The organism is Pelomonas sp. CA6 (genome assembly GCF_022549225.1).
GTDB lineage: Bacteria > Pseudomonadota > Gammaproteobacteria > Burkholderiales > Burkholderiaceae_C > Roseateles.
Map to the genome: position 1 here is coordinate 1 of NZ_JAKZFD010000014.1, position 105,859 is coordinate 105,859.

The 105,859-nt window shown below is 70.5% G+C and carries 94 protein-coding genes; 62 read left to right on the forward strand and 32 right to left on the reverse strand.

Annotated elements, in window-relative coordinates:
- Positions 1-217: 217 nt before the first annotated feature.
- From LZ017_RS19740 to gshB, 3 genes are all read left to right on the forward strand, one after another.
- Positions 218-2,101 (forward strand): potassium transporter Kup, encoded by a 1,884-nt coding sequence (locus LZ017_RS19740; RefSeq protein WP_241398641.1) that lies wholly within the window; start codon positions 218-220, stop codon positions 2,099-2,101.
- Positions 2,102-2,197: 96 nt separating this feature from the next.
- Entirely contained in the window at positions 2,198-3,370 is a 1,173-nt protein-coding gene (locus tag LZ017_RS19745) for a benzoate/H(+) symporter BenE family transporter (RefSeq protein ID WP_241398642.1), read from the forward strand.
- Between the two features lie 49 nt (positions 3,371-3,419).
- Entirely contained in the window at positions 3,420-4,385 is a 966-nt protein-coding gene (gene gshB / locus LZ017_RS19750) for a glutathione synthase (RefSeq protein WP_241398643.1), read from the forward strand.
- 15 nt (positions 4,386-4,400) lie between these two features.
- On the opposite strand, the gene LZ017_RS19755 is transcribed toward gshB, so the two are convergent.
- The gene (locus tag LZ017_RS19755) at positions 4,401-5,801 is read right to left on the reverse strand and encodes a cytochrome P450 (RefSeq protein WP_241398644.1); all 1,401 of its coding nucleotides are present in this window, start codon (positions 5,799-5,801) and stop codon (positions 4,401-4,403) included.
- A gap of 104 nt (positions 5,802-5,905) precedes the next feature.
- Here LZ017_RS19755 and LZ017_RS19760 point away from each other — a divergent pair, with 104 nt between their 5' ends.
- The 3 genes from LZ017_RS19760 (at position 5,906) to LZ017_RS19770 (ending at position 9,924) form a co-directional block, all read left to right on the forward strand.
- Complete coding sequence (locus tag LZ017_RS19760) at positions 5,906-6,760, forward strand: AraC family transcriptional regulator (RefSeq protein WP_241398645.1); 855 nt, start codon at positions 5,906-5,908, stop codon at positions 6,758-6,760.
- An 80-nt stretch (positions 6,761-6,840) separates the two neighbouring features.
- Entirely contained in the window at positions 6,841-8,010 is a 1,170-nt protein-coding gene (locus tag LZ017_RS19765) for a hypothetical protein (protein WP_241398646.1), read from the forward strand.
- 39 nt (positions 8,011-8,049) lie between these two features.
- A complete protein-coding gene (locus LZ017_RS19770; protein ID WP_241398647.1) occupies positions 8,050-9,924 on the forward strand; it encodes an ATP-binding cassette domain-containing protein in 1,875 nt (624 codons plus the stop codon).
- Positions 9,925-9,940: 16 nt separating this feature from the next.
- Here the strand turns inward: LZ017_RS19770 and LZ017_RS19775 are convergent, their stop codons facing one another.
- Positions 9,941-10,768 (reverse strand): fumarylacetoacetate hydrolase family protein, encoded by an 828-nt coding sequence (locus LZ017_RS19775; RefSeq protein WP_241398648.1) that lies wholly within the window; start codon positions 10,766-10,768, stop codon positions 9,941-9,943.
- A gap of 4 nt (positions 10,769-10,772) precedes the next feature.
- Positions 10,773-12,227 (reverse strand): PLP-dependent aminotransferase family protein, encoded by a 1,455-nt coding sequence (locus LZ017_RS19780; protein WP_241398649.1) that lies wholly within the window; start codon positions 12,225-12,227, stop codon positions 10,773-10,775.
- A 77-nt stretch (positions 12,228-12,304) separates the two neighbouring features.
- On the opposite strand from LZ017_RS19780, the gene LZ017_RS19785 reads away from it, so the two are divergent.
- The 7 genes from LZ017_RS19785 to LZ017_RS19815 all read left to right on the forward strand — a co-directional run bounded on the left by LZ017_RS19785 (position 12,305) and on the right by LZ017_RS19815 (position 17,825).
- Positions 12,305-13,249, forward strand: a complete 945-nt coding sequence (locus LZ017_RS19785; protein WP_241398650.1) for a DMT family transporter — start codon at positions 12,305-12,307, stop codon at positions 13,247-13,249.
- A gap of 56 nt (positions 13,250-13,305) precedes the next feature.
- The gene (locus tag LZ017_RS19790) at positions 13,306-14,514 is read left to right on the forward strand and encodes a PLP-dependent aminotransferase family protein (RefSeq protein WP_241398651.1); all 1,209 of its coding nucleotides are present in this window, start codon (positions 13,306-13,308) and stop codon (positions 14,512-14,514) included.
- Between the two features lie 17 nt (positions 14,515-14,531).
- Positions 14,532-14,987: a GNAT family N-acetyltransferase gene (locus LZ017_RS19795; RefSeq protein ID WP_277604817.1), complete on the forward strand. Its 456-nt coding sequence runs from the start codon at positions 14,532-14,534 to the stop codon at positions 14,985-14,987.
- A gap of 8 nt (positions 14,988-14,995) precedes the next feature.
- Complete coding sequence (locus LZ017_RS19800; protein ID WP_241398653.1) at positions 14,996-15,835, forward strand: PhzF family phenazine biosynthesis protein; 840 nt, start codon at positions 14,996-14,998, stop codon at positions 15,833-15,835.
- A gap of 68 nt (positions 15,836-15,903) precedes the next feature.
- Positions 15,904-16,485 (forward strand): VOC family protein, encoded by a 582-nt coding sequence (locus tag LZ017_RS19805; protein ID WP_241398654.1) that lies wholly within the window; start codon positions 15,904-15,906, stop codon positions 16,483-16,485.
- The gene (locus tag LZ017_RS19810) at positions 16,482-17,207 is read left to right on the forward strand and encodes an alanyl-tRNA editing protein (RefSeq protein WP_241398655.1); all 726 of its coding nucleotides are present in this window, start codon (positions 16,482-16,484) and stop codon (positions 17,205-17,207) included. Before LZ017_RS19805 ends, LZ017_RS19810 begins: the two co-directional genes overlap by 4 nt.
- Before the next feature lie 9 nt (positions 17,208-17,216).
- Positions 17,217-17,825: a glutathione S-transferase family protein gene (locus tag LZ017_RS19815; protein ID WP_241398656.1), complete on the forward strand. Its 609-nt coding sequence runs from the start codon at positions 17,217-17,219 to the stop codon at positions 17,823-17,825.
- Positions 17,826-17,832: 7 nt separating this feature from the next.
- On the opposite strand, the gene LZ017_RS19820 is transcribed toward LZ017_RS19815, so the two are convergent.
- The gene (locus LZ017_RS19820; protein ID WP_241398657.1) at positions 17,833-18,285 is read right to left on the reverse strand and encodes a cytochrome c; all 453 of its coding nucleotides are present in this window, start codon (positions 18,283-18,285) and stop codon (positions 17,833-17,835) included.
- A gap of 148 nt (positions 18,286-18,433) precedes the next feature.
- Here LZ017_RS19820 and LZ017_RS19825 point away from each other — a divergent pair, with 148 nt between their 5' ends.
- The 15 genes from LZ017_RS19825 (at position 18,434) to ppk2 (ending at position 33,086) form a co-directional block, all read left to right on the forward strand.
- On the forward strand, positions 18,434-19,135 hold the full coding sequence (locus LZ017_RS19825) for a cytochrome b/b6 domain-containing protein (RefSeq protein ID WP_241398658.1): 702 nt from the start codon (positions 18,434-18,436) through the stop codon (positions 19,133-19,135).
- A 74-nt stretch (positions 19,136-19,209) separates the two neighbouring features.
- Positions 19,210-19,656: a GNAT family N-acetyltransferase gene (locus tag LZ017_RS19830; protein ID WP_277604814.1), complete on the forward strand. Its 447-nt coding sequence runs from the start codon at positions 19,210-19,212 to the stop codon at positions 19,654-19,656.
- Positions 19,657-19,716: 60 nt separating this feature from the next.
- On the forward strand, positions 19,717-20,643 hold the full coding sequence (locus LZ017_RS19835; RefSeq protein ID WP_241398660.1) for an SMP-30/gluconolactonase/LRE family protein: 927 nt from the start codon (positions 19,717-19,719) through the stop codon (positions 20,641-20,643).
- A 161-nt stretch (positions 20,644-20,804) separates the two neighbouring features.
- Positions 20,805-21,341: an ATP synthase subunit I gene (locus tag LZ017_RS19840; RefSeq protein ID WP_241398661.1), complete on the forward strand. Its 537-nt coding sequence runs from the start codon at positions 20,805-20,807 to the stop codon at positions 21,339-21,341.
- 15 nt (positions 21,342-21,356) lie between these two features.
- A complete protein-coding gene (gene atpB / locus LZ017_RS19845; protein ID WP_241398662.1) occupies positions 21,357-22,235 on the forward strand; it encodes a F0F1 ATP synthase subunit A in 879 nt (292 codons plus the stop codon).
- A gap of 70 nt (positions 22,236-22,305) precedes the next feature.
- On the forward strand, positions 22,306-22,554 hold the full coding sequence (gene atpE, locus LZ017_RS19850; RefSeq protein ID WP_105261674.1) for a F0F1 ATP synthase subunit C: 249 nt from the start codon (positions 22,306-22,308) through the stop codon (positions 22,552-22,554).
- Between the two features lie 36 nt (positions 22,555-22,590).
- A complete protein-coding gene (locus LZ017_RS19855) occupies positions 22,591-23,061 on the forward strand; it encodes a F0F1 ATP synthase subunit B (protein ID WP_241398663.1) in 471 nt (156 codons plus the stop codon).
- 2 nt (positions 23,062-23,063) lie between these two features.
- Positions 23,064-23,597 carry a F0F1 ATP synthase subunit delta gene (locus LZ017_RS19860; protein WP_241398664.1) on the forward strand — a complete coding sequence of 178 codons (534 nt, stop codon included), beginning with the start codon at positions 23,064-23,066 and terminating at the stop codon, positions 23,595-23,597.
- 82 nt (positions 23,598-23,679) lie between these two features.
- Positions 23,680-25,233 (forward strand): F0F1 ATP synthase subunit alpha, encoded by a 1,554-nt coding sequence (gene atpA, locus LZ017_RS19865; protein WP_241398665.1) that lies wholly within the window; start codon positions 23,680-23,682, stop codon positions 25,231-25,233.
- A gap of 80 nt (positions 25,234-25,313) precedes the next feature.
- Positions 25,314-26,186: a F0F1 ATP synthase subunit gamma gene (atpG, locus tag LZ017_RS19870; RefSeq protein WP_241398666.1), complete on the forward strand. Its 873-nt coding sequence runs from the start codon at positions 25,314-25,316 to the stop codon at positions 26,184-26,186.
- A gap of 40 nt (positions 26,187-26,226) precedes the next feature.
- Complete coding sequence (gene atpD / locus LZ017_RS19875) at positions 26,227-27,639, forward strand: F0F1 ATP synthase subunit beta (protein WP_241398667.1); 1,413 nt, start codon at positions 26,227-26,229, stop codon at positions 27,637-27,639.
- Between the two features lie 131 nt (positions 27,640-27,770).
- Entirely contained in the window at positions 27,771-28,184 is a 414-nt protein-coding gene (locus LZ017_RS19880; protein WP_241398668.1) for a F0F1 ATP synthase subunit epsilon, read from the forward strand.
- A 92-nt stretch (positions 28,185-28,276) separates the two neighbouring features.
- Positions 28,277-29,158, forward strand: coding sequence for a D-hexose-6-phosphate mutarotase (locus LZ017_RS19885; protein WP_241398669.1), 882 nt, complete (start codon positions 28,277-28,279; stop codon positions 29,156-29,158).
- Positions 29,159-29,326: 168 nt separating this feature from the next.
- Complete coding sequence (locus tag LZ017_RS19890; RefSeq protein ID WP_241398670.1) at positions 29,327-32,137, forward strand: TonB-dependent siderophore receptor; 2,811 nt, start codon at positions 29,327-29,329, stop codon at positions 32,135-32,137.
- 91 nt (positions 32,138-32,228) lie between these two features.
- Complete coding sequence (gene ppk2 / locus LZ017_RS19895) at positions 32,229-33,086, forward strand: polyphosphate kinase 2 (protein WP_241398671.1); 858 nt, start codon at positions 32,229-32,231, stop codon at positions 33,084-33,086.
- A gap of 36 nt (positions 33,087-33,122) precedes the next feature.
- Here ppk2 and LZ017_RS19900 read toward each other — a convergent pair whose 3' ends face one another.
- The 3 genes from LZ017_RS19900 to LZ017_RS19910 are packed head-to-tail and all read right to left on the reverse strand — an operon-like array spanning position 33,123 to position 35,210.
- The gene (locus tag LZ017_RS19900; RefSeq protein ID WP_241398672.1) at positions 33,123-33,629 is read right to left on the reverse strand and encodes a TPM domain-containing protein; all 507 of its coding nucleotides are present in this window, start codon (positions 33,627-33,629) and stop codon (positions 33,123-33,125) included.
- Positions 33,629-34,567, reverse strand: a complete 939-nt coding sequence (locus LZ017_RS19905; RefSeq protein ID WP_241398673.1) for a YgcG family protein — start codon at positions 34,565-34,567, stop codon at positions 33,629-33,631. Before LZ017_RS19905 ends, LZ017_RS19900 begins: the two co-directional genes overlap by 1 nt.
- Positions 34,568-34,580: 13 nt before the next feature.
- The gene (locus LZ017_RS19910; RefSeq protein WP_374109959.1) at positions 34,581-35,210 is read right to left on the reverse strand and encodes a LemA family protein; all 630 of its coding nucleotides are present in this window, start codon (positions 35,208-35,210) and stop codon (positions 34,581-34,583) included.
- Between the two features lie 112 nt (positions 35,211-35,322).
- Here LZ017_RS19910 and hemE point away from each other — a divergent pair, with 112 nt between their 5' ends.
- Both hemE and LZ017_RS19920 read left to right on the forward strand, forming a co-directional pair.
- Positions 35,323-36,414 carry a uroporphyrinogen decarboxylase gene (hemE, locus tag LZ017_RS19915; protein ID WP_241398674.1) on the forward strand — a complete coding sequence of 364 codons (1,092 nt, stop codon included), beginning with the start codon at positions 35,323-35,325 and terminating at the stop codon, positions 36,412-36,414.
- A 355-nt stretch (positions 36,415-36,769) separates the two neighbouring features.
- Entirely contained in the window at positions 36,770-38,893 is a 2,124-nt protein-coding gene (locus tag LZ017_RS19920) for a primosomal protein N' (RefSeq protein WP_241398675.1), read from the forward strand.
- Between the two features lie 140 nt (positions 38,894-39,033).
- On the opposite strand, the gene LZ017_RS19925 is transcribed toward LZ017_RS19920, so the two are convergent.
- Positions 39,034-39,771, reverse strand: coding sequence for a response regulator (locus tag LZ017_RS19925; protein WP_241398677.1), 738 nt, complete (start codon positions 39,769-39,771; stop codon positions 39,034-39,036).
- A 13-nt stretch (positions 39,772-39,784) separates the two neighbouring features.
- Entirely contained in the window at positions 39,785-40,408 is a 624-nt protein-coding gene (locus LZ017_RS19930) for a helix-turn-helix domain-containing protein (protein ID WP_241398678.1), read from the reverse strand.
- Between the two features lie 96 nt (positions 40,409-40,504).
- On the opposite strand from LZ017_RS19930, the gene LZ017_RS19935 reads away from it, so the two are divergent.
- The 4 genes from LZ017_RS19935 (at position 40,505) to LZ017_RS19950 (ending at position 45,143) form a co-directional block, all read left to right on the forward strand.
- Positions 40,505-40,876 (forward strand): response regulator transcription factor, encoded by a 372-nt coding sequence (locus LZ017_RS19935; RefSeq protein WP_241398679.1) that lies wholly within the window; start codon positions 40,505-40,507, stop codon positions 40,874-40,876.
- 128 nt (positions 40,877-41,004) lie between these two features.
- A complete protein-coding gene (locus LZ017_RS19940; protein ID WP_241398680.1) occupies positions 41,005-41,763 on the forward strand; it encodes an HD-GYP domain-containing protein in 759 nt (252 codons plus the stop codon).
- Positions 41,760-42,545, forward strand: a complete 786-nt coding sequence (locus LZ017_RS19945; RefSeq protein ID WP_241398682.1) for an ABC transporter substrate-binding protein — start codon at positions 41,760-41,762, stop codon at positions 42,543-42,545. The genes LZ017_RS19940 and LZ017_RS19945 overlap by 4 nt, the downstream gene beginning before the upstream one ends.
- Positions 42,546-42,617: 72 nt before the next feature.
- Positions 42,618-45,143: an ATP-binding protein gene (locus LZ017_RS19950; RefSeq protein ID WP_241398683.1), complete on the forward strand. Its 2,526-nt coding sequence runs from the start codon at positions 42,618-42,620 to the stop codon at positions 45,141-45,143.
- Between the two features lie 24 nt (positions 45,144-45,167).
- On the opposite strand, the gene LZ017_RS22310 is transcribed toward LZ017_RS19950, so the two are convergent.
- Both LZ017_RS22310 and LZ017_RS19960 read right to left on the reverse strand, forming a co-directional pair.
- Positions 45,168-47,606, reverse strand: coding sequence for a prolyl oligopeptidase family serine peptidase (locus LZ017_RS22310; protein WP_241398684.1), 2,439 nt, complete (start codon positions 47,604-47,606; stop codon positions 45,168-45,170).
- Positions 47,607-47,671: 65 nt separating this feature from the next.
- Positions 47,672-48,625, reverse strand: coding sequence for an AEC family transporter (locus LZ017_RS19960; RefSeq protein WP_241398685.1), 954 nt, complete (start codon positions 48,623-48,625; stop codon positions 47,672-47,674).
- 126 nt (positions 48,626-48,751) lie between these two features.
- Here LZ017_RS19960 and LZ017_RS19965 point away from each other — a divergent pair, with 126 nt between their 5' ends.
- A complete protein-coding gene (locus LZ017_RS19965) occupies positions 48,752-49,780 on the forward strand; it encodes a hypothetical protein (RefSeq protein WP_241398686.1) in 1,029 nt (342 codons plus the stop codon).
- Between the two features lie 18 nt (positions 49,781-49,798).
- Here the strand turns inward: LZ017_RS19965 and LZ017_RS19970 are convergent, their stop codons facing one another.
- Complete coding sequence (locus LZ017_RS19970) at positions 49,799-51,325, reverse strand: alkaline phosphatase (protein WP_241398687.1); 1,527 nt, start codon at positions 51,323-51,325, stop codon at positions 49,799-49,801.
- A gap of 171 nt (positions 51,326-51,496) precedes the next feature.
- On the opposite strand from LZ017_RS19970, the gene LZ017_RS19975 reads away from it, so the two are divergent.
- Positions 51,497-52,282, forward strand: coding sequence for an ABC transporter substrate-binding protein (locus LZ017_RS19975; RefSeq protein ID WP_241398688.1), 786 nt, complete (start codon positions 51,497-51,499; stop codon positions 52,280-52,282).
- 10 nt (positions 52,283-52,292) lie between these two features.
- On the opposite strand, the gene LZ017_RS19980 is transcribed toward LZ017_RS19975, so the two are convergent.
- Positions 52,293-52,646: a DUF1304 domain-containing protein gene (locus LZ017_RS19980; protein WP_241398689.1), complete on the reverse strand. Its 354-nt coding sequence runs from the start codon at positions 52,644-52,646 to the stop codon at positions 52,293-52,295.
- A gap of 102 nt (positions 52,647-52,748) precedes the next feature.
- Between LZ017_RS19980 and LZ017_RS19985 the strand changes: the two genes are divergently transcribed.
- Positions 52,749-54,806, forward strand: a complete 2,058-nt coding sequence (locus LZ017_RS19985; RefSeq protein WP_241398690.1) for a UvrD-helicase domain-containing protein — start codon at positions 52,749-52,751, stop codon at positions 54,804-54,806.
- 37 nt (positions 54,807-54,843) lie between these two features.
- Here the strand turns inward: LZ017_RS19985 and LZ017_RS19990 are convergent, their stop codons facing one another.
- Positions 54,844-55,908, reverse strand: coding sequence for a YeiH family protein (locus LZ017_RS19990; RefSeq protein WP_241398691.1), 1,065 nt, complete (start codon positions 55,906-55,908; stop codon positions 54,844-54,846).
- Between the two features lie 95 nt (positions 55,909-56,003).
- Here LZ017_RS19990 and LZ017_RS19995 point away from each other — a divergent pair, with 95 nt between their 5' ends.
- From LZ017_RS19995 to LZ017_RS20010, 4 genes are all read left to right on the forward strand, one after another.
- The gene (locus LZ017_RS19995; protein WP_241398692.1) at positions 56,004-56,996 is read left to right on the forward strand and encodes a LysR substrate-binding domain-containing protein; all 993 of its coding nucleotides are present in this window, start codon (positions 56,004-56,006) and stop codon (positions 56,994-56,996) included.
- Positions 56,997-57,031: 35 nt separating this feature from the next.
- Positions 57,032-57,712: a lysoplasmalogenase gene (locus LZ017_RS20000; protein ID WP_241398693.1), complete on the forward strand. Its 681-nt coding sequence runs from the start codon at positions 57,032-57,034 to the stop codon at positions 57,710-57,712.
- A gap of 177 nt (positions 57,713-57,889) precedes the next feature.
- Positions 57,890-58,591 (forward strand): aquaporin Z, encoded by a 702-nt coding sequence (gene aqpZ, locus LZ017_RS20005; RefSeq protein ID WP_241398694.1) that lies wholly within the window; start codon positions 57,890-57,892, stop codon positions 58,589-58,591.
- 19 nt (positions 58,592-58,610) lie between these two features.
- Positions 58,611-59,000: a DUF488 domain-containing protein gene (locus LZ017_RS20010; protein ID WP_241398695.1), complete on the forward strand. Its 390-nt coding sequence runs from the start codon at positions 58,611-58,613 to the stop codon at positions 58,998-59,000.
- A gap of 37 nt (positions 59,001-59,037) precedes the next feature.
- On the opposite strand, the gene LZ017_RS20015 is transcribed toward LZ017_RS20010, so the two are convergent.
- The 6 genes from LZ017_RS20015 to LZ017_RS20040 all read right to left on the reverse strand — a co-directional run bounded on the left by LZ017_RS20015 (position 59,038) and on the right by LZ017_RS20040 (position 63,815).
- Positions 59,038-59,871, reverse strand: a complete 834-nt coding sequence (locus LZ017_RS20015; protein WP_241398696.1) for a LytTR family DNA-binding domain-containing protein — start codon at positions 59,869-59,871, stop codon at positions 59,038-59,040.
- A 58-nt stretch (positions 59,872-59,929) separates the two neighbouring features.
- Positions 59,930-60,343: a hypothetical protein gene (locus LZ017_RS20020; RefSeq protein WP_241398697.1), complete on the reverse strand. Its 414-nt coding sequence runs from the start codon at positions 60,341-60,343 to the stop codon at positions 59,930-59,932.
- The gene (locus LZ017_RS20025; RefSeq protein WP_241398698.1) at positions 60,340-61,785 is read right to left on the reverse strand and encodes a histidine kinase; all 1,446 of its coding nucleotides are present in this window, start codon (positions 61,783-61,785) and stop codon (positions 60,340-60,342) included. Before LZ017_RS20025 ends, LZ017_RS20020 begins: the two co-directional genes overlap by 4 nt.
- Before the next feature lie 181 nt (positions 61,786-61,966).
- On the reverse strand, positions 61,967-62,539 hold the full coding sequence (locus LZ017_RS20030; RefSeq protein ID WP_241398699.1) for a YceI family protein: 573 nt from the start codon (positions 62,537-62,539) through the stop codon (positions 61,967-61,969).
- A 63-nt stretch (positions 62,540-62,602) separates the two neighbouring features.
- Complete coding sequence (locus LZ017_RS20035; RefSeq protein WP_241398700.1) at positions 62,603-63,247, reverse strand: YceI family protein; 645 nt, start codon at positions 63,245-63,247, stop codon at positions 62,603-62,605.
- Positions 63,248-63,272: 25 nt separating this feature from the next.
- Positions 63,273-63,815: a cytochrome b gene (locus tag LZ017_RS20040; RefSeq protein ID WP_241398701.1), complete on the reverse strand. Its 543-nt coding sequence runs from the start codon at positions 63,813-63,815 to the stop codon at positions 63,273-63,275.
- Between the two features lie 172 nt (positions 63,816-63,987).
- Between LZ017_RS20040 and LZ017_RS20045 the strand changes: the two genes are divergently transcribed.
- The 4 genes from LZ017_RS20045 (at position 63,988) to LZ017_RS20060 (ending at position 71,132) form a co-directional block, all read left to right on the forward strand.
- The gene (locus LZ017_RS20045) at positions 63,988-64,563 is read left to right on the forward strand and encodes a phosphohydrolase (RefSeq protein WP_241398702.1); all 576 of its coding nucleotides are present in this window, start codon (positions 63,988-63,990) and stop codon (positions 64,561-64,563) included.
- 376 nt (positions 64,564-64,939) lie between these two features.
- On the forward strand, positions 64,940-66,706 hold the full coding sequence (locus tag LZ017_RS20050; RefSeq protein WP_241398703.1) for a PAS domain-containing protein: 1,767 nt from the start codon (positions 64,940-64,942) through the stop codon (positions 66,704-66,706).
- Entirely contained in the window at positions 66,699-69,086 is a 2,388-nt protein-coding gene (locus tag LZ017_RS20055) for an EAL domain-containing protein (RefSeq protein ID WP_241398704.1), read from the forward strand. The genes LZ017_RS20050 and LZ017_RS20055 overlap by 8 nt, the downstream gene beginning before the upstream one ends.
- A gap of 252 nt (positions 69,087-69,338) precedes the next feature.
- Positions 69,339-71,132, forward strand: a complete 1,794-nt coding sequence (locus LZ017_RS20060; RefSeq protein WP_241398705.1) for a hybrid sensor histidine kinase/response regulator — start codon at positions 69,339-69,341, stop codon at positions 71,130-71,132.
- A 28-nt stretch (positions 71,133-71,160) separates the two neighbouring features.
- Here the strand turns inward: LZ017_RS20060 and LZ017_RS20065 are convergent, their stop codons facing one another.
- The gene (locus LZ017_RS20065) at positions 71,161-72,042 is read right to left on the reverse strand and encodes a transporter substrate-binding domain-containing protein (protein WP_241398706.1); all 882 of its coding nucleotides are present in this window, start codon (positions 72,040-72,042) and stop codon (positions 71,161-71,163) included.
- A 134-nt stretch (positions 72,043-72,176) separates the two neighbouring features.
- On the opposite strand from LZ017_RS20065, the gene LZ017_RS20070 reads away from it, so the two are divergent.
- A complete protein-coding gene (locus tag LZ017_RS20070; RefSeq protein ID WP_241398707.1) occupies positions 72,177-73,763 on the forward strand; it encodes a CYTH and CHAD domain-containing protein in 1,587 nt (528 codons plus the stop codon).
- Positions 73,764-73,818: 55 nt separating this feature from the next.
- Here LZ017_RS20070 and LZ017_RS20075 read toward each other — a convergent pair whose 3' ends face one another.
- The gene (locus LZ017_RS20075; protein WP_308194092.1) at positions 73,819-74,715 is read right to left on the reverse strand and encodes an MBL fold metallo-hydrolase; all 897 of its coding nucleotides are present in this window, start codon (positions 74,713-74,715) and stop codon (positions 73,819-73,821) included.
- Between the two features lie 121 nt (positions 74,716-74,836).
- Between LZ017_RS20075 and LZ017_RS20080 the strand changes: the two genes are divergently transcribed.
- Positions 74,837-75,760 carry a LysR family transcriptional regulator gene (locus LZ017_RS20080; protein ID WP_241398708.1) on the forward strand — a complete coding sequence of 308 codons (924 nt, stop codon included), beginning with the start codon at positions 74,837-74,839 and terminating at the stop codon, positions 75,758-75,760.
- Here LZ017_RS20080 and LZ017_RS20085 read toward each other — a convergent pair.
- From LZ017_RS20085 to LZ017_RS20100, 4 genes are all read right to left on the reverse strand, one after another.
- Positions 75,727-76,245: a DUF3224 domain-containing protein gene (locus tag LZ017_RS20085; protein WP_241398709.1), complete on the reverse strand. Its 519-nt coding sequence runs from the start codon at positions 76,243-76,245 to the stop codon at positions 75,727-75,729. The genes LZ017_RS20080 and LZ017_RS20085 overlap by 34 nt on opposite strands.
- Positions 76,246-76,316: 71 nt before the next feature.
- Entirely contained in the window at positions 76,317-79,040 is a 2,724-nt protein-coding gene (locus LZ017_RS20090) for a pitrilysin family protein (RefSeq protein WP_241398710.1), read from the reverse strand.
- A gap of 178 nt (positions 79,041-79,218) precedes the next feature.
- The gene (locus tag LZ017_RS20095; RefSeq protein WP_241398711.1) at positions 79,219-80,154 is read right to left on the reverse strand and encodes a DUF2167 domain-containing protein; all 936 of its coding nucleotides are present in this window, start codon (positions 80,152-80,154) and stop codon (positions 79,219-79,221) included.
- A 181-nt stretch (positions 80,155-80,335) separates the two neighbouring features.
- Positions 80,336-83,890, reverse strand: a complete 3,555-nt coding sequence (locus tag LZ017_RS20100) for an indolepyruvate ferredoxin oxidoreductase family protein (RefSeq protein ID WP_241398712.1) — start codon at positions 83,888-83,890, stop codon at positions 80,336-80,338.
- Between the two features lie 241 nt (positions 83,891-84,131).
- Here LZ017_RS20100 and LZ017_RS20105 point away from each other — a divergent pair, with 241 nt between their 5' ends.
- From LZ017_RS20105 to LZ017_RS20120, 4 genes are all read left to right on the forward strand, one after another.
- The gene (locus LZ017_RS20105) at positions 84,132-84,677 is read left to right on the forward strand and encodes an Lrp/AsnC family transcriptional regulator (RefSeq protein ID WP_241398713.1); all 546 of its coding nucleotides are present in this window, start codon (positions 84,132-84,134) and stop codon (positions 84,675-84,677) included.
- Between the two features lie 209 nt (positions 84,678-84,886).
- Positions 84,887-85,606: a DUF3047 domain-containing protein gene (locus tag LZ017_RS20110; protein WP_241398733.1), complete on the forward strand. Its 720-nt coding sequence runs from the start codon at positions 84,887-84,889 to the stop codon at positions 85,604-85,606.
- A gap of 90 nt (positions 85,607-85,696) precedes the next feature.
- Positions 85,697-86,203 (forward strand): DinB family protein, encoded by a 507-nt coding sequence (locus tag LZ017_RS20115; protein ID WP_241398714.1) that lies wholly within the window; start codon positions 85,697-85,699, stop codon positions 86,201-86,203.
- Between the two features lie 52 nt (positions 86,204-86,255).
- Complete coding sequence (locus tag LZ017_RS20120) at positions 86,256-86,930, forward strand: response regulator transcription factor (RefSeq protein WP_241398715.1); 675 nt, start codon at positions 86,256-86,258, stop codon at positions 86,928-86,930.
- 3 nt (positions 86,931-86,933) lie between these two features.
- Here LZ017_RS20120 and LZ017_RS20125 read toward each other — a convergent pair whose 3' ends face one another.
- Positions 86,934-89,282, reverse strand: a complete 2,349-nt coding sequence (locus LZ017_RS20125) for a hybrid sensor histidine kinase/response regulator (protein ID WP_241398716.1) — start codon at positions 89,280-89,282, stop codon at positions 86,934-86,936.
- 268 nt (positions 89,283-89,550) lie between these two features.
- Between LZ017_RS20125 and LZ017_RS20130 the strand changes: the two genes are divergently transcribed.
- Complete coding sequence (locus LZ017_RS20130) at positions 89,551-91,686, forward strand: hypothetical protein (RefSeq protein ID WP_241398717.1); 2,136 nt, start codon at positions 89,551-89,553, stop codon at positions 91,684-91,686.
- A 112-nt stretch (positions 91,687-91,798) separates the two neighbouring features.
- Here LZ017_RS20130 and LZ017_RS20135 read toward each other — a convergent pair whose 3' ends face one another.
- Entirely contained in the window at positions 91,799-92,512 is a 714-nt protein-coding gene (locus tag LZ017_RS20135; RefSeq protein WP_241398718.1) for a hypothetical protein, read from the reverse strand.
- A 242-nt stretch (positions 92,513-92,754) separates the two neighbouring features.
- Between LZ017_RS20135 and LZ017_RS20140 the strand changes: the two genes are divergently transcribed.
- From LZ017_RS20140 to LZ017_RS20165, 6 genes are all read left to right on the forward strand, one after another.
- Positions 92,755-93,663, forward strand: a complete 909-nt coding sequence (locus LZ017_RS20140) for an EamA family transporter (RefSeq protein WP_241398734.1) — start codon at positions 92,755-92,757, stop codon at positions 93,661-93,663.
- 61 nt (positions 93,664-93,724) lie between these two features.
- Positions 93,725-94,378, forward strand: a complete 654-nt coding sequence (locus LZ017_RS20145; RefSeq protein ID WP_241398719.1) for a DUF2059 domain-containing protein — start codon at positions 93,725-93,727, stop codon at positions 94,376-94,378.
- Positions 94,379-94,406: 28 nt separating this feature from the next.
- Positions 94,407-95,120, forward strand: a complete 714-nt coding sequence (locus tag LZ017_RS20150; RefSeq protein WP_241398720.1) for a hypothetical protein — start codon at positions 94,407-94,409, stop codon at positions 95,118-95,120.
- A complete protein-coding gene (locus LZ017_RS20155) occupies positions 95,117-95,806 on the forward strand; it encodes a type II and III secretion system protein (RefSeq protein WP_241398721.1) in 690 nt (229 codons plus the stop codon). The genes LZ017_RS20150 and LZ017_RS20155 overlap by 4 nt, the downstream gene beginning before the upstream one ends.
- An 86-nt stretch (positions 95,807-95,892) precedes the next feature.
- The gene (locus LZ017_RS20160; RefSeq protein WP_241398722.1) at positions 95,893-97,230 is read left to right on the forward strand and encodes a glycoside hydrolase family 18 protein; all 1,338 of its coding nucleotides are present in this window, start codon (positions 95,893-95,895) and stop codon (positions 97,228-97,230) included.
- A gap of 70 nt (positions 97,231-97,300) precedes the next feature.
- Positions 97,301-97,891: an NAD(P)H-dependent oxidoreductase gene (locus LZ017_RS20165; protein ID WP_241398723.1), complete on the forward strand. Its 591-nt coding sequence runs from the start codon at positions 97,301-97,303 to the stop codon at positions 97,889-97,891.
- A gap of 18 nt (positions 97,892-97,909) precedes the next feature.
- Here the strand turns inward: LZ017_RS20165 and LZ017_RS20170 are convergent, their stop codons facing one another.
- Together LZ017_RS20170 and LZ017_RS20175 are read right to left on the reverse strand one after the other, a co-directional pair.
- Positions 97,910-98,803, reverse strand: a complete 894-nt coding sequence (locus LZ017_RS20170; RefSeq protein WP_241398724.1) for a DUF535 family protein — start codon at positions 98,801-98,803, stop codon at positions 97,910-97,912.
- Complete coding sequence (locus LZ017_RS20175; RefSeq protein WP_241398725.1) at positions 98,803-99,372, reverse strand: outer membrane beta-barrel protein; 570 nt, start codon at positions 99,370-99,372, stop codon at positions 98,803-98,805. Before LZ017_RS20175 ends, LZ017_RS20170 begins: the two co-directional genes overlap by 1 nt.
- Positions 99,373-99,650: 278 nt before the next feature.
- Between LZ017_RS20175 and LZ017_RS20180 the strand changes: the two genes are divergently transcribed.
- Positions 99,651-100,016, forward strand: coding sequence for a methylglyoxal synthase (locus LZ017_RS20180; protein WP_241398735.1), 366 nt, complete (start codon positions 99,651-99,653; stop codon positions 100,014-100,016).
- A gap of 64 nt (positions 100,017-100,080) precedes the next feature.
- Positions 100,081-100,785, forward strand: a complete 705-nt coding sequence (locus LZ017_RS20185) for a hypothetical protein (protein ID WP_241398726.1) — start codon at positions 100,081-100,083, stop codon at positions 100,783-100,785.
- A gap of 7 nt (positions 100,786-100,792) precedes the next feature.
- On the opposite strand, the gene LZ017_RS20190 is transcribed toward LZ017_RS20185, so the two are convergent.
- Together LZ017_RS20190 and LZ017_RS20195 are read right to left on the reverse strand one after the other, a co-directional pair.
- Positions 100,793-102,247 carry a M28 family peptidase gene (locus tag LZ017_RS20190; protein WP_241398727.1) on the reverse strand — a complete coding sequence of 485 codons (1,455 nt, stop codon included), beginning with the start codon at positions 102,245-102,247 and terminating at the stop codon, positions 100,793-100,795.
- Positions 102,244-102,924, reverse strand: a complete 681-nt coding sequence (locus LZ017_RS20195) for a dienelactone hydrolase family protein (RefSeq protein WP_241398728.1) — start codon at positions 102,922-102,924, stop codon at positions 102,244-102,246. Before LZ017_RS20195 ends, LZ017_RS20190 begins: the two co-directional genes overlap by 4 nt.
- Before the next feature lie 120 nt (positions 102,925-103,044).
- Here LZ017_RS20195 and LZ017_RS20200 point away from each other — a divergent pair, with 120 nt between their 5' ends.
- Both LZ017_RS20200 and LZ017_RS20205 read left to right on the forward strand, forming a co-directional pair.
- Complete coding sequence (locus LZ017_RS20200; RefSeq protein WP_241398729.1) at positions 103,045-104,004, forward strand: DUF2157 domain-containing protein; 960 nt, start codon at positions 103,045-103,047, stop codon at positions 104,002-104,004.
- The gene (locus LZ017_RS20205; protein ID WP_241398730.1) at positions 104,001-105,608 is read left to right on the forward strand and encodes a GDYXXLXY domain-containing protein; all 1,608 of its coding nucleotides are present in this window, start codon (positions 104,001-104,003) and stop codon (positions 105,606-105,608) included. The genes LZ017_RS20200 and LZ017_RS20205 overlap by 4 nt, the downstream gene beginning before the upstream one ends.
- Positions 105,609-105,859 lie beyond the last annotated feature (251 nt).

A 105,859-nucleotide genomic window follows, 5' to 3' on the forward strand; every position in this document is an offset into this window, starting at 1 on the left:
TATGGTCGCGGCGTCTCTCCGCGGCGGACAGCTGCCTGTCACGGCACGGCTTGTCAATAGCGCGGCGCGGCCCGCCTGCAACGCATGGGCTCCGGGCAAGCCCCACGGCGCGGGGGGAGCGATTGACGCGCTGCACAACGCGCGGCACAAAATACGCTGTTTAGACTTCTGGCGGCCGAGGTTCTGTTTCCCGAGCCTTGGGACCGCCCTTGTTTTCGTGAGTTCTTCCTCCGCGGACCGCAGCCCCGCTGCCCTGGCTGGTCTCACCATCGCCGCCCTGGGCGTCGTCTATGGCGATATCGGCACCAGCCCCCTCTATGCCCTCAAGGAGGTGTTCCATGGCGGCCATGTGCCGCTGACGCCGGACAACATCCTGGGCGTGCTCTCGCTGCTGTTCTGGACCATGACCATCGTGGTCTCGTTCAAGTACGTGCTGCTGATCCTGCGCGCCGACAACAATGGCGAAGGCGGCCTGATCGCGATGCTGGCGCTGGCCACCACCGCGGTGCGTGAAAAACCCAAGCTGCGCCGTGTGCTGATGATGGTGGGCCTGTTCGGCACGGCCATCTTCTTCGGCGACGCGGTGATCACGCCGGCGATGACGGTGCTGGGCGCGGTCGAGGGCATCGACGTCTATTTCCCCGAGTACGACGGCGCCATCGTGCCGCTGACCCTGCTGGTGCTGGCCGGGCTGTTCACCGTGCAGCGCTTCGGCACCGCCGGCGTGGGCAAGGCCTTCGGTCCGGTGATGCTGGTGTGGTTCACCAGCCTGGCCCTGCTGGGCATTCCGCAGGTCCTTGAGAATCCCCGGGTGCTGGCGGCGATCAACCCGGCCTATGCGCTGGAGTTCTGCCTGCACTACCGCTGGGTGGCCTTCGTGGCGCTGGGCGCGGTGGTGCTGGTGGTGACCGGTGGCGAGGCGCTCTATGCCGACCTCGGGCACTTCGGCAAAAAGCCGATACGCATTGCCTGGTACGGCTTCGTGATGCCGGCCCTGGTCATCAACTACTTCGGCCAGGGGGCCTTGCTGCTGGAGCGCCCCGAGGCGATCAAGAACCCCTTCTTCCTGATCGCACCGAGCTGGGCGGAGATCCCGCTGTTTGGCCTGGCCACGCTGGCGGCCATCGTCGCGTCGCAAGCGCTGATCACGGCCGCCTTCTCGGTCACCAAGCAGGCGGTGCAGCTGGGCATCCTGCCGCGCATGCGCATCCTGCACACCTCGGTGCGCGACACCGGCCAGATCTACGTGCCCTTCGTGAACTGGGGGCTGTTCGCCTTCGTTGTCGTCGCGGTGGTGTTCTTCGGCTCATCCAGCAAGCTGGCTGGCGCCTACGGCGTCGCGGTGACGATAGACATGACCATCACCACGGTGATGACCTTCTTCGTGATCCGCTTCGGCTGGAAGTACCCGCTGTGGCTGTGCGTCGCGGCGACCGGCGCCTTCTTCCTGATCGATGCCACCTTCCTCGCGTCCAATCTGCTGAAGGTCGCGCACGGCGGCTGGTTCCCGCTGCTGATCGGCGTGGGCATGTTCACGCTGATGCTGACCTGGAAGCAGGGGCGCCGGCTGCTGTCGGACAAGTTGCGCGAGGACGCGATCGACCTGCAGAGCTTCCTGAACGCGGTCTTCGTGAACCCGCCCACGCGCGTTGCCGGCACCGCGGTCTTCCTGGCCGCGGAACAGGGCGTGACGCCCAACGCGCTGCTGCACAACCTCAAGCACAACAAGGTGCTGCACGAGCAGAACCTCTTCGTCAGCGTGCGCCATCACGAGGTGCCCTGGGTCGGGTTCGACAAGCGCATCGAGGTCGAGAACCTGGGCCGCGACTGCTGGAAGGTGGTGCTGCACTTCGGCTTCAAGAACGAGCCCGACGTGCCCGAGGCGCTCAAGCTGCTGGAGCAGCGCGGCGTTCACCTGGACGAGATGGAGACCAGCTACTTCCTGTCGCGCGACATCGTGATCCCCACGATAGGCTCGGGCATGGCGCTGTGGCGCGAGAAGCTGTTCGCGAGCATGCACCGCAATGCGGCTGCCGCGGCGGACTTCCTGCATCTGCCGACCAACCGTATCGTCGAGCTCGGCTCCAAGGTCGAGATCTGAGGCGCCTGGTCCAAGGGTGATCTTGGCCTGGCGCGGATCGGGGTGGTCCGGCATTCGACCCGGTGTCTCCTGCCGTGAGAAGGGTGGACGATTGACATGAAACGCTGGACGCAAGACCTGTCCCTGTCGGCCGTGGTGGCCGGCTTCGTCGCCGTGCTGGTGGGCTACACCAGCTCGGTGGCCATCGTGTTCCAGGCCGCCCAGGCGCTGGGCGCGACCCAGGCGCAGATGGGATCCTGGCTGTGGGCCATCGGCCTGGGCACCGGGCTGACCAGTCTGGCGTTGTCGCTGTGGACGCGCCAGCCCGTGCTGACCGCCTACTCCACGCCGGGCGCCGCGCTGATCGCCAGCAGCTCCGGCCTCAGCATGGCCGAGGGCGTCGGCGCCTTTCTGATCTGCGGGCTGCTGATCAGCGTGGCCGGCTGGACGCGCTGGTTCGAGAAGGTCATGGACCGCATTCCCGTCCCCATCGCGTCGGCGCTGCTGGCCGGCGTGCTGGCGCGCTTCGCGCTGGACGCGGTGCTGGCCACCCGCAGCGCGCCGGCTCTGGTGATCGCGATGGCGCTGACCTTCCTGGCCGCGCGGCGCTGGTGGCCGCGCTATGCCGTGGTGCTGGTGCTGCTGGTGGGCACGGCCGTCGCGGCGCTGCAGGGGCGGCTGCACCTGGAGGCCATGCCGGCCTGGGGCGAGGTCTGGGCTCAGCCCGTGTTCACCGCGCCCAGCTTCAGCATGGCCGCGCTGGTGGGTGTGGCGCTGCCGTTGTTCCTGGTCACCATGGCCTCGCAGAACCTGCCCGGCGTCGCGGCGCAGCGCGCCGCCGGCTACCAGACGCCGGTCTCGGCCAGCGTGGGCAGCACGGGCGCGATGTCGGTGCTGCTCGCGCCCTTTGGCGGCTATGCCTTCAACCTGGCCGCCATCACGGCGGCGATCTGCATGGGCCGCGAGGCCCATGAGGACCCCGCGCGGCGCTACACCGCGTCGGTCAGCGCCGGGCTCTTCTACATCGCGGTCGGCCTGGCCGGTGGCGCGGTCGTTGGGCTGCTCAACGCCTTCCCGCGCGAGCTGGTCGCGGCCATCGCCGGGCTGGCCCTGCTGTCCACCATCGCCGGTGGCCTGAGCGCGGCGCTGAAGGACGAGGCCCATCGAGATCCGGCGATCCTGACCTTCCTGGTCACCCTGTCCGGCATCACGATGCTGGGCGTGGGCTCGGCCTTCTGGGGCGTGGTCGCCGGCGCGGTTTCTCTGTTGGTGCAACACTTCAGGAAATGATCGGCGCGCCGCGCCGGTCGCTTCTCCACATTGCATGCCAAGGCCTTCCATGATCCTGCTGTTCGTCGCCGATCCGCTGCCTACCTTCAAGACCGCCAAGGACTCCAGCTTCGCGATGATGCGCGAGGCGGCGCGCCGCGGCCATGAAATCTGGGCCTGCGAGGTTCAGGACCTGGCCTGGCGCAGCGGCGGGCGGGTCACGGCGCATGGCGCGAAGCGCCTCGCGCTGAGCGCGGCGGCGCTGGCCAGCCAGGCCGGCGAGAAGGTGGAGCCCTGGTACGAACTCGCCGCGACGCAAGACCTGGCCCTGGCCGACGTCGACGCGGTGCTGATGCGCAAGGACCCGCCCTTTGATTCCGAGTTCTTCTACGCCACCCATCTGCTGCAGCAGGCCGAGCGCGAGGGCGCGCGCGTCTTCAACCGCCCCTCGGCGCTGCGCGAGCACCCCGAGAAGCTGGCGCTGATGGAGTTCGCCGAGCATGCGCCGCCCACGCTGGTGACGCGCTCGGCCGCGGCGATCCGTGCCTTCCACGCCGAGCAGCGCGACATCATCCTGAAGCCGCTCGATGGCATGGGCGGCATGGGCATCTTCCGCGTCACCGCGGACGGGCTGAACCTGGGCAGCATCATCGAGACGCTGAACAAGGGCGGCGCCCAGTCCGTGATGGTGCAGCGCTTCCTGCCCGAGATCGCCGAGGGCGACAAGCGCGTGCTGCTGATCGCCGGGGCGCCCGTGCCCTACAGCCTGGCGCGCATTCCGCAAGGCGGCGAGGTGCGCGGCAATCTCGCCGCGGGCGGCAAGGGTGTGGCCATGCCGCTGACCGAAACCGAGCGCGAGGTCGCCAAGGCGGTGGGCCCGGTGCTGGCCGCGCGCGGCCTGCTGCTTGTGGGCCTGGACCTGATCGGCGGCCGCATCACCGAGATCAACGTCACCAGCCCGACCTGTTTCCAGGAGATCACGGCGCAGACCGGCTTCGACGTGGCGGCCATGTTTGTCGACGCGCTGGAGCGCTGAGGGTCGGAGGGCGCCTCAGCGCCGCACCAGACGCAGACGCAGCGGCTGTGCGGGCCTCAGCATGATGTTGAGCACCGGCCGGGGCGTGGGCGCGCCAGGCACCGGTGTCAGACGGTGGCGCTGCAGGATCATCGCGGCGATCAGCGTGATCTCGGTCAGCGCGAAATGGCTGCCCAGGCAGACCCGCGGCCCGGCGCCGAAGGGCAGCCAGGCGCCGCGCGGAATCTCGGCATGGCCGCTGGCCGGGTCGAAGCGCTCCGGCCGGAAGGTCTCCGGCTCCTCGAACCAGCGCGGGTCGCGCTGCGTGATCGCCGGGGTCAGGCGCACATTGGCGCCCGGCGGCAGTTCGTAGTCGCCGACGCGGATGGGCGCGGTCGTCGTGCGCGCGAACAGCGCGGGCGCCGGCGGGTACAGGCGCAACACTTCCTTCACGCACAGGCCCAGCCAGCGCAGCCGCGGCAGATCCTCGGCCGTGGGAACGCGCCCTTGCAGCACCTGGTCGACCTCCTCGATCGCGCGCGCCTGCGCCTGCGGATGGGCGGCCATGCACCAGCCCCACCAGGTCAGCGCCGCGGCACTGGTTTCATGTCCGGCGAGGAAGGTGGTCATGCATTCGTCGCGCAGCCGGCGCGGGCTCAGGGGCTGGCCCTGTTCATCGCGCAGCTGCAGCAGGTGCTGCAGCAGGTCCGCCTGCGCCTCGGGGCGTTCGCGCCGGCGCGCCAGCTCCGACAGGACGAGCTGCTCCAGCACCCGCAGCGCCTCCCGCTTGGGCGCTTTCCAGGGCGCCCACTGCGGCGCGCTGACGGGCCAGTACATCTCGCGCATCGCGATCACGCTGATCTGGTGCACCGCGTCGGCGGCGCGGCGGCTCTGCGCTTCGTCGTTGTGCGAGAACAGGCTGCGCAGGATCACGTCCATGGTCAGCTGCGTCATCGCGTGCTCGAACGCAAAGTCCGACAGCGCATCCCAGCGCCGCAGCGCCGTGTCGGCGGCCTGCGTCATCAGCGGCACGAAGGCCTCCACCTGGCGCGGGTTGAAGCTGGGCTGCAGCATCTGGCGCCGACGCTTCCAGTCCTCGCCCTCGGCGGTCAGCACGCTGTGCCCGTGGACGGCGGTAAAGACCTCGATGCCGCGCTTCCAGCGCACCAGGTGGTCATGGCTGGCGATGAGCAGCTCGCGGATCTGGTCGGGATGGGCCAGGCTGTAGTCGCGGTAGTGCATCAGCCGCATGTAGACCAGGTCGCCATGGCGCTGGTGCAGCCGGCCCATGAAACCCAGGTAGTCGCGCGACATCTCGCGCAGCAGCGGCAGGCCCAGCCAGCGGGCGGAGGGGCCGGGAGGGCGGGCGCCGGAAGGCGCGGTGTCCTGTCTTTCCTGCCGCGGGCCGGGGTGCGTCGAAGGCGTCGAAGTGTCCATGGCCGCGATGCTCCCGGGGCAGCCCGGGTCCCGTCTTGAACGAATGCGACATGGCCCAGGGTATTCCCGCATGGCGAGCGCGCTGCCTACACTAGCCGCACATCATGGATCTGCATCCCGATACCGTCGCCCGGCTGCTGGTGCCGGGCCTGTCGCTGGCCGGCTGCGTGCAAGCCCATCTGTGGCGCGATACCACCCCAGCGGCCCACCTGAGCGAATCGCAGCGCACCAGCTGGTTTCCCGCCTCGCCGCTGTGCGCGCTGTCGTGGACGCTGGACGGCGACGGCTGGCGCGTCGACGAAGCCGGCACGCTGTGGCCCATCCCCAGCCGCTGCATGCTGGGCGGGCCGCAGACACGGCCGCTGCAGTACCGCTCGACCGGCGGCGTGCGTGTCTTCATGACCGGCCTGACGCCCGATGCGCTGCACGCGCTGACCGGGCTGGACATTTCCACGCTGACGGACCGGGCCCTGCCCATGGACGAGCTGCTGGGGCCGGAATGGCAGGCGCTGAACCGGCGCATGCTGGCCGCCGCCGACGAGCTGGAATGCCAGCGCCTGCTGGAGGACTTCCTGCTGCCGCGCTGGCGCGCGCGCCGCATGGCGGCGGCCCCGGCCAGCCGGCTCTACCAGGACTGGATGCAACACCTGGCCCTGCGCGCGGTGGCCGCCGGTCATGGCGCCAGCCTGCGCCAGGTCGAGCGACGCATCAAGCAGTGGAGCGGGCAGAGCCTGCGTGCGCTGCGCGGCCTCAGCCGCGCCGACGTGGCCTTCCGCCAGGTGCGCCGCGACGGCGAGTCCGGCTCGCTGACCTGGAGCGTGCTGGCCCAGGACACCGGCTATGCCGACCAGGCCCATCTGTGCCGCGAGACGCGTCGGGTCACCGGCTTCAGCCCCGAGGACCTGCGCCGGCGCCTGGTCGAGGAAGAGGCCTTCTGGGCCTACCGCGTGTGGGAGTAGGCTTGGCGTGGCGCCGGGGCGTGGTGTAAAGAATCGTGCCCGGAGCCGGCCGGCCCGGGCCTGACGCCACAATCGCCGCCATGATGCCGACCCGTCCCGATGTTCCGCGCCGCCGTCTGCTCACGGCCCTCGCGGCGAGCGGTCTGCTCGCGGCCTGTGGTACCGCGCCCGATCCGGCGCAGCGGGTGCGCGAACGCCAGCGCCAGCAGGCCGGCCAGCTGCAGCGCGCCGGCTATCGCGGCGACGAGCCGCCACGCGCGCTGGCCGAGCAACACCTGACCCTGCGTCCGGACGGCGAGCCGCTGGAGTTGCTGCTGTTGCAGCCGCAGGGTGGCGCGGCCCTGCCTTGGGTGCTCTACCTGCCCGGACTGGGCGAAGGGCCGGAGGGCGGGGCGGTCTGGCGCCGCGCCTGGGCGCAGGCCGGCCATGCCGTGCTGTCGGTACAAGCGCTGACGGAGGACGAGCAGGCCTGGCGCTCCGAGCTGGCCCGCGCGGCCGAATTCGCCCGCCTGGGCCGCGAACGCCATGCGCCGGCGGTGCTGGCGCAGCGCCTGGCGCGGCTCAAGGCACTGCTGGCGACCCTGCACGGGCCCGCGGGCGTGGGCCACGGCGTGCTGGCGGGCCTGCGCCGCGGCGGCCACGCGCTGGCGGGCTTCGACCTCGGCGCCAGCACGGCCTGGGCGCTGGCGAATGAGACGGACGTCCCGGCGCCGGCGTCCCTGGTGCTGCTCAGCCCCTCGCTCGCTGAGGCGCAGCGCCAGGAACCGGCCTGGCGCTGGCCGCGCCAGCCGCTGCTGCTGGCGGCCGGCTCGCTGGACCAGGATCCGATGGAATGGGCTCAGCCCGCCGCGCGGCTGCCGGACTGGTTCGCTGCCGCGCCGCGGCCCGGCCAGCACCTGCTGATGCTGGACGGAGCCCGCCATGCCCAGCTCTCGGGCAGCCTGCCGCTGGCGGGCCTGCAGACCGCGCGCAGCACCTTGCCCATGGCCACGCCAGAGAGCGGTGTCGGGCGTGGTCGATCCGGGCGCGGCGCCGGAGGCACCCAGGAAGGCAACCCGCGTCGCCTGCCTTCGGCGGCCCGCCTGCCGGTGGCCGAGACCTATGGCACCGAGTCCTACCAGACCGCGCTGCGCGCCTGCTCGCTGGCGCTGCTGGACGCCGAGCTGCGCGGCCAGGCCGCGGCGCGCGACTGGCTCGCGCGCGAGGCGCCGGGCTGGCTGGGCGCGATGGGCGAGCTGCGCGGCGGCTGACCGCGGGGCGGGGCGCGGCCCTCTGGGACAATCGCGCCCATGGCTGTTCTCTCCCTCACCAATGCCCACCTGGCCTTCGGCCATGTCCCGCTGCTCGATGGCGCCGCCTTTGCTCTGGAGGCCGGCGAGCGCGTCGGCCTGATCGGCCGCAACGGCAGCGGCAAGTCGTCGCTGCTGAAGATCCTGGCCGGCCTGGAAAAGCTGGACGATGGCCTGCTGCAACAGCAACAGAATCTGCGCCGCGTTTACGTGCCGCAGGAACCGGAGTTGCAGAGCGGCGCCACCATCTTCGAGGTGGTCAGCGAGGGCGTGGCCGAAGCCAAGGCGCTGCGCGCGCGCTACGAGGCGCATGCGCCCGGCGAGGATCTCGACGCGCTGCAGAGTCGCATCGAGGCGCTGGGCGGCTGGACCTGGGAGCAGCGCGTCGATGAGACGCTGCAGCGTCTGGCGCTGGATGGCACGCGCCGTGTCGACGATTTGTCCGGCGGGTTGCGCAAGCGGGTCGCGCTGGCGCGCGCGCTCGCCGCCCAGCCCGACGTGCTGCTGCTGGACGAGCCGACCAACCACCTGGACCTGGAGGCCATCGCCTGGCTGGAAGAGCTGCTGAAGGACTTCGGTGGCAGCCTGCTGCTGATCACCCACGATCGTGCCTTCCTGGACGCGGTCTGCACCCGCATCGTCGAGCTGGACCGGGGCCTGCTGCGCAGCTATCCGGGCAACTTCGCCGCCTTCGAGGCCGCCAAGCAGCGCGAGCTGGAGGCCGAGGCGCTGGCCAATGCGCGCTTCGACAAGCTGCTGGCGCAGGAAGAGATCTGGATCCGCAAGGGCGTCGAGGCGCGGCGCACGCGCAGCGTGGCGCGCGTGGCGCGCCTGGTGGGCTTGCGCGAGCAGCATGCGGCGCGGCGCGACGCGCAGGGCCGGGTCAAGCTCAACCTCGACGCCGGCGAGCTGTCCGGCAAGCGGGTCGCCGAGCTGGAAGGCGTGGGCAAACGCTTCGGCGAACGCGTGATCGTGCGCGACTTCAGCACCACCATCCTGCGCGGCGACAAGATCGGCCTGATCGGCCCCAACGGCGCGGGCAAGACCACGCTGCTCAAGCTGATCCTGGGCGAACTGCCGCCGGACGAAGGCCAGGTGCGCCTGGGCACGCGGCTGACCGTGGCCTACTTCGACCAGATGCGCGAGGGCCTGAACCTCGATGCCACGCTGGCCGACACCATCAGCCCCGGCAGCGAATGGATAGAGATCGGGGGCCAGCGCAAGCATGTGATGAGCTACCTCAGCGACTTCCTGTTCGCGCCGGCGCGCGCCAATTCGCCGGTGCGCACGCTGTCCGGCGGCGAGCGCAACCGGCTGCTGCTGGCGCGCCTGTTCGCGCGCCCGGCCAATGTGCTGGTGCTGGACGAGCCGACCAACGACCTGGACATCGAGACCCTGGAGCTGCTCGAAGAGCTGCTGCAGGACTACGACGGCACCGTCTTCCTCGTCAGCCATGACCGCCGCTTCGTCGACAACGTCGTGACCTCCACGCTGGTGGCCGAGGGCGAGGGCCGCTGGCGCGAGTACGAGGGCGGCGTGCAGGACTGGCTGGACCAGTCGCGCCGCGCCCAGGCCCTGGCCGCCGCGCGCGCGCCGGCCCCGGCGGCGCCCAAGCCGGCCGTGGCGCCCGCCCCCGCGGCGGCGACCGCGACCAAGCGCAAGCTCAGCTACAAGGACCAGCGTGAGCTCGACGAACTGCCCGCGCGCATCGAGGCGCTGGAGGCCGAGCAGGCCAGCCTGAACGCGCTGCTCAACGGCAGTGAGCTCTACGGCCAGGGCGCCGCGCGCATCGCCGAGGTCACGACCCGCGCCGGGCAGATCGAGGACGAGCTGATGCAGCTGCTGGAGCGCTGGGAAGAGCTGGGCTCGCGCTGAGCGCGTTCAACAGCGTTCAACAGCGCGAGCGCAGCCGGCCCAGCCCGTCGAAGGCCGCGTCCACCGCGCTGCCCGGGGGCAGGTCCAGCGCCACGCGCCAGGCGCCGGTGGTGACGATGCTGCCCGCGGGCACGACCTGACCCCGGGCGGTGAGCCGCTGCAGCCAGCCGGCGAGCAGCCAGCCCGGGTCGTCCAGCCCATGGCCGCCCGTCCCCGCCTGCGGCGCGCGCGCGGCCGAGCCCGGCGGGCCCTGCACCGCCAGCGACACCGGCTGACGCGCCCAGTCGTGGCCGGGCCGCCAGGCCTGCCAGGGGCCCAGCGCCAGCGCGCCGTGGGACTGGGCGTCGGCATGGCGCAGCAGCGGGTCGGCGGCCAGCCCCTGGCGCCAGCGCGACGCGATCCATTCGATGGCCACCGCCATCGCGTCGATCAGGCCGCCGGTTTCGCCGGGGCGCAGCGCGGCGGCCTCGTCGGGCCCCACGTCGCGCGCCAGGCGCAGCGCGATCTCGGCTTCCGCGCCGATCAGGCGCAGATCGCCAAAGTCCGCCGCGGCCGCGCCCTCACGCACGCCGTCCGGCGCCAGCGGCGCCATGCCCAGCGCCGCGGTGCGCGAGGCCGCCCCGCATTTCCAATACTGCGGGCGGCCCGGCGGCTGCCAGCCCAGCCGGCGGTTCAGCTCGGCCAGCGCGGCCTCCGCGGTGGGCAGATCCGGCAGCGACCAGTCGCGCGCGTCCAGCGGCGGCCCGCCGCGCCAGGCCTGGGCCAGCGCGGCGCCCAGGTCCTGCGGACGCGATGGCGTTGGGGTGGGCGAGGGTGGGGTAGGGGTGGGCGTGGGTGTATTCATGGGTTCAGTGCGCCAGCTCGTCGCGCACCTTCTCCAGCGTGCGCCAGAAGCGCAGGTCCTGCGAGGTGGCAAAGTTGATGCGCATCAGCGTGCCGGGCTGGCGTGTTGGGCTGAACAGCATGCCCGGCGCCACCAGCCAGCCCAGGTCCATCATGCGCTGGGCCAGGCGCTCGGTGTCCATGCCGGTGTCCAGCCAGCCGAACAGGCCCTGCGGCGGACAGACGAAGCGGCAGCCCGCGTCCTCGGCCAGGCGCACGCTGCGCTGGCGCGCGGCGTCCAGCTTGGCGAGCACGCGTTCGGCATGGCGGCGCAGCTGGCCCTGTTCCAGGCACAGTGCGACCGCGCGGTCCATCAGCGGGCTGGTGGTCAGCGAGGACAACAGCTTGGTCTCGGTCAGTTCGGTGATGCGTTCCGCGCTGGCCGCCACATAGCCCACGCGCCAAGCCGGGGAGAGGATCTTGGAGAAGCCCGAGACATAGACCGTGCGCCGCAGCTGGTCCAGCGTCGCCAGGCGCGGCGCGTGGCTGGGCGCGAACAGCGCGTAGGTGTCGTCCTCGACGATCAGCAGGTCGGCCGCCTCGGCCAGCTTCAACAGTTCGTGGGCGCAGGCCAGGCTCAGGCTCGCGCCGGTGGGGTTGTGCAACACCGACACCGTGACATAGGCGCGCGGTTGGTGCTGGGCGATCAGCTGGCGCATCACCGCCAGGTCCGGCCCCTGCTCGCCGCGCGGCACCGGCAGCAGGCGCATGCCGGCGCGCGTGAGGCGGGCGTATTCGATCGCCCAGCCCGGGTCGTCCACCAACACCGCGTCGCCGGGCTTGAGCAGGCTGCGGGTGATCAGGTCCAGGCCATGGGTGGCGCCCACGGTGCTGAGGATCTGCTCGGCGCCGGCATGCACGCCCAGGTCCAGCAGGCGCTGCGACAGGGCCTCGCGCAGGCGCTGGTCGCCGCGCGGCTCGCCATAGCCGCACAGCAGCCGGTCCTCGGCCTGAGCGGCCAGCTTGCGCAGCGTGGACTGCAGCAGGCCCAGGTCCAGCCAGTCCTCGGGCAGCGTGCCCAGGCCGGGCGCGCGCCGCGCGTCGGCCTGGAACATGCCACGGATCAGCGCGCTGGCGTCCACCAGCTTGGGCGACGGCGCGGGCGGCCGCGCGCCCGGGCCGCGCGCCGCCTGTGGCGGCCGGAGCTCGCGCACGAAGAAGCCACGCTTCTTGCGCGCCTCCAGCAGGCCCTGGGCGAGCAGCTGGTCATAGGCCGCGACCACGGTGTAGGGGCTCACGCCATGGTGGCGGGCGCATTCGCGCACCGAGGGCAGGCGCGCGCCGGGCAGCAGCAGGCGCTGCTGGATGCGCTGCGCGAAGCGCTGCGCCAACTGCTGGGCGAGCGACTGGCTGGCCTGGCGGGAGAGGGCGCCCGCAGCGGCGATGGGGGCGGCGAGGTCGGAGGCTGTGCTGGTGTCCATGCCAATACAGACGCGAAATTTGTATGGGCAAGTGTATTGGTTCTGTGCTGGTCGGTGGCCCTAGACTGGGTCGCATCATGTCCAGCAAAACCTCCTCCCTGACCGCGCCTGCCCTGGCGCCTGCGCCCTCGGGCTCCGCCTGGGCCCTGGGTCTGCTGGGCGTGGCCATCTTTGCCCTGAGCATCCCGATGACGCGGCTGGCCAGCGGGAGTGTCGCGGCGCCGCAGCTGCCGGCCGAGTTCATCGCGCTGGGGCGCGCGGCGCTGGCCGGGCTGTGCTCGCTGGTCTATCTGCGCTGGACGCGCGCGCCGCTGCCGCGCGGGCGGCAATGGCAGAGCCTGGCCTTCATCGCCGCCGGCGTGGTGTTCGGCTGGCCGCTGCTGATGAGCATGGCGGTGCAGCAGGTGGACGCCGTCCATGCGTCGGTGATCTCGGGCGTGCTGCCGCTGGCCACCGCGGTCTGTGCCGCGCTGCTGCTGCGCCAGCGCGCGCGGCCGGCCTTCTGGGGCTGCGCGCTGGCCGGGCTGGCGCTGGTGATCGCCTTCGCGGCCTGGCGTGGCGCCGGCGCGCCGCAGTGGGCGGATCTGCTGCTGCTGGGCGGGGTGTGCGCGGCCGCGCTGGGCTATGTGGGCGGTGCCGGGCTGTCGCGCCGCATGAAGCCCGAGCAGGTGATTTGCTGGACCCTGGTGCTCAGCCTGCCGCTGACCCTGCCGCTGACGCTGCTGAGCTGGCCCTCGCAGCCCGTCTCGGGCGCGGCCTGGGGGGGCTTCCTCTATGTGTCGCTGTTCTCGATGTGGTTGGGCTTTTTCGCCTGGTACCGGGCGCTGGCGCTGGGCGGCGCGCTGCACATCAGCCAGGTCCAGATCCTGCAGCCCTTTCTGTCCATGCTGATGGCGGTGCCGCTGCTGGGCGAGCGGCTGGACGCCGGCACGTTGGGCTTTGCGCTGGCGGTGATCGCGGTGGTGTGGGCGGGCAAGAGTCTGTCGGCGCCGCCCACCGACGCACCGCGTTCAGAACGCTGAATTTCGCCACGAAGCCGGTGGTACAACGACGGAATCAATCAAAAGGAGACTCGCCCATGAGCGCCATCTGGACCCAGGCCCGCCGCGCCGCCCGTATGAACCCCTCCATCATCCGGGAGATCCTCAAGGTCACCGAGAAGCCCGGCATCCTGTCCATGGCGGGCGGCCTGCCGTCCAGCGACACCTTCCCGGTGGACGCCATCCGGACGGCCTGCGACCAGGTGCTGGGGCGCCAGGCCAAGGAGGCGCTGCAGTACGCGGCCAGCGAGGGCTACGGCCCGCTGCGCGAGTGGGTGGTGGCCAAGATGGCGACCCTGGGCCTGGCCTGCACCCCCGACCAGGTGCTGATCACCAGCGGTTCGCAGCAGGGCCTGGACCTGGTGGGCAAGGTGCTGTGCGACGCCGGCGCGCCGGTGGCGGTGGAGACGCCCACCTACCTGGGCGCGCTGCAGGCCTTCACGCCCTATGAGCCGCTGTTCAGCAGCCTGGAAAGCGACGAGCAGGGGCCCTTGCCCGAGGCCATCGCGCGCCTGCCGCACGATGCGCCGGGCACCCGCTTCGCCTATCTGCTGCCCAACTACCAGAACCCCACCGGCCGCGTGATGAGCCTGGAACGCCGCCAGGCGCTGGTGGCCGCGGCGCGCCAGGCCCATGTGCCCATCGTCGAAGACAACCCCTATGGCGACCTGTGGTTCGACCAGCCGCCGCCGCCGTCGCTGGCTTCCCTGTGGCCGGAGGGCACCGTCTACCTGGGCTCCTTCTCCAAGGTGCTGACGCCGGGCTTCCGCCTGGGCTGGCTGGTGGCGCCGCCGGCGCTGTATCCCAAGCTGCTGCAGGCCAAGCAGGCGGCCGACCTGCACACGCCGGGCTTCAACCAGCGCGTCGTGCACGAGGTCATCAAGAACGGCTTCCTGGACCAGCATGTGCCCAGCATCCGCGCGCGCTACAAGGCCAACCGCGACGCCATGGCCGTGGCGCTGCGCGAGTACCTGCCCGAGGGCTGCGAATGGCAGAGCCCCGAGGGCGGCATGTTCTTCTGGATCCGCCTGCCCGAGGGCCTGGACGCGATGGCGCTGCTGCCGCGCGCGGTGGACGCGGGCGTGGCCTATGTGCCGGGCGCCGCGTTCTACGCGCACCAGCCGGACCCGCGCACGCTGCGCCTGTCCTTCGTCACGCTGACCCCCGAGCTGATCGCCGAGGGCGTGGAGAAGCTGTGCCGGGTGCTGCACGAGGCGCTGGCGCAGGACGCGGTGCCGACGCCGTGAGCGCGACTGCCCCTGCGATGCACGGGCTCTCGCCCCGCTGCGACGAGGACTGGAGCGAAACCGATCTGGACGCCATCCACGGCTTTCTGGCCCAGGCGTATTGGTGCGAAGGCATCCCGCGCGAGCTGCTGCGCCGCGCGATGCAGGGTTCGCTGAACTTCGTGCTGCGCCTGCCCGCCGAGGGCGAGGCGGCCGCGCCGCTGGTGGGCTATGCCCGCGTGATCAGCGACCGCGCCACCTTCGCCTATTTGTGCGACGTCTTCGTGCGGCCGCCCTGGCGCGGCCGCGGGCTGGGCGACTGGCTGGTGCGCCAGGTCGTTGCCCATCCGCAGCTGCAAGGGCTGCGCCGCTTCAGCCTCGTCACCCGCGACGCCCATGCCCTCTACGCGCGCCACGGCTTCACGCCGCTGGCCGCGCCGGAGCGCGGCATGGAGATCGTGCGTCCCGGCCTCTATCTCAAGCCCCAGGAGTGATCGTCCCCATGACCCAGCTGCGCCGTTTCCTGCAGGTCGATGTGTTCACCGACCAGCCCTTTAAGGGCAACCCGCTGGCCGTCGTTGTCGACGGCGCGGGGCTGGACGACGCCACGATGGCGGCCTTCGCGCGCTGGACCAATCTGTCCGAGACCACCTTCTTGCTGCCGCCCACCGATCCGGCGGCCGACTACCGCGTGCGCATCTTCACGCCGGGCGGCGAGCTGCCGTTCGCCGGTCATCCGACGCTGGGTTCCGCGCATGCCTGGCTGGCCAGCGGCGGTGATCCGAAGAAGCCCGGCGAACTGGTCCAGCAATGCGCGATCGGCCTGGTGCGCCTGCGCCGCGATGGCGCCCGGCTGGCTTTTGCCGCACCGCCGCTGCGCCGCTGCGGACCGGTCGAGCCCGCGTTGCGCGAACAGGCGCTGCGCGCACTGCGCCTGGCGCCGGAGGCGCTGCTGGACCTGGTCTGGGTCGACAACGGCCCGCAATGGATGGCCGCGCGGCTGGCCAGCGCCGACGCGGTGCTGGCGCTGCAACCCGACTTCGTGGCGATGGAGGGCTTGAAGCTGGGCGTGGTTGGGCCCTATCCTGAGGGCGCAGCGCTGCAGTTCGAGGTCCGGGCCTTCGTGCCGGGGCTGGGTGTGCCGGAAGATCCGGTCACCGGCAGCCTGAACGCCGGCCTGGCGCTGTGGCTGATGGAAGCCGGCCATGCCGGCGAGCGCTATGTCGCCGGACAAGGCAAGGCGCTGGGGCGCGACGGACGCGTGCATGTCCATCGCGAGGGGACGGAGTGCTGGATCGGCGGTGACGTGACGCCGCTGATCCATGGCCAGGTGAGGCTGTGATCCCGCCGCGCCCGCGCTCCGCAGGGCTTGTCCGCCCTCCGGGCGCGGACTGACAGAGGGAGTCGGGCATGGAGCTGGATCATCTGGTGGTGGGGGCGGCGACGCTGGAAGAGGGCGTGGCCTGGTGCGAACGCGTGCTCGGGGTCACACCCGGGCCGGGCGGCAAGCATGCCCTGATGGGCACGCACAACCGGCTGCTGAACATCAGCGCGCCCAACCATCCGCGCTGCTATCTGGAGATCATCGCGATCGATCCCGAGGCGCCACCGCCCGGGCGCGCGCGCTGGTTCGACCTCGACCAACCCGCGCTGCAGCAGCGGCTGCGCGAGGCCGGCCCGGGACTCATCCACTGGGTGGCCCGCGTGCCCAACCTGGATGCGGCGCTGGCGCAGTGGCGCGGCGAGGGCGTCGATGCCGGCGAGCCGGTGACGGCGTCGCGCGGCGCGCTCAGCTGGCGCATCGCACTGCGCGAGGACGGGCGCCGGCTGCGCCGCGAGGCACTGCCGGTGATGATCGAATGGGGCGACGCCCATCCCACCGATGCGATGCCGGCCAGCGGCGTGGAGCTGCTGAGCTTCGAGGCGCGCGATGGCCTGCAGGCGCGCCTGCAAACCGCACGTGGCGAGCTGGTGCTGGAGTTGATTGGATGAAGACCGAAGAGCTGTTCCGCGAGGATGCGACGCTGCGCGAATGCAGCGCCACGCTGCTGCGTGCCGACGAACGCGGACTGGTGCTGGACCGCAGCGTGTTCTATCCACAAGGCGGCGGCCAGGCCGGGGACGCCGGCGTGCTGCGCCTGGCCGATGGCCGCGAGATCGCGATCGCCGACACCCGCAAGGGCGAGGGCGGCGAGATCCTGCACCTGCCGGCGCCGGACCAGGCCTGGCAAGACCTGGCCCCGGGACAGCCGCTGACGGCCTGCATCGACTGGTCGCGCCGCCAGGCGCACATGCGTTTCCACACCGCGACCCACCTGCTGTGCGCGCTGGTGCCGCATCCGGTCGACGGCTGCTCCATCACTGCGCAGTACGCGCGGCTGGACTTCCACATGACCGATCCGCTGGACAAGGACCAACTCAACCAAGGCCTGGCCCGGCTGATCTCGGCCGCTCATCCGGTCAGCCACAGCTGGATCAGCGATGCCGAGCTGGACGCCAACCCGGGCCTGGTGCGCAGCATGAGCGTGCAGCCGCCGCGCGGCTCCGGCCGCGTGCGGCTGCTGAAGATCGACGGCGTGGACCTGCAGCCCTGCGGAGGCACCCATGTGGGCAATACCGGCGAGATCGGCGCGGTGGTGGTCACCAAGATCGAAAAGAAGTCCGCGAAGACGCGGCGGGTGGTGCTGGGGTTCGCGCCGCCGGCTCCGGCCTGAGGGGTGGCGATGATCCGCATACTGGGTCGTGCGACCTCGATCAATGTGCGCAAGGTGCTGTGGACCTGCGTCGAGCTGGGCCTGCCGTTCCAGCGCGAGGACGCGGATCTGCAGTCACCCGCCTTTCGTGCGCTGAACCCGAACGCGATGATGCCGGTGCTGGTCGATGGGGATTTCTCGATGTGGGAGAGCAACGCCATCTGCCGCTATCTGGCGCGGCGCGAGCGGCGCACCGACCTGCTGCCCGCGCAGCCGCAAGCCGCGGCGCGGATCGAGCAGTGGATGGACTGGCAGGCTACCGAGCTGAATAACAGCTGGCGCTATGCCTTCATGGGACTGGTGCGGCGCAGTCCGGCGCACCAGGATGCCACGCAGATTGCGGCGGGTGTGGCCCAGTGGAACCGCCACATGGCGATGCTGGACGCGCAGCTGCAGCACACCGGGGCCTATGTGTCGGGCCAGGACTTCACGCTGGCGGACGTGGTGCTGGGCCTGTCGGCGCACCGCTGGCAGGCCGCGCCCATGGAGCGGCCCGACTTGCCTGCGGTGCAAGCCTATCTGCAGACCCTGGCGCGGAGGCCGGGCTTCGCGGTCCACGGGCCGGCGGCCGGCCCGTGAGCCGGGCTCAGTCGTTGCGGTAGTTGTCGTGGCAGGCCTTGCAGGTCTGCGCTGCGGGGCCGAACGCGGCCTTGAGCTGTTCGACGGTGGTGGGCTTGGCGGCGGCCAGCTTGCTCACTTCATCCTGCATCTTCTTGGCGGCGGCGTCGAACTTGGCGCGCTCGGTCCAGATGCTGGCCTTGGCGCTGCCCTTCTCGGTGCCGGCCGTGCCGTCGACGAACCCATGGAAGGGCAGGCGCGACAAGGTCGCCACCAGCTCCGCGTTGGCCGCGACGGCCGCGGCATCGAAAGGTGCACGGCCCTGCGCCATCGCACCGATGCGGCCGAAGTGGGTGGCCATCACGCTGAAGGCGGCCTTGCGGTACTTGACCGCGTCCTCGGGCTTCTGGAACTGCGCGAAGGCGGGCACGGCGCTGCACAGCGCAGCACAACCGGTCAGGGCGAGCAGGAATTTCTTCATTGAACTGTCCTCATGGAAAGAAGGCCCGGATGGGGCTGGAGGTTCCGCGGCAGGCGGTCTCTCTGTGTGCCGGCATGCGCCCGGCCCGCGAAGTGTAGGCAGGCTGGAGGCTTGTTGCGGCGCTGGCGCCTGGGCTATCGTGCGCGCCATGAACGAAACCGCCTCCACCGGCGCGCCGCGCGCCGTCCGCGTCTGGGATTTGCCGACACGTTTGTTCCATGGCGCTCTCGCGCTGTGCGTGGTCGCTGCCGTCATCAGCGCCAAGATCGGTGGCAACGCCATGGTCTGGCATCTGCGCCTGGGCTATGCGGTGCTGGCGCTGCTGGTCTTTCGCCTGCTGTGGGGCTTTGTGGGCGGGCGCTGGTCGCGCTTTACCCACTTCTTTTACAGCCCTGCGGCCTTCTGGCGCTATCTGCGGGGTCAGGCCTTGCCCGGCGATCGCTTCGACGTGGGGCACAGCCCGCTGGGGGCGCTCGCCGCGCTGGCCATGCTGAGCTGGCTGGCACTGCAGGTGGGCAGCGGCCTGATCGCCGACGACGAGATCGCCACCGTCGGTCCGCTGGTGCGGCTGGTCAGCGGCGAGACCAGCCTGTCCTGGACCGCCTTCCACAAGCATTGGGGGCAGTGGGGCGTCTTGCTGCTGGTCGGGCTGCATTTGGCCGCGATCGCCTTCTACACGCTGGTGAAGCGGCGCGCGCTGCTGCCGGCCATGTGGCACGGCGACAAGCCGCTGTCCGGCGAGATGCCGCCCAGCCAGGACGGCGCCGCATCGCGCCTGTTGGCGCTGCTGCTGATGCTGGGTTGCGGCTATGGTGTCTACCGGCTGGTGCTGTGGGGCCTGGGGCCCTGAACGCGCCCGCAGGCCCTAAACTGCGCCCCGTGGATACACCTCAGATAGAACTGATCTGCCCCGAAACGCCTGCGATGTGGGACGAAACGCGGGCGATCCTGCGCGATTACGCGCAAAGCCTGGCGGTCGACCTGTGCTTCCAGGGCTTCGAGCAGGAAATGGGCTCGCTGCCCGGCGAATACGCCAGCCCCGAAGGGGTGATGCTGCTGGCCCTGGTTGATGGCCAGGTGGCCGGCTGTGGTGGCTTTCGTCGGCTGACCGATGTGGATTACCCCAACGCCTGCGAGATGAAGCGGCTTTACGTCCGGCCCGCCTTCCGCCGCTTTGGCCTGGGGCGCACGCTGGCTCATGCGCTGATCGAGCGTGCCGCCGGGGCCGGCTATTCCTGCATGCTGCTGGACACGCTGGATGACATGGAGGCGGCCCGCGGCCTGTATGAAAGCCTGGGCTTTGCCGAGGTACCGCCCTATTACTTCAACCCCATCCCGGGTGCGCATTACCTGAAAGTGGATCTGGGCTGAGGCGGGCCCGGCATGGTTGGCGCCACCGGTTTCGCGGCGTTACCGGCTTAGCATAGGGTGATGCCGATCTCTCCCCGCCATGACCTGCCGTACCGGGCCGAGCCCGCGTCCGACCTCCCTGCGCTGCTGGGCGAATCGCCGCTGTGGCATCCGCTGCGCCGGCGTCTGTTCTACGTCGACATTCCGGGCAAGACCTTGCATGCCCTGGCGGCGGATGGCGAGCCAGCCCGCCGCTGGGCGCTCAACGACGAACCGGGCTGCATCGCGGCCTGCGCGGATGGCAGCCTGCTGATCGCACAGCGCAACGGGCTGTGGCGGCTGGACCCGGACACGGGCGTCTATCTGCCGCTGGCGCCGCCGCCCTATGACCCGACGCGCCAGCGTTTCAACGACGGCAAGCCCGACGTCGCCGGCCGGCTCTGGGTGGGCACCATCGACGACGCGCGGGCGCCCGAGGCGGCGCTGTATCGCCACGGGGGCGAGGGCTTCGTGCGAATGGCGGATGGCATCACGAGCTCCAACGGCATTGGCTGGAGTCCCGACGGTCGGCAGATGTATTGGAGCGACACCAAGGCCCACGCCATCTACCGTTTGCCCTTCGACGGGGCGAGCGGGACCCTGGGCGAGCGCGAGGTCTTTGCGCGCTTCCCGTTGCGCGACCCGGCCGCGCCGCTGGAGGCCTATGGCGGCCGGCCCGATGGTGCGGCGGTGGACCGCGACGGGAACTATTGGGTCGCGATGTTCGAAGGCCAGCGCCTGCTGCAGCTGTCTCCCCAGGGGCAGGTGCTGCGCGAGGTGAGGCTTCCGGTGCGCTGTCCCACCATGCCCTGCTTCGGCGGCGAGGATCTGCTCACGCTGTATGTGACGACGGCACGCCAGGGGCGTCCGGCCGACGAACTGGCCGCCCAGCCCTGGGCGGGTCAGGTGTTGCGCCTGCGCGTGGAGGTGCCGGGTCTGCCAGCCCATCTGGCCCGACTGCCCGACTGAGCCATCCGTGACGGAGGTCATGAATTCCGGGCCGTGGCCCTAATGCCACCGCCTGGGTGGTGTCAAGTTCGCGGTCTAAGGCGCACGCCCGGCTCAGTTACCGGAGCGTAAGGGGAAGCCGCATATAATCTTAGGGTTTTGCCGTTAGCACCCCTGTAGCCGTGTCTTTTCCACCAGAGCGCGCGAGCGATCGCGACGCCGGTTTTCCGGCAGGAAGCCCCCCGAGGCTCCGCAAGGAATGGGAAGACACGAAGCCGGGAGATGAGGACGGCGAAGCGGCTTTCAAGGTCCTGTCCCGCGAGGAAGCGCAGGCCCTGAAGGCGGCCAACCTGCCGCTGTCGCCCTGGCGCATCGTTGCCTGGCAGGCGTTGGCGGGGATGGTGTCGGTCGCGCTGTGGGGTTTCGTCACCCGGCAGGGCGGCCAGGCGGCGTCGGCGCTGTGGGGCGCTGTCGCCACGGTGGTGCCCAGTGCCTTGATGGCATGGGGCATGACCCGGCGCCCGGCCCTGAATGCCGGCACTGCGGTGCTGTCGCTCATGGTCTGGGAGCTGATCAAGATTTCATTGACCCTCGCCATCCTGGTGGCGGTGGTCTGGCGGGTGGAGTACCTGAGTTGGCCGGCACTGCTGGTGACCATGGTGGTCTGCCTGAAAGCAAATTGGCTGGCCCTGCTTCGGTGGGGTCGAATCAAAAATTAATGGGAATCAGGAACGATGGCAGCCGAAGGACACGCGCCGACCGCTGGTGAGTACATCACCCACCACCTGCAGCACTGGCAGAAGAACTTTGCCTTCCAGGACGTGAAGCAGACGAACATCGTCGACTTCGGCGTCTTCAACTTCGATTCGCTGCTGTACACCGTCGTGCTCGGCGCGATCGCCTGCTTCTTCCTGTGGCGCGCGGCGCGCAAGGCGCATGCCGGCGTGCCGGGCCGCTTCCAGGCCGCGGTGGAGATCCTGGTCGAGATGGTGGACAACCAGGCCAAGGCCCTGATCCACAACGAGAGCAGCCGCAAGCTCGTCGGCCCTCTGGCGCTGACCGTGTTCGTGTGGATCTTCTTCATGAACTTCATGGACATGCTGCCGGTCGACTGGCTGCCCAAGCTGTGGGGCAACTATGTCGAGGCCACCGGCCATGACCCGCACCATGCCTACATGCGCGTCGTGCCGACCGCCGACCTGTCCACCACGCTGGGCATGTCGACCTTCGTGCTGCTGATGTGCATCTTCTACAACATCAAGATCAAGGGCCTGGGCGGCTGGGGCCACGAGCTGATCGCGGCGCCCTTCGGCGACCACTGGGCGCTGTGGCCGTTCAACTTCCTGATGCAGATGATCGAGTTCGTCGCGAAGACCGTGTCCCACGGCATGCGACTGTTCGGCAACATGTTTGCCGGCGAACTGGTGTTCATGCTGATCGCGCTGATGGGCGGCGGCTGGGCGCTGAGCGGCACAGGCATCGGCCTGGCCATCGGTCACGTCGTCGCCGGCACGATCTGGACGCTGTTCCACATCCTCGTGATCGTGCTGCAGGCCTTCATCTTCATGATGCTGACCCTCATCTACCTGGGGCAGGCGCACGACGCGCACTGATCCGGCAGACCCCGAAGTTTTCGATTTCCTTTTTCAACCCTTCCTTTACTAAACCTCTTAGGAGCAAACAATGGAAAACATCCTCGGCCTCGTCGCTCTGGCTTGCGGCATCATCGTTGGTCTGGGCGCGATCGGCGCTTCGATCGGTATCGCGCTGATGGGTGGCAAGTTCCTGGAGAGCTCCGCTCGCCAGCCCGAGCTGATGAACGAACTGCAGACCAAGATGTTCATTCTGGCCGGCCTGATCGACGCGGCCTTCCTGATCGGCGTTGCTATCGCCCTGCTGTTCGCCTTCGCCAACCCCTTCGTTCTGAAGTAATCCGGTCGAACCTTTCACGACTGAAAGGATCGAGCCGTGAATATCAACGCTAGCCTTTTCATTCAGTGGATTCCGTTCGCGGTGCTCGTGTTCTTCACGATGCGCTTCATCTGGCCGCCTATCGCAAAGGCGCTGGACGAGCGTGCCGAGAAGATCCGCACCGGTCTGGCGGCTGCTGACCAGGCCAAGGCCGAACTGGCCACGGCCAACAAGAAGGTCGATGAGCAGCTGGCCGCCACGCGCAACGAAACCACCAAGCTGCTGTCCGACGCCGAAAAGCGCGCCGCAGCCATCGTGGACGAGGCCAAGAAGCGTGCAGAAGAGGAAGGCGCCAAGATCGTGGCCGCTGCCAAGGCGGAAGCCGAGCAGCAGTCCGTGCGTGCCCGTGAAGCCCTGCGTGAGCAGGTGGCTGCACTGGCCGTCAAGGGTGCCGAACAAATCCTGCAGCGCGAGGTCAATGCCAGCGTGCATGCCGAATTGCTGGGCCGTCTGAAGACGGAGCTGTAATCATGGCTGAACTCGCAACCATTGCCCGTCCTTATGCCGAGGCCCTGTTCCAGGTCGCGTCCAAGCAGGACGTGAAGGCCTGGGGTGAGCAACTGGCCGCAATCGCCCTGGTCGCCCAGGACAGCGAGCTGCGCCAGTTCGCCGACAACCCCAAGGTCACCACCGAACAGGTGTTCCAGGTCATGGCTGCCGCGGCCAAGGTGGATCTGCTGCCTGGCGTGCAGAACTTCCTGCGCGAAGCGATTGCCAACGGTCGCCTGGCGGCTCTGCCGGCGATGGTCGAGCAGTTCCATGTCCTGGCCAATGCCGCTTCCGGCGTGGCCGATGCCCGCATCTTCAGCGCTTACCCGATCGAGTCGGCCCAACTGGCCGAGGTGGTCGCGACGCTGGAAAAGCGCTTCGGTCGCAAGCTGCAAGCCCATGTCGAGCTGGAGCCCGCCCTGATCGGCGGCATCCGCGTGGTGGTCGGCGACGAGGTGCTGGACACGTCGGTGAAAGCCCGTCTGGAACGCATGAAGACGGCGCTTTCCGCCTGAGGCACTGCCTTGCGCACCCTGGCTTCACCCCGATTCACCCGGAAGGCTGCGGCTCACGCCCGGTCTTCCATGGGAGCAAGCAATGCAACTGAATCCTGCTGAAATTTCCGAACTGATCAAGAGCCGTATCGAGGGCTTCGGCGTCTCGACCGACGTCCGCAACCAGGGCACGGTCGTCTCCGTGTCCGACGGCATCGTGCGCATCCACGGCCTGTCCGATGTGATGCAGGGCGAAATGCTGGAGTTCCCGTCCGCTCCGGACGGCACCCAGACCTTCGGCCTGGCGCTGAACCTGGAACGCGACTCCGTCGGCGCCGTGATTCTGGGCGCTTACGAGCACGTCTCCGAAGGCGACACCGTGAAGTGCACGGGCCGCATTCTGGAAGTGCCCGTGGGCCCCGAACTGGTCGGCCGCGTGGTCAACGCGCTGGGCCAGCCCATCGACGGCAAGGGCCCGATCAACGCCAAGATGACGGACGTGATCGAGAAGGTCGCGCCGGGCGTGATCGCCCGCAAGTCCGTGGACCAGCCGGTGCAGACCGGCCTGAAGTGTATTGACTCGATGGTGCCCGTCGGCCGCGGCCAACGTGAGCTGATCATCGGCGACCGCCAGACCGGCAAGACCGCCGTGGCGATCGACGCGATCATCAACCAGAAGGGTCAGAACATGACCTGCGTCTACGTCGCGATCGGCCAGAAGGCTTCGTCGATCAAGAACGTGGTGCGGGCCCTGGAAGCCGCCGGCGCGATGGAATACACCATCGTCGTTGCCGCCTCGGCCTCCGAGTCCGCCGCGATGCAGTACGTGTCCGCCTACTCCGGCTGCACGATGGGCGAGTACTTCCGCGACCGCGGCCAAGACGCGCTGATCATCTATGACGACCTGTCCAAGCAGGCCGTGGCGTACCGTCAAGTCTCGCTGCTGCTGCGCCGCCCGCCGGGCCGCGAAGCCTTCCCTGGCGATGTGTTCTATCTCCACAGCCGTCTGCTGGAGCGCGCCGCGCGCGTGAACGCCGAGTACGTGGAAGCCTTCACCAAGGGTGAAGTGAAGGGCCAGACCGGTTCGCTGACCGCGCTGCCCATCATCGAAACCCAGGCCGGTGACGTGTCCGCCTTCGTGCCGACCAACGTGATCTCGATCACCGACGGTCAGATCTTCCTGGAAACCAACCTGTTCAACGCCGGCATCCGTCCCGCGATCAACGCCGGTATCTCGGTGTCTCGCGTCGGTGGTGCGGCCCAGACCAAGCTGATCAAGTCGCTGTCCGGCGGTATCCGTACCGACCTGGCCCAGTACCGTGAGCTGGCTGCGTTCGCGCAGTTCGCGTCGGACCTGGACGAAGCGACCCGCAAGCAGCTGGACCGTGGCGCGCGCGTGACCGAGCTGCTGAAGCAGGCGCAATACAGCCCGCTGCCCATCTCGCTGATGGCCGCTTCGCTGTATGCCGCCAACAAGGGCTTCCTGGACGACGTCGATGTCAAGAAGGTGCTGTCCTTCGAGCACGGTCTGCATCAGTTCCTGAAGACCAGCCACGCCGCTCTGCTGGCCAAGCTGGAAGCCGACAAGGCCATGGACAAGGATGCGGAAGCGCAGCTGAACGCAGCGATCGTCGCCTTCAAGAAGTCCTTCGCCTGAGGCCCATGACTTTGAGGGACAGCGTCCTGACGCTTTCACAGCAGCAAGACCTGTCCCCCATCTGAACAGGAGAAAAAGTCATGGCATCGAGCAAGGAAATCCGCGGCAAGATCAAGAGCTTCGAGAACACGAAGAAGATCACCAAGGCCATGGAGCTGGTTTCCGCGTCCAAGATGCGCAAGGCGCAGGATCGGATGCGGGCGGCCCGCCCCTACAGCGACAAGATCGGCAACATCGCCGCCAACCTGTCCAAGGCCAATCCCGAGTACCACCACCCGTTCATGGTCAAGAACGACCAGGGCAAGGCGGTGGGCTTCGTGGTGGTCACGACCGACAAGGGTCTGTGCGGTGGCTTGAACACCAACCTGCTGCGTGCCGTCACCAACAAGCTGAAGGACCTGGAGTCCACGGGCCAGAAGGCCGAAGTCGTTGCCATCGGCAACAAGGGCTTCGCCTTCATGAACCGCATCGGCGCCAAGGTCGTCGCGCACGTCACGCAGCTGGGCGATCAGCCGCACATCGAGAAGCTGATCGGCCCCGTGAAGGTGCTGCTGGACAAGTACGCCGCGGGCGAGCTGTCCGCCGTCTACCTCTGCTACACCCGCTTCATCAACACGATGAAGCAGGAACCGATGGTGCAGCAGCTGCTGCCGCTGTCGGCCGACGCGATGGAGACGGACAAGGCTTCGCACGCGTGGGACTACATCTACGAGCCCGACGCGCCGACCGTGATCAACGAGCTGCTGGTGCGCTACACCGAGGCCCTGGTCTATCAGGCCGTGGCCGAGAACATGGCGTCCGAGCAATCCGCACGCATGGTGGCCATGAAGGCCGCCACCGACAACGCCGGCAACCTGATCGCCGAGCTGAAGCTGGTCTACAACAAGACCCGCCAGGCCGCGATCACCAAGGAGCTGAGCGAGATCGTCGGCGGCGCCGCCGCCGTGGGCTGATCACAGGCAACGCATAGTTTTGAATTGAAGGAACGAAAAAATGGCTAACACTCAATCGGTGGGCAAGATCGTTCAGTGCATCGGCGCCGTGGTGGACGTGGAATTCCCCCGCGACCAGATGCCCAAGGTGTACGACGCCTTGAAGATGGAAGGCTCGGCGCTGACGCTGGAAGTCCAGCAGCAGCTGGGCGACGGCGTGGTGCGCACCATTGCGCTGGGTTCGTCCGACGGCCTGCGTCGCGGCACCGAGGTCTACAACACCGGCGACACCATCCGCGTGCCGGTGGGCAAGGCCACGCTGGGTCGCATCATGGACGTGCTGGGCAACCCGATCGACGAGCGCGGCGACGTGGCTCTGGATCAGACCGCCTCCATCCACCGCAAGGCCCCGGCCTACGACGAGCTGAGCCCGTCGCAGGACCTGCTGGAAACCGGCATCAAGGTGATCGACCTGATCTGCCCGTTCGCCAAGGGCGGCAAGGTGGGTCTGTTCGGCGGCGCCGGCGTGGGCAAGACCGTGAACATGATGGAGCTCATCAACAACATCGCGAAGGCGCACTCGGGTCTGTCCGTGTTCGCCGGCGTGGGTGAGCGCACCCGTGAGGGCAACGACTTCTATCACGAGATGGCCGATTCCGGCGTCGTGAACCTGGAGAACCTGGGCGAGTCCAAGGTGTCCATGGTCTACGGCCAGATGAACGAGCCGCCGGGCAACCGTCTGCGCGTCGCGCTGACCGGCCTGACCATCGCGGAATCCTTCCGTGACGAAGGCCGTGATGTGCTGTTCTTCGTGGACAACATCTACCGCTACACCCTGGCCGGTACCGAAGTGTCCGCGCTGCTGGGCCGCATGCCTTCCGCCGTGGGCTACCAGCCGACGCTGGCCGAGGAAATGGGTCGCCTGCAAGAGCGCATCACGTCGACCAAGGTCGGCTCGATCACCTCGATCCAGGCCGTGTACGTCCCCGCGGATGACTTGACCGACCCGTCGCCGGCCACGACCTTCGCCCACCTGGACGCCACCGTCGTGCTGTCGCGTGACATCGCCGCGCTGGGTATCTACCCGGCCGTGGACCCGCTGGACTCCACCAGCCGCCAGGTCGACCCCAACGTCGTCGGCGAAGAGCACTACAGCACGACCCGCGCGGTCCAATCGGTGCTGCAGCGCTACAAGGAACTGCGCGACATCATCGCGATCCTGGGCATGGACGAACTGTCGCCGGAAGACAAGCTGGCCGTGGCTCGCGCCCGCAAGATCCAGCGCTTCCTGTCGCAGCCCTTCCACGTCGCAGAAGTGTTCACCGGCTCGCCGGGCAAGTACGTGCCGCTGAAGGAAACCATCCGCGGCTTCAAGATGATCGTCAACGGCGAGTGCGACCACCTGCCGGAGCAGGCCTTCTACATGGTCGGGACGATCGACGAAGCCTTCGAAAAGGCCAAGAAGATTCAGTAAGCGGCGCATTCGGGCCTCATGCGTCGCCGACGTGCTCGGTGGACTCCGCGTCCACCGGTGCGCGGGGCGCCTAGCCTGGGGCCCGGCTGCTTGCTGACTGGAATTCCTTCCCACTGTTGGAAAGATTGAACATGGCAACTATCCACGTCAACGTGGTTTCGGCCGAAGAGCAGATCTTCTCCGGCGAGGCCAAGTTCGTCGCGCTGCCGGGTGAAGGCGGTGAGCTGGGCATCCTGCCCAAGCACACGCCGCTGATCACCCGCATCAAGCCCGGCGCCGTGCGCATCGAGCGTGCCGAGGGGGGCGAAGAATTCGTCTTCGTGGCGGGTGGCATCCTGGAAGTGCAGCCCGACACGGTCACCGTTCTGGCCGACACCGCGATCCGCGGCAAGGACCTGGACGAGGCCAAGGCGACCGAGGCCAAGCGACTGGCCGAGGAAGCGATGAAAAACGCCAAGAGCGACATCGACTTTGCCAAGGCCCAGAGCGAATTCGCCGCGATGGCCGCGCAGATCGCCGCGCTGCGCAAGTTCCGCAAGAAGTGATCCCTCTCCGGCGCCCCCGTGGGGGCCCGGTCGCGACGCCCGCAGACGCGAGTCTGGCGGGCGTTTTGTTTTCAACTCCGCCGTCACCCACCATGCCCACTTCGATCGCCATCACCCGCCATCAAGGCCAGGATGCCCTGCAACTGCAGGCTCCCGACGGCGCCCGTGCCACGCTGCTGCTGCACGGCGCCCATCTCGTGTCCTGGATCCCCGCGGGCGCGGACGAGCAGCTGTATCTGTCGCCGCGCAGCGCCTTCGCCACCGGGCAGGCCGTGCGTGGCGGTGTGCCGGTGTGCTTTCCGCAGTTCGCCGAGCGCGGTCCGCTGCAGAAGCATGGTTTTGCCCGTGCCAAGCCCTGGCAGCTGGTCACGGCCGAAGTGGGCACGGACGATGCGCTCGCGGTGCTGCGCCTCAACGACGATGCGGCCACCCGCATGGTCTGGCCCCATGCCTTCGAGGCCGAACTGAGCGTGCGTGTCGCCGGCCGCACGCTGGAGATCGAGCTGGCCTGCTCAAACCAGGGTGACGCGCCGCTGAGCTTTACCGCCGCGCTGCACACCTATCTGCGCCTGGGCAGTGTGATGCGTGCCTCGTTGCAAGGCCTGGGCGGTCTGGCCTACTGGGACTCGGTCGACAAGCGTGCCGCCACGCAGCACGAGGATCTGCTGCGCCTGGACGGCGAGCTGGACCGCATCTACCAGGGCGTCGAGGAGCGCCTGCTGCGCGGCGCGGAGCAGGGGCATGGGCAAGACCTGACCCTGCGCGATGGCGACCGCCGCGTGGCGATCCGCCAGCAGGGATTCCAGGATGCCGTCGTGTGGAACCCGGGCGAGGCCAAATGCGCTCAGCTGGCCGACATGCCCGAGGACGGTTGGCGCCAGATGCTGTGTGTGGAAGCTGCGCAGGTGCTCAATCCGGTGACGCTGGCGCCGGGCGAGGACTGGGCGGGCATGCAGAGGCTGGAACTGCTGTAGTCCATTCGCCCCTGGGCGGATCTTGGTGTTTCCGTGCGTATTTCACGCACAACAGGCGGGTTGGGCGCAAAACGGAGAATAAGTACGATGTCCGCGCATTCGGGGACCCGAAGCGCGATATGTCCTTCGTGGCTGGGTCTAGGCCCGATGCACCAAGGAGGACTCGTCATGCTGTTTCCAAGAAAACCCATTCCCACCCTGCTTGCTGTCGGTTGCGCGCTGGCCTGTGCCCAGGCGGCGGCCCAGCAGGACACCGAAAGGCTGCAACGCGTCGAGGTCACCGGCAGCCACATCAAGCGGGCGGTCGATGAAGGTTCGGCGCCGGTTCAGGTGCTGAACCGCGAAGAGCTCAAGCGTCTGGGCGTCGCCACGGTCCGTGAAATGCTGGACACGCTGGCGTCCTCAACCAACTCGCTCTCGGACATCGGCGGCAGCAACTCCTTTGCGTCGGGCTCGAGCTCGGTGTCCCTGCGCAACATGGGCAAGCAGAGCACCCTGGTGCTGCTGAACTCGCGGCGCGTGGCGCCTTATCCGCTGGCCGACTTCAACGAGGTGTTCACCAACCTGGACACCCTGCCGTCGGAGGTGGTGGAGCGCATCGAGATCCTCAAGAGCGGCGCCTCGTCCATCTACGGTTCGGATGCCGTCGCGGGCGTGATCAACATCATCACGCGTTCGGACTTCACGGGCTTCAACGGGGCCCTCAGCCATCAGCAGGGCACGCAGCGGGGCAAGTTCGCCAACACCCGCGCCAGCCTCACCGGCGGTTGGGGCGACCTGGCGCGCGACCGCTTCAATGTCTTCGGCAACGTCGAGGTCTACAAGCGCGAGGCTATGCATTCCTGGCGCGATGTGCTGCCGGACGTGAACCCGGTCTATCCGGCCAAGTTCTCCACCTTCGGTTCGCCGTCTTCCTATGCCTGGCCGGGCAATGTGATCGGCGTCGGCCCGGTGCAGGGCTGCGCCGTCGTGACCGGCAATCTGTGCCGCTACGACCGCTACAGCGCGTTCGAAGTGCAGCCGGGGGCCCAGCGGGCCAACCTCCTGATCCACGCGCGCTACCTGCCCGCCGACGGCCTCGAGGGCTATTCGGAACTGCTGTATTCGCGCGCCAAGAACGACTATGGCTCCACGCATTCCATCTATGGCATCGGCAATGACTCGACCTGGGGCGACCCCCGCACCGGCAAGGGCCTGACCTTCATCCACCGCGGGCTGCCGGCCGGCCATCCGCTCAACCCGACCGGCGAGGAGGTGGAGTTCCGCTATCGCTTCCTGGACGATGGCGCGGGCCAGAACCTGAAGACCGACCAGTACCGCTTCCTGACCGGCCTGCAAGGTCGGCTGGGTGCCTATGACTGGGATGTCGCCGCCGGCGTGATGGGCGGCAAGACCAAGATGGCGATCCGCGGCAGGCTCAGCGACAGTGGCTTCAAGGAGCTGATCGGCTACTACAACGCCGACGTGCTGGCGCCCGACTTCTTCAACAAGCCCAATGGCTACAAGATCGGGCAGACCAACTCCGCCGCCGTGCTGGCGCGCCTGTTCCCCAGCTATGGCTGGGATGGCGACGTCAAACAGTTCTTCATTGACGGCAAGCTGTCGGGCGAACTGATGCGCTGGAGCACCGGGCCGGTCGAGTTCGCCACCGGTTTCGACCTGCGCCGCGAGACCATGAAGATCACCCCGACCGACAACCTGCAGACCGGCGACATCGTCGGCCTGGGGACCTCACGCTCGGATGGCAGCCGCACCAATGGTGCGGTGTTTGCCGAGGTGAGCTGGCCGCTGGCCAAGACGCTGAACCTGACCACGGCCGGGCGGCTGGACAAGTACAAGGGCTTCGACGCCCACTTCTCGCCGATGGCCAAGTTCAAGTTCCAGCCCCACCCGCAGATCGCGCTGCGCGGCACGGCCGAAGGCGGCTTCCGCGCCCCCAATCTGACCGAGAGCGCGCAGTCGCTGAAGTTCTCGTTCAACAATGGCACGAACGACCCGATGCGCTGCGATCCCGCGCTGGCGCTGGCCGCCGACCTGCGCAAGGCGGCGTCGCAACTGCCTGCGGGCCAGGACCCCAGCCTGCTGCTCGCTCGCGCCGACCGTATCGAGCAGGCCGAGTGCGCGGGTGGCGTGGCCAACCTGACGCGCAACAACCCGGCGCTCAAGCCCGAGACCTCGCGCTCGTGGACCCTGGGGCTGGTGCTGGAGCCAGCCAAGGGCTGGAACCTCACGCTGGACTACTACAACATCTATCGCAAGAACGAGATCGGGCTGAAGCCCATCGAAGATCTGCTCAGCTCCGAGGCCAGCCAGCCGCCGGGCGTGATCGTGCGCGAGACCGACCCGGCCCGCGACACCAGCTTCACGCCGGCCGAGCGGGCCCAATACGGCGTGACGGTGGGCCAGTTGCTGAGCACCTCGGGCCAGTTCGAGAACCTGCTGAAGACCCGGACCTCGGGCGTGGACGTGGCGCTGCAGTCGCAGACCCGCTGGCCCATCGGCACCTTCTCCTGGACCGTGGATCTGAACTACCTGATCAAGTACCAGGAATGGCGGACCGAGCGCGACAGCTGGGGCGACAACCTGGCGGGCCGCTATGGCTATTCACGGGTCACGCTGGGCAACACCTTCGCGTTGAAGTCCGGCGACTTCACCCATGCACTGCGCTATGTGATGAACAGTCCGCAGGCGCTGCGCCGCGACGTCAACGACAGCGGTTGGACGCTTGCCGACTGCCAGCGCAAGAACCTTAGCGTGGCGGAATGCCAGGTCGACCGCTACCAGCGCTTCGACTACGGCATCTCCTACAGCGGCTTCAAGAACCTGGTGCTGTCCTTCCATGTGCGCAACCTGCTCAACGACCGCCCGCCGGTCGACTTCCGCGAGTTCAGCGTCAGTGGTGGCAACATCATTCCCCAGAACCGCGAGGACGTGATGGGGCGGCTGTACCGTCTGACCCTGGAGTACAGCTTCAAGTGATCTGACGGACCGGGTCGCGGCCATGCCGCGGCCCGGCGCTCCGGCCCCGTCACGCCGCGCGGCGTCGCCACCCCAGGCCAGGAAGCGCACGATGTCCAAGGACAAGAAACCCAAGAATCTCAGCAACGCCCGCAGGGATAAAAGCGACAAGAACGGCAAAGGCGCCGGCCGTCACGGCGATCACCTGTCCAAGGCCGACTACCTGACACAGCTGGAGCCGCTGCAGCTGGAACTCAATGGGATGGCACGCTGGCTGCAGCACCATGGCAAGCGCTTGCTGGTGCTGGTCGAAGGGCGCGACACCGCGGGCAAGGGCGGGGTGATCTCGGCGATGTCCGAAACCTTGAATCCGCGCCAGTGCCGCACCGTCGCGCTGTCCAAGCCCAGCGAGCGCGAGCAGGGTCAGTGGTATTTCCAGCGCTATGTGCCGCACCTGCCCGCGGCTGGCGAGATCGTGCTGTTCGACCGCAGCTGGTACAACCGCGCCGGCGTGGAGGCGGTGATGGGCTATTGCACGCCGCAGCAGACCGATGCCTTTCTGCGCCAGGTGCCGCTGTTCGAGAAACTGCTGGTGGACGACGGGTTGCTGCTGTTCAAGTACTGGCTCTGCGTGGACCAGGCGCAGCAGGAGCAGCGCTTCGCGGAGCGCGCGCAGGACCCGCTGAAGCGCTGGAAGCTCTCGCCGGTGGACCTGGAAGCGCGTCGCCACTACGCCGACTACGGCACGGCGCGCGACCGCATGCTGGCCGCCACCCACACCCGCCATGCGCCCTGGACGCTGGTGGACTTCAACGACCAGCGCCGCGGCCGGCTCACGCTGATCCGTCATCTGCTTGATCAGCTGCCCGACGTGGCCGTGCCCGAGGCACGCCTGCGGCTGCCGCCACTGGGCCACGCCCCCCTGAGCGAGAGCTTCGGCGGCCGTCTGCGGCCGATCCGTTCGGCCTGAGTGGCGCGCATCCCGGCAAGACCTGACCCCGCGGGATCAGATCAGGACGATCGCGTCGGGCAGCTCGTTGGGACGGCTGGCGCCCGGCGGCAGCGGGAAGTGCTGCTGCAGCAACGCGTGCACGGCCTCCACCGCCTCGGTCAGGCCGAGTTCGTAGTTGCCGGTCTGCAGCGCGTCGCGCAGCCGGCCGACGACGGCCTGCCACTGCTCGGGGCCCACATGGGCGTTGAGTCCGCGATCGGCGACGATCTCGATGGCGTGGTCGGCCAGCAGCAGATAGATCAGCACGCCGTTGTTGGCCTCGGTGTCCCAGATGCGCAGCTTGCCGAACAGCGTCAGCGCGCGGTCGCGCGCCTTCAGCCCCTTCCACAGATAGGACGGTGGCAGGCCGGCCTCGACGCAGATGCGGATCTCGCCATGGTGCTGGCCTTCGCTCTGCGCGATGCGGCGCTCCAGCCGCGCCACCGCGTCGGCCGGCAGCCGGCGGCGTGTGTCCCGGGCGTCCAGCCAGCGGTGTTTGATCCAGCGGGTCCAGCGATGCATCACCAATCTCCCGAAGCGCCGCCGCCGCCGAAATCGCCACCGCCGCCGGACGAGAATCCGCCGCCGCTGTCGCCGCCGCCCCAGCTGCCGCCCGAAGCGCTGCCACCCCCACCCCAGATGATGGGAGGCCCACCGCTGCCGCCGCCACTGCGGCCACCGCGCCGTGCGCTGCCGCCGCCGGCCCCCATCACGCCGACCAACATCAGCGCCAGCAGGCCCGCGCCCAGGCCCAGCCACAGGCTGGATGTGACCAGCCAGCCTAGCGCGCCGGTGCCGCCCGCGGTCAGCAGGCTGCCCGCCTTGCGACCCAGCAGCATGGACAGCAGGCCGCCGGCGACCGGCACCGCGATGAAGAACAGCATGGCCAGCGTGCCCAGCCCCGGCCCGTCGGTGGCGCTGCCGCGCGTGTTGCGTCGGTCCGTCGGGGCGGGCAAGTGCTCGCCACGTATGCGCGCCTGCAGTGCGTCCACGCCGCGGTTCAGCCCGCCGGCATAGTCGCCGGCCTTGAAGGCCGGCCCCATGTCCTTCTGGATGATCTGGCGCGCCGCCAGGTCCGGTACCGCGCCCTCCAGGGCCTTAGCCACCTCGATGCGCAGCTTGCGGTCCTGCACCGCGACGACGATCAACAACCCGTCGCCGACCTCGCGCCGGCCGATCTTCCAGTGGTCGCCGACGCGCTGCGCATAGGCGGCGATGTCCTCGGGCGCGGTGCTGGGGATCAGCAGTAGCACCATCTGCGGCCCGGCCTCGCGCTCGAAGGCCGCCAGCTTGGCCTCCAGCGCGGCGCTCTGCTCGGGGCTGAGCACGCCGGCGCGGTCGATCACGCGTCCGCTCAACTCGGGCACAGGCTGCACGTCCTGGGCCCAGGCCTGGGGCACGAAACCCAGACCCAGCAGCGCGCAGCACGCCAGCAACAGGGCCCGGCACCAGGCGATCATCGCCAGACTCCGCTTACTTGGAGGCGGCCGGGGCCGCGGGTTTGGCGGTGTCGAAGTTGACCGTGGGTGCGGTGGTGATGGCCGCCTCGTTCTGGACCTGGAAGTTGGGCTTGGGCTTGTAGCCGAAGAGCATGGCGGTCAGGTTCTGCGGGAAGCTGCGCGTCAGCACGTTGTAGTCCTGCACCGACTTGATATAGCGGCCGCGCGCCACGGTGATGCGGTTCTCCGTGCCTTCCAGCTGCACGCGCAGGTCCTGGAAGCCCTGGTTGGCCTTCAGGTTGGGGTAGTTCTCGCTGACCATCAGCAGACGCGACAGCGCGCCGGACAGCTCGCCCTGCGCGGCCTGGAACTGCTTCAGCGCCTCCGGGTCGCGGGCCAGTTCGGGCGTGACCTGGATGCTGGTGGCCTTGGCCCGGGCCTCCACCACGCGGGTCAGGGTCTCCTGTTCGAAGTTGGCCTCGCCCTTGACGGTGTTGACGACGTTGGGAATCAGGTCCGCGCGACGCTGGTACTGGCTCAGCACCTCGGCCCAATTGGCGTTGACCTGCTCGTCCAGGCTCTGGAACTGGTTGTAGCCGCAGCCCGACAGGCTCAGGGTGGCGGCCAGGGTCAGGGCCGCGAGGGCCGAGCGCTTCATCGTCATCTGTGTCCTCCAGGTGGGCAACATGCGTTTCCAGCCGGCAGATGCCGCCGGCTTGAACGAATTCAAGTGTGCCGGCCAGTATCCCATGGGGGGCGGGGGATAATGCCGGGCCATGAGCGCCCCCCTGAAGAACGACACTTTCCTGCGCGCCTGTCTGCGCCAGCCCACCGAATACACGCCCGTCTGGCTGATGCGCCAGGCCGGTCGCTACCTGCCCGAGTACCGTGACACCCGTGCCAAGGCCGGCAGCTTCATGGGCCTGGCCACCAACGTGGACTACGCCACCGAGGTCACGCTGCAGCCGCTGGAACGCTACGCGCTGGACGCGGCCATTCTCTTCTCCGACATCCTGACCGTGCCCGACGCGATGGGTCTGGGCCTGAGCTTCGCGATTGGCGAGGGCCCCAAGTTCGCCAAGGTGGTGCGCGACGAGGCCTCCGTGGCCGCGCTGGCCGTGCCCGACATGGACAAGCTGCGCTATGTCTTCGACGCTGTCAGCTCGATCCGCAAGGCGCTGGACGGACGGGTGCCGCTGATCGGCTTCTCCGGCAGCCCCTGGACCCTGGCCTGCTACATGGTCGAGGGCGGCGGCTCCGACGACTACCGCCAGGTCAAGAGCCTGATGTATGCGCGCCCCGACCTGATGCACCGCATCCTGCAGGTCAACGCCGATGCCGTCGCCGCCTATCTGAACGCGCAAATCGAGGCCGGCGCGCAGGCGGTGATGCTGTTCGACTCCTGGGGCGGCGTGCTCGCCGACGGCATGTTCCAGCGCTTCAGCCTGGACTACTCGCGCCGCGTGCTGGCCCAGGTGAAGACCGAGCATGAAGGCCAGCGCATTCCGCGCATCCTCTTCACCAAGGGGGGCGGCCTGTGGCTGGACGAGATCGCCGCGGCTGGCGCCGACGTCGTCGGCCTGGACTGGACCGTCAACCTGGGCCGCGCACGCGCGCAGGTTCAGGATCGCGTGGCCCTGCAAGGCAATCTGGATCCCAATGTGTTGTTCGCGCCGCCCGAGGCCGTGGCGGAGCAAGCCCGGGCGGTGCTGGACAGCTTTGGCCGGCCGCAGCGGGCCGACGGCGGCTGGGGCGGCCATGTGTTCAATCTCGGCCATGGCATCAGCCAGCACACGCCGCCCGAGCATGTCTCGGTCCTGGTGGACGAAGTACACGCCCACTCGCGCAAGCTGCGTGGCGCGGCGTGAACATCGTCCTCCGTCGCTGACTTATCCCCATCTCGGTGCAAGCGGGCGAACGCCCGCCGCGCCTGATTTCGTCACCTAGGATTTTCCTGGATAGAAGCCTAAGTGATTGATTCAGAACAGAATCTCAGAAGCCTCTGGCGATTGGCGCCCAGCCTTGGTAAGGGCGTCAATCCGCGCCAGCGCCGTGAATCCCCATCCTTGCCCACAAAGTTATCCACAGATTTTTCTGCCTCGGCAAAGGTGTTTGAAATCATGCGTTTAGCCCGGATTTCTCGAAACCCCCGGAGCTTGAACGCCGACGGGAATCGGGCGATCCGGAAGGCTCCGCGTCCCTCGTCGTCGTCGGAGGCCGGGCGTGACTGAGGCCGCCGGCCAGCGCCTGGCCGTGCTGGTGGACACGCCCCAGCACAGCGGCCTGTCGCAGGCGCTGAGCTATCGGAGCCCCGAGCCATGGCCGCCGGGCACTCTGGTGCGGGTGCCGCTGGGCAAGCGTGAGCTGCTGGGCCTGGTCTGGGACGACACGCCGCACACGCCAGAGGGCGAGGAGGTGGATGCGCTGCAGCTGCGTGAGGTGCTGGAGGCCTTCGCGGCGCTGCCGCCGTTGTCGGCGAGCTGGCGCGCGCTGCTGGACTTCGCGGCGGCCTACTACCAGCGCAGTGCCGGCGAACTGGCGCTGGCCGTGCTGCCGCCCCAGCTGCGCGAGATCGACGCCCGCCAGCTGCAGGCCAAGCTGAAGAAGCTGGACAAGGCCTATGCCGGCGTTGCGGACGGCAGCGCCGCCATGGGCACCAAGCCGGTGCTGACCACCGCGCAGCAGGCGGCGCTGGCGCCGGTGACGGAGGCGCTGGAGGCCGCGTCCCGCGCGGCCGCGGGTGCCGAGGGCGCCGCCGGAGCGCCCGCCCCGCTGCTGCTGTGGGGGCTGACCGGCAGCGGCAAGACCGAGATCTATCTGCGCGCCGCCGAGGAAGCGCTGGCCCGCGGGCGTCAGGTGTTGGTGCTGGTGCCCGAGATCAACCTGACGCCGCAGCTGGAGGCGCGCTTCGCCGAGCGCTTTGCCGGCCAGGCCATCGTCTCGCTGCACAGCGCGCTGACACCGGCGCAGCGCCTGCAGAACTGGCTGGCCGCCCATCTGGGGCGGGCGCGCCTGGTGCTGGGCACGCGGCTGGCTGTTTTCGCCTCCCTGCCCGAGCTGGGGCTGATCGTCGTCGACGAGGAGCACGACCCGTCCTACAAGCAGCAGGACGGCGCCCGCTACTCGGCGCGCGACCTGGCGGTGTATCGCGCTCACCTGGCGCGCATCCCGGTGCTGCTGGGCTCGGCGACACCGTCGCTGGAGAGCTGGGCCCATGCCTGCAGCGGGCGCTACCGGCGCGTGGACCTGGCCGAGCGCATGGGTGGCGGCGTGCTGCCGCGGGTGCGCCTGTTCGACATGAACCGGCTGGAGCGCCGCAAGGGCGTGACCACGGCGATCTCCGTGCCGCTGCTGGACGCGCTGCGCGAGCGCCTGGCGCGCGGCGAGCAAAGCCTGATCTTCCTGAACCGACGCGGTTATGCGCCGGTGCTGCACTGTGACCAGTGCAACTGGAAGAGCGACTGCCCGCACTGCAGTGCGCACCAGGTCTTCCATAAGGGCGACCGCACGCTGCGCTGCCACCATTGCGGCGTGGCGCAGCGCGTGCCGCGTGCCTGCCCCGACTGCGGCAACACCGACATCGCCCCCCTGGGTCGCGGCACCGAAAGGCTGGAGGAGCAGCTGGCCGAACTGTTGCCCGGCGCCCGCGTCGCCCGCATCGACGCCGACACTACGCGCCACAAGGGGGCGCTGGAGGCCAGCCTGAGCTCGGTGCATGAGGGCGAGGTGGACATCCTCGTCGGCACCCAGATGGTGACCAAGGGGCATGATTTCCGCCGCATCACGCTGGTGGCTGCGGTGAATCCCGACGGCGCCCTGTTCAGCAGCGACTTCCGCGCGCCCGAGCGTTTGTTCGCGCTGCTGATGCAGGCGGCGGGTCGCGCCGGTCGTGACGCCGCCCAGGCGCAGCGCAGCGAGATGTGGGTGCAGACCTGGTATCCGCAGCATGCGGTCTACCAGGCCCTTCAGCGCCACGACTACGCCGCGTTCGCCTCCGCGCAGCTGGCCGAGCGCGCGTCGGCCGGACTGCCACCCCATGTCCATCTGGCCCTGCTGCGCGCCGAGGGGCGTACGCCGGACGCGGTGCGCGAGTTCCTGCTCGCGGCCCGGCAGGCTGCGCTGGACCTGGCCCAGGCGCAAGTGTCAGGCGTGCATCTCTACCCGCCGGTGCCCATGGCCGTGGCACGCATTGCCAATGTGGAGCGGCAGCAGATGCTGGTCGAGGCCGAGCAGCGCGCCCCGCTGCAGCGTCTGTTGCGCGCCTGGCTGCCCCAGCTGCAGCAGCTCAAGCGCGCGCACAAGGGGGTGCTGCGCTGGGCCGTGGACGTGGATCCGCTGGCCATCTGACACGTTCTGCGCGCCGATACTGGCCGCAAGCGCTTTGCAAAAAGCGCGCAAATGTCACGAATGATGGCCCTTGCGGACAGCGCAGGCTGTGGTGTCTCGAGCCTAAGTGATGGAACTGAAAGGGGCTTGCGGGTTCGGTATCAGCGCAACTCGCCCAGCGAGCGAGCCAGCGAGCGCCACAGCGGCAGCACGTTCGCCCACTGCCGCGCGTCGGCCGTGAGGCGTTCGAGTTCGCGCGCCTGCGTCGACAGGGCCTCATGGCCCAGCGTCAGCAACACGCTCTTCAGGCTGTGCGTCAGGTGGTGCAGGGCCTGTACATCGTGGCGACTGCAGGCGCGGTCGCCTGCGGCGATGTCGGCCGGGAACTGGGCCACGCAGGCGGCGCGAAAGGCCCGGTAGAGCGTCGCGTCGCCGGCAAAGTGGCGCTCGATCGCCTCGGCGTCACCATCGGCGCCAGGCCCCGCGGCAGGCCGCTGGAGCGCCGGCGCAGCATCGGCCGGGACGCCCAGGCCCGCCAGGCAGTCCTGCAGATCGGTCAGCGAGCAGGGCTTGGCCAGGAAATGCGACACGCCCAGCGCCTGCAAGCGCTGGCGCACGTCGGGGGCCAGCCCGGCGCTGAAGATCACCAGCCGGGTCGGCGCGGCGGCGGGCGGGCGCTGATGCAGCCACTGTGCCAGCTCGCTGCCATGGCGCCCGGGCAGCATCAGGTCGGAGAGCACCAGCTCGTAGGGCTGCCGCTCCAGCCGCTCGATGGCCTCGTCGACGCTGATGCAGCATTCGATCGTGGCCATCTCCTCCAGCGCCATCTCGACAAAGCGCTGCAGGGCCAGGTCGTCCTCGACCAGCAGCACCCGCGGCAGCGGCAGCGGCGCCAGCATGGTTCCCGACGCCTCAGCCGCGCGCGCGGATGCGCTGGACCGCCCGCTCCAGCAGCGGGGGCAGGTCGGCGACCAGGCGCGGCTTGTGCACCACCGGCAGGCCGGCCAGCGCGAAGGCATAGGGCTCGCGCTGGGCCTCGTCCAGCGATGTGACGAGGATCAATTCGCTGTTGGCGAACTGCGGCTGCGAGCGCAGGCTGGTGATCAGCGCCGCGCCATCGATGCCCGGCAGCAGGATGTCCACCAGCAGCAGCTGCGGCTGCAACTGGCCGTACAGCGCCAGGCCGGCGATGCCGTCGTTGGCCACATGCAGGTCCAGCTCGGGGAACTGCTGGGACAGCAGCATGCGCACCAGGTTCTGGTAGTGGACCGAGTCCTCGATGAGCAGGGCGCAGGGCGCGGAGGGGCGGGGGCGCGGTGCCGTCGGGCGCGTGTTGGCCGTGGCACCGCTGCGCTGTCGCCAAGCCTCCACCGACTCGCGCGAAATGCGCCGGTGACCGCCAGGAGTCTTCCAGGCGGACAGTTCGCCGCGATCCACCATCAGCTGAACCGAGCGCACGGCCAGGCCCAGCAGACGTGCCACCTCGATGGTGCTGTAGTCGCTGCGTTCGGTGTTGGGGAGGGCTTCGCCAGACATTGCGCAATTTTGCCGAATTCCGGGGCGCAATTGGGGGTCTTGTTGCCCCTTCTTTAATGATAAAAATGATAATCCCTTCACGAGGAGCAATCCATCATGAAGAAAATCCTGATCGTTGACGACCACGCGGACATCCGCAAGCTGCTGCACATGACGCTGGAGTTCGAGGACTACGAGATCCGCGAAGCCCACGACGGCGCGTCTGCGCTGCAGGCGGTGCAGGACTTCGGTCCCGACCTGGTGCTGCTGGACGTGATGATGCCCGGCGCGCTGAACGGCCTGGAGGTCTGCGCCAGCATCAAGTCCGACGCGGCGCTCGCTTCGACGCGCGTGGTGCTGCTGAGCGCGCGCGGCCAGGCCCGTGACCGCGAAGCGGGCCTGCGCGCCGGCGCCGACCTCTATCTGGTCAAGCCCTTCAGCCCGCTGCAGCTGATCGACTGCATCGCCGACCTCTGGGTGCAGGCCTGAGCGCTTGCGCGTGCGGGTTGGCGTCGCTGGCGGCCATGGTTCAGGCCATGGGCGGCGCGCGCCTGGACTCCGGCGTTATGGCCACGTCTTGGCCTGCGCCCCTTGACCCGAGAACGGGAGACACACCGATGCTGGACACCGGAACCGAACTGAGCTTCGACCAAGCCGCGCTGGCGCAGATGGAGTGCCTGGTCAGTGACCTGCGCCGCATGTACCGCGAGCGCAATGACGCCCTGCGCGAAGTCACGCGCGCGCACCACGAGGCCCTGCTGCGGCTGGCGCTGGCCGCCGACTTCAAAGACGACGACACCGGGGTGCACATCGTGCGCCTGGGCTATCTGGCCGAGGCGTTGGCGCTGGCGATGGGACAGTCGGTGGCCGAAGCGGCCATGCTGCGCCGCGCCGCGCCCATGCACGACATCGGCAAGATCGGCGTGCCCGACGATGTGCTGAAGAAGCCGGGTGTCTTCAACGCGCAGGAGCGCACGGTGATGAACCAGCATCCGCTGATCGGCGCCGAAATCCTCGGGCGTTCGCGCGTGCCGCTGTTCCAGCTGGCCGCCGAGGTGGCGCTGACCCACCATGAGCGCTGGGACGGCCAGGGCTATCCGCGCGGGCTCGCCGGCGAAGACATTCCCATCAGCGGGCGCATCGTCTCGGTCGTCGACTTCTTCGACGCGCTGACCATGGACCGTTGCTACCGCGCCGCGCTGTCCGACGACGTCGCGCTGCGCATGCTCGCCGAACGCCGTGGCACGGCCTTTGATCCCGCGGTGGTGGATGTTTTTCTCGCCCATGCCGGGCGGATGATCGCGCTGCGCGATTCCATCAATCACAATCCACCTTGCTTCGAAGAACTGGTGGAGCACGACCAGGGGATGTCATGAGACTCGGGAAGATTCTGGCCTGGGCAGGGTTTGCGCTGTTGGCCCAGGCCGCTTGCGCCGGCGCCACGCTGGACCGGGTGCGCGGCAGCGGTGTGCTGCGCGTCTGCATCTGGCCCGATTACTACGGCGTCAGCTTCCGCGATCCGCGCACCGAGCAGCTGCGCGGCATCGACATTGATCTGTCCGCCGAGCTGGCCAAGGACCTGGGCGTGAAGCTCGCCTATGTGGATTCGTCCTTTCCGCGTCTGATCGACGACCTGAAGGGCGAGCGCTGCGACGTCGCGATGTTCGCGATCGGCATGCTGCCGCAGCGCCTGGAGCAGCTCGTCTTCACCCGGCCCTATCTGCAAAGCGACATCTATGCTGTGACCACGCGCAGCAACCGGGTGGTCCGCGAATGGGATGACATCGATCAACCCGGCGTGATGGTGGCCGTCCAGGCGGGCACCTTCATGGAGCCGGTGATGCGCGACGCGCTGAAGAAGGCGCAGATGGTGGTGATCCGTCCGCCGGCCACGCGCGAGCGCGAGCTGGAGGCCGGCCGCGTCGACGTCTTCATGACCGACTACCCCTACAGCCGCCGCCTGCTGGATACCGCCGACTGGGCGCGCCTGGTGGCGCCGCCGCGGCCTTTCCATGTGCTGCCCTATGCCTATGCGCTCAAGCCCGGCGATGCCCAGTGGCTGGCCGCAGTGGACGAGTTCGTGGCCCGCATCAAGCGCGACGGCCGCCTGCTGGCTGCCGCGCGCAAGAACGGCCTGGCCGAGATCGTGGTGCGCTGACATCGGCGGCGGATGAGTGGCTCCTCGCAATCCCTCAGGCGATTGAGCCGGCTGGCGCTGGGCGTCGGCGCCATGCTGATGTTGCTCAGCCTGCTGGCGCTGGCGGCGCTGGCCTGGTCCAGCCGCGAGGACACGCTGGCCTCGGCGCGCGAGCGCGGCGAGCTGATCGTCCAGGTGCTGGAGGCCGACGCGTCGCGCAGCATCGAGAGCGCCGCGCTGACACTGCGCGCGCTCGGCGAGGCCCTGCCGCGCGAGAACAGTCCGGCGGCGCTGCAGTCGCTGCTTGCGCAAAGCCTGGTGGGGCAGCCTTTTCTGCGCGGCGTGGCCGTGTTGGACGAACAGGGCCGCGTGCTGGGCAGCTCGCAGCCCGCGGACCTTGGCCGGCAGCTGCCGCTGGCCGCGCTGGGGCGGCTGCCCGCGCCGGGCGCGGACCAGCTGATGGACTGGCAACCCGGCCGTGGGCTGGCCGATCTGGCCTTGCGGCCGAATCGCGCGACGGCGTCGCGCTCGCGCGTCGCGGTGGGCATGCTGCCGCTGCTGATGCGCCTGGGCCAGACCGAGCGCGGTGGCGCCGTGTGGCTGCTCGCGCTGATCAACCCGGACGCGCTGGCGAACTTCCAGCAGCGCGCCCTGCCCAGCGAGGACAGCGGCGCCTGGCTGGCGGGCTTTCGCAAGCAGCTGATTGCCGCCACCGACCGCGTGCCCACCGAGCCGGGCCAGCGCCTGGAGGAACACCCGGTGTTCGCGCAGCTGGCTCAGCATGAGCGCGGCAGCTATGAAGGCACGGGCACGCTGCCCGGGCGCTTGCTGGTGTCCTATCGCAGTGCCCGCTCGCGCGCGCTGGTCGTTGCGTTGGAGCAGCGCGAGGACGAGCTGCTGCTGCCCTGGCAGGAGCAGATGCGCTGGCTGGTCGCCGCCGGCGCAGCATTGCTGCTGCTGATCGGCGGCGCGACCGCCGTGGTGCGCCGCAGCCTGGCGGCGCGCGTGCGCGCCGCGCAGGCGCTGGAGCAGGCGCACGAGCGCGTGGCGCTGCGCGAACGCGAGATGAGCGTGCTGCTCAAGAGCGTGCAGGAGCTGATCTTCCGCACCGACGAGCAGGGCCGCATCAGTTTCGTCAACGCGCGCTGGGCCGCGGTCAGTCCGCAGGGCGGTGCCGTGCCCAGCCCCGCGCCGCCCTGGCGCGCTGATCAGCCGCCCGACCAGGCGCCCGAGCAGGGGCTGGGCGGCCGCCTGTCCGAGCTGGTCGAGGGCATAGACCGGGAGCGCGTCGAGGCCTTGTTCGACGCCCGCGACGGGGAGGGCGTGCGCAGCACCGAGGCGGCGCTGCGCGCCCACGACGGCAGCCTGCGCCGCTTCGCGATCACCGTGGTGCCGCTGCTGAACCAGGGGCGCATCGCCGGCTTCGCCGGCAGCGCGATGGACATCACCGAGCGTCATGTGGCGCAGCGCCGGCTGCAGCAGCAGCTGAGCTTCACCGAGCTGCTGCTGGAGATCAGCCCGTTGCCCATTTCCATGATGGACACGGCGGGCCGCTACGTGACCGTCAACCGCGCCTGGGAGGAGCTGACCGGCCGCGCGCGCGACGGCGTGATCGGCCAGCCGGTGGGCTTTTTCCTGCCCGCGGCCGAGCGGGCGCTGCACAGCAGCGAAGATCGCCAGCTGCTGGAGCGCGGCGGTCGCATCAGCTACGAGACGCAGATCCTGCACCAGGACGGCACGCTGCGCGACATGCGCGTGACCAAGGTCGTCGTGGACGGCTCCGACGGGCGCCAGGCCGGCATCCTGTGCACGCTGATGGACGTCAGCGAGTTCCGCGCCGCGGAGCGCGCGACGCGCCAGGCGCGTGATGCCGCGGAAGAGGCCTCGCGCGCGAAGACCGAGTTCATCGCCAACATCAGCCACGAGCTGCGCACGCCGCTGCAATCCATCCTGGGCTTCTCGGAGCTGGGCATGGCGCGAGCGCGTGAGCATGCGCGCCTGGCGGCCATGTTCACCGACATCCATGCCTCGGGCCAGCGCATGCTCGCGCTGGTCAACGACCTGCTGGACGTCGCGAAGATCGAGAGCCCGGTGGGCCATTTCGACCTGGAGCGCTGCGACCTGCGCCAGCCGCTGCAAGAGGTGCTGCAGGAGCTGGCGCCGCTGACCGCGAAGAAGCGCTTGCGCCTGGAGCTGCTGCTGCCGCAGGAGCCGCTGCAGTCCAAGGTGGATCCGCTGCGCATCCAGCAGGTGATGCGCAATGTGCTCGCCAACGCGATCAAGTTCTCGCCCGAGGGGGCGCTGCTGAGGGTGGAGGGCTCGGTCGTCCAGCCCGGCGAGCTGGGCGGCCATGGCGACGTGCTGCTGCGCGTGGCCGACCGCGGCCCCGGCATTCCCGAGGCCGAACTGGAGCGCATCTTCGAGGCCTTCGTGCAGTCCAGCGCCACCAAGGACGGCTCCGGCGGCACCGGGCTGGGCCTGGCGATCTGCCGCAAGATCATCGAGGTGCACGGCGGGCGCATCCGCGCCCGCAACCGCGAGGGCGGCGGTTCGGTGTTCGAGATCGTGCTGCCCTGGCGCTCGCCGGAGGCCGCGCCCAGCGGCCTGGTCGAACTCTAAGCGCCGGGCGGGTTCCGGAACGCCTCAGGGCTTGCCGTTGTCGGCGCGCGGGTCGCCCAGGCAGCCGCGCAGCCAGCGCTGCATTTCCCACTGCACATGGCCGGCCGACTCGCGTGCCTGGTAGCCATGCCCTTCGTTGGGCAGCAGCACGTAGCGCACCGTGCCACCCAGGCCGGCCAGCGCCTGGTACAGGCGCTCGCTCTGCATCGGATAGGTGCCCGAGTTGTTGTCGGCCTCGCCATGGATCAGCAGCAGCGGCTCGCGGATCTGGTGGGCGAACAGGAAGGGCGAGACGCGCAGATAGGTGGCCTTGGCCTCCCACAAGGAGCGCCGCTCGCTCTGGTAGCCGAAGGGCGTCAGCGTGCGGTTGTAGGCCCCGCTGCGCGCGATGCCGCAGCGGAACAGCCGGGTGTGCGCGAGCAGGTTGGTGGCCATGAAGGCGCCATAGCTGTGCCCGCCCACCGCGACGCGGCGCGGATCGGTGACGCCCAGTTCCTCCGCTTTGTCCAGGATGGCGCGGGCATTCATCATGACCTGCTCGATGAAGCCGTCATTCATGCTGCGGCTGTCGCCGACGATGGGCATGGTGGCGTCGTTGAGCACCACATAGCCGTCCAGTGCCAGCAGCAGCGGGCTGATCGCGCTGATCTGCGGATAGCGGTTGCTGGGGCCGGCCTGCTGCGCGGCGAGCGCCGGCTCGTTGAACTCCTGCGGGTAGGCCCAGACCAGCGTCGGCCGGCGCTCGCCGTCCTTGTAATCGGGCGGCAGCGCCAGCGTGAAGGACAGCTCCACGCCATCGCTGCGCTTGAAGCTGACCGTTTCGCGCCGCACCCGCTTCAGCGCTGCGAGCAGATCCTGCCCGCGCAGCAGCACCGTGCTGTGGCCGGCTTCGCGCAGCTGCAACGAAGGCGGCTCGGTGGGCGATTCGCGCGTGAGCAGCAGCGGCGGCATCTGGCCCGCCGCGGCGCGGCGCTCGCCGAGCAGGGCCAGCGGCAACTCGTACACGCCGTCGGCCGACTGGAACAGGCGCTGCGTGCTGCCGTCCCGGACCGACACGCGGTCCAGGAAGGGGCGCTCGCCGCGCGGCCCCGCGCCCTGGCCCACCAGCAGCGGATCGCCGTTGAGCGTCTGCACCGCTTGACCGCCGCCGGGCAGGGTGCGCATCAGCGGGGTGCCCGGGTGGCGGTAGCGCTCGCGCACTGAATGCTCGAACAGCAGCCGGCTCTGCGTGCCGCGCAGCGGCAGCAGGTAGGTGCGCAGCCAGGCACGGCTGCGGTCTTCCTCGGTCAGCAGCGCGTGCTGGCCATCGTCCAGGAAGCGCAGCCGCGAGAAGCGGTGCGGCATGCGCTGCACCTCGAAGGGGTCGCCGGTGTAGGGCGGGTCCAGGCGCATCACGCGGTCGCGGTAGGCGGCGCGCGTGGCGGGGTTGCCGCCGTCCAGCGCCTCCACCCAGTAGATCGCCGCATCGCGCGTCGGTGCCGCATAGAACACGCGCGGGCCGGGCAGCGCGCCGTCGATCGCGACGCCCTGCTTCAGCGGCATGCGCGCCAGTTCGCGGATGAGCTTGCCGTCCGGCGCGCGCAGCTCGACATGGGTGGGGAAGTCGTTCCACTGCAGGCTGTAGCTGAACGGCCGGCCGACGCGCTCCAGCAGCAGGGCCTGGCCCTCGCCGACGCCGCTCAGGCTGCTGTACATCGCCGCCGGCGCCGCCAGTTCGCGCCACTGGCCGCTGACCAGGTCGACGCGCACCGGCCGCGAGCGTGTGTGGTACTCGAACAGCGCCTCGTCCAGCGGCGAGCGCAGCAGGTCGGGATAGGTGCGCTCGGGCGACGCGCGGCCCAGGTTCTCCTGCACCACCGGCACGGTGGCGGCGCGCGTGGGCGCCGCGCCGCGGTCGCGCGGCACGGCCAGCATCACCACCTCGCGCGCGCTCAGCCAGGCCTGGTCGCCTTCGGCCAGCGTGTTGTTCAGGCGCAGCCCGTGGATCTGGCGCAGCCGGCCGCTGGCCGCGTCGCCCACCCACAGCTCGTTGGCCTGCTCGGTGCGCCGTTCGAGCAGGAAGCGCAGACCGTCCGGCGACCAGGCGAAGCCATGCCACAGGCCGCCGGCCGGCAGCTCGATGCGGCGCTCCGGCGCGTCGGCTTGCAGGGCCTTCAGACGCAGTTCGGCAATGCCCTGCAGCGCAATCGGCGTCGCGCTGCGCGCGTCGATGCGCAGGCCGGCCAGGCGCAGCTGCGGGCGCGCCAGGTCGGCCAGACGCGCATAGCGCTGCAGCTCCAGCGCGGCAACCAGGCGGCGGTCGGGCGAAACCAGCATGCGCGGCGGCAGCGGCGCGGCCAGCGCCTCGCGCACCGCGGCCGAGGGTTGCTGGTAGCTCGGCTGGGCCTGGGCGGCCCCCAGACTCAGGCAGCAGCCCATCAGCAGGGCCAGTAGCGATCGCAGCGGAGCAGGGACAGAAGACACGGCAGAGCGGGGGGCTGGGTCGGGGGCGGTGGACGGTGCGCGGCGCAACGATAAGCGAAGACGGCTCAGCCCGGCACCAACCACCAGGCGGCGAGACTGAAACTGGCGAAGGCCAGCACGGTGGAGCTGAGGATGATGCGTGCCACGCGCCCATTGTCCGCTCCGTGGCGCTCGGCCAGCAGCGAGACATTGCTGGCGCTGGGCAGCGCCGCGGCCAGCACCAGGCTGCTCAGCTGCAGCGGCGTGATCGGCGCCCCCAGCTGCCGGGCCGCCAGGCCGAGCGCCAGCACCAGCGCCGGATGCAACAGCAGCTTGAGCGCGGCGATCGCCAGCACCTGGGGCCAGGACGCCGAGCCCCGCGCCTGCCGCTCGCTGCGGCACAGCACGGCGCCTATCGTGAACAGCGCGACCGGGGTGGCGGCGTCGCCCAGCATGCGCACCACGGTGTCCAGCGGCCCCGGCAGGCGCAGTCCGGCGAGCCCCAGCAGCGCGCCCAGCGCGATGGACCAGGGCAGAGGGTTGGACAGCGCGCCGCGCAGCGCCTGGCGCGCCGCCTGGGTCGCGCCGCCCGCGCCCTGCAGCCCGGCCAGCGCCAGGCACAGCGAGCTGGTGACGAAGAGGTCGACCAGCAGCGTGCCGATCACCGGCCCGGCCGCCGCGGCGCCCAGCAGCGCGGTGAGCAGCGGCACGCCCATGAAGCCGCTGTTCGGGAAGGCGGCCACCAGGGCCGCGAAGGCCGCGTCGCGCAACTCCACGCCAGCCATCCGCAGCCCCGCGACGCTGAGCCCCACCATCGCCAGCGCGGCGAGCAGGTAGACGCCCAGCACCACGGGGTTGAGCAGCTGCAGCAGCGGCGTGTTCATGCCGAAGCGCAGCAGCATGCAGGGCAGCGCGAAGAAGAGCACGAAGCCGTTGAGCCCCGGTAACGCGCTCTCGGGCAGCAGGCGCCAGCGCGCGGCCAGGTAGCCGCACAGCACCAGCGCGAAGAAGGGCAGGGTCACGGCCAGGATGGCTTGCATGGGCCGCGAGTATCCCAAGCCAGGCTTGGCCGGACCTGAACGGCCCATGAAGCGCCGACGCCCCCGCGGCCGCCCCCGGCCTCGGGGGGCAGGCGGGTGGGTCCGCGCGGCTAACATCGGTCGGCCATGCTGGACGAGCCCTCTTCCCACGACGATCACGACACGCCCCCGCCGCCGCGCTGGCCGCAGCCCGGCGAGCGCCTGGGCGTCTGGCGCGTCGGTACCGCCTGGCGCGAGGTCGAATCGGGCCGCTGGATGACGGTGGCGCACAGCCTCACGCAGCAACCGGCCCAGGCGCTGGTCTACCGCCTGCGCGAGGACGCCGAGGCGGTGCTGATGCGCTTCGCCGAGGATTCGACGCGCCTGGCCGAGTTCCGCGACCCGGCCTTCCGTGCCGCGCTGGACAGCGGGCTCAGCGCCCAGGGGCTGCCCTATCTGGTCGTCGAGCCGCTGGACGGTCGGCCGCTGCTGCCCGATGCGCTGGAGCTGCCGCTGAAGCAGCGCATGGCGCTGCTGGCCGAATTCGTCGCGCTGCTGGCGCGCGCCCGCGCGCAGGGTCTGGTGCTGCGGGAACTGGATCCGGGCATGCTGTGGCTGGACGAACGCGCCACGCTGCACTGGCTGGGCCAGGGGCTATCACCGGCGGATTCGCGCCCCGGGCCCGGCCGCGTGCGCGCCGCGCAGCCCTATGCCGGCGCCGCGCGTGCCGACACCCCGGGCGGCGAGGCGCACGCGCTGGGCCGACTGCTGTGTCTGCTGGTCAATGGCCGCCTGCCCGCCGGCGAGCTGCCGGCCTCGGCGCAGCAGCCGGGCCACCCGGTGCGCTCGCTGTCGGCCTGGTTGAGCCTGCGGGCCGAAGAGCGCGAGACGCTGGACGCCTTGCTGCGCCTGGCCCTCAGCGGCCGCTTCGACGGCCAGGCGCTGGTGCGAGCGGTGCAGGACTGGATCGAGGGGCGGTTCATACCGCCTCCCACCCTGAGGCCCGAGGAGTCCGAGCCGCAGCCGCCCGCACCGTCGCCGGCCCGGTTGTCGCCGCGCGCCCCGCCGGCCGAGGCGCGGGCCTGGACCCCGTCGCGCCCGCCGTGGCCCGTGGTGCTGGCCGCGGCCTGCCTGGTCGCGTCGCTGGCCTGGCTGGCCTGGCGCAGCTGGGGCTGAGGCCGGCGGGCGCCGCGCTCAGGCCTTCTGCGGCCCCGGGCGCCCGGCTTCCACCGCGAAGCGGGCGGCCGTGTGCACCGCGCTGTCGGCGCGCCAGGGGTCCTCGACCACCTGCAGCCGCACGTCCAGGCGGCTCTGCTGCAGATCGAACAGCATGTAGCCGCGCTGGTCGGGGCGGGCGTAGTGCAGCTGCGGGTTGTGCGGCAGCGCCGCGTCCACCCGCGCCCGGTCCAGGCCCAGGCTGCTGATCGAGGTGCCGCAGAACTCGCTGGCCAGCACCGGGCCCTCGGCGCGGTCCGGGTCCAGGCGCAGGTCGGCCACGTAGTTGGCGTGCACGTCGCCGCCCAGCACCACCGGGTTGCGGGCGCCGGCGGCGCTCAGGCCGCGCAGCAGGCGCTCGCGCGACGCGGCATAGCCGTCCCAGCCTTCGGTCCAGAACATCCCGCCGTCCTTGCCGCGGTCCTGCCAGCTCATGCCGGCCATCAGGGTCTGCTGCGCCAGCAGGTTCCAGCCGCGCTCGTCATCCCACTGGCGCGCCAGCCAGGCCTCCTGGGTCGCACCCAGCAGGCTGCGGCGCGGATCGCGCAGCGCCGGGCAGGACTGCGCCGTGACCGTGTTGCCGCCGCCCCGCCCCGGACGGGGGCAGGCCTGCGGGTCGCGGTACTGGCGGTCGTCCAGCGTGATCACGCGGGCCAGCCGGCCCCAGTCATAGCGGGTGTACAGGCGCATCTGGCCGTCGCGCGGCTGCCAGGACTTGGGGAAGGGCATGTGCTCCCAGTAGGCCTGGTAGGCGGCAGCGCGGCGCTGCGCGAAGTCCGGGGCCAGGTCTTGCCCCTGCTCGCCGGCGTAGTCGTTCTCGACCTCGTGATCGTCCCAGGTGTAGATCCACGGCGCGCGCGCATGCATGGCCTGCAGCTGCGGGTCGGACTTGTACTGCGCGTAGCGGGCCCGGTAGTCGGCCAGCGTGCGGCAGGGGCCGCCGGCATGGCGGCGGGCGGCCTCGCTCTTGGCCGCGGTGGCGTATTCGTAGATGTAGTCGCCCAGGAAGAGCACCAGGTCGGGGTCCTGCTGCGCCATGTCGGCCCAGGCCGCATAGCGGCCGTGGTCCCAGCGCTGGCAGGAGGCGATCGCGAAGCGCAGCCGCTGCACCGGTGCGTCGGCGGCCGGCGCGGTGCGCGTGCGTCCCGTGGCGCTGCGCGCGCCCAGCGCGCTGAAGCGGTACCAGTACCAGCGGTCCGGCCGCAGGCCCTGCGGTTCGGCATGCACGCTGTGGGCCTGGGCGGCGCTGGCGCTTTCCTCGCCGCGTGCGACGACGCGCTGGAAGCCTTCGTCCTCGGCCAGCTCCCAGCGCACCGGCACCTGCTCGGGCAGGGCCTCGCCGGTCAGGCGCGTCCACAGCACCAGGCGGTCGGGCAGCGGGCAGCCGGAGGCCAGGCCCAGCGTGAAGGGGTCGTCGCTGGCCGCGCGCGCCTGGCTCAGCAGCGCGGGCGCCAGGCCCGCGGCGAGCGAGGCCTGCAGCAGATGACGGCGTGACAAGTTGGACATGCGGCGGACTTTCCTGAAGCGTGCGGCCTGCGCGCGGGGGCCGGAGCGGGCGGCGCGGCGCGCACGGGATGCACAATGCGGCCACGCATTGTGGGGCCGTCACGTGACGGCGCATGCCGCGCCGCTGGTCCCCGTGCGAGCCGCGGGCATGTGCGTCCGCGCGATGAGGGCATGGAGCAGGTGAGCGTGAACCTTGGGTCGGTGGGAATGCAGCGGCGGTCCGTGCTGGGCCTGGCCTCGCTGGCGCTTGCGCCGACGCGGGTCCGCGCCGCGGAGGCCGGACCGCTCGCCGTGGGCACCAGCTTCGCGCGTCTGTTCGGGCCCGACCAGCGCGGCCTGGCGGTGGACCTGCTGGACGAGATCTTCGCGCCGCTGGGCCTGCGCCCGCGCTATGAGCACTATCCCTGGCAGCGTGCGCAGAACATGGTGCAGCAGGGCCAGGCCCAGATCCTCATCGGCCCCTACCGCACCCCGGAACGCGAGGGGCGGCTGCGCTTCTCGGAGCAGCCCTTCTACGAAGACGCGCTGGTGATGTTCGGTCGCCGCGGCGAATGCGCCTGGCAGGGCGACCTGACGCAGTTGGGCCGCCTGCGCGTGGCCACGGTGCAGGGCTGGGTCTATGGGCCCGCGCTGGACGCCGCGCTGTCCGGGCTGCGCCACGAGGTGGTGCGCGACGTGAGCATCGGGCTCAAGATGCTGCAGCTGGGGCGCATCGACCTGCTGGCCTGCAATGCGCGCAACACCCAGCCGGTGCTGGAGGAATTGCGTCTGGCCAGCGAACTGCAGCCCTGCGGTCCGCCGGTCGGACAGCTGCGCGGGCATTTCGCCTTTCCGCTGGGCGAGACCGGCCGGCTGTGGCAGCAGCGCGTGGACGAGGGCATGCGCCGCCTGCGCGCCTCGGGGCGGCTGCAGCAGCTGGCGGCGCGCTGGCAGGTGGCGCTGCCGGCGCCGGATTGAGGCGCGTCGCTCAGCCCAGCGCCAGCAGGCCCAGGCCCAACGCCGCGGGCAGGGCCTGGATGAACAGAATCTTGCGGCTGGCGGTGGCGGCGCCGTAGAGGCCGGCCACCAGCACACAGCCGAGGAAGAAGAGCTTCACCGCCGTCCCGCCGCCACTCAAGCCCCAGAACAGCCCGGCGGCGAGAAAGCCGTTGTACAGGCCCTGGTTGGCGGCCAGCACGCGGGTGTCGCGGGCGCGCTCGGGCGTGAGGCCGAAGGCGCGCAGCCCGGCGGGCTTCTCCCACAGAAACATCTCCAGCACCAGGATGTAGACGTGGATCAGCGCGACCAGCGCGCAGACGAGATTGGCGGCGGTGTTCAGCATGCGGCGACTGTAGCGGCCGACGTCCGGTGGCGACGGGGGATTTTCCCGGCCGGCTATCATCCGCGGCCCGCCTCTGTTGTCCTTCGCCCCCTCCGCTCCGCCATGTCCGACGCCACCCTCAACCCCGCCCAGCTGGAGGCGGTGCATCACCTGCACGGCCCCTGCCTGGTGATCGCGGGCGCCGGCTCGGGCAAGACGCGCGTGATCACGCAAAAGATCGCCAAGCTGCTGAGCTGCGGCTACCGGGCGAAGAACATTGCCGCGATCACCTTCACGAACAAGGCGGCGCAGGAGATGCGCGAGCGCGCCAAGCACCTCGTCGGCGCGCGCGCGGGGCAGGAGCTGGTGATCTCCACCTTCCACAGCCTGGGCGTGCGCATCCTGCGTGAGGATGGCCGCCACCTCGGGCTGAAGGAGCAGTTCTCCATCATGGACTCCGACGACGTGCTGTCGGTGTTGCGCGATGCCGGCGGCACCACCGACGCGGCGACCGCGAAGTCCTGGCAATGGACCATCTCGCTGTGGAAGAACCAGGGCCTGTCGGCCTCGCAGGCGCTGGCCTATGCGAAGGACGACATGGAGCGCGCCGCCGCCGTCGTGATGCAGCGCTACCAGGAGCGCCTGGCCGCCTACCAGGCGGTGGACTTCGACGACCTGATCGGCTTGCCGCTCAAGCTGCTGCAGACCTCCGACGAGGCGCGCGGCAAGTGGCAGGAGCTGCTGCGCTATGTGCTGGTCGACGAGTACCAGGACACCAACGCGGTGCAGTACGAGCTGCTCAAGGCGCTGGTCGGCGAGCGTGCGATGTTCACCGCGGTGGGCGACGACGACCAGAGCATCTACGGCTGGCGCGGCGCGACGATCGAGAACCTGAAGAAGCTGCCGGTGGACTTCCCGCAGCTCAAGGTCATCCCGCTGGAGCAGAACTACCGCTCCACCAGCGCCATCCTGCGCGCGGCCAACAACGTGATCGCGACCAACCCCAAGCTGTTCCAGAAGACCTTGTGGAGCGAGTTCGGTGAAGGCGATCCCATCGCGCTGATCGAGGCCGATGGCGAGGAGCACGAGGCCGAGCGCGCGGTGGCGCGCATCCAGGCGATACGCGCCAACCACGGCGGCACCAAGTTCGCCGACTTCGCCATCCTCTACCGCGCCAACCACCAGGCGCGCATCTTCGAGCAGGCGCTGCGCCGCGCGGAGATCCCCTACAAGGTCTCGGGCGGCCAGAGCTTCTTCGACAAGACCGAGATCAAGGACCTGTGCGCCTGGCTGCGCCTGCTGGTGAACCAGGACGACGACCCCGCCTTCCTGCGCGCCGTGACCACGCCCAAGCGCGGCATCGGCCACCAAACCCTGGGCCATCTCAGCGACTTTTCGGCGAAGTGGAAGCTGTCGATGTTCGAGTCGCTGTTTGCCGAGTCGCTGAAGGCCACGCTGTCGGCCAAGGCGCTGCACGGCCTGCACGAGTTCGGCCGCTACGTCGTGGACCTGGAATACCGCGCCCGCCACACCGTGGGCGCCGAAGAGGGCAAGGCGCTGCTGCTGGAGTGGCTGACAGACATCGGCTACGAGCAGTACCTCCTGGACCAGGAGGAGAACGAGAAGGTCGCGGCCGCGCGCTGGAACAACGTGCTGGACTTCGTCGACTGGGTGGCCAAGCGCTGCGGCGGTGAGATCACGCAGGATGGCGGCGCCACCTTCGAGACGCAGAAGCAGTCGGTGCTGCAAGTGGCGCAGACCATCAGCGTGATCCTGTCGCTGGCCGAGCGCGGCGACGAGCAGGACCAGGTCGTGCTGACCACGCTGCATGCCTCCAAGGGCCTGGAGTGGCCGCATGTGATCCTGGCCGGCGTCAACGAAGGGCTGCTGCCCTTCAAGTCCGAGGACGAAGAGATGACCCCGCAGCGCCTGGAAGAGGAGCGGCGGCTGATGTACGTGGGCATCACGCGCGCGCGCCGCACACTGGCCGTCTCCACGCTGCGCCGGCGCAAGAAGAACCGCGAGACCGTGATGGGCATCCCCAGCCGCTTCATCGCTGAAATGAAGCTGCACGAAAGCGGCATCAAGGAAGACCCGCGCGAGAAGCTCAAGCGCATGCGCGAGCAGTTCGCCGCCAAGGCCGCGGCGAGCGCCGCCGCGCAGCAAAAACAGGCCGACTGAGGCCCTCGGTCCCGGCCTGCGGGAAGGCTGGCGCGGTTCAGCCCGCCAGCCGCTGCACGGCGCCGTGGATGGCCGCACCGCCCAGCACCAGCCAGGCGAACAGCAGCAGCGCCAGCAGCAGGGGCCGGGCGCCGGCGCGGCGCAGCGCCGAGGCGTGGGTGTCCAGCCCCAGCGCCGCCATCGCGGTGGCCAGCAGCGCCGCGTCCAGCAGGCCCAGCGCGCGGACCAGCGCCGCCGGCAGCAGCTGCAGCGAGTTCAGCAGCACCACCACGACAAAGCCCACGGCAAACCAGGGCGGCGCGACGCGCGGCGCGCCAGCGTCACCCGCGGGGCGCGGCAGCAGCAGCGGCAGCGCCAGCAGCACCGGCGCCAGCATCATCACGCGCACCATCTTGGCGACGATCGCGGCGTCCGCCGCCTCCGGGCCGATGGCGCGGCCCGCGGCGATCACCTGGCCCACCTCGTGCACCGTTGCGCCCAGGTAGAGCCCGAAGCCCGCGTCGCCGCCGCCTATCCAGCCGGCCTGCATGTTCCAGGCGTGCAGTTGCGGATAGAGCAGCATGGCCAGCGTGCCGAACACCACCACGGTGGCCACCGCGACGCTGACCTGCTCGGCGCGCGCGCGCAACACCGGCTCGGTGGCCATCACCGCCGCGGCGCCGCAGATGGAACTGCCCGCCCCGATCAGCAGCGCCGTTTCACGCGGCAGGCCCAGCCCGCGCGTGCCCAGCCACAACGCCAGCGCCAGCGTGCTGCACAGCACCAGCAGGTCCACCGCGACGCCGCCCCAGCCCAGCTGCGCGATGTCGTGCGTGGTCAGCCTCAGGCCGTAGAGCACCACGCCGGCGCGCAGCAGCGGGCCCTTTGCCAGCCGGATGCCGGCGGCGCAGCGCGCGCCCAGCCCGCGCGGCAGTCCATGGCCCAGCGCCGCGCCCATCACCAGCGCCAGGGTCAGCGCGCCCAGGCCGCGGCTCGCCATCGCCTGCCAGCGCTCCAGCAGCAGCGCGGCGGTGGCCAGCAGCGCGCACAGCAGCAGGCCCGGCCCGATCCAGGCGAGGACTTGGGCGCGGGGAGGATGGGTTGGGACGGAAGACGCGGTCATCGGAACGGGAAGGGGGAGGGGATGGCGGCACTGTAGGAATTCCGAATCAAGCTGTGAAACGGATAATTCAGCTCGGATCAATCGAAACAACAGCTATGAAGACGATTCCGCAGAGTGGCGGCGAGGCCGGCGAATGGCCGCTGCATCTGAGCCTGCGCCAGCTGCAGGTCTTCGTCGCGGTGGCGCGGCAGGGCAGCACCGTGGCGGCGGGGGAGCGCATCGGCCTGTCTCAGTCCGCCACCAGCGCGGCGCTGAAGGAGCTGGAGCGCCTGCTCGGACTGCCGCTGTTCGACCGCGCCGGCAAGCGGCTGCTGCTCAACGAGGCCGGGCGCGGGCTGCTGCCGCGCGCACGCGCGCTGCTGGACGGTGCCTACAGCCTTCAAACCCAGGCCGCGGGCGGCGCGGCTCGTCAGCAGTTGCGGGTGGGCGCCAGCATGACGCTGGGCGCGCATCTGCTGCCCGGGCTGCTGCGCGAGTTCTATGGCGCGTCCGGCGACGCCGCGGACCGCTGGCAGGCACGCGTCCAGGTGGCCAACACCGCCGCGATCTGCGCCGCGGTCGCACGCTACGAGCTGGACCTCGGGCTGATCGAAGGGCCCTGTCCGGAACCGGGGCTCGTCGTCCAGCCCTGGCTGGACGACGAGCTGCTGGTCGTCGCGTCGCCCGTGCATGCGCTGCTGCGCCCGCCTGCGCTGGACGGCGAGGCTCGCCGCGAAGCGCTGCGCGATGCGGTCTGGCTGTTGCGCGAGCCGGGGGCTGGCACGCGCGAGGCCGGCGACGCCTGGTTGCTGCCGCTGCTGCGGGCCTACCGGCGCAGCATCACGATGGACAGCCCGGAGGCGATCAAGCAGGGCGTGATCGAAGGACTGGGGCTGGCCTGCCTGTCGCGCTGGGCCGTGCAGCGCGAACTGGACCAGGGTCTGATGCGGGTGCTGGACACCGGGTTGGCGCCGCGGCGCCGCCCATGCTATTGGGTGCTGCAGCGCGACAAGCCGCAAAGCCCGGCATTGCGCGAGTTCATCGCGCTGCTGCAGGCCCGGCGTGCGCAGCGCGCGCCGGCGCGACGCCGGGCCCCGCACAAGCCCTGAGCCCGTCCGCACCAGGGAGCGGCCAGAATCGGTCCATGCCAAGACTCCTGTTCGCGACCGCGCTGCTGGCCAGCGCCGTGCTGGCGATGCTGGCGCTGATCCAGCCGCCTGTGGTGCCCGCGGCGCTGGCCTTCGTCTTCAAGCCGCTGACCACCGTGCTGATCCTGGTTTGGGCCTGGCCGCGCGGCGGCGGGCAGCCGCGGCTGGCTCAGCGGCTCAAGCTGGGCCTGCTGTTCTCGCTGGCCGGCGATGTCTTCCTGCTCTGGCCCGAGTCCGGCTTCCTGCCCGGCTTGCTGAGCTTTCTCATCGCCCATTTGCTCTACATCGCGGCCTTTTGCTCGCAGGCCCGGCTGGCCGCGCGCGTCTGGCCCTTCGTCGTGTTCGGTGTGATCGCCGCGATGGTGCTGGGGCGGCTGTGGCCCGGCGTGCCGACGGCGCTGCAGATCCCGGTGCTGGTCTATGTGGCCTGCCTGGCCTCGATGGCGGCGCAGGCCTGGGTGTGGTGGCGCGGCAGCCTGGGCGGCGCGGACGAGGCCGGCGCGCGCTGGGCGGCCTGGGGCGGCACGCTGTTCGTGCTGTCCGACGCGCTGCTGGCCATCAACAAGTTCGCCGGCCCGCTGCCGCTGGCGGCGGTGTGGGTGCTGTCCAGTTACTGGGCCGCGCAATACTGCATCGCCAGCAGCCTGGCGCCAGCGCGCGGCAGCGATCCGGCCTGACCCGCGAGGCGCTGTGGGGCTGCGGCTCCGGCGTCAATCCCCAGAATTCGTGGCCCGCTTCCCTCCTTGGCGAAACGCGGCGGGCCGCACAGAATGGCCCGGCGCGGCGGTCGGGAGCAAGGGCCGGCGCGCCAATGTTCGCAGTCAAACCATGGACGATCCGAAGAGGAGTGGGTGATGAAGCAACTGGGCGCGGAATTCCTGGGCACCTTCTGGCTGGTACTGGGCGGCTGCGGCAGCGCGGTGCTGGCGGCGGCCTTTCCCAACGTGGGCATCGGCCTGCACGGGGTCTCGCTGGCCTTCGGCCTCACGGTGCTGACCATGGCCTATGCGATCGGCCATATCTCCGGCTGCCACCTCAACCCGGCCGTGTCCATCGGCCTGTGGGCCGGCGGCCGCTTTCCGGCCGCCCGGCTGCTGCCCTACATCGTCGCCCAGGTGCTGGGCGCGGTCGCTGCGGGCGCGGTTCTCTACCTGATCGCCAGCGGCGCGCCGGGCTTCGATGTCGGCAAGGGCTTCGCGTCCAACGGTTACGGAGCGCACTCGCCGGGCGGTTATTCGCTGGTGGCGGCGCTGGTCTGCGAGGTGGTGATGACGGCCTTCTTCCTGATCGTGATCCTGGGCGCCACCGATGCGCGCGCGCCGGCCGGCTTCGCGCCCATCGCGATCGGCCTGGCGCTGACGCTGATCCACCTGATCAGCATCCCGGTCACCAACACCTCGGTGAACCCGGCGCGCAGCACCGGCGTGGCGCTGTTCGTCGGTGACTGGGCGCTGGCGCAGCTGTGGGCCTTCTGGGTGGCGCCCATCGCGGGCGCGGTGCTGGGGGCGCTGGCCTATCGCGCGATCGGCGGCGACGGCCGGGACCCCAAGGCCTGAGCCAGGGGAGGGGTACGCGATGGCCGTCCGCATCGTCCGCCTGGGCAGTCCACGCGCCGCCGACGAGGGCCTGCGCATCGGCACGGTGAGGCGGCCGCCGCGCGGCGTGCCCAAGTCGGCGTTCGCCACCCAGGACTGGTACGACGTCTGGTATCCCAACCTGGCACCCAGCGCCGAGACGGTGAAGCTGGGCCAGGAGGCCCAGACGCCCGAGCAGTGGCGCGCCTTCGCGCGCGCCTACAAGGCCGAGATGGAGCGGCCGGAGAACGCGCACAGCCTCGCGCTGCTCGCCGCGCTGTCGCAGCGCAGCGCGTTCTCGGTGGGTTGCTATTGCGAGGACGAAGCGCGTTGCCACCGCTCGGTGTTGCGCGAGTTGCTGGCGCGTGCCGGCGCGGTGATCGCCGGTTGAGCCGGCTTGCGCGGCGGGGCCGGCCGGCCCCGCGCGCTCACATGCCCTTGAACAAGTGGGTGTAGCTGCGGCTGACTTCCAGCTTGTCGTTCGCGCCCTTGATCGCGACCAGCTGGCGGCCGCGGAAATCGCGTGAGATGCCGGCGATGGCCTTCACGTTGACCAGCGTGGAGCGGTGGATCTGCCAGAACAGCTGCGGGTCCAGCTCGTCCACCAGCTCCTTGATGGGCTTGCGGATCAGCGCTTCGAGGTTGGCGGTCTGCACGCGCGTGTACTTCTCGTCGCTGATGAAGAACAGCACCTCCTCCACCGGCACCATCTGGATGGACTGGCCCACCGAGGCCTGGATCCACTGCAGATACTGAGGCGCGCCGTTCACCTGCGCGGAGAGCTTGTGCAGCAGCTGCTGCAGATGGCCGCTCGACGGCGCGAGCTCCGCCGCCGCGGCCTCGTCGCCGCCGCGCAGCGCGAGCCGCTTGCGCAGGCGCTCCACGGTCAGCGCCAGCCGGTCGCGCTCGGCGGGCTTGAGCACGTAGTCGCACACGCCCTGCTGGAAGGCCTCGACCGCGTACTGGTCGTAGGCGGTGATGAACACGATCTCGGGCAGGCACCAGCTGTCGTCGTCGGGCAGCTGGGCGATCTGGCGCGCCGCGTCCACGCCGGTGAGCCCCGGCATGCGGATGTCCAGAAAGACCAGGTCGGGCCGCAGTTCGCGGGTCAGCTCCACGGCTTCCAGGCCGTTCTTGGCCTCGCCGACGATCTGCAGCTCGGGCCAGACCTCGGCGAGGCGGCTGCGCAGCTGGTCGCGCATCAGTCGTTCGTCGTCGGCCAGGACGGCCCGGGGCGGGTGGCGGTCGGTCGTGTCGTTCATGGCGCGAATGCTACGTGCTGTCGGGCCGCCTGGCAGCCCCCGGAGCTCATGGCTTTCCTCAGGTACTGGACGAGCGTCGGCCCGAGGCGGGCTTGAGCAGCCAGACCGCCAGCAGCACCAGCAGGATCAGCGGCGAGCCCAGCAGGGCGCCGACGCCCAGCAGCGCCGCCAAGCCCAGCGCCAGGCCGCCGACCAGCAGCCCGCCCATGATCAGCAGCGGCAGGCCCAGCCCCAGCAGCAGGGTCAGCGGCAGCACGACCAGCAGCACCACGCCGGTGATGCCCAGGCCCAGGAGGCAGCCCAGCAGGTCGCCCAGGTCCATGCCGGCGTCGCTGGTCCATTCGTGGCCGTTGACGCTGACCGCGACGCCGGAGGCGTCCTGCGCCAGGTGGATCAGCCCGGCCGTCGCGGCCACCGCGACCAACACGGTGAGCAGGCTCAGGCCCAGGGCCCATTTGAACAAGGTCTTCATGCGCGTTCTCCCGTCGTTTCGTTGGCACTGGTGCTGCGGTAGGGCACGGTGATGGCGACCACGGTGCCCGATGGCTGGTTCTCGGTGACGCTGAGGCTGGCGGCTTTGCCGTAGAGCAGGGCCAGGCGCTCGCGGATGTTGGCCAGGCCCACGCCGGTGCCGGCGGTGGCGGCGCGCCCGAAGCCCAGGCCGGTGTCGGCCACCGTGACCTGCAGCTTGCCGTGCACCACCTCGGCCTTCACCGAGAGGCTGCCTCCTTCGGCCTTGGGCTCCAGCCCATGTTTGATCGCGTTCTCGACCAGGCTCTGGATCATCATGGGCGGGAACTCGGCGGAGAGCAGACCCTCGGGCACCTCGATGCGGATCTGCAGCCGCTCCTCCATGCGCACCTTGAGGATCTCCAGATAGGGCTTGATCACCGCCATCTCGCGGCCCAGGTCGCGCACGCCGTTGGCATTGGCCTCGCGCATGGTCGGCATGGAGGCGCGCAGCAGCGCGATCAGGTTGCGCTGCATCTGCGAGGCGCGCGGTGGGTCGGTCTCGATCAGGTGGTCGATGGAGGCCAGGGTGTTGAACAGGAAGTGCGGTTCGACCTGGGCCTGCATCGCCGCCATGCGTGCCTCGACGACCTGGCGCTTCAGCGATTCGGCCTCGGCCGTCTCGGTGGCCTGGGCGGCCTTGACCTCGGCCTGCATGCGCCCCTTGTAGGTGATCTTGATCACCACCGAGGCCAGCACCCACAGCACGGCCAGGTTGTTCAGGAAGTCGCCCAGGTGCACGGTGTGCTCGCGGGTGGCCTGGCGGCGCGCCTCCTTGATCTCTCGACGGGCCTGCTCACGCGCCTTCTTGGCTTCGGCGATCGCGTTTTCCGCATCGCGCTTGGCTTCTTCCAGCGCCTCGCGGGCCTCGCTCTGGGCGTCGGTGAGCGCGCGCGCGGCCTCCTCGGCGGCGTCGCGCACGTCCTGGGAGCTGGACTTGGGCAGGCGGATGTCGATCGAGGGCAGGTCTTCGACCGACGCGGCCGAGGCCGCCGAGGCCGGCGCGGACGCGGCCGCGCTGCCGGGACGTACCGGTGCGATGCGGATGCCGCGCTCGTCGATCTGCAGTTCGTAGTGGACCTGGGGCCGGGTCTTGCCCGTCGACGAGGAGCGCTGCGCCGGGGCCGGGGCTGCCGGCGGGGCCTTGCTCACCTTGGGCATCTCGGGTACCTCGGGCAGCTCCGGCATCTCGGGCAGCTCGATGCGCTCGGTGGTGCGCAGCGTGAAGGGCGGCAGCTCGGACACGATGTTGACGCCAATCAGCAGCAGCACCGCATACACGATGAAGCGCTTCCAGCTCAGGCTCACCAGCCAACTGGCGTAGACATGGAAGGCCTGCACCGCGGACCGGGCGAAATGCTGCCAGCGCTGGCTGGGGGTGGGAGGGGTGGCGGGGGCGTTCATCGGGGACCTTTTGTTGCGTGCCACTGTACGCAAGACCGGGGGAGGGGCCGAGAAGCAGCCGATGCGCCGTCACCGCGCCGTCATGAAGTGCGCCCAGCGCCGACGGGCGGAGGCCGGCGCGGGCGAAAAAAAGCCCACCGGGGGGCGGGCTCTGGGGGCAGGGTCGGGCGGGGTGGCCGGATTATTGGCGCACGGCCTCGACCTGGATCACCAGCTTGACGGCCTTGGGGAAGCCGTAGGCCAGGCCGTAGTCCACGCCCCACTGGGTGCGGTCGATGGTGGTTTCGAAGTCGCCGCCGCAGACCTCGCGCTTCAGCATGGGGTTCTGGTAGCAGTTGAAGTTGGTGGCCTTGAGCGTGACCGGCGCGGTCTTGCCCTTCAGGGTCAGCTGGCCGGCGACCTCGCTGACCTTGTCGCCGTCGAAGCTGAACTTGTCGCCCACGAACTTGGCGGTCGGGTGGTTGGCCACGTCGAAGAAGTCCGCGCTCTGCAGATGCTTGTCAAAGGCCGCCGCGCCGGTGCTGATCCCGTTCATCTGGAAGGTGATCTCCACCTTGCCGGACTTGGTGGCGCGGTCCAGCACCACCGTGCCTTCCTTCTTCTCGAAGCGGCCGCGGTTGGTCGAGGTGCCGAAGTGCGGGATCTCGAAGGTGGCGTAGGTGTGCGTCGGGTCGATCATGTAATTGGCGGGCTCGGCCTGGGCGGCGGCGGCGGCCAGCAGGGCGACGATCAGCAGGGGCTTCTTGAGGGTCATGGGTGGATTCCTCCGGGTTGGGGCTGGTGGGACGGAAAAGGGGTGGGGGGATGTGTGCCGGGATTACAGCGCGGCGATGCCGGTGAAGGCCAGCTTGAACTTCACCTGGACTTCGTTGGCGACCATGGAGGTGTCGCTCCACTCGCCGTCGCCGATCTTGAATTCGAGCCGCTTGAGCACGAAGCTGCCGCTGGCGGTGGTCGTGGCGCCGGACTGGCTCAGCGTCAGCGGCACCACCACGTCGCGCGACTGGCCCTTCAGGCTCAGCTTGCCGCTGACCTCGTAGCGGCCGCCGCCCAGGGCCTTGATCGCGCTGCTCTGGAAGCTGGCCTGGGAGGCCTTCTTGGCGTCGAACCAGGCCGGCTTGACCATCTCCGCGTCGATCGCGGCGTCGCCCATGGTGGCGCTGGTCAGGTCCACGTTGAAGGCCACGCGGCCGGCCTCGGGCTTCTTGGGGTCGAAGCTCAGCTGGGCCTCGAAGCGTTTGAAGCGGCCCTCCACGGGCACGCCCATCTGGCGGATCGCGAAGCCGAGCTCGCTCTGAGCCGCCTGCAACTGGGCGGCGGCCGGGACGGTGGCCGCGGGCTTGGCGGCGGCCTTGCCCTGGGCCAGAACGGGGCTTTGGGCCAGCAGCAGCCCGGCGCTCAACAGCAGCGCGGCGGCCAGCGGGTGGTTGCCGGGACGGGGCAGTTGAAGTGCGTGGTTCATCATGGGGTCCTGTGGGGGTGAGGGTTCAGCGGGCGCCCGGCAGCATGCGCTGCATCAGGCCGTCCTTCTTGATCAGCAGGTGCTGCAGCACGGCGCCCAGGTGCAAAGCCACCAGGCCGGCCAGGGCCCAGGCCAGGGCTTCGTGCAATTCCTTCAGGGATTCGGCCAGCGGCTTGTCCACCGGCACGAAGTCGGGCAGAGGCAGCACGCCGAACCAGACGATAGGAAAGCCGGCGGCCGAGCTGTAGGCCCAGCCGCTCAGCGGCACGGCGAAGAAGGCCAGGTACAGCAGACCATGGGTCAGGTGGGCCGCGCGGGCCTGCCAGGCGGGCATGGGCAGGTCGGCCGGCGGGCGATGGCTCAGGCGCCACAGCAGGCGCAGCGCGGACAGCGCGAGGATGGTCACGCCCGCCCATTTGTGCCAGTTGTACAGCTTCAGCCGCGTCGGCGACAGCGGCAGATCCGCCATGTACAGGCCCATGCCGAAGGCGCCGATGATGGCCAGGGCCAGCAGCCAGTGCAGCAGCATGGCGGTGCCGGTGTAGCGGGTCTCGGAGTTTCTGGACATCGGGCGCTCCTTGTTGCGATGGCCGCAGTTTGCGCGAACGCAAGTGCAGCGGGTTTCATCATGCTTGAGGCCAGAATTCAGTGCCATTGAATGGTCGGCGCCATTCGCCCGCGTCACACGGGCGTCACCCCCGGGGCCCACACTGCGCGCTTCAACGATCCCGGGGGCGACCATGGACCTGATCGGCAAGATCGACGCATTGTTCCGCCGGCGCGGCCATACCTGCTACAGCGATGAGCGCACCGAGGCCGTCAGCGCGCTCGAACACGCGCTGCAATGCGCGCAGCTGGCGGAATGGGCCCATGCCGACACGGCGCTGGTGGCCGCGGCCCTGCTGCACGACCTGGGCCAGCTGATGGACGGCGGTCCGGACGATGCGCTGCGCGACGACCAGCACGAGCTGCGCGCCCTGCCAATGTTGAGCGCGGGCTTCGGCCCGGAAGTCACCGAGCCGATCCGGCTGCATGTGGCGGCCAAGCGCTATCTGGTCAGCACCGACGAGGCCTACGAAGGCACGCTGTCGCCCGCGTCGCTGCATTCGCTGCGTCTGCAGGGCGGGCGCATGAACGCGGAGGAGCGTCTGCTGTTCGAAAACCATGCGCACGCGGCGGCGGCGCTGAAGCTGCGCCGCTGGGACGACCTGGCCAAGCGCCCGGGCATGCGCACGCCGTCGCTGGACTACTACCTGGGGCTCCTGGAGCAGCTGCAGGGCGAGGCCCGGACACCGCCCCGGCTGAGCATCGTCTGATTCCCTCCTGAGGGGGATGGTGGCGACAAGGCGCGGCCCAGATACTGCATCCGGATCGCTCGCTGCCTGGACCTCAGCGGGTCGATCGAGGGGAGGAGTGCTGTGCCGACCGTCAAAGCCCGTCAGGGCGGCGACGGTCGGCATAGTCATTTCAGCGGGGTGACTTTTTTCTCCACTCCCTTCATCTCGGCGGCTTTTGTGCGATGTACAAGCTGCGAGGCGCTTGATATAAATCGATCAGACCCGATGCGCAAGCGAGCTATGTAACTCAGACTCGCGACGCGTCGGCCCATCGATGAGCCGGGAGGTTGGCTCCATGTCGGGTCCTTTGACTGACTGCGGCGCCGCGCCATGGGCGGGCGCCGCATTGAGGGCATTGTTCGCGAGCCAGCTGCCGGTAGGCCTGGCCCTGCTGGACCGCGAATTCCGCTACCTTGCGATCAACGAAACGCTGGCGCAGGCCAACGGCCTGAGCGTGGAGGCCCACCTGGGGCGCCGCGTCGCCGAGGTGCTGCCCAAGGCGGTTGAACTGCTGGAGCCGCTGCTGCGCATGGTGCTGGACAGCGGCGAGGCCCTGCAGGATTTCGAAGTCCACGCCGAGGTGCCCAGCCTGCCCGGCGAGGCCTCGCAATGGCAAGCCAGCTATGTGCCGGTGCGCGACGATCTGGGCCAGGTGCAGGGCATTCTGGTCCAGGCCGTGAACCACTCGCTGGAGCGCCGCGAACGGCTGCTGCGCCACCAGGGCGAACTGCGCCTGCGCCGCGTGCTGGACAGCCTGTTCACCTTTGTCGGCGTGCTGACGCCCGAGGGGGTGCTGCTGGAAGCCAACAAGGCGCCGCTGGAGGCTGCTGGCCTTGTGCTGGACGAGGTGCGCGGCCAGCCGTTCTGGGAGACGCCCTGGTGGCAGGGCGACGAGGAGCAGCGCGAATGGCTGCGCCAAGCGGTGCGGCGCTGCGCTGGTGGCGAGACCCTGCGCCGCGACCTGGTGGCCTCGATGGCCGAGGGCCGGATGATGGACCTGGACTTCATGATCGCGCCGCTGCGCGACGACCAGGGCCAGATCACGCATCTGATTCCTTCCGCGATCGACATCAGCGCGCGGCGCTCCAGCGAGTCGGCGCTGCGCCACAGCGAGGACCGTTTCCGCCGGCTGTTCGAGGGCGCGACCGTGGGCATGGGCCTGGTGGACAGCACCGGGTTGCTGCTGCTGGCCAACGAAGCGATGGCCCAGATGTTTGGCTATGCGCGCGAGGAGCTGGCGGGCCTGCCCATCCATCAGCTGGTGCCGCTGAAGCATCGCGCGGTCCATGCCGACCATGTCCAGCACTTCATGGAGAAGCCCGCGCTGCGCTACATGGCCAAGCGCCAGGAACTCTTCGCGCTGCGCAAGGACGGCAGCGAGTTCGCCGTCGAGATTGGGCTCAACCCCATGCCGGAGTTGGGCGGGCTGCAGGTGCTGGCCACCATCAGCGACGTCACCGAGCGGCGCGCGGCGCGCCAGCAGATCGAGCGTGCGCTCGCCGACAAAACGGTGCTGCTCAACGAGGTCCACCACCGGGTCAAGAACAACCTGCAGGTGATCTCCAGCCTGCTGAACCTGCAGTCGCGCAACGCCGACGAGGCCTTGCGCCGGGCGCTGCGCGACAGCCAGAGCCGGGTGCATTCGATGGCCTTGCTGCACCAGCTGCTGTACGAGCGCTCGGACTTCAGCGCGCTGGAACTGGGGCCCTATCTGCGCCGCCTGATGCGGCTGTTGCAGGACACCTACCTGGGCGACAGCGACGCCGTGCAGATCGTCGTCGACGTGCCCGACGAAGGCGCGCGCCTGGATTTGCAGCGCGCCGTGCCCTGCGGGCTGGTGGTCAACGAGCTGGTCAGCAATGCGCTCAAGCATGCCTTCGCCGACGGCCGCCGTGGGCGCCTGTGGCTGCAGTTGCACGAGACGCCGCAGCGCGTGCTGGAGATCGCCGACGATGGCGTCGGGTTGCCCGATTCGGTGCGGCTGGGCGAGGTGCGCAGCCTGGGCTACCAGCTGCTGCCGCTGCTGGTCCAGCAGTGCGGGGCCCGGCTGGAGATCGAGCGCGACAACGGCACCCGCGCGCGTCTGATCTGGCCCATGGTGGAGGAGACTCAAAATGCATGACGCGGGATTGCGGCCCTTGCGCATTCAGATCGTCGAGGACGAGCCCATCGTGGCGCTGGACTTGCGCAGCGGGCTGGAGCAGTTGGGCTACGAAGTCGTGGGCATCGCCGCCAACGAGCCCGAGGCCTTGAGCCTGGCCGATCGTCAGCAGCCCGACCTGGTGCTGATGGACATCCACCTGGACCAGGGCAGCGACGGCATCGTCGCGGCGCGGCGCCTGCGCGAGCGGCGTTCGGTGCCCATCGTCTTCCTGACCGCCTATGGCGAACCGGAAACGCTGAAGCGCGCGGCGCAGGCCGCGCCCTATGGCTATCTGCTCAAGCCCTTCGAGCTGCGCGAACTCAACGCCACCGTGCGCATGGCCATCGCGCGCCGCGAGGAAGAGCGTAAGACCGAGGAGGCCGAGCGCCGCCTGCGCCTGGCGCTGGAATCAGGCCGGCTCGCGGTGATGGAGCTGGAGCCGCCCAGCCTGCTGCGCTGGAGCGGCCACGAGCAGGTGCCGGAGCTGAGCCACCTGGCCGATGCGGCCTCGCTGGGTGAGCTGCAGGGCGGGCTGGACGAACGCGGGCAGCAGGCGCTGCACGACCTGGTGCAGCTGGGCCAGCCCATGGACCTGGTCTGCGCCTGGGAGGGGGGCGGGCTGCAGCGCTGGCTGGAGTTCCATGCCCGTCATTTCGAACACGAGGGGCTGATCATCGGCATGGTGCGCGATGTCAGCGAGCGCGTGCAGCACGAGACGCGGCTGCGTCAGGCCGCCGTCGCTTTCGAGACCACCGACGAGGCCATTCTCTTCCTCGACGCCCAGCAATGCGTGCTGAGCTGCAACACCGCCTTCTGCCTGCTCACCGGCTGGGACGAGAGCGAGGTGAAGGGCATGAACCCGGAGCAGTTCCTGTTCGCGCGCCGCCATGGCGACCGTCCCGGCCCCGCCGAGCACGGGCACTGGCAGGGCGAGGTCATCTGCCGGCGTCGCGACGGCAGCAGCTTCCCGGCGCTGGAGCATTTCGCCACGGTGATGGACGACCAGGGACGTCCCGGCCACCATGTGCTCAGCTTTGCCGACATCAGCGAGATCCGCAACGCGCAGCGCGAGCTGCAGCACCAGGCGCTGCACGACCCGCTGACCGGCCTCGGCAACCGGCTCGCGCTGCAGCAGCATCTGCAGGTGGGGGCGCTGCCCGGGCTGGCCTTGCTGTTCATCGACCTGGACGGCTTCAAGGGCATCAATGACACGCTGGGCCACGACCGCGGCGACGACCTGCTCAAGCTGGTCGCCTTGCGTCTGAAGGCCCTGCTGCGCCAGAACGACGAGGCGCTGCGGCTGGGCGGCGACGAGTTCGTCGTGCTGGCGCGCGACGTCAAGCAGGCCGAGGACGCGCTGTTCCTGGCGCAGAAGCTGATCGGCGCGATCGCCCAGCCCTTCGCGCTGGATGGCCAGCAGGTCTACATGACGGCCAGCGTCGGCGTGGCGCTGCATGGCCTGCACGCCGAAAGTGCGCAGGGGCTGATGAAGGCGGCCGATGCCGCGATGTACCGGGCCAAGAGCCGCGGGCGCAACCGCGCCGCGATGTTCGAAGCCGAGATGGCCGACCTGGTCAGCGAGCAGCTGCAGCTGGAGCAGGGCCTGCGCCAGGCGCTGGAATGCGGGCAGCTGCGCCTGGTGTGGCAGCCTCAGGTGGACCTGGGCTCGCGCGCGCTGCGCGGCGCCGAGGTGCTGCTGCGCTGGCGCCATCCGCTGCTGGGCGAGGTCTCGCCGACGCGCTTCATCCCGGTGGCCGAGGACAGCGGGCTGATCAGCGAGATCGGTGCCTGGGTGCTGGACCGGGCCTGCGAGCAGGCCGCTGCCTGGCGCCGCGCCGGCCTGGGGCTGGCGCGCGTGGCGGTCAACTTTTCCGTGCGCCAGTTCGAGCGCGACGACGTGCCGGCCCTGGTGGCGCAGGCCCTGCACCGCCATGGCCTGCCGCCGTCCGTGCTGGAGCTGGAGCTCACCGAATCGCTGTTCGCCGACGGGCCGGAAATGCGCCATGCGCTGGAGCGTCTGCGCGGGCTGGGCGTGGGCTTGGCGCTGGACGACTTTGGCACCGGCTTCTCGTCGCTGGCGCAGCTGGCGCGGCTGTCCATCGACCGGCTGAAGATCGACCGCAGCTTCGTCAACGCGCTGGGGCAGCCCTCGCAGGGCCAGGCGGTGGCCGTGGCCATCGTGCGGCTGGCGCAGAGCCTGGGCCTGGAGCTGACGGCCGAGGGCGTGGAGACCGAGCAGCAGCGCGAGATCCTGCTCTCCATGGGCGCGATGGATGCGCAGGGCTGGCTGTTCTACCGTGCACTGGAAACGGACATGATGCAGGCCCTGTTGGTGGAGCGTCGCAACGCGGCGCTCTGAGCGCTGCGGCCGACCGGCAGGCGTCCGCCCGCCCGACGGTCGCCTCTTTCTTTGGCGACAGGGGCAAGCGCTTGGTCCGATGCCGCTTGCAAGCTAATATGGCCGCCCGTCAGGGATTGAGTCTTTTTGAAACAGACGGGCCGGCCAGCCCCTCCCCCTTGTGCCAGGCCCGCGCCCGATGTCATGAGCCCATACTTGCAGCGACCAGGCGCTGCCGGCGCAGCCTGCGCGGCGTCCTGTCGTGTTTGATTCATGGTGAGCGACCGCTCGCCCGACCAGGCCGCCGTGGACCTGGAGCTGCTGCGCCTGCTCGCCAAGCAGGGGCGGCGGGTGCCTTATCCGGTCAGCATCTCGGCCCTTGCGCTGATGATGATGAGCTGGGGCCGCGTGCCGCACTGGATCTCGGTGGCCTGGCTGATGTGCGCCTATGGCGTGCTCGCGCTGCGCCGCTGGTTGCTGGTCCGCCTGCCGGAGATGCATCACCGGCGCGTGGACCAGCGCGTGCGCTGGGCCGTGGGCCTGAGCCTGCTCAATGGCCTGGTCTTCAGCGCGGCGATGGCCATGTGGCCGTGGCTGAGCGAGTACCAACGCATGGTGCAGACCATTCTGGTGATGGGTCTGTGCGCCGGTGCCGTTGCCACGACCGCGGGCTATGGCCCGGTCTTCCTGAGCTTCCTGGTCCCGGTGGCCGTGTCCAACGCGCTGGCCTGGATGCTCACCTCGGACAGCAGCCAGCTGCCCTGGATGGACCTGCTGCTGGGCGGGCTGATCCTGGCCTTCGCGGCCATCCTGGCCGGACTGGCGCGCGACACCTACCGCGTCTTTGCCGAGTCGGTGCAGATCCGCATGCAGCAGCTGCGCAGCAACCAGCAGCTGCGCCTGGCGCTGACGCGCGCTGAGCAGGCCATGCAGGCCAAGACACGCTTTCTCGCGTCGGCCAGCCATGACCTGCGCCAGCCCATGCATACGCTGACGCTGTTCGGCGCCGCGCTGTCCAAGCGCCCGCTCCCCGAGGACAGCGCCTGCATCGTCGCGCAGATGAACCGCGCCCTGCAGTCGCTGTCCTCGCAGATGGATGCGCTGCTGGATATCTCCAAGCTCGATGCCCAAGTCGTGCCGGTGAACAACCAGGTGTTCGCGCTCGCGCCCTGGCTGGGCCGCCTGGTGCAGGAGTTGCGCCCGGCCGCCGAGCGCAAGCGTCTGAGCCTGCGCCTGGACTGCCCCGAGCAGGCCTGCATTGAAACCGACCCCGTGCTGCTGGACCGCGTGCTGCGCAACCTGATCGACAACGCCATCAAGTACACCACCGAGGGCGAGGTGGCGGTGGAGGTCAGCGGCGGCGGCGATCTGTGGCGGCTGGCGGTGCGCGACACCGGGCCCGGCATTCCCGAGCAGGAGCAGGCGCGCATCTTCGAGGAGTTCTACCAGCTGGGCAATCCGGAGCGCGACCGCAGCAAGGGCCTGGGCCTGGGGCTGTCCATCGTCAGCCGCCTGGTGGACCTGATGGAGCTGCACCTGGCGCTGCGCTCCGCGCCGGGGCAGGGCTCCAGCTTCAGCCTCAGCATTCCGGCGGCCGAGTTCGCGCATGCCGCGCGCAGCGGCGACGCGCCGACGGGCCCGGCACTGCCGCCGTTGCGCGTGCTGGTGGTCGACGAGGAGGAGCCGGTGCGCCTGGCGATGCGCAGCCTGCTGGAATCGCATGGCTGCGAGGTCCTGTGCGCCGGCACCATCCGTGAAGGGCTGCTGCAGTGTCTGGGCGCGCGGCCGGATCTGGCGCTGGTGGACTACCGGCTGGGCAGCGGCTATGACGGCATCGCCGCGGTCCGTTCGCTGCGCACCGCGATGCCGGGCCTGCCGGCCCTGCTGATCAGCGGCGACACCGCGCCGGAGCGGCTGCGCGAGGCCCATGAGGCCGGCCTGACCCTGCTGCACAAGCCACTGACCGAGGAGCAGCTGATCGGCGCGATCCAGGCCGCGCTGGCCGACCGGCGGCGCGAGCACCGAGGCGGCGCCGATCTCCACCAGGGCACGGTCAGCGCGCTCTGAGGGCCGCCGGCGGCCGGGGCGCCGGGTCTCAGCCCAGGCGCTCCATCTGCTCCAGCACGAAGGGATGCCACAGCGCCGCCTGGCGCCAGGGCGTCGCGGCGGGCAGGTCCTGGTTGGGGAAGCGGTGGATGAGGCGCCGGTCGAGCTGGGCCGCCTGCAGCTGCGGGAGCACGCGGCGGCGGAACAGCGCGTCGAAGCTGCCGTCGCGCAGCGCCACCGTGAAGCCCAAGGTCAGGCGGGCGGCCAGCCGCGGGTTGTCGCGGGCGACGAAGAAGTAGTAGGGGTGGGGCATGAACAGCGCCCAGCGCGAAATCATCGCCAACCCGTGCTTGGCGCACATGAAGGGCGCCTCCACCACGCTCTGCGAGATCAGGTCCATGCCGCCCAGTCGCAGCCGCTTCACGCCGGCATCGAAGTGCAGGATGCCCACCACGTTCAGACCGGCGTCGCGATGGGCCTGGGCGATGGGCCAGTCGTGGCCCACGCCCAGGCGCAGCTGGCGCAGGCGCTCCAGCGTGTCGTCGCCCGCGTCCAGCGCCCGCACGCGCTCGGGCAGGCCCACGCCGGTGCGCACGCCCATCAGCCCGCGGTAGAGGCAGCAGCGTATCGGCGTGGCCAGGCGTTCGCGCTCGACGCTGGTGGCCGTTCCGATCACGTCCAGCCGACCCTCGGCCAGCTCGCGGAAGGCACGGCTTTGCGAGACCCGGCCCGCATAGTGCATCTCGTAGTCGCCGAAGCGCTCGCGGCTCCTGTCCAGCAGCAGCTGCAGCACCTCCTCGCGGAAGCTCAGCCCGTGGTCCTCCGGGCCCAGCGCGAAGTTGTGCCGCACCCGCATGGGCGTGGCGCCCAGCGCGCGCGGCACCAGGCAGGCGCCCAGCAGTCCTCCGGCCAGGCGCCGTCGGCCCGGCATCCATCCCTGCATCTTGTGATCCCTCGTCCTGCCCCGGCGGTCATGGCCGCCGGGTTTGTAGGGAGGGCATTCTGCGCAGCCACTCCCCGGTCACTGTGACGGCCGGCGGCGCGCGCGCAAGGCATCATGCACAAATGCACGAAATCGAACTCCGTTACCAGATCCCCGCCGAGCAGCTGGAGGCCGTGCGCGGCTGGATGGCCGGGGCCGGCCCCGGGCGGCCGCATGCCGAGCGCCTGCAGGCCGCCTACTTCGACACCCCCGACCGCGATCTGGCGCGCGCCGGCTTCGCGCTGCGGCTGCGTCGCGAAGGACGGCGCTGGGTTCAGACACTCAAGGGCGCGGCGCCGGACGGCATGAGTCGGCTGGAGCACAACGTGGCGCTGGGGCAGGGCGCCGCGATGCCGGCGCTGCGCCTGGACCGCCATGCCGGCCACCCGGCCGGCGAGGCGCTGCGGGCTTTGGTGCAGCGGCTGGGCGGGGAGCAGGCGCTGCAATGCCTGTTTCGCACCGACATCCGGCGCCAGACGCGCGAGCTGCAGACCGCCAGCGGCGACCGCGTGGAACTGGCGCTGGACCAGGGCCGGCTGCTCGCCGGCGACGGCGCGGCGGACCGCCGCGAGACGGCGGTCTGCGAACTGGAGATCGAACTGAAGTCCGGCCGCCCGCAGGCCGTGCTGGAACTGGCGCGCGAATGGAGCGGCCGCGGCCTGTGGCTGGAGCAGCGCACCAAGGCGCTGCGAGGCGACTTGCTGGCGCGCCAGCAGGCGCATGCAGCCGTGGAGCCGGCCGTCCTCAGCCCTTGGCCGCGCGGCTGCGGCCCCTGGGGCGCGCTGGCGCTGCTGCTGCGCGACGCGCTCGGCCCGGTGCTGGCCAACGCCTCGCAGATCGCCAGCGCGGCCTGGGTCCCCGAGCATCTGCACCAGCTGCGCGTGGGCCTGCGCCAGTTGCGCAGCGGACTGCGCCTGCTGGCGCAGCGGCCCGACGGGGTTCTGCCGCGCGAACGCCTGCTGGCGCTGGCCGGCGCGGCGGCGGCGCTGGGACGGGCGTTGTCCGCCGGGCGCGATGTCGACGCCCAGGCCGCGGCCCCCTGGCGCGCGCGCCTGCAGGCCCTGGCGGCCGAGCTCGGCGTGGGGATGGATGGGGGTGTCCCTTGCGCCGCCGGCAGCGTCGCCGCGACGGCGACGCTGCCGGCGCTGCTGCATGGCGTGCCGGCCCAGCATTTGATGCTGGATCTGCTGGCCTTGCTGGGCGAGGCCCTGGCCCATGAGGGCGACGCGGTGGCCGACGGGGAGGCGTCCCCCGACCGCCGCAAGCAGGCCGCGCGCGACCTGCGCCAGGACTGTGCCGCGGCGCTGGCGCGCTGGACGCGCGCGGTGGCGCGCCGGGCGCGCGCCGTGGACCGGCTGGAGGCCGGCGCGCGCCACGAACTGCGCAAGCGCATCAAGCGCCTGCGCCATGCCCAGGCCTATGCCGCCGACCTGCTGCGCGAGCGGCCGCGCGCGACAAAGCGGCTGGCCGAGCTGCAGCGCGCGCTGGGCGAGCTCAACGACCTTGAACTGGCGCTGGGCTCGGCGCGTGCGCGCCTGGACCACGACGGCGAGGCCCGCGCCGCCGCGTTCGAGCTGGGCTTTCTCGCCCAGGAGCGCCAGCACCGGCTGGCCGCGTTGGACGGTCCGCTGGACGCGCTGGCGCGGCGGCTCGACGCCGCCACCCGTTGATCCCGAGGCGCCCGCCCCGACCCCGGGCGATCGACTGGGGCCGGGGCGTACGCGCTCACCACTTCATCTCGCCCTTGTTGACCTTGGCGCCGATCTCCAGCGCGATGCCCAGACCGGCCTCGGGATAGGCCTTCTTCAGGGTCTCGATCAGCGCGGCGGCATTGGCGGCCTTGGGCAGCTCGGCCTCGAAGCGGGCCAGGTAGGCGCGGGTGTCGGCCAGCACGGAGGCGTCCTGCGCGCTGCCGGGCCGCATGTGGCCGGGCACGACGATGGCGGGCTTGAGCGCGGCCATCTCGTCCAGCTTGGCCATCCAGGCGGCGCGCTCGGCGGGCGTCTGCGTGTCGGCGGTCCAGGCATGCAGCTGGGCGAAGGCGTTCACGCCGCCGGCAATGGCGCGAATGGACGGGATCCACACATAGCCGCGATGGGGCAGGCTGTCGTCCAGCCCGCGCAGCTCCAGGGTCTGACCTTCCAGCGTCAGCGTGCGGCCTTCCAAGGCCTCGGGCAGCACCGGGTGGCGCGGCGCGTTGGCGCCCAGGCGCGGGCCCCAGACCTGCAACTTGGTGGGCAGCGAGGCCTGGATTTTCTTCAGCGTGGGCGCGGCCGTGACGATGCGCGCCTCGGGGAATTCCTGGCGCAGCACCTCGAGGCCGAAGTAGTAGTCCGGGTCGGCCGCGCTGACATAGATGGTGCTGAGGCGCCGACCGCTGTCCAGCACCGCGGCGGCCACGCGCAACGCGTCCGCGCGGGTGAAGCCGCTGTCCAGCAGGAGGGCCTCCTGCCGGCCCAGCACCAGCACGGAGTTGACGTGGAAGCTGCCGGCGCCGTGGTTGATGACCTTCAGCTCCAGGGCCGCAGGGGGTGGGGTGGCGGCGGTTTGGGCTTCGGCGCCCAGCATGCCCAGGCCCAGGGTGGTGGCCAGCAGCGATTTCAGAAAGCGGAGGGTGTTCATGGGTTGGGTCCTTGGTGATGGGATGGACGGAACTTTATTTGTGCGGATCGTGTAGATAAACAGTCTTTGGATAGACTGTTTGTTGCATCAATCGAGCAAATCAACCCAGGAGTGGCGGTCCATGGACAGACTCAGGGCCATGCAGGTGTTTGTCGAGGTGACCGAGAGGGGCAGCCTCACCGCGGCGGCGGACGCGCTGGAGATGTCACGCGCGATGGCGTCACGCCATCTGGAGTCGCTGGAGCACTGGCTGGGGGCCCGGCTGATGCAGCGCAGCACGCGCCGCCTGAGCCTGACGGCCGCGGGTCAGGAGGCGCTCGCGCGCTGTCGGCAGATGGTCGAGCTGGCCGAGGAGACGCGCTCGGCCGCCGGGCAGCACACGCGCCAGCTGCGCGGGCGTCTGCGCGTGACCTGCAGCAGCTCGTTCGCGCAGCTGCACCTGGCGCGCGCGGTGGGCGACTACCTGAACGCGCATGCGCAGACCGAGATCGAGCTGCTGGCGCTGGAGCATGCGGTGGACCTGGTGGAAGAGCGCGTGGACCTGGCGCTGCGCATCAGCAACCAGCTCGATCCGGCGCTGGTGGCGCGGCGGCTGACCCTGTGCCGATCGGTGGTCTGCGCGTCGCCGGACTACCTGGCGCGACACGGCGAGCCGCGCACCGCGCAAGACCTGGCCCTGCACCGCTGCCTGGCCCACGCCCGCTATGCCCGCGATGAATGGCGCTTCAGCCGCGCGGACGGGCAGCAGGAGCAGGTCCGACCCGGCGTGCGGCTGCGTTCGAACGAGGCCACCGTGCTGATGCAGGCCGCGCTGGCCGGCGCCGGCATCGCGCTGCTGCCCACCTATCTGGTCGGCCAGGCCCTGGCCAGCGGCGCGCTGCGCCATGTGCTGCCGGCGTTGGCGCCGGAAACCCTGGGTCTGCACGCGGTGACCACCAGCCGGCGTCACCAGCCGCTGCTGCTGCGCAGCTTCGTCGACTTTCTGGCCGCTCGCTTCGACCCGCAGCGGCCTTACTGGGACGAGGCGCTGGCTGGCAGCGCGTAGGCCAGTTCGTAGTGGTGCACGCCGGCAGCGATGCGCAGGGTCAGCTCGCCGGTGATGCCGGCCAGCGCGCCGCTGCCCGAGCCGGGCACGATGGCAATGCGCAGCGACTGGCCGCCCGCATGCATCAGGCCCAGGTGGGCCATTGCGAAGCCGCCCGGGCGGCCGTCCAGCGTGCCGGTGAAGGACTCCAGCGCCACATAGGCGGCCTCGCCCTGTGGCGGCAGGCCGGCGGCCAGCATCTCGCCCAGCGACTGGCCCTGCAGGCCGCCTTCGAAGCTCTTCTCCAGCTTGCGCCTGGCCATGGCTGGCGCGCCGGGAGGCGCGTCCATGGCTTCGGGCGGCAGCAGGCGAACCTTGAACTGGCCGCTGCAGCGCAGCGGGGCGGCGGAGGTGGCTGAAGAGGCAGGGGTGGACATCGCGGAGGCACTCCAGAAGAGGGCGCCCAGGCCGGGCAGATGGCGGCGGAGAAGGTGCAGGGTGTTCATGCCGCCATCATGGTGCCGGTGGGGTCAGGTCTTGTCAGCAGCGGCGGCCCCGGGGTGGCCGCCGCCGGGGATCACTTGAAGTCGCCGGCGAAGACGAGCTGGAAGCGATCGAGTCGGAAATTCTGGCGCAGCGCGGCATTGACCTGCTCCAGGCTCAGGCCCTGGATCGCGTCGATGAGCTGCTGCGTGCGCGCGAACTTGCGGTTCAGCCGCAGGTTGAAGACCAGCGCGGTCGCCAGGGTGCCGTCCTGCGCCAGCGCCAGCCGGCGCTCGTTGACCAGGGCCTGCTTGGCCTCGTCCAGCTCCTTGGCGCTGAAGCCGTCCTTGAGCGCGCGGGCGACCTCCTCGCGCAGCGCGGCCTCGACCTTGGCGCGGTTCTGCGGCGCGAAGATGGCATAGGCGACCCAGACCGAGGCCGGGTCCTCCGGGTTCAGGTTGAGGCCGGTGCCGGTGGTGTAGGACAGGCCATCTTTCTCGCGGATGCGCGTCCACAGCCGCGAGCTGCCGCCGCCGCCCAGGATGTGGTTGGCCACCAGCAGTGCGGCGCGGTCGGGGTGATCGTCGGTGAAGGCGAGCGGCTGCAGGCCCATCATCATCGCGTTCTGTTTGTCCGGCGTGCCTAGGGTCTGCACCTGCCCGGCCGCGTCCTTGTGGCGGCTGACGAGACGCTCGTAGCGCGCGGAGGAGGACCAGTCGCCCAGCAGCGACTGCGCGGCCGCGCGCAGTGCCGCGGCGTCGAAATCGCCGACCAGCGCGAGCTGCCCCTGGCTGGCGCCATAGAAGCGCGCATGGAAGGCCTTCACCGCGTCCAGCGTCACGGCTTTCACGTCGGCCTCTTCCTCGGCAAAGCTGCGCTCATGGCGCGGATCGCCGGGCTCGAAGGCATCCAGCGCGGCCGCGGCGGCGCGCTGGGCCAGGGCCTCCGGCGCGTCCTTCTGCGCCTGCAGGCCGCTCAGGGCCTGGGCGCGCACCTCGTCCAGCGCCGCAGCTTCCAGGCGCGGGCTGCGCAGCATCTCGGCGATCAACGCGAGCGCCTGCGCCGAGTGCTCGCGCTTGGTGGCCCAGCTCAGCCACACCGAGGAGGCCGAGGCGCGCACCTGCAGCTCCACCTTGGCGGCATCGAGCGCGTCACGCAGCTGCTCGCGGGTCTTGGTCGCGGTGCCCATCTTCAGCATCGCGCCCAGCATCGCCGCGACGCTTTGCTGGCCGCGCAGTTCGTCGGCATTGCCCATGCGCAGGCTCAGCACGCCTTGCACCGCCTCGCCGCGCGTGGGCTTGGCCAGCAGCGCCAGGCCCATGCCGTTGGTCAGCCGGCCCAGTTGGGCGCTGCGGTCGAGGTTGGCGGGGCTGGTGTCGAAGGCGGCCACGGTGTTGGCCGCGAGCTGGGGCTTGAAGCCCTTCATCTGCTCGGCGACGTCGACGAAGACCGGCGCCGGCGCGCGCAGCGGCTTCTCGGTCGGGATGTACTGCGCCAGCGTGCGGTTGGAGGGGACGAAGCGCTCGGTCGCGATGCGCTGGACCTGGTCCACGGTCAGCGCCTTGACGCGGTCGCGCAGCAGGAAGAACAGGCGCCAGTCGCCTTGGGCGATGCTTTCGGAGAGCTGGATGCCGACCTGCTCGGGGCTGGTGAACAGCTGCTCCCAGCGGTTGAGCCAGCGGGTCTGGGCGCGCTTGAGTTCCTGCTCGGTCACCGGCCGTTCGGCAAAGCCCTCGGTCACGGCCTGCAGCTCGCGGTTCAGCGCGTCCTGCTCGGCCTTGGGGGCCAGCTCGGCGGTCAGCATGGTGAAGCCCGGCTCGGCCAGCGCGAGGCCGAAGTAGCCCACCGAGGCGGCGAGCTTGCTCTCTTCGACCAGACGTTTGTGCAGGCGGCCGCCCGGGGCCTCGGACAGGATGAGGTTCAACGCCTCGACCGCCGCGTAGTCGGGATGGGCGCCGGCAGGCACGTGATAGGCCACCAGCGACATGGGCGAGCCGCCCACGCGGCGCACGGTGACGGCGCGTTCGCCGTCCTGCACCGGGTCCACGGTGTAGAGCCGGGTCAGCGCGCGCTTGGGGCGTGGGATCTTGCCGAAGCTCTGCGCCACCCAGTCCAGCACCTGGTCGGCGTCGAACTTGCCGGAGACGATCAGCGTCGCGTTGTCCGGCTGGTAGTAGGCCTTGTAGAAGGCCTGCAGCCGCGCGATGTCGACGTTCTCGACGTCGGCGCGCGCGCCTATGGTGTCCTTGCCGTAGTTGTGCCACTGGTACATCGTCGCCAGCGTGCGCTGGGTGGTGATGTTGCCCGGGTCGTTCTCGCCCATCTCCATCTCGTTGCGCACCACGGTCATCTCGGTGTCCAGGTGGCGGCGCGCGATGTGGCTGTTGACCATGGCATCGGCCTGCCACTGCAGATACCACTTCAGGTTGTCCTCGTTGGCGGCGAAGGCGGCGAAGTAGTTGGTGCGGTCGAACCAGGTCGAGCCGTTGGCGGCCAGGCCGCGCTTGGTGAACTCGGCCCAGGGGTCGGGGTGGCGGGGGCTGCCCTTGAAGATCAGGTGCTCCAGCAGGTGGGCCATGCCGGTCTCGCCGTAGTTCTCGTGCTTGGAGCCGACGCGGTAGGTCACGTTGACCGTGGTCGTGGGCTTGGAAGCATCCGGGGCCAGCAGCACCTGCAGCCCGTTGGGCAGGCGGTACTCGGTGATGCCCTCGACGCGGGTGACGGGCTTGAGCGTGTGGGCCAGCGCCGGGACGCCGGCCAGCGCCAGCGACAGCAGCAGCGCCCGAGGGCGCGGGAGGCGTGGAGACAGGGTCTTCATCGGAGTCGCGGTGTTGGGTGATGGCGCAGTGTGCATCAGTCGCACGAATGCTCCGAAAGTCAGCGTTTCCGTGGGGCCTGTCGTGGGGACGCGCGGCCTCCCGTGGGCCGCATCGTCCAGCGCGCGGCCAGGCCGCCGGCGGGGTGCGGCGGCGGGTCTCGCACCGCCGCCGCGGGGCTCATTCGGCCGCCGGTGTCGCGGGCTTGCGGCGGACCAGCTTGAGCACCAGGCCGCCCAGCCCCAGCAGCGCGATGAAGATGAGCTTGGCGAACTTGGCGAAGAAGGCCGCGGCCAGCGCGAAGAAGCCCAGCTTCTTCGCGCCCACGCCCAGCACCAGCGCGGCGAGGCCGTACTCGGCGACCTTGTCGGTGCTGCTGTTGAAGTCGCTGTAGCGCTTGCCTTCGTTGAACTGCAGCGCACCGAGCAGGGACTGGGCCTCGGTCTTGCCGCGCGCCAGGTCCTTCAGGTCGCCGACCAGGTTCAGGCTCAGATAGCCTTCGCGGCCCAGCGCATAGGTGTTGTAGTTCACGCCCTGTTCCTCGTCGGCCGGGGCGCCTTTGCTGCGCGAGCTCATCGCCCAGGCCAGGCGGTGGCTGTCGGCGCTGTAGCGCGGCGACTCGGCCCAGCCGACGATCTCCAGCGCCGGCACGCCCATCTTCTGGCGTTCGGCGTTGGACGCCTCGGTGCCTTCGCGGTAGGACTTCAGCAGCTCATCGGCGTTCCAGGTCTTGGCGTCGTCGTCCTTGATGTAGCCGGAGTCCTCGTAGCGCAGCACCGCGAACCAGCCGCCCTCTTCCTGGGGAAAGATCAGGCCCAGCAGTTTGTCGTCGTGGCCCGGGTTGCCCATCACGCGCATCAGGCGCGCCGCCTGAGGCTGCGGGATGAAGACGCGGTCTTTGGGCAGGTGCAGCACGGCCTGCTGGGCCAGCACGATGTCGGTGGGGCCTTCGCGGGCGGCGGCCTTGGCCTCGACGAAAGCCTGTTGGGCCTCGTCCCGCGCCGACGCGGGAGCCGAGGCAGCGTCCGCGCCGCGCGCCGTGGGCAAGGCGGCCAGCAGGAGTCCGCCGAGCAGCAAAGAAAGCAGGGTCCGCAGCGCGGCCAGTCTGGATGTCATCGAAGTTTCTCCCTGGGCCCTTGTGGGCCTGTCGTGATGTGGGGGGCAGTCTAGGGCCGCGAAGGGCCATCGATCGCCGGGGTTTGCGCGCCCTTTGGGGGCGCCAAGAAACAGGCCCGCACGCGGCGGGCCTGGAATGGGGAGGGGGCGGCGGCCCCCGGGGGCTAGTCGTAGCGGCCGATCAGGCGGCGGCCTTCCACTGGGCCATCAGCTGCTCCCACTTCTGGCGCGCCGCCTTCAGGTGGCGCTCCTTCACGTGGCCGTAGCCGCGGATCTCTTCGGGGATGCGCGCGATGTCCAGCGCCAGCGCCAGGCGCTCGGCGCTCAGGCCCTTGGCGAGCAGGGCCTCGATGCTGGCGCGGTAGTCCACGATCAGCTGGCGCTCGCTGCGGCGTTCCTCGGTGCGGCCGAAGGGGTCGAAGGCGGTGCCGCGCAGGCCCTTCATCTTGGCCAGCACGCCCATGGCCGGGCGCATCCAGCCGCCGAAGGCGGACTTCACCAGCTCGCCCTTGTCGTTCTTCTTCGCGAACAGCGGCGGCGCCATGTGGTGGACGATCTTGTAGTCGCCCTCGAACTGGGCCGCGATTTTTTCGGCGAAGCCCGTGTCGGTGTGCAGGCGCGCGACCTCGTACTCGTCCTTGTAGGCCATCAGCTTGAACAGATAGCGCGCCACCGCCTCGGTCAGGCGGGTGCTGGACAGCGGGCCCTCGGCGGCGCGCACCTTCTCGACGAAGGCCTTGTAGGTCTCGGCGTAGGCGGCGTTCTGGTAGTCGGTGAGGAACTCCACGCGCTTGGCGATGATCTCGTCCACGCCCGGGCGCTTGACGATGTTGATCACCTGCTGCGCCGCGTAGAGCGACTGCACCGCGGCCAGGTCGTGGGCGCAGCGGCGGCCCCATTCGAAGGCGGCCTTGTTGTTGTCGATCTGCACGCCGTTGAGCTCGATCGCGCGCATCAGCGCCGCGTAGCTCAGCGGCACGCGGCCCTTCTGCCACGCGTAGCCCAGCATCAGCGGGTTGGTGTAGAGCGAATCGCCGATCAGCTTGACGGCGACCTCCTCGGCATCGAACAGGCCCAGGTGCTCCTGGCCCACGGCCTTGGCGATCGCGGCCTCGCAGGCGGCGCCGGGGAAGCTCCAGTTGGCGTTGTTCACCAGCGTCGCGGTGGGCGAGCCATGGGTGTTCAGCGCGACATAGGTGCGGCCCTCGCGCATCACCGCCAGCGTGGTCTTGTTCGCGGCGACGATGGAGTCGCAGGCGATCACCAGCTGCGCCTCGGCCGTGCCGACCTTGGTGCAGTGAATGGCCTCGGGGGTGTTGGCGATCTGGATGTGGCTCCAGGTCGCGCCGCCCTTCTGTGCCAGGCCGGCCGCGTCCTGGGTGATCACGCCCTTGCCTTCCAGGTGCGCGGCCATGCCCAGCAGCTGCCCGATGGTGATCACGCCGGTGCCGCCCACGCCGGCGACGACGATGCCCCAGGCCTCGTCGGCGTTCGGGACCAGCGGCTGCGGCAGCGCCGGCAGGCTGGCGTCGAAGGGGTTGTGCGACTTGTCTTTCTTGGGCTTCTTCAGGTTGCCGCCCTCGATGGTGACGAAGCTCGGGCAGAAGCCCTTCACGCAGCTGAAGTCCTTGTTGCAGGTGTTCTGGTTGATCGTGCGCTTGCGGCCGAACTCGGTCTCCAGCGGCTCGACCGACAGGCAGTTGGACTGGATGGAGCAGTCGCCGCAGCCCTCGCAGACCAGCTCGTTGATCACCGTGCGCTTGGCCGGGTCCACCAGCTTGCCGCGCTTGCGGCGGCGGCGCTTCTCGGTGGCGCAGGTCTGGTCATAGATGATGACCGTCACGCCGGGGATCTCGCGGAACTGGCGCTGGATGGCGTCCAGCTCGTCGCGGTGATGCACGGTCACGCCCGCGGCCAGCGGCTTGCCCTGGTACTTGGCCGGCTCGTCGGTGACGATGACCAGCTTGGCCACGCCCTCGGAGATCAGGCTGTTCATGATCTGCGTGACCGAGTGGCCCTCGGGGCGCTCGCCGACCTGCTGGCCGCCGGTCATCGCGACGGCGTCGTTGTACAGCACCTTGTAGGTGATGTTCACGCCGGCCGCGATGCTCTGGCGGATGGCCAGGATGCCGCTGTGGAAGTAGGTGCCGTCGCCGAGGTTGGAGAAGATGTGCTTCTCGTCGGTGAACGGCGCCTGGCCCACCCAGGGCACGCCTTCGCCGCCCATCTGGGTGAAGGTGGCGGTGCTGCGGCCCGGCATCCAGGTCACCATGTAGTGGCAACCGATGCCGCCCACCGCGCGCGAGCCCTCGGGCACGCGGGTGCTGGTGTTGTGCGGGCAGCCGGAGCAGAACCAGGGCGTGCGGTCGGCGCCGCCGGCGGCCTTCTCCTCGGCCTTCAGCGCGTTTTCCTTGGCGTCGATGAGGGCCATGCGTGCGTCCAGGCGCGCGGCGGTGTCGGCATCCACGCCCAGCTTCTTCAGCCGCTTGGTGATCGCGCGGGCAATGAGGGCCGGCGTCAGGTCGGCCTGCGGGCGCAGCAGCCAGTGCTCGCTGGGGTTGGGCACGCTCCATTCGCCGCCATCGCTGTCGCCGGCGTCGAACTTGCCCAGCACGTTGGGGCGCACGTCGGGACGCCAGTTGTACAGCTCTTCCTTGACCTGGTATTCGATGATCTGGCGCTTTTCCTCGACGACCAGGATCTCCTGCAGGCCCTTGGCGAACTCGCGCGCCACCTGCGCCTCCAGCGGCCAGACCACGTTGACCTTGTGCAGGCGGATGCCCAGCCGGCGGCAGCTGGCGTCGTCCAGCCCCAGGTCGTGCAGGGCCTGGCGGGTGTCGTTGTAGGCCTTGCCGCTGGTGATGATGCCGAAGCGGTCGTGGGGGCCTTCGATGACGTTGTAGTTCAGCTTGTTGGCCCGCACATAGGCCAGCGCCGCGTACCACTTGTAGTTCATCATCCGCGCTTCCTGCTCCAGCGGCGGATCAGGCCAGCGGATGTGCAGGCCGCCGTCGGGCATCTGGAAGTCCTCGGGCAGGATGATGTTGACGCGGTCCGGGTCCACGCTGACGCTGGCGGAGGACTCGACGATCTCCTGGATGGTCTTCATGCCCGCCCACAGGCCGGAGAAGCGGCTCATCGCGAACGCGTGCAGGCCCATGTCCAGGATGTCCTGGACGCTGCTGGGGAAGAACACCGGAAAGCCCACGGCCTTGAACACGTGGTCGCTCTGGTGCGCCGCGGTGGAGCTCTTGGCGATGTGGTCGTCGCCGGCCACCGCGATCACGCCGCCGTGCCGCGCGGTGCCGGCCATGTTGGCGTGCTTGAACACGTCGATGCAGCGGTCCACGCCCGGACCCTTGCCATACCAGATGCCGAAGACGCCGTCGAACTTGCGCTTTTCGGGGAACAGGTCCAGCTGCTGCGTGCCCCACACCGCGGTGGCGCCCAGCTCCTCGTTGACGCCCGGCTGGAAGACGATGTTCTGCTTGGCCAGGTGCTTCTTCGCGGCCATCAGCGCCTGGTCATAGCCGCCCAGCGGCGAGCCTCGGTAGCCGGAGATGAAGCCGGCGGTGTTGAGCCCCGCGATCGCGTCGCGCGTGCGCTGCAGCATGGGCAGGCGCACCAGGGCCTGCACCCCGCTCATGAAGGCGCGGCCATGGTCCAGCGCATATTTGTCGTCCAGCGTGACCTTTTCTAGCGCGCGCAGGATGTGTTCGGGCAAGGGGGCGTTCATGGGTGGGCTCCTGGTGGTGGCTGACCCGCGGCGCTCGCGCTTGTGGCGCGGGGCCGAGCAGCATGCGGCCGTGACTGCAAGTATGGCGGCGGGTGCGTTTTTCGCGCATCGGAGTGTAGGGAAAACCGCCCGCGCAGTGCTTTCTCTTTTTGCCCGTTCCAACTGGCTTTGAGCAAGAATCTTGCGCAGGATGCGCAAAGGAATCGAAATGGCTTCCAGAAATACATCACCAGGGAAAACCATGAGAAGGGCTGCGGATGCTGCGCCGCAGCATGAAACCGAGGAGGGCGGCGGGTCCGCGGGTGGCGAACTGGACCGCTACCACGTGGCCATCCTGGCGGAACTGCAGCGTGAGGCGCGGCTGTCCAACGCCGAGCTGGCGGCGCGCATCGGGCTGTCGCCGGCGCCGACCTGGCGCCGCGTGCGCTGGCTGGAGGAGCAGGGCTTCATCACCGGCTACCGCGCCGAGATCGACCGCCGCAAGCTGGGCCTGGGCGTGCTGGCTTTCGTGCGCGTCGATGCCGACCGCAACAACGCCAGCGCCACCCGCGTGCTGGAAAAAGCCATCCGCGACCTGCCCGAGGTCATGGCCTGCCACTACATCAGCGGCGCGGGCACCTTCGAGCTGCAGGTGCTGGCCACCGACCTGGACGCCTTCAGCCGCTTCACCATCGACACCCTGCTGAACCTGCCCAATGTGAAGGACATCCACACCAGCTTCTCGCTGGGCGAGGTGAAGGCGGGCGGGGCGCTGCCGCTCACGCATCTGAAGGGCGCGGCGCGCTGAACGCTGCGAGGAAACCGAACGGGCCGTCTGCTTTCACAAGCGACGCGGGACGGTATAAGACGCGTCGAGCGCCGCATCCGCAGGCCCGTTTCCCGAGTTCCATGTCCGCTACTTTCCCCCGGCTGCCTGTCTCCCTGCATCGTCCACGGGCCTGTGCGGGCCCCGCCGACGCCGACGCCATGCGTCGGCGCGGAGCCGCTGGCTTGAGCGTGACCCTGGCCCTGCTGCTGGGACTGGGCGGCTGCGCGCTGGGCCCGGACCGCCCCGCCTCGCCACCCACGGATGCCGTCCTGGCCGCGCCGGACTTTCCGCCCGGCTGGCAGCACCTGCCCTTGCGGCCCGGCAAGCCGCTGACCCGCTATGCCTGGCTGCCAGGGTATGAGGGGCAGCAGGGCGTGATCCATGCCGTGGCGGAGCACAGCGCCAGCATGCTGCTGCACGAGGCCGCGGGGCTGGACCTGGCGCGCACGCCAGTGCTGCGCTGGCAGTGGCGGCTGGGCCAGCTGCCCGATGGGGCGCAGCACCACCTCGGCAGCCGCGAGGACGCTGCTGCGCGCGTGATCCTGCTGTTCGACGGCGACAAGAGCCGGCTGCCGCTGGACGAGCGCATGACGCTGAGCATGGCCGAGGCCCTCAGCGGCCGCCCCATGCCATATGCCACGCTGATGTACGTGAGCTCGTCCAGCGCGGCGGTGGACCAGTTGATTGCCAACCCGCACAGCACGCGCATCCAGAAGATCGTCGCCGGTCGCGCGGAGCCGGCGCTGGGCCAGTGGGTCCCGTTGCAGCGCGATGTGCGGCAGGACTACCTGCGCGCCTTCGGCGAGCCTCCGGGGCGGCTGCTGGCCTATGGCGTGATGACCGATGCCGACAACACCGGCAGCCGCGCCGAGGCCTGGTACACGACGCCGGTCTTCGAACCACGTTGAATGCGCCCGGGGGCGGCCATGGCGTGCCGAGGCTGCGCCTGCGGGCCCCGCGCGGCTATGCTGGCCGTGTCGCCATCCGGAGCCGTCGCCATGGACCTCGCCCCTTCCCCGCTCGTGTCGCTGTTTGACTTCAAGGCCTGGGCCCACGAGGAGCTGTTCGCGCTGCTCGCCACGGTCGACGATCCGGCCCGGCAGGCGGCGCTGCAGCCGGCGCTGCGGGTGCTGAACCACATCCATGTCGTGGACCGCATCTTCCAGGCTCATCTGCAGGGGCTGGACCATGGCTTTGCGGGCACGAACACGGCGGAAATCCCGCCGCTGGCGGCGCTGGCCGGCGCCGTGAAGGCGGTGGACGCCTGGTACTGCGGCTATGTGCGCGGGCTTGAGCCGGCGCAGTTGAGGGAAGCGCTCCGGTTCCGCTTCACCGACGGCGACGCGGGCCGCATGAGCCGCGAGGAAATGCTGCTCCATGTGATCACCCACGGTGGCTACCACCGTGGCCAGGCGGGTCAGGTCTTGCGCGACGCCGGACTGGCCCCACCGCGGGAGCTGTTCACGCGCTTTTTGCACGGTCGGCAGCCCGAACGGCGCGCCTGAGGCGCGCGGCTCGTCGGCGCCGTCGCGGCGAGGCGCTATCCTCCTGCGCCTGATGAAGATTCTTCTCGTCGACGACCATCTGCTGCTGGCCGAGGCCCTGGCCAGTGCCGTCGCGGAGCGCATGCCGCAGCTGCGCGTGCAGTGCGCCACCTCGCTGGCCGACGCGCAGGCGCAGCTGGATGCGCAGACTGCGCTGGTGCTGCTGGACCTGGGGCTGCCCGACGCCAGCGGCGTCGAGGCCGTGAGCCGGCTGCGCGAGCAGGCGCCGCAGGTGCGCATCGTCGTGATGTCCGCGAATGATCGCGCCGACACGGTGCGTGCCGCGATCGAGCAGGGCGCCAGCGGCTTCGTGCCCAAGACGGCGGATTTCCGTCAGCTGATGCAGGCGCTGCGCTTCACGCTCGAAGGCGGCGTGGCGCTGCCGGCGGCCCTGCTGGCACAGGACGTCGGCGCCGCCGCGGCGGACGGCGACGACGCGCTGGCGACGCTGCCGCTGGACGAGCAGCTGACGCCACGCCAGTGCGACGTGCTGCGCCTGTTGATGCTGGGCCAGTCCAACAAGCTGATCTGCCGCGCGCTGGGGCTCTCCGAATCCTCGGTGAAGACGCACCTGGAGGCGGTCTACCGCCGCCTCGGCGTCAACAGCCGCACCCAGGCCGTGGTGGCGGCCGCGCGCCAGGGCTTTCGCCTGCCGCTGCAGCTCGGCGACGACCCGACCGGCTCCTAGCCGTCACGACGCCGGGTCGACCGGGCGCGGCGCGTTCAGCGTCGCGAAGATCGCGCTGGCCAGCGTCTCGGTCCGGAAGGGCTTGTGCACCACCGGCAGCCCGCTGGCCTGCAGCCGCGCGAGGTCCTCGGGCGCGGTGTTGCCGGTGACGACCAGCGCCGGCACCGGGCCGCAGGCCTGGCGCACGCGCTCGACCACCTCCAGCCCGCTGCCGCCGGGCAGGCGCATGTCCGTGATCAGCAGGGCCGGCGCCTCTGGCTCGCCGCGGGCCAGCAGCGCGTCCAGCGCCGCTGGCGAGGCCAGCGCCAGCACGCGGGCGCCCCACGCGCGCAGGCGCAGCAGCAGAGCCTCGCGTGCGCCGGGATCGTCCTCGACCAACCAGACCTGGCGCTCCTGCAGCCGCAGCAGCGTGGTCCAGCCGGGCGGCTCCAGCTGCGACGACGGCAGGTCGGGTTGCGGCTCGATGGCCGGCAGCGCCAGGCTGAAGCAGGAGCCGCGGCCGGGCACCGAGCGCAGCTGCACCGCCGCGCCCATCAGCGCGCTGGCACGGCGCACGATGGCCAGCCCCAGCCCCAGCCCTTGGGCGCGCTCGCGCTGCGGGTTCTCCAACTGCACGAAGTCCTCGAACACGCGCGCCTGCTCGGCGGGCGGAATGCCACGGCCGGTGTCGTAGATCGCGACGCGCCAGCCGCCGCGCCAGCGCCGCGCCGCCACCAGCACGCCGCCGCGCTCGGTGTAGCGCAGCGCGTTGCTGACCAGGTTGCGCACGATCTGCTCCAGCAGCACCGCATCGCCCAGCACATGGGCGCGCAGCGGGATGCGCAGGCGCAGCTGCAGGCCGCGGCGCGCGGCGGCTTCCTGCTCGTGCGCGGCAATCGCGCCGATCAGCGCATGCAGCGACACCGGCCCATGGGCGACGCGCAGGCCGCCGGACTCCAGCCGCGACAGATCCAGCAGCCCCGCCAGCAGCCCCTCCATCGCGGCCACCGCCTCGTCCACGCGCCCGATCAGGCGCTGCTGCGCCGGCGTCGACGGCTGCTCGCGCAGCAGCCCCACCAGCACGCCGATGGTCACCATGGGCTGGCGCAGGTCGTGGCTGGCCGCCGCGAGGAAGCGGGACTTGGCGGCATTGGCCTCCTCCAGCGCGGCGGTGCGTTCGCGCACGCGCTGCTCCAGCACCTGTCCGGCGCGCTCGGATTCCTGCAACGCGCTGACCAGGCGGCTGCCCAGCACCATCGCATAGACCATCGCGAGGATGGGCGCGGTCCAGGGCAGCAGGAACTCGCGGGTATGCGCCAGGCGGCCGGATTGCAGCAGATAGTCGTGCAGCCCGCAGGCGGTGATGCTGCTCACCGTGGCGGCCAGCGCCCACAGGCTGCGCTGCGGCCAGCGCCGGGCCGTGCGCACCACCTGTGCCGCCGCGGGCACCGTGGTCACGAAGAGCAGCGGATAGGCCAGCGTGCGCACCCGGTCCAGCAGCACCGGGTCGCCGCCGGTCCACAGCGCGGCGCTGGCGCACAGCAGGCCGATGGCGATCACGGCCAACTGCAGCGGTCGGCGGGCGGCCCCCTGCAGGCTGGCGCCGAAGCAGCCGAACAGCGCGCTGACGGAGACCATCAGCAGGAACATCGCCACCCCGCTGCCCGGCGGCGCCGGCGCGCCGGGGTCGCTGAACAACAGGTTGCGCACCGAGAACACCAGGGTCAGCAGGCCGAACCAGCCCAACTCCACCTCGCTGCGCCGGCGCGCCCACAGCAGCAGCATGAACAGCGCGCTGCCCGCGGCCATGCCGTTGAGCACGCGCAGCAGGTCGACGACGAGCACGCGGTAGGCATGGAACTGCGCGCTCACCAGCGGTTCGGGGCCCACGGTCACGCGGTCCAGCCCGCCGCGGCGCCCGCCGCGCGCGTCGATCTGAAGGCTGTTGCCGCCGGCATGCAGCGCCCCCACCGGCAACGCGATCCGGTAAGGCGTGGTGCGCGGCTGCAGCGCATCCGGCAGGTTCCAGGTGTCGCTGACCAGCGTGCCGTTGAGCCAGACGCGATGGTGGGTGGGCAGGCGCCGCGTCCACAGCGCCCAGGGCTGCTGGGGCGCGGGGCCGGTGATCTCGAAGTCCAGCCGGTAGTGGCCTTGCGCCAGGCGGCCTTGCCCGCGCTGGCCCCAATCGTCCGGCAGTGCGAGGACGGGGCCGTGGGCGAGGTCCGGCGCCGGGCCGGCGCTCCAGCGGGCGCTCTGCAGCGTCTGCGTTGGCGCGAGCGCCGCGGTGCCCGGGTCGCCGTCCGCCCGGGCCATCGTCAGTCCGGCGAGCAGGGGGGCCATCAGGCCTGCCACCAGCCCTGCCAGCAGCAGCACGGCGCTCCGCCAGCGCCGTCGCGCGGGCGCGAGGCGGGGAGCCGGCGATGCGGCGGCGGGCAGGGGATCTGGCCGGTCGGACATGGCGGCTCGCAGCAGGGGGAAGAGGGCCGGTTTGGCGCGCCAGTGTGCCGCATCGAAGCGGGGGCACGGTTCGGCCATCCGGCCGATGGCCCAGGCCGCGCCTTCCTCCTATCGTGACGGCGCTGTCAACACGCGCCTTGCGCGCGGCCGCCCGGCCGCCGCAGGCCATCTCATGGAGCCCCCCATGTCCCGCATCAGAACCTCTCCTTCCTCCTTCCAACGCTCGCTGCTGCTGGCCGCCAGCGCCGCCGCCGCCCTTGCCGCCTGCGGCGGTGGCGGCTCCGGTTCGGACACCAGCACGCCGACGCCGCCCACCAACGGTGGCGGCGGCACGGCGGGCACGACGCTGAGCGGCACGGCCGCGACGGGCGCCCCGATCGCCGGCACGGTGAGCGTGATCGACGTCAACGGCAAGACCGCGACCGCGGTGGCGACCAACCCCAGCACCGGCGCCTACACCGTAGACGTGACCGGGCTGACCGCGCCCTATCTGCTCACCGTGGTGGGCATGTCCGGCGGGCGGCAGGTCATGCTCAGCTCGGTCGGCACCGCCGCGGGCCAGACCGTCAACCTCACGCCGCTGACCGACCTGATCGTTTCCGCCGCCGCCGGCGTGCCGGGCGCCGGGGCGCTGGTGGACAGCTGCACGCCGGTCTCCGGCAGCGTGCCCGCGGCCTGCCTGTCCACGCTGACGGCGGCGACCAGCGGCACGCGCCTGAAGGACGCGCTGCAGCAGGTCAGCGCGATGATCGCGCCGCTGAACAAGGCCGGCACCGACCCGCTGAACGGCAGCTTCAGCGCCAATGGACAGGGCCTGGACGGCGTGCTGGACCGCCTGGTGATGACGCCCGCCAACGCCGGTGCGCCGGCCACGCTGACCCTGGTCGCGTCGCAGACCGTAATCGGCCAGATGAACCTGCCGGCCACCGCCGGCCAGGCCGGCACGGTGACCAGCACGCCGCCGTCGGCGCCGCAGGTGCAGCTGGCCGATGCGGCGGCCACCGTGGTGCCCGAGATCAACACCTGCCTGGGCGCGCTGGCCGCGCTGTATCCGGCGACCGGCTTCAAGCCGCCGGCCGCGGGCCAGGTCTCGCCCTTCATCGCCGATAACTTCCGGCTCTCCACCGCGGGCAAGGCCGAGGTGGTGGGCATGCTGACCAGCGGCGCCGAGATCTTCGTCGGTGGCTTCAACCCCAGGGCCGTCGCCCTCGCCGCGCGGGACATGTCGCCGCTGAGCGCGGCGGAGATCGCGCAGCTGGACAGCGCCGGCTTCGAGGCCACGCTGAAGGCACGCGCCAATGGCGGCGCCCCGGTGCTGCTGGACGGCAGCGGCAAGCCACAGGCGGCCTGGGTGATGACCCAGCTGGAGGCTACCGGCGCCTGGACCGAGGCGACCCAGTTCGTGCGCGGCGAGGCCTATGCCGGCTGCCCGGCCGGCTGGCGCTGGGCCGGCACCCAGCATCTGGACATGCACATGGCCGCGCGCGTCACGCGCAACGAGGACCAGGCCGGCGCGCTGCGCCGTGAGCGGGCCTTCCACATCGAGCGCGGCGAAGTCGCCGACGCCGTGGGCGCCGGCCTCATGGCCGACGTCGACACCGCCGTGGTGGTCGGCCCCGGCATCGTGGCCTACAGCGGTGACCCCAAGGCGCCCATGGGCGACAAGCTCAAGCTGGTGCTCAAGCGCCCCAGCAACGCGCTGATCAACACCTTCGTCATCCGCGACGGCCGCGCCTACTATGGCGACGGCGAGGCGCTGCAGAGCTGCCGCGACCTGGCCGCGCAGAACCCGTCGCCCGTGGCCGGCACGCCCTGCGTGGACGAGGCCAAGGTGGTGCCCGGTGCCGTCTACGGCTGGATCCTGAAGTCCTCCAGCTCGGGCAATGTCGTCGCCGCCTTCCCGTATGAGATCAACGCGGTGCCGCTGTCCACCGGCTTCGCGGCGGCCAATGCGTCCAACCTGTTCGCCACCATCGGGTCCGTCACGCCCGACACCGTGGCCGGGGTGAAGTCCGCCGTCACGGCCTCGGCCAACGCGGTGCTCGACGGGGTGTTCAGCATCGGCTACACCCAGGGCAAGGCCTATGGCTCGACGGCCGACAACTGCAACTGGCGCATCTTCGACGCCAACGGCGCCTATCTGCTCAGCGCCGAGGCGAACGCCGTGGGCCAGCAGACCCGCTGCAGCTTCGCCACCGCCGGGCTGAACTCCGGCAGCCTGCAGCGCCCCGCCGATGCGAACGCGATCGCCAAGGTCTATGTGTCGGTGACGACCAACGCGCTGGGCAACCAGCTGTCCACCGGGCGCTCGCTGCGCTGAGCCGGCGCACTTGAACGCGCAAGCCGCCGGCCCTGCCACGCGCCAGGGCCGGCGCCCTGCGCCGGCGGGGCCGGCCTGGCGGGTCCCGCGCGGGCCCGGTGCCGACACGGGATCATCGGCGGCCCGGCTCCGCGCCGCTGAGCTGCTCGGCCAGCGAGACCAGCCAGGACCGGTCATAGGGCCGCAGGCCGCGGGCGTCCAGCCGGTCCCAGACCGTCAGGGTGTAGTACTTCCTGTCGGTGACCCAGGTCAGTTCCGAGAAGTGCTGCCCGGACGTGGTCTTGCGCGTCACGACGCGTGCCAGGTGTTGGTGAACCTGGGCGTTCATCAGCTCCTTGATGAGCACCACGCCGCCGCCGTCCTGCACGTAGTCCCATTCGTGCAGCATGACCAGCACGCCGTCGGGCCGGGTGTACACCCGGGTGTAGCGGCTCCAAGGCCCGGCCTTGCTCGGCCCTTCGGGAACGAAGGCCTCGTACTTGTAGCCTTGCAGTTCGGAGGTCGAGACATCGGTCCAATCGCTCTTCAGGTTGGCCCGGATCTTGGACTCCTCCCAGTAGACCGCACGGCTGGCGTAGTGCGTCTTGAAGGTGGCCGCCTGGTCGGGAACGGTTTCGGGTTCGCCGCTCTTCGCGGCGCTCCGTTGCAGGCCGAGGTCGCGCTCGGCCATGCCGCGGGTCGCCGGGTCGAGCTGATCGAGCGTGAGCACCTTCACCTGGCCCGTCGAGAGCCCCTGCATTGGCGAGATGGCGGGCTGAGGCTGGGCGAGAACCGACCCCGCGAGGCCGGCGATGACGAGGCTCAACAGCGTGTGGGCGTGATGCATGGCGAGAAGTCCTTTCTGTTGATGCGTGGGCTGTTCAAGGCCGGGTGTGGCGTGTTGGCGTTGAACGCTGGATGCGCTGCGGATCAGGATCCTCCCCATGCGCCGGGATGCAACTCTCTACCTCGGTAGGGGGGACGCGGCCTGTGGGCGCCTGAGTGAGTCCGGCCGACCGCGAAGACGCTGAAACGCGCCGAAACCGCCGGCCTGCTACGCTGCGGCTCATGAGTGCCTCCCACGCCGCGCTGCCGCTGCGCCATTTCCTGCTCGCCCTGTCGGTGGTCGCCATCTGGGGCAGCAACTTCGTCGTGATCCGCTGGGGGCTGGACGTCTTCCCGCCACTGCTGTTCGCGGCCTTGCGCTTCCTGCTTGCCGCGGTGCCGGCGATCTTCCTGCTGCCGCGGCCCGGCGTGAGCTGGCGCAATCTCGCCGCCTACGGGATGCTGGTGGGCGTGGGCCAGTTCGGGCTGCTGTACCTGGCGATGCGCTCGCAGATTTCGCCGGGCCTGGCCTCGCTGGTCATCCAGACCCAGGTGTTCTTCACCGTGCTGCTGGCCATGCGCAGCAGCGGCGAGCGGGTGCAGGGCTTCCAGTGGCTGGCGCTGGCGCTGGCGGCCTCGGGCGTGGGCGTGATCGCCACGCACACCGATGGCACGACCACGGTGCTGGGCCTGGCCATGGTGCTGCTGGCCGCCTTCAGCTGGGCCTGCGGCAACATCGTCGGCAAGCGCGCGACGGGGCAGAACATGCTGGCCTATGTGGCCTGGAGCAGCGCCTTCGCGGTGGCGCCGCTGTTCGCGCTGTCGCTGGTGTTCGAGGGGCCGGCGCAGATGCTGGGCGCCGTGCGCCATGCCGACGCGCCAGCCTGGGCCGCGCTGCTGTGGCAGACGGTGGGCAATACGCTGTACGGCTACGGCGTGTGGAGCTGGCTGCTGGCACGCCATCCGGCTGCCACCATCGTGCCCATGGCCCTGCTGGTGCCGGTGTTCGGCATGAGCGCGTCGGCCCTGCTGCTGGCCGAGCCGCTGCCGGGCTGGAAGCTGATCGCCGCGGCCCTGGTGATCAGCGGGCTGGCGCAGAACCTGCTGTGGCCGCGCGTGCGCGCGCGGCTGCGTCGCGGCGGCGCGGCCATGCAGCCGCCGTCCGGGGGCTGAGCGGCGCGGGGTGCTGGCACACTTGAGGGCCAAACCACAAGTTCACGGGGAGTCCCTTGTCATGTCCAGATCAACCCTTGCCTTCGCGCGCCGCGCTCTGACCGCCGCCCTGCTGACCGTCGGGCTGTGCGCCGCGGTCCAGGCGCAGGAGGCGGCGGTGAGCGCTGAACAACGCGCCGACATCGAACGATTGATGGAGGTCACCGGCGCCGCCAAGCTGGGCCTGCAGATGGCCGACCTGATGTCCGCGCAGATGATGCGGGCCATCAGCCAGCGCGACGGCGGCCTCACCCCACAGCAGGTGGACGAGGTGCGTGCCGTCGTGATGGAGGTGGTGCGCGAACGCATGGAGGGGCCGCAGGGCCTGATGGCGCAGATCGTGCCGCTCTACGCGTGCCACTTCAGCGCCCAGGAGATCAAGGACCTGCTGGCCTTCTACGCGTCGCCGACCGGCGCCAAGGCCGTGGCCGTGATGCCGGCGCTGATGCAGGAATCGGTGCAGCTGGGCGCGGGCTGGGGCGAAGCCATTGGCCCGGAGATTGGACGCCGCGTCTCGGTGCTGTTGAAGAAGTATGCGGATGCCCGCCAGTCGGAGGCGCAGGCGAGTGAGGCCAGCAAGGCCGATGCGAAGCCCGATGCCAAGAAGCCCGCCGCCAGGAAGGGCGAGGCGAAGAAGGGCGAGGCGAAGAAGCCCGCCGCGGCCGCCACGCCCTGAGGCCGCGCCACAGCAGGAGGGGGCTCAGGTGAGCGACGTGCTGCACGACAAGCTGCAGGCCCTGGACGCCAGCCAGGCGCGCGCGGTGCTGGAGGCACTGCTGCGCGCCTACACCCAGCCGGTGTTCGGCGCGCTGCCCAAGTCCGAGCTGGAGGTGGCCATGCTGCACGCGCTGCAGACGGTGGGCCTGCTGCCGGCCCAACCCACGCTGTATGAGCTGATCGCGACCCTGCGCGTGACCCGGCCCAAGGCGCGCGCGCTGCTTTATGCACTGGAGCTGCGCCGCTCCGACGCCGGCTCGCTCGACGCGCGCCTGAAGGCCTTGCTGCGCGAGCCGCTGCTGCTGAAGAACGGCGAACTGTTCGGACTGGAGATCGAGAACCCGCTGCTCGCCGACCATCTGAAGGCGCGGCTGCAGGCGCTGGGTCATGCCAGTGACGGCAGCTTCTCCGCGACCCTGGTCACGCTCAAGGCCGAGGCCCTGGCCGCGCTGCTGGTGTCCTGCCTTGGCGAGGAAGACCAGGAGCGCGCGCGCAAGGCCCTGGTCAAGGCCGGCGCGCCGGACCGCTCGCTGCAAGGCCTGCTGGTGGGCGCGCTGAAGAAGCTGGGCAGCAAGCTGGCCGGCGAAGCGGGCTCGGCCGTGACGGGCGCTTTCGGCGACAAGCTCTCGGACTATCTGGGGCCGCTGCTGGACGTGGCGCTCAAGCCGCTGGGCGACACCTTGGGGAAGCTGCTGAAATGAAACGCCGTTCTCTGCTGATGATGCTGCCGCCGCTCATGGCGGTCCTGCTGGCGGCGCCGGTCGCTGCGCAGCCGCGCCAGAACCTGTGGGTGGAGCTGCGCTGGGTCGAGCAGACCCTCAGTGCCGCCGCGGTGGCCGGCGTGCGCGATGGTGCGGTGGTCGTGGGCACCGGCGGCAGCGTGTCGCCGCGGGGTCAGGTCGTGCTGGGCACGCGGCGCGAGGATGAAAACCAGCGCCAGATCCAGCGCCTGCTGGTGCTCAATGGCAGCCAGGCCAGCATCCAGTTGGGCGAGACGGTGCCGGTGCAATGGGTGGATGTGGGCCTGCAGCGCCAGAACGGCGCGCAGGACCGCGTCTACGCGCTGCCGCGCCAGGGCGTGGTGGAGCGCACCCAGGGCTTCACGCTGAAGCCGCGCTGGCCCGGCGGCCGCGCGCCGGTGACGGTGGAGTTCAGCCAGCAGGCCAGCGAACCGGCGACGCAGGCGCCGCCGTCGGGGCCGCCTGGGGCCGAGGCGCGCAGCCAGGTCCAGGTCGCCAGCACGGTGCAGGTGCCGCTGGGGCAGTGGGTCACGGTGGCGCGCAGTGGCGCAGCGCTGCAGGCGCGCGAGCGCGGCACGCTGAGCACCCGCGATGCCGAGCAGGTCCACCAGCGCGAACTGCAGATCCGCATCGACCCCGCGCCCTGATCCCCGGGAATCGCACAGTTCGGGTTTTTGGTATTTGATTGGTACTAGATTGGCATTAAGCTGAGGGCTCCTCAGGAGGAGAACCCATGCTGCGTCGCTTGCCATTGCCCGCCCGCTCGTCCCCCCGTCTGGTCACCGCCTTGCTGGCCGCGGGTCTGGCGGGACTGCTCTCCGGTCCGGTCGCGGCCCAGCCCGCCACCCCGCAGGCGCGCGGCGACGCCGCGCTGTTCGACGCCCAGCCGCGCGCCTTCGACGGCCGCAGCGGCAAGGTGGTCGGCGTCTACGTGCCCAACTGGGAAGACCCCGGCCTGCTGGAGCGCGTGCCGGCGCGCAACCTCACCCATGTGCTCTATGCCTTTCTGCGCCTCTGCGGTCCCGGCCAACTGCCCAAGGACGCCGCGGCCTGCGTTGGCAAGAAGGACTTCGAGCTGACCGACGGCGCGCTGGAGCGCCGCTTCGACGGCGTCTTCGCCCGCGCCAAGGCGCGCGCGCCGCAGCTGCAGGTGCTGGCCTCGGTGGGCGGCTGGGGCGGGTCCGACCCCTTCTTCCACCTCGCCGGCGTGCCCGAGCACCGGGCCGCCTTCGTGGAGGCCTGCGTGCGCTTCCTGCGCGCCCACCCGGCATTCGACGGCATCGACATCGACTGGGAGCACCCGGGCGGCAATGGCGCGGCCAACGGCGTGCCACTGGGCGGCGCGCAGGACGGCGCGCATTACGCGCTGCTGATGCAGGAGCTGCGCCGCGCGCTGGATCAGCTCGGGCGTGACAGCGGCCGGCGCTACCTGCTCAGCACCGCGGTCAACAGCGGCCAGACCATCGTCCAGCGCATCGACTTCCGCGCCGCGGCGCCGGCGCTGGACCTGGTTTTCATGATGAGCTACGACTTCCACGGCGGCTGGTCCGAGCGCGTGGGCCACCACAGCACGCTGCGCAGCTCGTCCGCCCAGGCCGACGACAGCCTGGAGCGCTCCACGCGCAACCTGCTGGAGGCCGGCGTGCCGGCGTCCAAGCTGGTGGCCGGCGTCGCCATGTATGGGCGCGGCTTCGCCGGCGTGCGGCTGGCCCGGGGCGAGCCGCCCACCGGGGCCGCCAAGACCGGTGCCTGGCCCGCGCCCGAAGGCGCGCTGAGCTACCGCGAGATCGCCGCGCAGGCGCTCGGGCCGCGCGGTCAGGGGGCCCGCGGCTTCCAGCTGCGCCTGGATCCGGTCACCCAGGGCTATGCGCTCTATCACCCCGGCAAGGGGCTGTGGATGGGCTATGACGACCCGCGCGCGGTGCTGGCCAAAGGGCGCTTCGCGCGCGAACAGGGGCTGGCCGGCGTGTTCGCGTGGGAGCTGAGCCAGGACAACGGGGCGCTGCTCAACGCGATGAATGCCGGCGTCGGCAACCAGCCGCTGGACGAGGCGCCGCCGGCACGGCGCTGACGCGGCCATGGGGCCTCGTCTTGCTGAGGCAGATCAAGACCTGGCCCCCGCGCCGGCGCGAGCATGGGGTATGAACGCCCAACGCATCCTGCTGATCCAGGGCCACCCCGACGGCGCGGCCCGCCACCTGTGCCATGAGCTCGCCGAGGCCTATGCCGCGGGCGCTGCCGAGGGCGGCCATGCGCTGCGCCGGCTGGACATCTCGACGCTGGAGTTCCCGCTGCTGCGCTCGGTGCAGGACTGGGAGCACGGCGAGGTGCCCGAGCCGCTGCGCCCGGCGCAGCAGGACATCCTCTGGTGTAGCCATCTGGTGCTGGTCTTCCCGCTCTGGCTGGGCGACATGCCGGCGCTGCTGAAGGGTTTTCTGGAGCAGGTTGCGCGGCCGGGCTTCGCCTTCCACCGCGGGGCCAAGAACCCGATGCAGGCCAAGGCGCTGGACGGGCGCTCGGCGCGCGTGATCGTCACCATGGGCATGCCGGCGCTGATCTACCGCTACGTGTTCCATGCCCACAGCGTGAAATCGCTGGAGCGCAACATCCTCGGCTTCGTCGGTTTCGCGCCGGTGCGCGAGACCCTGGTGGGCGGCGTGGACCAGCTCGGCGAGGCGGGCGTGCTGGGCTGGCGCGACAAGCTGCGCGTGCTGGGGCGGGACGGCGTCTGACCCGGCGCGCGGCCGTGCTCAGCGGCGCTGCTCGGCCAGCCAGGCGGCGATGCCTTCACCCATCTGTTGCAGCAGCAGCTGGCGCCGGCGCAGCTCGGCGCGCTTGCGCGAGGGCACGCTCTCCGGGTCGCGTTCACCACAGCCCTGCACCGGCAGCACATACCAGCCGTCGGCCGCCGGGTGGGCGCCCAGGTCGCACCACAGCGACTCGTGCCGGGTGTGCATGCGGCGGCGGCGCCAATGGTTCAGCACGATGCGGTGCGGGTCGCCGACCAGTCGCAGTTCGACCGCGCCCAGCGCCTGCGCGAACAGCCGCGCGGCGTCGACCAGCAGCGCGGCGGGGCGGCGTCCATGGGCGCTGCGCGTGGCGGTGCGGATCAGGGGCAGCGCGTCGTCCGCGCTGCTGCCCTGCAGCCGGCCCACCTGCAGCGCCAGGCCATGCGCGCTCTCGCAGAGCACGAAGGACAGGCTGTACAGCACGCGCTGGTCCAGCAGCAGGCGCAGGCTCATCTCGCCTTCACGGTGGCCTTCGTGGATGGCCATCAGTTCGATGCTGAGGTTTTCGCCGGCCTTGCCTTCGGCCAGCCAGACCGTCTGCGCCCGCGCATGGGCGCGCGCCGCCAGGCCTTCCAGGCCCAGCGCGGCGAGCAGCCGGTAGTGCGTGCGCAGCACTGCCACGCGCTGGGCCAGGCCCAGACGCGCGTCCAGATAGGGCCTGCAAGGCTTGCAGGCCACACGCGGTTCCGTCAGCCGGCCCAGCACCGGATGGGCGGCGGCGAAGCGCAGCCATTCCATCAGCGCGGAGGGCGCGAGGCCGGCGGTCAACGCGAGCTTGGTCCAGTCCTTGGCGCGCAGCCTCTGGCGGCGCAGGTAGGCCCAGACGGCGGGAGTCGACTGCCGGCCTTGTGTCATCAGAAGCTGGCCTTCAGGCCCACCGAGAGCATGCGGTCCTTCAGACGCGAGGACAGCTTGCCGTAGTCGTCGAAGTCGGCCGTCAGCGAGAAGCCGGGGCTGAGCTTGTACTCCAGCCCGACGCCGATCAGGCGCGTGGTCTTGCGGCCGTCCAGCGTGGCGCCGTCGGTCAGCACATGGGTGCTGTTGGCGCGCGCGCGCGCCACGCCCAGGCGGCCGTTCAGTGCGAAGGACTCGCCCAGCGGCAGGGTGCCGACGACCGCGCCGTAGAAGGCGGAGCCGCGTGCGGTCTGGGTCAGGTCGGCGCCGGCCTGGCGCGCGGTTTCCTTGTAGCGGCCCAGATGGACATAGCCGCCTTCCAGCGCGAAGTTCTCGCTCAGGCGGTAGCCGCCGTAGAACTTGGCACCGAAGGCGCGGCGGTCTTCCTTGATCAGCGGCGTCACGGCGCGATCGGCGCGGAACTGGCTGTAGCCCAGGCTGGCGCCGGCGTACCAGTTGCTTTGCTGCACCGGGGCGGCATGGACCTGCGACGCGGCCAACAGCGGCAGCAGCAGGGCGAGGGTCTTCATGGCATGGGGTCGAAGGGAAACGCTCACAGAACTCTCCAAGGTTGCGGACTGCAGCGCGCCGCGGGGCGGCGCGAACTCAGGCCTTGCATCGTGGAGGGGGGAACTTCAGGGTGTCTGAGCGGCGTGTGAACGTGGGCTGAAGAGGGGCGGCGGAGCGAACAACGATCGCCTCCTCTGTGCGGAGATCGCTCATTGTCACATGTTGTGAACGGTTTGCGTGTCCGGGGTTTTCACTTGCCACCTCGATGTAACCGGGGCCGCCTAAGATTCTTGCCATGATGCAAATCGCGCTGATCGCCCACGATGGCAAGAAGAAGGACATGGTGGCGCTGGCGGCCGAGTTCCGCCCGCTGCTGACCCGCTGCACGCTGATGGCCACGGGCACCACCGGCAGCCGCCTGCACCAGGAGCTGGGGCTCACGGTGGAGTGCCTGCACTCCGGCCCGCTGGGCGGCGACCTGCAGATCGGCGCGCGCCTGGCCGAGGGCCGGGTGGACGCGGTGGTCTTCCTGCGCGACCCGATGACGCCGCAGCCGCACGAACCCGACATCAACGCGCTGGTGCGCGCCTGCGACGTGCACGACGTGCCCTGCGCCACCAACGTGGCGAGCGCACGCCTGCTGCTGAAAGCCCTGGGCGGCTGAGCGCCCCCGCCGCACTACAGTCGGCACCTGAAGCGGCCCGCGTCCGGGCCCATGGGAGGCCGCGATGCCCCGACTGCTCCACCGCCGCGCGCTGCTGAAGGCGCTGTCGCTGGCCTGGCTGGGCGCCCCGCTGGCGGTCGTCGGGCAGGGCGTCGCGACCGACGCGCCGCCGTTGCGCGACTGGTTCATCTTCCTGGAAAGCGGCCAGCCCACGCCGCCCGACAAGGAGGCGGTGGCCGCGATGCAGCGCCGCCACATCGACAATTTCAAGCGCCTGTTCGGCCAAGGCAAGCTCTTCGGCGCCGGCCCCTTGCGCGACCCGGCGCGCGTCAAGCGCGGCATCGTGGTTGTGCGTGCGCACAGCCGCGAGGAGCTGATGGACTTCTTCGCGCCCGACGACTATGTGCGCGAGGGCTACATGAGCGTCCATGCCGTGCCCGCGCGCGTGCGCCAGCCGCTGGGCACGACGGACATCGACCCGAGTGGCATCGAGGAGGTGCGCATCCTGATGCTGAGCCGGCCTGCGCAGGCACCGCTGTCGGCGCAGGAGGACGCGGCGGCCGAGGCCTTGCTGCGGGAGCTGTTGGCGCGCCGCGTGCTGCATGCGGGCTACCAGCTGCAGGAAGGGCCCATCGCCGAGGTGCTGTTCGCGCGCGGCACCGACGACGCCGCGCTGCAGGCCGCGCTGGCCGACTATCCGGGGCTGGCGGACCAGCGCGTGAGCCTGAGCGTGTGGGCGCAGTGGCTGGGCAAGGGCGTGCTGCGCTGAGGCCGGTTCAGCGCGTCAGCGGCAGCGGGAAGCTCGCCAGGCTGGCATGGCCCTGGGCGGTGAGCGCCTGCACGCCGAAGACCAGGTTGTCCTTGGACAGCGGCAGCGTGACCCGCGTCTGTTCCGGCGGCAGCAGCGCGCTGCCTTCCCACATCTGCGCTTCGCTGCGGCGCCAGACCACGCGGTAGCCCGCCAGCTGCGGGTCCGTGCTCGCGGCCCAGCTCAGCGTGGTGTCGTTGCCCAGCTCGCGCGCATCGATGCGCGCGTCGCGCACCGGCGCCGGCGCCCAGGCCAGCGTCGCCAGCCCGGCGAGGTTGATGCGCGCGACATTGGCGATGTAGGCGGGGTCGGTGAACTCCACCCGATCGCCATAGACCACGCCGTTCTCGGTGCGCAGGTTCTGGTGCTGGTGCGCGAAGTTTTCGAAGGGTTCGGAGAAGCGCACCGCGGCATAGCCGCGCTCCAGGAAGGGCAGGTGATCGCCGCCGCGCAGATAGCGGTCGCGGCGCTGGATCAGCTCGATGTGGAAGCCGCTCAGGTAGCGCTCGCCCACCGCCTTCAGGTGCCGGCCCAGCTGCTGCGCCGGCAGGTCCTCGCTGCCGCCAGCCAGCGCGATGGGCTGCAGCCGCGCGCGCAGCGCCTCGTTGGCGCGCTGCTCGTCTGCGCTGGTCGCGCTGTTGCTGCGCGCGTCCACGAGCAGGCGCAGCAAGGGGTCCAGCCCATCGGCGAACAGGCGCAGCCGGCGCGGGTCGTGCTGGCCCGCGTCGCCGCGCGGGCTGCCGATGATGTCGTTGGTGATCATCGCCTCGACATTGAGGCCCTGCTGGCGCGCGCGCCGGGCCCAGTGGCGTGCGCCAAGCAGGCCCTGCTCCTCGCCGGCCACCGCCATGAAGACCAGCGTGGCGTCGAAACGCCCGCGCGCCATCGCGCAGGCCATCTCCATCACCGCGGCGGTGCCGGAGGCGTCGTCGTTGGCGCCCGGGGCCTCGCCCTGGGCGTCCATCACGTCACCGTTGCGCGAGTCGTAGTGCCCACTGACCACCAGCACGCGTTCGCGCGGCGTGCCCGCCGACGCGCCGGGCAGCGTGGCCACCACGTTGACCAGCTCGGTCGCCTCGCGCAGCCGCGGCCCCGGCGGCTCGACGAAGGCGTCCATCGTCACCTGCAGCGGCGTGCCCTGCGCGCAGTCGCGCAGCTGCTTCTCGATCCAGCGCCGCGCCGCGCCGATGCCGCGCGTGTCGGACTGGGTGTCCGACGCCGTGTGGCGGGTGCCGAAGGCGGCGAGCTGGCGGATATGGCCGGCGATGCGCTCGGCGGAGATGCGTTCCATCATCGCGAACACGCGCGCATCGGGCGGTGGCGGCGCTTGCGACACGCCCTGCGCCAGCGCGGCCGACGCCAGCGCCATCAAGCCCAGGCCCAGGCCCAGGCCCAGGCCCAGCGGCAGGCGGCGCGCCTTCATGCCCCGGCCTCGCGCGCCAGATGGCGCCGCAGGAAGTCCAGCGTGCGCTGCCAGGCCAGCGCGGCGGCGCCGGCGTCGTAGACCTCGGGGCGCGCATTGTTGAAGAAGGCGTGGTCCGCCTCGTAGTGGTGCAGTTCGGGCGCCAGGCCGGCGTCGTGCATGCGCCGCGCCAGCGCGTCCACCACGGCCGGCGTGCACCAGTCGTCGCGGCTGGCGAAATGGCCCTGGAAGGGGATGCGGATCTGCGCCGGGTCGGCGAACTCCGCCGGCGGCACGCCATAGAAGCACACCGCCGCGGCCGCCTCCGGCACATGGACCGCTGCGGCCACCGTCAGCGCGCCGCCCATGCAGAAGCCCGCCACGCCCACCGGCAGGCCGCGCGCGCGCAGATGCTGCACGGCGCCGCGCAGGTCCTGGTGGGTGGCATCGGCGAAGTCCAGTCCCGTCATCAGGTGGCTGGCCTCGTCGGCGCTGCTGGCCAGGCGGCCGCGGTAGAGATCCGGCGCCAGCGTCGTGAAGCCGGCCTGCGCGAAGCGGTCCGCGACGGCGCGGATGTGGGCGTTGAGCCCCCACCACTCCTGGATCAGCACCAGCCCCGGGGCCCGCGGCCCGGCGTCCGCCAGGTAGGCGTTGCTGGTCTGCCCGTCGGGTCGTTTGATTTCGATCATCTGTCCCATCGTGTCTCCTTCGCGGCCGGCGCCTGCACGGGTGACTATCATCGCTCAGCCTCCGCCGCGGCCCGCCGTGGCGGTGCGGATTTGCAAAGGCCGCGGAACCGACCCGGCCAGGGAGAAACAATGAGTCTGCATGCGCAGCTGTACCGATGGACGGCCCGCCAGGGCCTGGATGAGCCGCGCGCGCGGCAGTTGTGGGCGCTCAGCGGTCTGAGCGAAACACCCGCCGAACTGATGCCCCGGCTGCGCCTGGGCGCCGGCGCGCTGGCGGCCGGGCTGCTGGGCCTGGGCGTGATGATGTGGGTGGCGGCCAACTGGGCCGAGCTGCCGCGGCCGGCGCGTTTCGCCCTGCTGCAGGCGCTGCTGCTGGCCAGCCTGGCCGGCGCCGCTTGGCGGCCGGCCTGGCGTGCCGCGCTGGGCCTGCTGGGGCTGTTGACGCTGGGCGGACTGCTGGCGTTCTTCGGCCAGACCTACCCCACCGGCGCCGACGCCTGGCAGCTCTTCGCGCTGTGGGCGGCGCTGGCGCTGCCGCTGTGCTGGGGCGCGCGGTCTGAACTCGTCTGGACGCCCTGGGTGCTGATCGTCGTCACCGCGATCAGCCTGTGGATGCACACCCATGCCGGCTTCAGCTGGCGCGTCGAGCCCGACACCCTGCCGGTGCATGCGCTGGGCTTCGCGCTGCTGGGCCTGCTGTGCGTGGGCATGGCCTTCAAGCCGGCCAGCCCGGCGCAGGGCCCTTGGGCCTGGCGCGCCGCGGTGTTGTTCGCGGTGATTGCGCTGTCGGCCACGGCCATGGGTGGGCTGTTCTTCTCGCACCGCGTGGCGCCGCAGTACCCGCTGGGGCTGGGCGTGCTGGCCCTGGGGCTGGCGGCGGCCTGGATGGCGCGCGAGGTCTATGCGCTGAGCGCGCAGGCGCTGGCGCTGGACACCCTGCTGGTGGCCGGCGCGGCGCGCGAGCTGTTCTCCGGGCGCGGCGAAGCGATCGGCTCGCTGCTGCTGCTGGGCCTGCTGGCCGCCGGCTTGCTGGCCGCCAGCGTGCATCTGATCCTGCGCCGCGTGCGCCACCCCGGGGAGGCCGCATGACGCAATCCGCATGGATGGCCACCGCGCGCGCCCAGGGCCTGCTGCCCGAGGGTGACGAAACGGTGGCGGTGGGCCGGCCCTGGCCCGTGGTGTTGCTGACCGCGCTGGGGGCCTGGCTGGCGGTGCTGCCGCTGCTGGGCTTTCTGGCCCTGCTGTTCGGCTCGGCCTGGGACCAGGGGGCCACGGCCTACCTGGTCGGCGGTGCGCTGCTGGCGCTGGCCGTGACCTTGCTGCGCGCGCAAGACCTGGCGCTGTTCCTGGAGCAGTTCGCGCTGCCGCTGCTGCTGCTGGGCCTGTGCGGCCTGGGCTATGGGCTGGGCCGCGACCTGCCGCCCCGCGTGGCGGCGGTGGCCTCGCTGCTGCTGGACGCGGCGCTGATCGCGCTGCTGCCGCGCGCCTGGCTGCGCCTGTTGCTGGGCGCGGCGGCCGCGCCGCTGCTGGTGCTGCTGCTGGCGCCGCACTGGGGCTTGAGCCAGGACCCGGCGCTGTGGGGGGCCGTGCACGGCGTGCTGCTGCTGTGGGCGCTGGGCCTGGCGCTGCAACACCGCCTGGGCCTGGACGCGCGCCGTGCCGCGGTCGCGGCCGCGATGGAGCCGGTGCTGCAAGGCTGGGCACTGGCCCTGCTGGCGATGCTGGCCTGGCTGGCCGGCCCCAGCTTCATGGTGGCGGGCGCGCTGGGCGGTGGCGTGATGCGCGAGCTGGGCGGCCTGGCCTTTCGTCTGCTGGGCAGCTGGGACGGCGCCGTACTGGCGTCCCTGTCCGTGGCGGCCACGCTGGCGGCCGGCCTGGTGCTGATGCGCGCCTGGCCGGTGCTGCGCCGCTGGCGCATGCTGCCGGCGCTGCTGCTGCTGGCCGGGCTGGCCCTGCTGCTGCCCGCGCTGGGCGCCAGCCTGCTGGTGCTGGCGCTGGCGGCGAGCCGGCGCCGCTGGCCGCTGGCGATCGCCGCGGCCGCTGCTGCGCTGTGGGTGTTGGGCAGCTTCTACTACCGGCTGGACTGGCTGCTGGCCGACAAGGCGCTGGTGCTGGTCGGCGGCGGTGCGCTGCTGGGCCTGTGGGTGCGTTTCGCGTTCGGTGGCTTCACGCTGGCGTCTTCCGCCCTGGCAAGACCTGACCCCGGGGCCCGGGGCGGCAGGGTCGCGGTGCTGGCGACGGCGCTGCTGAGCCTGCTGCTGGTCAACGGGCTGATCTGGCAGAAGGAACACCTGATCGCCAGCGGCCGGCCGGTCTATGTGAAGCTGGCGCCGGTGGATCCGCGTTCGCTGATCCAGGGCGACTACATGCGGCTCAACTACGAACTGCCGGGCCAGGTCGCGGTGCAGGGGCTGTGGGGCCGGCGTCCGCGGCTGGAGTTGCGCGTGGACGAGCGCGGCATCGCCAGCGAGCCGCGCCTGCTGGCCGACGGCGAGGCGGCGCGGCCGGGCCTGCAGCTGCTGGAGCTGAGCCCGGTCAACGGCCGCTGGACCCTGGTCAGCGACGCCTGGTTCTTCGAGGAAGGCCAGGAGCCCAAGCTGCGCGCCGCCGCCTATGGCGAATTCCGCGTCCAGCCCGACGGCCGCGCGCTGCTGGTGGGACTGGTCGACGAGCAGTTGCGCCGGGTGCCTTGAGCGCGGGCCGGGGAGGGCCGGGCGTGCCCTTGCGGCGGCATCGCGCCACGGCCTCCCACCCTTTCGCGCTGTTCCTGGTCGCGGGCGTCCACGTGGCGTGCGTGGCTGGCCTCTGGCGGACAAGCCTCGGCCTCAGGGCGAAGCCAGCGTCCTCCGGTCGCATCACCGAAGTCCTGATCCGCCTGCAACCGCCTTCGCGCCCGCGGTTGGTGCAACTGCTGGCCCGCGTAGGCTGGCAAAAGGCCGTGGTG

Excerpts from the sequence above, each read along its gene's own strand:
- LZ017_RS19820 (WP_241398657.1), bottom strand. The coding sequence starts at position 18,285 with ATGAAGAAATTCCTGCTCGCCCTGACCGGTTGTGCTGCGCTGTGCAGC.
- LZ017_RS19910 (WP_374109959.1), bottom strand. The coding sequence starts at position 35,210 with ATGACGATGAAGCGCTCGGCCCTCGCGGCCCTGACCCTGGCCGCCACC.
- atpE (WP_105261674.1), top strand. The coding sequence starts at position 22,306 with ATGGAAAACATCCTCGGCCTCGTCGCTCTGGCTTGCGGCATCATCGTT.
- LZ017_RS19835 (WP_241398660.1), top strand. The coding sequence starts at position 19,717 with ATGCCGATCTCTCCCCGCCATGACCTGCCGTACCGGGCCGAGCCCGCG.
- LZ017_RS20080 (WP_241398708.1), top strand. The coding sequence starts at position 74,837 with ATGGACAGACTCAGGGCCATGCAGGTGTTTGTCGAGGTGACCGAGAGG.
- ppk2 (WP_241398671.1), top strand. The coding sequence starts at position 32,229 with ATGTCCAAGGACAAGAAACCCAAGAATCTCAGCAACGCCCGCAGGGAT.
- LZ017_RS19885 (WP_241398669.1), top strand. The coding sequence starts at position 28,277 with ATGCCCACTTCGATCGCCATCACCCGCCATCAAGGCCAGGATGCCCTG.
- LZ017_RS20130 (WP_241398717.1), top strand. The coding sequence starts at position 89,551 with ATGTCCCGCATCAGAACCTCTCCTTCCTCCTTCCAACGCTCGCTGCTG.
- LZ017_RS19960 (WP_241398685.1), bottom strand. The coding sequence starts at position 48,625 with ATGCAAGCCATCCTGGCCGTGACCCTGCCCTTCTTCGCGCTGGTGCTG.
- LZ017_RS20205 (WP_241398730.1), top strand. The coding sequence starts at position 104,001 with ATGACGCAATCCGCATGGATGGCCACCGCGCGCGCCCAGGGCCTGCTG.
- LZ017_RS19800 (WP_241398653.1), top strand. The coding sequence starts at position 14,996 with ATGACCCAGCTGCGCCGTTTCCTGCAGGTCGATGTGTTCACCGACCAG.
- LZ017_RS19790 (WP_241398651.1), top strand. The coding sequence starts at position 13,306 with ATGAGCGCCATCTGGACCCAGGCCCGCCGCGCCGCCCGTATGAACCCC.
- LZ017_RS20090 (WP_241398710.1), bottom strand. The coding sequence starts at position 79,040 with ATGAAGACCCTGTCTCCACGCCTCCCGCGCCCTCGGGCGCTGCTGCTG.
- atpD (WP_241398667.1), top strand. The coding sequence starts at position 26,227 with ATGGCTAACACTCAATCGGTGGGCAAGATCGTTCAGTGCATCGGCGCC.
- LZ017_RS19965 (WP_241398686.1), top strand. The coding sequence starts at position 48,752 with ATGCTGGACGAGCCCTCTTCCCACGACGATCACGACACGCCCCCGCCG.
- LZ017_RS19765 (WP_241398646.1), top strand. The coding sequence starts at position 6,841 with ATGATGCCGACCCGTCCCGATGTTCCGCGCCGCCGTCTGCTCACGGCC.
- LZ017_RS20045 (WP_241398702.1), top strand. The coding sequence starts at position 63,988 with ATGGACCTGATCGGCAAGATCGACGCATTGTTCCGCCGGCGCGGCCAT.
- gshB (WP_241398643.1), top strand. The coding sequence starts at position 3,420 with ATGATCCTGCTGTTCGTCGCCGATCCGCTGCCTACCTTCAAGACCGCC.
- LZ017_RS19775 (WP_241398648.1), bottom strand. The coding sequence starts at position 10,768 with ATGAATACACCCACGCCCACCCCTACCCCACCCTCGCCCACCCCAACG.
- LZ017_RS19860 (WP_241398664.1), top strand. The coding sequence starts at position 23,064 with ATGGCTGAACTCGCAACCATTGCCCGTCCTTATGCCGAGGCCCTGTTC.
- LZ017_RS20010 (WP_241398695.1), top strand. The coding sequence starts at position 58,611 with ATGGCCGTCCGCATCGTCCGCCTGGGCAGTCCACGCGCCGCCGACGAG.
- LZ017_RS20190 (WP_241398727.1), bottom strand. The coding sequence starts at position 102,247 with ATGAAGGCGCGCCGCCTGCCGCTGGGCCTGGGCCTGGGCCTGGGCCTG.
- LZ017_RS19810 (WP_241398655.1), top strand. The coding sequence starts at position 16,482 with ATGAAGACCGAAGAGCTGTTCCGCGAGGATGCGACGCTGCGCGAATGC.
- LZ017_RS19760 (WP_241398645.1), top strand. The coding sequence starts at position 5,906 with ATGGATCTGCATCCCGATACCGTCGCCCGGCTGCTGGTGCCGGGCCTG.
- LZ017_RS19795 (WP_277604817.1), top strand. The coding sequence starts at position 14,532 with ATGCACGGGCTCTCGCCCCGCTGCGACGAGGACTGGAGCGAAACCGAT.
- LZ017_RS19905 (WP_241398673.1), bottom strand. The coding sequence starts at position 34,567 with ATGATCGCCTGGTGCCGGGCCCTGTTGCTGGCGTGCTGCGCGCTGCTG.
- LZ017_RS20000 (WP_241398693.1), top strand. The coding sequence starts at position 57,032 with ATGCCAAGACTCCTGTTCGCGACCGCGCTGCTGGCCAGCGCCGTGCTG.
- atpA (WP_241398665.1), top strand. The coding sequence starts at position 23,680 with ATGCAACTGAATCCTGCTGAAATTTCCGAACTGATCAAGAGCCGTATC.
- LZ017_RS20060 (WP_241398705.1), top strand. The coding sequence starts at position 69,339 with ATGGTGAGCGACCGCTCGCCCGACCAGGCCGCCGTGGACCTGGAGCTG.
- hemE (WP_241398674.1), top strand. The coding sequence starts at position 35,323 with ATGAGCGCCCCCCTGAAGAACGACACTTTCCTGCGCGCCTGTCTGCGC.
- LZ017_RS19890 (WP_241398670.1), top strand. The coding sequence starts at position 29,327 with ATGCTGTTTCCAAGAAAACCCATTCCCACCCTGCTTGCTGTCGGTTGC.
- LZ017_RS19940 (WP_241398680.1), top strand. The coding sequence starts at position 41,005 with ATGCTGGACACCGGAACCGAACTGAGCTTCGACCAAGCCGCGCTGGCG.
- LZ017_RS19980 (WP_241398689.1), bottom strand. The coding sequence starts at position 52,646 with ATGCTGAACACCGCCGCCAATCTCGTCTGCGCGCTGGTCGCGCTGATC.
- LZ017_RS20020 (WP_241398697.1), bottom strand. The coding sequence starts at position 60,343 with ATGAAGACCTTGTTCAAATGGGCCCTGGGCCTGAGCCTGCTCACCGTG.
- LZ017_RS19825 (WP_241398658.1), top strand. The coding sequence starts at position 18,434 with ATGAACGAAACCGCCTCCACCGGCGCGCCGCGCGCCGTCCGCGTCTGG.
- aqpZ (WP_241398694.1), top strand. The coding sequence starts at position 57,890 with ATGAAGCAACTGGGCGCGGAATTCCTGGGCACCTTCTGGCTGGTACTG.
- LZ017_RS19900 (WP_241398672.1), bottom strand. The coding sequence starts at position 33,629 with ATGCATCGCTGGACCCGCTGGATCAAACACCGCTGGCTGGACGCCCGG.
- LZ017_RS19970 (WP_241398687.1), bottom strand. The coding sequence starts at position 51,325 with ATGTCCAACTTGTCACGCCGTCATCTGCTGCAGGCCTCGCTCGCCGCG.
- LZ017_RS19935 (WP_241398679.1), top strand. The coding sequence starts at position 40,505 with ATGAAGAAAATCCTGATCGTTGACGACCACGCGGACATCCGCAAGCTG.
- LZ017_RS19930 (WP_241398678.1), bottom strand. The coding sequence starts at position 40,408 with ATGTCTGGCGAAGCCCTCCCCAACACCGAACGCAGCGACTACAGCACC.
- LZ017_RS20165 (WP_241398723.1), top strand. The coding sequence starts at position 97,301 with ATGAACGCCCAACGCATCCTGCTGATCCAGGGCCACCCCGACGGCGCG.
- LZ017_RS20095 (WP_241398711.1), bottom strand. The coding sequence starts at position 80,154 with ATGACATCCAGACTGGCCGCGCTGCGGACCCTGCTTTCTTTGCTGCTC.
- LZ017_RS19755 (WP_241398644.1), bottom strand. The coding sequence starts at position 5,801 with ATGGACACTTCGACGCCTTCGACGCACCCCGGCCCGCGGCAGGAAAGA.
- LZ017_RS20035 (WP_241398700.1), bottom strand. The coding sequence starts at position 63,247 with ATGAACCACGCACTTCAACTGCCCCGTCCCGGCAACCACCCGCTGGCC.
- LZ017_RS19985 (WP_241398690.1), top strand. The coding sequence starts at position 52,749 with ATGTCCGACGCCACCCTCAACCCCGCCCAGCTGGAGGCGGTGCATCAC.
- LZ017_RS19925 (WP_241398677.1), bottom strand. The coding sequence starts at position 39,771 with ATGCTGGCGCCGCTGCCGCTGCCGCGGGTGCTGCTGGTCGAGGACGAC.
- LZ017_RS20015 (WP_241398696.1), bottom strand. The coding sequence starts at position 59,871 with ATGAACGACACGACCGACCGCCACCCGCCCCGGGCCGTCCTGGCCGAC.
- LZ017_RS19880 (WP_241398668.1), top strand. The coding sequence starts at position 27,771 with ATGGCAACTATCCACGTCAACGTGGTTTCGGCCGAAGAGCAGATCTTC.
- LZ017_RS19745 (WP_241398642.1), top strand. The coding sequence starts at position 2,198 with ATGAAACGCTGGACGCAAGACCTGTCCCTGTCGGCCGTGGTGGCCGGC.
- LZ017_RS19975 (WP_241398688.1), top strand. The coding sequence starts at position 51,497 with ATGGAGCAGGTGAGCGTGAACCTTGGGTCGGTGGGAATGCAGCGGCGG.
- LZ017_RS20030 (WP_241398699.1), bottom strand. The coding sequence starts at position 62,539 with ATGACCCTCAAGAAGCCCCTGCTGATCGTCGCCCTGCTGGCCGCCGCC.
- LZ017_RS19805 (WP_241398654.1), top strand. The coding sequence starts at position 15,904 with ATGGAGCTGGATCATCTGGTGGTGGGGGCGGCGACGCTGGAAGAGGGC.
- LZ017_RS20120 (WP_241398715.1), top strand. The coding sequence starts at position 86,256 with ATGAAGATTCTTCTCGTCGACGACCATCTGCTGCTGGCCGAGGCCCTG.
- LZ017_RS20135 (WP_241398718.1), bottom strand. The coding sequence starts at position 92,512 with ATGCATCACGCCCACACGCTGTTGAGCCTCGTCATCGCCGGCCTCGCG.
- LZ017_RS20170 (WP_241398724.1), bottom strand. The coding sequence starts at position 98,803 with ATGACACAAGGCCGGCAGTCGACTCCCGCCGTCTGGGCCTACCTGCGC.
- LZ017_RS20075 (WP_308194092.1), bottom strand. The coding sequence starts at position 74,715 with ATGAACACCCTCCGCTTTCTGAAATCGCTGCTGGCCACCACCCTGGGC.
- LZ017_RS20025 (WP_241398698.1), bottom strand. The coding sequence starts at position 61,785 with ATGAACGCCCCCGCCACCCCTCCCACCCCCAGCCAGCGCTGGCAGCAT.
- LZ017_RS19830 (WP_277604814.1), top strand. The coding sequence starts at position 19,210 with ATGTGGGACGAAACGCGGGCGATCCTGCGCGATTACGCGCAAAGCCTG.
- atpG (WP_241398666.1), top strand. The coding sequence starts at position 25,314 with ATGGCATCGAGCAAGGAAATCCGCGGCAAGATCAAGAGCTTCGAGAAC.
- LZ017_RS20175 (WP_241398725.1), bottom strand. The coding sequence starts at position 99,372 with ATGAAGACCCTCGCCCTGCTGCTGCCGCTGTTGGCCGCGTCGCAGGTC.
- LZ017_RS20200 (WP_241398729.1), top strand. The coding sequence starts at position 103,045 with ATGAGTCTGCATGCGCAGCTGTACCGATGGACGGCCCGCCAGGGCCTG.
- LZ017_RS20100 (WP_241398712.1), bottom strand. The coding sequence starts at position 83,890 with ATGAACGCCCCCTTGCCCGAACACATCCTGCGCGCGCTAGAAAAGGTC.
- LZ017_RS19785 (WP_241398650.1), top strand. The coding sequence starts at position 12,305 with ATGTCCAGCAAAACCTCCTCCCTGACCGCGCCTGCCCTGGCGCCTGCG.
- LZ017_RS19950 (WP_241398683.1), top strand. The coding sequence starts at position 42,618 with ATGCTGATGTTGCTCAGCCTGCTGGCGCTGGCGGCGCTGGCCTGGTCC.
- LZ017_RS20185 (WP_241398726.1), top strand. The coding sequence starts at position 100,081 with ATGCCCCGACTGCTCCACCGCCGCGCGCTGCTGAAGGCGCTGTCGCTG.
- LZ017_RS20040 (WP_241398701.1), bottom strand. The coding sequence starts at position 63,815 with ATGTCCAGAAACTCCGAGACCCGCTACACCGGCACCGCCATGCTGCTG.
- LZ017_RS20105 (WP_241398713.1), top strand. The coding sequence starts at position 84,132 with ATGAGAAGGGCTGCGGATGCTGCGCCGCAGCATGAAACCGAGGAGGGC.
- atpB (WP_241398662.1), top strand. The coding sequence starts at position 21,357 with ATGGCAGCCGAAGGACACGCGCCGACCGCTGGTGAGTACATCACCCAC.
- LZ017_RS20070 (WP_241398707.1), top strand. The coding sequence starts at position 72,177 with ATGCACGAAATCGAACTCCGTTACCAGATCCCCGCCGAGCAGCTGGAG.
- LZ017_RS19780 (WP_241398649.1), bottom strand. The coding sequence starts at position 12,227 with ATGGACACCAGCACAGCCTCCGACCTCGCCGCCCCCATCGCCGCTGCG.
- LZ017_RS20145 (WP_241398719.1), top strand. The coding sequence starts at position 93,725 with ATGTCCAGATCAACCCTTGCCTTCGCGCGCCGCGCTCTGACCGCCGCC.
- LZ017_RS20180 (WP_241398735.1), top strand. The coding sequence starts at position 99,651 with ATGCAAATCGCGCTGATCGCCCACGATGGCAAGAAGAAGGACATGGTG.
- LZ017_RS19990 (WP_241398691.1), bottom strand. The coding sequence starts at position 55,908 with ATGACCGCGTCTTCCGTCCCAACCCATCCTCCCCGCGCCCAAGTCCTC.
- LZ017_RS20155 (WP_241398721.1), top strand. The coding sequence starts at position 95,117 with ATGAAACGCCGTTCTCTGCTGATGATGCTGCCGCCGCTCATGGCGGTC.
- LZ017_RS19815 (WP_241398656.1), top strand. The coding sequence starts at position 17,217 with ATGATCCGCATACTGGGTCGTGCGACCTCGATCAATGTGCGCAAGGTG.
- LZ017_RS20115 (WP_241398714.1), top strand. The coding sequence starts at position 85,697 with ATGGACCTCGCCCCTTCCCCGCTCGTGTCGCTGTTTGACTTCAAGGCC.
- LZ017_RS19770 (WP_241398647.1), top strand. The coding sequence starts at position 8,050 with ATGGCTGTTCTCTCCCTCACCAATGCCCACCTGGCCTTCGGCCATGTC.
- LZ017_RS20055 (WP_241398704.1), top strand. The coding sequence starts at position 66,699 with ATGCATGACGCGGGATTGCGGCCCTTGCGCATTCAGATCGTCGAGGAC.
- LZ017_RS19945 (WP_241398682.1), top strand. The coding sequence starts at position 41,760 with ATGAGACTCGGGAAGATTCTGGCCTGGGCAGGGTTTGCGCTGTTGGCC.
- LZ017_RS20195 (WP_241398728.1), bottom strand. The coding sequence starts at position 102,924 with ATGGGACAGATGATCGAAATCAAACGACCCGACGGGCAGACCAGCAAC.
- LZ017_RS20160 (WP_241398722.1), top strand. The coding sequence starts at position 95,893 with ATGCTGCGTCGCTTGCCATTGCCCGCCCGCTCGTCCCCCCGTCTGGTC.
- LZ017_RS20065 (WP_241398706.1), bottom strand. The coding sequence starts at position 72,042 with ATGCCGGGCCGACGGCGCCTGGCCGGAGGACTGCTGGGCGCCTGCCTG.
- LZ017_RS20085 (WP_241398709.1), bottom strand. The coding sequence starts at position 76,245 with ATGAACACCCTGCACCTTCTCCGCCGCCATCTGCCCGGCCTGGGCGCC.
- LZ017_RS19995 (WP_241398692.1), top strand. The coding sequence starts at position 56,004 with ATGAAGACGATTCCGCAGAGTGGCGGCGAGGCCGGCGAATGGCCGCTG.